The 114,483-nt window shown below is 60.1% G+C and carries 113 protein-coding genes and 1 tRNA gene (2 of these 114 running past the window's edge); 81 read left to right on the top strand and 33 right to left on the bottom strand.

Features of this window, described 5'->3' with window-relative positions:
• The 10 genes from A9404_RS12240 to A9404_RS12285 all read left to right on the top strand — a co-directional run.
• Nucleotides 1–664 carry the 3' portion of a lysophospholipid acyltransferase family protein gene (locus tag A9404_RS12240; RefSeq protein WP_231880916.1) on the top strand. 182 nt of this gene lie to the left of the window's left edge, so the window shows 664 of its 846 coding nt (coding positions 183–846); the start codon falls outside the window, past its left edge; the stop codon is at nt 662–664.
• A complete protein-coding gene (locus tag A9404_RS12245; protein WP_066102103.1) occupies nt 661–1,419 on the top strand; it encodes a glycosyltransferase family 2 protein in 759 nt (252 codons plus the stop codon). The genes A9404_RS12240 and A9404_RS12245 overlap by 4 nt, the downstream gene beginning before the upstream one ends.
• Nucleotides 1,420–1,515: 96 nt before the next feature.
• Nucleotides 1,516–2,850 carry a sensor domain-containing protein gene (locus A9404_RS12250; RefSeq protein ID WP_066102106.1) on the top strand — a complete coding sequence of 445 codons (1,335 nt, stop codon included), beginning with the start codon at nt 1,516–1,518 and terminating at the stop codon, nt 2,848–2,850.
• A 204-nt stretch (nt 2,851–3,054) separates the two neighbouring features.
• Nucleotides 3,055–3,246 carry a PCP reductase family protein gene (locus A9404_RS12255; RefSeq protein ID WP_082922963.1) on the top strand — a complete coding sequence of 64 codons (192 nt, stop codon included), beginning with the start codon at nt 3,055–3,057 and terminating at the stop codon, nt 3,244–3,246.
• An 11-nt stretch (nt 3,247–3,257) separates the two neighbouring features.
• On the top strand, nt 3,258–3,878 hold the full coding sequence (locus A9404_RS12260; RefSeq protein ID WP_066102109.1) for a glutathione S-transferase family protein: 621 nt from the start codon (nt 3,258–3,260) through the stop codon (nt 3,876–3,878).
• A 171-nt stretch (nt 3,879–4,049) separates the two neighbouring features.
• Nucleotides 4,050–4,271: a hypothetical protein gene (locus tag A9404_RS12265; protein ID WP_066102112.1), complete on the top strand. Its 222-nt coding sequence runs from the start codon at nt 4,050–4,052 to the stop codon at nt 4,269–4,271.
• A gap of 243 nt (nt 4,272–4,514) precedes the next feature.
• Nucleotides 4,515–5,504 carry a GGDEF domain-containing protein gene (locus A9404_RS12270; RefSeq protein ID WP_066102115.1) on the top strand — a complete coding sequence of 330 codons (990 nt, stop codon included), beginning with the start codon at nt 4,515–4,517 and terminating at the stop codon, nt 5,502–5,504.
• 134 nt (nt 5,505–5,638) lie between these two features.
• A complete protein-coding gene (locus A9404_RS12275) occupies nt 5,639–6,418 on the top strand; it encodes a PhzF family phenazine biosynthesis protein (protein WP_066102118.1) in 780 nt (259 codons plus the stop codon).
• A gap of 50 nt (nt 6,419–6,468) precedes the next feature.
• On the top strand, nt 6,469–6,900 hold the full coding sequence (locus tag A9404_RS12280; protein WP_066103385.1) for a hypothetical protein: 432 nt from the start codon (nt 6,469–6,471) through the stop codon (nt 6,898–6,900).
• Nucleotides 6,901–6,922: 22 nt separating this feature from the next.
• Complete coding sequence (locus A9404_RS12285) at nt 6,923–7,309, top strand: VOC family protein (protein ID WP_066102121.1); 387 nt, start codon at nt 6,923–6,925, stop codon at nt 7,307–7,309.
• 12 nt (nt 7,310–7,321) lie between these two features.
• Here the strand turns inward: A9404_RS12285 and A9404_RS12290 are convergent, their stop codons facing one another.
• The gene (locus A9404_RS12290) at nt 7,322–8,293 is read right to left on the bottom strand and encodes an integron integrase (RefSeq protein ID WP_066102124.1); all 972 of its coding nucleotides are present in this window, start codon (nt 8,291–8,293) and stop codon (nt 7,322–7,324) included.
• Between the two features lie 150 nt (nt 8,294–8,443).
• On the opposite strand from A9404_RS12290, the gene A9404_RS12295 reads away from it, so the two are divergent.
• From A9404_RS12295 to A9404_RS13245, 19 genes are all read left to right on the top strand, one after another.
• Nucleotides 8,444–9,295: a TIR domain-containing protein gene (locus tag A9404_RS12295; RefSeq protein ID WP_066102128.1), complete on the top strand. Its 852-nt coding sequence runs from the start codon at nt 8,444–8,446 to the stop codon at nt 9,293–9,295.
• Between the two features lie 93 nt (nt 9,296–9,388).
• Nucleotides 9,389–9,868 carry a GNAT family N-acetyltransferase gene (locus A9404_RS12300; protein WP_066103388.1) on the top strand — a complete coding sequence of 160 codons (480 nt, stop codon included), beginning with the start codon at nt 9,389–9,391 and terminating at the stop codon, nt 9,866–9,868.
• A 2,247-nt stretch (nt 9,869–12,115) separates the two neighbouring features.
• Entirely contained in the window at nt 12,116–12,559 is a 444-nt protein-coding gene (locus A9404_RS12305; RefSeq protein WP_066102131.1) for a hypothetical protein, read from the top strand.
• Nucleotides 12,560–12,934: 375 nt separating this feature from the next.
• Entirely contained in the window at nt 12,935–13,150 is a 216-nt protein-coding gene (locus A9404_RS13460) for a hypothetical protein (protein WP_156521323.1), read from the top strand.
• 83 nt (nt 13,151–13,233) lie between these two features.
• Nucleotides 13,234–14,046, top strand: a complete 813-nt coding sequence (locus A9404_RS12310) for an abortive infection family protein (protein ID WP_066102136.1) — start codon at nt 13,234–13,236, stop codon at nt 14,044–14,046.
• 919 nt (nt 14,047–14,965) lie between these two features.
• Entirely contained in the window at nt 14,966–15,550 is a 585-nt protein-coding gene (locus A9404_RS13465) for a hypothetical protein (protein WP_156521324.1), read from the top strand.
• Between the two features lie 348 nt (nt 15,551–15,898).
• Nucleotides 15,899–16,384, top strand: coding sequence for a GNAT family N-acetyltransferase (locus A9404_RS12315; RefSeq protein ID WP_066102139.1), 486 nt, complete (start codon nt 15,899–15,901; stop codon nt 16,382–16,384).
• A 778-nt stretch (nt 16,385–17,162) separates the two neighbouring features.
• The gene (locus A9404_RS12320; protein ID WP_066102142.1) at nt 17,163–17,486 is read left to right on the top strand and encodes a contact-dependent growth inhibition system immunity protein; all 324 of its coding nucleotides are present in this window, start codon (nt 17,163–17,165) and stop codon (nt 17,484–17,486) included.
• Between the two features lie 34 nt (nt 17,487–17,520).
• Nucleotides 17,521–17,877 carry a hypothetical protein gene (locus A9404_RS12325; protein ID WP_066102145.1) on the top strand — a complete coding sequence of 119 codons (357 nt, stop codon included), beginning with the start codon at nt 17,521–17,523 and terminating at the stop codon, nt 17,875–17,877.
• A gap of 101 nt (nt 17,878–17,978) precedes the next feature.
• Nucleotides 17,979–18,332 (top strand): type 2 periplasmic-binding domain-containing protein, encoded by a 354-nt coding sequence (locus A9404_RS12330; protein ID WP_156521325.1) that lies wholly within the window; start codon nt 17,979–17,981, stop codon nt 18,330–18,332.
• 131 nt (nt 18,333–18,463) lie between these two features.
• Complete coding sequence (locus A9404_RS12335; protein WP_066102152.1) at nt 18,464–18,745, top strand: GIY-YIG nuclease family protein; 282 nt, start codon at nt 18,464–18,466, stop codon at nt 18,743–18,745.
• Nucleotides 18,746–19,152: 407 nt separating this feature from the next.
• Nucleotides 19,153–19,962 carry a DUF7947 five-stranded beta-barrel domain-containing protein gene (locus A9404_RS12340; RefSeq protein ID WP_066102155.1) on the top strand — a complete coding sequence of 270 codons (810 nt, stop codon included), beginning with the start codon at nt 19,153–19,155 and terminating at the stop codon, nt 19,960–19,962.
• A gap of 363 nt (nt 19,963–20,325) precedes the next feature.
• Nucleotides 20,326–20,889 (top strand): hypothetical protein, encoded by a 564-nt coding sequence (locus tag A9404_RS12345; RefSeq protein ID WP_066102157.1) that lies wholly within the window; start codon nt 20,326–20,328, stop codon nt 20,887–20,889.
• Nucleotides 20,890–20,963: 74 nt separating this feature from the next.
• A complete protein-coding gene (locus tag A9404_RS12350) occupies nt 20,964–21,536 on the top strand; it encodes an HNH endonuclease (protein WP_197490356.1) in 573 nt (190 codons plus the stop codon).
• 640 nt (nt 21,537–22,176) lie between these two features.
• Entirely contained in the window at nt 22,177–22,590 is a 414-nt protein-coding gene (locus A9404_RS12355; RefSeq protein ID WP_156521326.1) for a hypothetical protein, read from the top strand.
• A 193-nt stretch (nt 22,591–22,783) separates the two neighbouring features.
• On the top strand, nt 22,784–23,665 hold the full coding sequence (locus A9404_RS12360; protein WP_066102165.1) for a hypothetical protein: 882 nt from the start codon (nt 22,784–22,786) through the stop codon (nt 23,663–23,665).
• A 346-nt stretch (nt 23,666–24,011) separates the two neighbouring features.
• A complete protein-coding gene (locus A9404_RS13470; protein ID WP_156521327.1) occupies nt 24,012–24,458 on the top strand; it encodes a hypothetical protein in 447 nt (148 codons plus the stop codon).
• Nucleotides 24,459–24,811: 353 nt separating this feature from the next.
• A complete protein-coding gene (locus tag A9404_RS12365) occupies nt 24,812–25,555 on the top strand; it encodes a hypothetical protein (protein ID WP_156521328.1) in 744 nt (247 codons plus the stop codon).
• 83 nt (nt 25,556–25,638) lie between these two features.
• Nucleotides 25,639–26,109, top strand: coding sequence for a GNAT family N-acetyltransferase (locus A9404_RS13245; RefSeq protein WP_082922964.1), 471 nt, complete (start codon nt 25,639–25,641; stop codon nt 26,107–26,109).
• A 64-nt stretch (nt 26,110–26,173) separates the two neighbouring features.
• Here the strand turns inward: A9404_RS13245 and A9404_RS12370 are convergent.
• Nucleotides 26,174–27,321, bottom strand: a protein-coding gene (locus tag A9404_RS12370) for an IS3 family transposase (RefSeq protein WP_156521329.1) whose coding sequence is annotated in 2 segments (ribosomal slippage) — nt 26,174–27,075 and nt 27,075–27,321 — 1,149 coding nt in all. Because the reading frame shifts where the segments join, the coding sequence is not laid out codon by codon here.
• A 211-nt stretch (nt 27,322–27,532) separates the two neighbouring features.
• Between A9404_RS12370 and A9404_RS12380 the strand changes: the two genes are divergently transcribed.
• From A9404_RS12380 to A9404_RS12430, 11 genes are all read left to right on the top strand, one after another.
• Nucleotides 27,533–28,189, top strand: coding sequence for a hypothetical protein (locus A9404_RS12380; protein WP_066102174.1), 657 nt, complete (start codon nt 27,533–27,535; stop codon nt 28,187–28,189).
• 121 nt (nt 28,190–28,310) lie between these two features.
• Nucleotides 28,311–28,697, top strand: a complete 387-nt coding sequence (locus tag A9404_RS12385; protein ID WP_082922965.1) for a GFA family protein — start codon at nt 28,311–28,313, stop codon at nt 28,695–28,697.
• Between the two features lie 138 nt (nt 28,698–28,835).
• Nucleotides 28,836–29,708: a DMT family transporter gene (locus A9404_RS12390; protein WP_066102177.1), complete on the top strand. Its 873-nt coding sequence runs from the start codon at nt 28,836–28,838 to the stop codon at nt 29,706–29,708.
• Nucleotides 29,695–30,549: an aldo/keto reductase gene (locus A9404_RS12395; RefSeq protein WP_066102179.1), complete on the top strand. Its 855-nt coding sequence runs from the start codon at nt 29,695–29,697 to the stop codon at nt 30,547–30,549. Before A9404_RS12390 ends, A9404_RS12395 begins: the two co-directional genes overlap by 14 nt.
• An 88-nt stretch (nt 30,550–30,637) precedes the next feature.
• Entirely contained in the window at nt 30,638–31,345 is a 708-nt protein-coding gene (locus tag A9404_RS12400; protein ID WP_066102183.1) for a DUF4336 domain-containing protein, read from the top strand.
• Between the two features lie 144 nt (nt 31,346–31,489).
• Entirely contained in the window at nt 31,490–32,029 is a 540-nt protein-coding gene (locus tag A9404_RS12405) for a DinB family protein (RefSeq protein WP_066102186.1), read from the top strand.
• Nucleotides 32,030–32,172: 143 nt separating this feature from the next.
• The gene (locus A9404_RS12410) at nt 32,173–32,628 is read left to right on the top strand and encodes a VOC family protein (protein WP_066102189.1); all 456 of its coding nucleotides are present in this window, start codon (nt 32,173–32,175) and stop codon (nt 32,626–32,628) included.
• Nucleotides 32,629–32,631: 3 nt separating this feature from the next.
• Nucleotides 32,632–32,940, top strand: coding sequence for a DUF1272 domain-containing protein (locus A9404_RS12415; protein WP_066102192.1), 309 nt, complete (start codon nt 32,632–32,634; stop codon nt 32,938–32,940).
• Nucleotides 32,941–33,042: 102 nt separating this feature from the next.
• Nucleotides 33,043–33,420: a TMEM175 family protein gene (locus tag A9404_RS12420; RefSeq protein ID WP_066102194.1), complete on the top strand. Its 378-nt coding sequence runs from the start codon at nt 33,043–33,045 to the stop codon at nt 33,418–33,420.
• A 100-nt stretch (nt 33,421–33,520) separates the two neighbouring features.
• A complete protein-coding gene (locus A9404_RS12425) occupies nt 33,521–34,111 on the top strand; it encodes a class I SAM-dependent methyltransferase (protein ID WP_066102197.1) in 591 nt (196 codons plus the stop codon).
• Between the two features lie 106 nt (nt 34,112–34,217).
• Nucleotides 34,218–34,841 carry a DUF2238 domain-containing protein gene (locus A9404_RS12430; protein ID WP_231880917.1) on the top strand — a complete coding sequence of 208 codons (624 nt, stop codon included), beginning with the start codon at nt 34,218–34,220 and terminating at the stop codon, nt 34,839–34,841.
• Between the two features lie 21 nt (nt 34,842–34,862).
• On the opposite strand, the gene A9404_RS12435 is transcribed toward A9404_RS12430, so the two are convergent.
• Together A9404_RS12435 and A9404_RS12440 are read right to left on the bottom strand one after the other, a co-directional pair.
• Nucleotides 34,863–36,383 (bottom strand): DUF5666 domain-containing protein, encoded by a 1,521-nt coding sequence (locus A9404_RS12435; RefSeq protein ID WP_156521330.1) that lies wholly within the window; start codon nt 36,381–36,383, stop codon nt 34,863–34,865.
• Nucleotides 36,376–37,299, bottom strand: coding sequence for a DUF6502 family protein (locus A9404_RS12440; protein WP_066102203.1), 924 nt, complete (start codon nt 37,297–37,299; stop codon nt 36,376–36,378). Before A9404_RS12440 ends, A9404_RS12435 begins: the two co-directional genes overlap by 8 nt.
• Before the next feature lie 124 nt (nt 37,300–37,423).
• Between A9404_RS12440 and A9404_RS12445 the strand changes: the two genes are divergently transcribed.
• Nucleotides 37,424–38,233: a hypothetical protein gene (locus tag A9404_RS12445; RefSeq protein ID WP_066102206.1), complete on the top strand. Its 810-nt coding sequence runs from the start codon at nt 37,424–37,426 to the stop codon at nt 38,231–38,233.
• A 262-nt stretch (nt 38,234–38,495) separates the two neighbouring features.
• The gene (locus A9404_RS12450) at nt 38,496–39,272 is read left to right on the top strand and encodes a transporter (protein WP_066102209.1); all 777 of its coding nucleotides are present in this window, start codon (nt 38,496–38,498) and stop codon (nt 39,270–39,272) included.
• An 80-nt stretch (nt 39,273–39,352) separates the two neighbouring features.
• Here the strand turns inward: A9404_RS12450 and A9404_RS12455 are convergent, their stop codons facing one another.
• Both A9404_RS12455 and A9404_RS12460 read right to left on the bottom strand, forming a co-directional pair.
• Complete coding sequence (locus A9404_RS12455; RefSeq protein ID WP_066102211.1) at nt 39,353–39,625, bottom strand: YkgJ family cysteine cluster protein; 273 nt, start codon at nt 39,623–39,625, stop codon at nt 39,353–39,355.
• A 193-nt stretch (nt 39,626–39,818) separates the two neighbouring features.
• Nucleotides 39,819–39,908, bottom strand: a tRNA-Ser gene (locus A9404_RS12460).
• Nucleotides 39,909–40,123: 215 nt separating this feature from the next.
• Between A9404_RS12460 and pal the strand changes: the two genes are divergently transcribed.
• Entirely contained in the window at nt 40,124–40,636 is a 513-nt protein-coding gene (pal, locus tag A9404_RS12465; protein WP_066102214.1) for a peptidoglycan-associated lipoprotein Pal, read from the top strand.
• Nucleotides 40,637–40,752: 116 nt separating this feature from the next.
• Here the strand turns inward: pal and recC are convergent, their stop codons facing one another.
• The 5 genes from recC to A9404_RS12490 form a co-directional block, all read right to left on the bottom strand.
• The gene (gene recC, locus A9404_RS12470) at nt 40,753–44,349 is read right to left on the bottom strand and encodes an exodeoxyribonuclease V subunit gamma (protein WP_066102217.1); all 3,597 of its coding nucleotides are present in this window, start codon (nt 44,347–44,349) and stop codon (nt 40,753–40,755) included.
• A 162-nt stretch (nt 44,350–44,511) separates the two neighbouring features.
• Entirely contained in the window at nt 44,512–45,555 is a 1,044-nt protein-coding gene (locus tag A9404_RS12475; protein WP_066102218.1) for a sensor domain-containing diguanylate cyclase, read from the bottom strand.
• Between the two features lie 155 nt (nt 45,556–45,710).
• Complete coding sequence (efp, locus tag A9404_RS12480; protein ID WP_066102222.1) at nt 45,711–46,274, bottom strand: elongation factor P; 564 nt, start codon at nt 46,272–46,274, stop codon at nt 45,711–45,713.
• Nucleotides 46,275–46,323: 49 nt separating this feature from the next.
• Entirely contained in the window at nt 46,324–47,517 is a 1,194-nt protein-coding gene (earP, locus tag A9404_RS12485; RefSeq protein WP_066102225.1) for an elongation factor P maturation arginine rhamnosyltransferase EarP, read from the bottom strand.
• Nucleotides 47,518–47,540: 23 nt separating this feature from the next.
• A complete protein-coding gene (locus tag A9404_RS12490) occupies nt 47,541–49,073 on the bottom strand; it encodes a redoxin family protein (RefSeq protein WP_082922968.1) in 1,533 nt (510 codons plus the stop codon).
• Nucleotides 49,074–49,203: 130 nt separating this feature from the next.
• On the opposite strand from A9404_RS12490, the gene A9404_RS12495 reads away from it, so the two are divergent.
• Together A9404_RS12495 and A9404_RS12500 are read left to right on the top strand one after the other, a co-directional pair.
• Nucleotides 49,204–51,156, top strand: a complete 1,953-nt coding sequence (locus tag A9404_RS12495; protein ID WP_066102228.1) for an ATP-binding cassette domain-containing protein — start codon at nt 49,204–49,206, stop codon at nt 51,154–51,156.
• A gap of 45 nt (nt 51,157–51,201) precedes the next feature.
• Nucleotides 51,202–51,507 carry a DUF167 domain-containing protein gene (locus A9404_RS12500; protein WP_066103400.1) on the top strand — a complete coding sequence of 102 codons (306 nt, stop codon included), beginning with the start codon at nt 51,202–51,204 and terminating at the stop codon, nt 51,505–51,507.
• A gap of 106 nt (nt 51,508–51,613) precedes the next feature.
• On the opposite strand, the gene A9404_RS12505 is transcribed toward A9404_RS12500, so the two are convergent.
• On the bottom strand, nt 51,614–51,934 hold the full coding sequence (locus A9404_RS12505; protein ID WP_066102231.1) for a hypothetical protein: 321 nt from the start codon (nt 51,932–51,934) through the stop codon (nt 51,614–51,616).
• A 150-nt stretch (nt 51,935–52,084) separates the two neighbouring features.
• Between A9404_RS12505 and guaB the strand changes: the two genes are divergently transcribed.
• On the top strand, nt 52,085–53,542 hold the full coding sequence (gene guaB, locus A9404_RS12510; protein WP_066103404.1) for an IMP dehydrogenase: 1,458 nt from the start codon (nt 52,085–52,087) through the stop codon (nt 53,540–53,542).
• Nucleotides 53,543–53,726: 184 nt separating this feature from the next.
• On the top strand, nt 53,727–55,319 hold the full coding sequence (gene guaA / locus A9404_RS12515; protein ID WP_066103407.1) for a glutamine-hydrolyzing GMP synthase: 1,593 nt from the start codon (nt 53,727–53,729) through the stop codon (nt 55,317–55,319).
• A 33-nt stretch (nt 55,320–55,352) separates the two neighbouring features.
• Here the strand turns inward: guaA and A9404_RS13475 are convergent, their stop codons facing one another.
• Both A9404_RS13475 and A9404_RS12520 read right to left on the bottom strand, forming a co-directional pair.
• Nucleotides 55,353–55,625: a hypothetical protein gene (locus tag A9404_RS13475; RefSeq protein WP_156521331.1), complete on the bottom strand. Its 273-nt coding sequence runs from the start codon at nt 55,623–55,625 to the stop codon at nt 55,353–55,355.
• Between the two features lie 201 nt (nt 55,626–55,826).
• On the bottom strand, nt 55,827–56,852 hold the full coding sequence (locus tag A9404_RS12520) for a zinc-dependent alcohol dehydrogenase family protein (RefSeq protein ID WP_082922969.1): 1,026 nt from the start codon (nt 56,850–56,852) through the stop codon (nt 55,827–55,829).
• A 113-nt stretch (nt 56,853–56,965) separates the two neighbouring features.
• On the opposite strand from A9404_RS12520, the gene A9404_RS12525 reads away from it, so the two are divergent.
• Complete coding sequence (locus tag A9404_RS12525; RefSeq protein WP_066102237.1) at nt 56,966–57,874, top strand: LysR family transcriptional regulator; 909 nt, start codon at nt 56,966–56,968, stop codon at nt 57,872–57,874.
• A gap of 24 nt (nt 57,875–57,898) precedes the next feature.
• Here the strand turns inward: A9404_RS12525 and A9404_RS12530 are convergent, their stop codons facing one another.
• Nucleotides 57,899–58,810, bottom strand: coding sequence for a LysR family transcriptional regulator (locus A9404_RS12530; protein ID WP_066102240.1), 912 nt, complete (start codon nt 58,808–58,810; stop codon nt 57,899–57,901).
• Nucleotides 58,811–58,915: 105 nt separating this feature from the next.
• Here A9404_RS12530 and A9404_RS12535 point away from each other — a divergent pair, with 105 nt between their 5' ends.
• On the top strand, nt 58,916–59,650 hold the full coding sequence (locus tag A9404_RS12535; protein ID WP_066102242.1) for an SDR family oxidoreductase: 735 nt from the start codon (nt 58,916–58,918) through the stop codon (nt 59,648–59,650).
• A 122-nt stretch (nt 59,651–59,772) separates the two neighbouring features.
• Here A9404_RS12535 and A9404_RS12540 read toward each other — a convergent pair whose 3' ends face one another.
• Nucleotides 59,773–60,096 carry a hypothetical protein gene (locus tag A9404_RS12540; RefSeq protein ID WP_156521332.1) on the bottom strand — a complete coding sequence of 108 codons (324 nt, stop codon included), beginning with the start codon at nt 60,094–60,096 and terminating at the stop codon, nt 59,773–59,775.
• Nucleotides 60,097–60,525: 429 nt separating this feature from the next.
• Between A9404_RS12540 and tadA the strand changes: the two genes are divergently transcribed.
• On the top strand, nt 60,526–61,014 hold the full coding sequence (gene tadA, locus A9404_RS12545; RefSeq protein ID WP_407645309.1) for a tRNA adenosine(34) deaminase TadA: 489 nt from the start codon (nt 60,526–60,528) through the stop codon (nt 61,012–61,014).
• 108 nt (nt 61,015–61,122) lie between these two features.
• Here tadA and A9404_RS12550 read toward each other — a convergent pair whose 3' ends face one another.
• Nucleotides 61,123–62,409 carry an alanine racemase gene (locus tag A9404_RS12550; protein ID WP_197490358.1) on the bottom strand — a complete coding sequence of 429 codons (1,287 nt, stop codon included), beginning with the start codon at nt 62,407–62,409 and terminating at the stop codon, nt 61,123–61,125.
• A gap of 85 nt (nt 62,410–62,494) precedes the next feature.
• Nucleotides 62,495–64,138 (bottom strand): AMP-binding protein, encoded by a 1,644-nt coding sequence (locus A9404_RS12555; RefSeq protein ID WP_082922971.1) that lies wholly within the window; start codon nt 64,136–64,138, stop codon nt 62,495–62,497.
• Nucleotides 64,139–64,355: 217 nt separating this feature from the next.
• On the opposite strand from A9404_RS12555, the gene aroC reads away from it, so the two are divergent.
• The 11 genes from aroC to A9404_RS12610 all read left to right on the top strand — a co-directional run bounded on the left by aroC (nt 64,356) and on the right by A9404_RS12610 (nt 74,402).
• Entirely contained in the window at nt 64,356–65,456 is a 1,101-nt protein-coding gene (gene aroC / locus A9404_RS12560; RefSeq protein WP_066102247.1) for a chorismate synthase, read from the top strand.
• A gap of 6 nt (nt 65,457–65,462) precedes the next feature.
• Nucleotides 65,463–66,701: an MFS transporter gene (locus A9404_RS12565; protein ID WP_066102250.1), complete on the top strand. Its 1,239-nt coding sequence runs from the start codon at nt 65,463–65,465 to the stop codon at nt 66,699–66,701.
• The gene (locus A9404_RS12570) at nt 66,701–67,522 is read left to right on the top strand and encodes a class I SAM-dependent methyltransferase (RefSeq protein WP_066102253.1); all 822 of its coding nucleotides are present in this window, start codon (nt 66,701–66,703) and stop codon (nt 67,520–67,522) included. Before A9404_RS12565 ends, A9404_RS12570 begins: the two co-directional genes overlap by 1 nt.
• Before the next feature lie 45 nt (nt 67,523–67,567).
• Entirely contained in the window at nt 67,568–68,053 is a 486-nt protein-coding gene (gene rnhA / locus A9404_RS12575) for a ribonuclease HI (RefSeq protein ID WP_066103418.1), read from the top strand.
• On the top strand, nt 68,050–68,772 hold the full coding sequence (dnaQ, locus tag A9404_RS12580; RefSeq protein ID WP_066102255.1) for a DNA polymerase III subunit epsilon: 723 nt from the start codon (nt 68,050–68,052) through the stop codon (nt 68,770–68,772). The genes rnhA and dnaQ overlap by 4 nt, the downstream gene beginning before the upstream one ends.
• A 186-nt stretch (nt 68,773–68,958) precedes the next feature.
• On the top strand, nt 68,959–69,540 hold the full coding sequence (rsxA, locus tag A9404_RS12585) for an electron transport complex subunit RsxA (protein ID WP_066102258.1): 582 nt from the start codon (nt 68,959–68,961) through the stop codon (nt 69,538–69,540).
• Nucleotides 69,540–70,190 carry an electron transport complex subunit RsxB gene (rsxB, locus tag A9404_RS12590; protein ID WP_082922972.1) on the top strand — a complete coding sequence of 217 codons (651 nt, stop codon included), beginning with the start codon at nt 69,540–69,542 and terminating at the stop codon, nt 70,188–70,190. Before rsxA ends, rsxB begins: the two co-directional genes overlap by 1 nt.
• Entirely contained in the window at nt 70,183–71,898 is a 1,716-nt protein-coding gene (gene rsxC, locus A9404_RS12595) for an electron transport complex subunit RsxC (protein ID WP_066102261.1), read from the top strand. The genes rsxB and rsxC overlap by 8 nt, the downstream gene beginning before the upstream one ends.
• Nucleotides 71,895–72,944, top strand: coding sequence for an RnfABCDGE type electron transport complex subunit D (locus A9404_RS12600; RefSeq protein WP_066102263.1), 1,050 nt, complete (start codon nt 71,895–71,897; stop codon nt 72,942–72,944). Before rsxC ends, A9404_RS12600 begins: the two co-directional genes overlap by 4 nt.
• On the top strand, nt 72,941–73,690 hold the full coding sequence (locus A9404_RS12605) for an RnfABCDGE type electron transport complex subunit G (protein ID WP_066102265.1): 750 nt from the start codon (nt 72,941–72,943) through the stop codon (nt 73,688–73,690). Before A9404_RS12600 ends, A9404_RS12605 begins: the two co-directional genes overlap by 4 nt.
• Complete coding sequence (locus A9404_RS12610) at nt 73,683–74,402, top strand: electron transport complex subunit E (protein ID WP_066102269.1); 720 nt, start codon at nt 73,683–73,685, stop codon at nt 74,400–74,402. The genes A9404_RS12605 and A9404_RS12610 overlap by 8 nt, the downstream gene beginning before the upstream one ends.
• A gap of 34 nt (nt 74,403–74,436) precedes the next feature.
• On the opposite strand, the gene A9404_RS12615 is transcribed toward A9404_RS12610, so the two are convergent.
• Complete coding sequence (locus A9404_RS12615) at nt 74,437–74,865, bottom strand: hypothetical protein (RefSeq protein WP_066102273.1); 429 nt, start codon at nt 74,863–74,865, stop codon at nt 74,437–74,439.
• 227 nt (nt 74,866–75,092) lie between these two features.
• On the opposite strand from A9404_RS12615, the gene A9404_RS13685 reads away from it, so the two are divergent.
• Nucleotides 75,093–75,224: a hypothetical protein gene (locus tag A9404_RS13685; RefSeq protein WP_257736801.1), complete on the top strand. Its 132-nt coding sequence runs from the start codon at nt 75,093–75,095 to the stop codon at nt 75,222–75,224.
• A gap of 137 nt (nt 75,225–75,361) precedes the next feature.
• Here the strand turns inward: A9404_RS13685 and A9404_RS12620 are convergent, their stop codons facing one another.
• The 3 genes from A9404_RS12620 to A9404_RS12630 all read right to left on the bottom strand — a co-directional run bounded on the left by A9404_RS12620 (nt 75,362) and on the right by A9404_RS12630 (nt 78,997).
• Nucleotides 75,362–76,228: an AraC family transcriptional regulator gene (locus A9404_RS12620; protein WP_066102275.1), complete on the bottom strand. Its 867-nt coding sequence runs from the start codon at nt 76,226–76,228 to the stop codon at nt 75,362–75,364.
• A gap of 115 nt (nt 76,229–76,343) precedes the next feature.
• Nucleotides 76,344–77,726: a DNA repair protein RadA gene (radA, locus tag A9404_RS12625; RefSeq protein ID WP_066102278.1), complete on the bottom strand. Its 1,383-nt coding sequence runs from the start codon at nt 77,724–77,726 to the stop codon at nt 76,344–76,346.
• Nucleotides 77,726–78,997 (bottom strand): HlyC/CorC family transporter, encoded by a 1,272-nt coding sequence (locus A9404_RS12630; protein WP_066102281.1) that lies wholly within the window; start codon nt 78,995–78,997, stop codon nt 77,726–77,728. Before A9404_RS12630 ends, radA begins: the two co-directional genes overlap by 1 nt.
• A gap of 204 nt (nt 78,998–79,201) precedes the next feature.
• Between A9404_RS12630 and flgB the strand changes: the two genes are divergently transcribed.
• The 11 genes from flgB (at nt 79,202) to flgL (ending at nt 89,392) form a co-directional block, all read left to right on the top strand.
• The gene (flgB, locus tag A9404_RS12635) at nt 79,202–79,609 is read left to right on the top strand and encodes a flagellar basal body rod protein FlgB (RefSeq protein WP_082922973.1); all 408 of its coding nucleotides are present in this window, start codon (nt 79,202–79,204) and stop codon (nt 79,607–79,609) included.
• A 12-nt stretch (nt 79,610–79,621) separates the two neighbouring features.
• Nucleotides 79,622–80,023 (top strand): flagellar basal body rod protein FlgC, encoded by a 402-nt coding sequence (gene flgC, locus A9404_RS12640; protein ID WP_066102287.1) that lies wholly within the window; start codon nt 79,622–79,624, stop codon nt 80,021–80,023.
• A gap of 12 nt (nt 80,024–80,035) precedes the next feature.
• The gene (locus A9404_RS12645) at nt 80,036–80,755 is read left to right on the top strand and encodes a flagellar hook assembly protein FlgD (protein ID WP_066102290.1); all 720 of its coding nucleotides are present in this window, start codon (nt 80,036–80,038) and stop codon (nt 80,753–80,755) included.
• 54 nt (nt 80,756–80,809) lie between these two features.
• Nucleotides 80,810–82,063: a flagellar hook protein FlgE gene (gene flgE, locus A9404_RS12650; protein ID WP_066102293.1), complete on the top strand. Its 1,254-nt coding sequence runs from the start codon at nt 80,810–80,812 to the stop codon at nt 82,061–82,063.
• A gap of 199 nt (nt 82,064–82,262) precedes the next feature.
• Nucleotides 82,263–83,006 (top strand): flagellar basal-body rod protein FlgF, encoded by a 744-nt coding sequence (flgF, locus tag A9404_RS12655; RefSeq protein ID WP_066102295.1) that lies wholly within the window; start codon nt 82,263–82,265, stop codon nt 83,004–83,006.
• A gap of 10 nt (nt 83,007–83,016) precedes the next feature.
• On the top strand, nt 83,017–83,805 hold the full coding sequence (gene flgG / locus A9404_RS12660; protein ID WP_066102298.1) for a flagellar basal-body rod protein FlgG: 789 nt from the start codon (nt 83,017–83,019) through the stop codon (nt 83,803–83,805).
• 30 nt (nt 83,806–83,835) lie between these two features.
• Complete coding sequence (gene flgH / locus A9404_RS12665; RefSeq protein ID WP_066102301.1) at nt 83,836–84,534, top strand: flagellar basal body L-ring protein FlgH; 699 nt, start codon at nt 83,836–83,838, stop codon at nt 84,532–84,534.
• A 12-nt stretch (nt 84,535–84,546) separates the two neighbouring features.
• Nucleotides 84,547–85,659: a flagellar basal body P-ring protein FlgI gene (locus tag A9404_RS12670; RefSeq protein WP_066102304.1), complete on the top strand. Its 1,113-nt coding sequence runs from the start codon at nt 84,547–84,549 to the stop codon at nt 85,657–85,659.
• A 20-nt stretch (nt 85,660–85,679) separates the two neighbouring features.
• Nucleotides 85,680–86,717, top strand: coding sequence for a flagellar assembly peptidoglycan hydrolase FlgJ (flgJ, locus tag A9404_RS12675; RefSeq protein ID WP_066102308.1), 1,038 nt, complete (start codon nt 85,680–85,682; stop codon nt 86,715–86,717).
• A gap of 101 nt (nt 86,718–86,818) precedes the next feature.
• The gene (gene flgK / locus A9404_RS12680) at nt 86,819–88,456 is read left to right on the top strand and encodes a flagellar hook-associated protein FlgK (RefSeq protein ID WP_197490359.1); all 1,638 of its coding nucleotides are present in this window, start codon (nt 86,819–86,821) and stop codon (nt 88,454–88,456) included.
• Nucleotides 88,457–88,468: 12 nt separating this feature from the next.
• Entirely contained in the window at nt 88,469–89,392 is a 924-nt protein-coding gene (flgL, locus tag A9404_RS12685) for a flagellar hook-associated protein FlgL (RefSeq protein WP_066102314.1), read from the top strand.
• Between the two features lie 51 nt (nt 89,393–89,443).
• Here flgL and A9404_RS12690 read toward each other — a convergent pair whose 3' ends face one another.
• Nucleotides 89,444–90,013 carry a nitroreductase family protein gene (locus A9404_RS12690; protein ID WP_066102317.1) on the bottom strand — a complete coding sequence of 190 codons (570 nt, stop codon included), beginning with the start codon at nt 90,011–90,013 and terminating at the stop codon, nt 89,444–89,446.
• 99 nt (nt 90,014–90,112) lie between these two features.
• On the opposite strand from A9404_RS12690, the gene infA reads away from it, so the two are divergent.
• Nucleotides 90,113–90,331: a translation initiation factor IF-1 gene (gene infA / locus A9404_RS12695; RefSeq protein WP_012824618.1), complete on the top strand. Its 219-nt coding sequence runs from the start codon at nt 90,113–90,115 to the stop codon at nt 90,329–90,331.
• 158 nt (nt 90,332–90,489) lie between these two features.
• Here the strand turns inward: infA and clpA are convergent, their stop codons facing one another.
• From clpA to A9404_RS13480, 6 genes are all read right to left on the bottom strand, one after another.
• Complete coding sequence (gene clpA / locus A9404_RS12700; RefSeq protein ID WP_066102320.1) at nt 90,490–92,763, bottom strand: ATP-dependent Clp protease ATP-binding subunit ClpA; 2,274 nt, start codon at nt 92,761–92,763, stop codon at nt 90,490–90,492.
• Nucleotides 92,764–92,783: 20 nt separating this feature from the next.
• Nucleotides 92,784–93,095 (bottom strand): ATP-dependent Clp protease adapter ClpS, encoded by a 312-nt coding sequence (clpS, locus tag A9404_RS12705; RefSeq protein WP_066102323.1) that lies wholly within the window; start codon nt 93,093–93,095, stop codon nt 92,784–92,786.
• Between the two features lie 146 nt (nt 93,096–93,241).
• Complete coding sequence (locus tag A9404_RS12710; protein WP_066102325.1) at nt 93,242–94,303, bottom strand: S49 family peptidase; 1,062 nt, start codon at nt 94,301–94,303, stop codon at nt 93,242–93,244.
• Between the two features lie 39 nt (nt 94,304–94,342).
• The gene (locus A9404_RS12715; protein ID WP_197490360.1) at nt 94,343–95,059 is read right to left on the bottom strand and encodes an HAD family hydrolase; all 717 of its coding nucleotides are present in this window, start codon (nt 95,057–95,059) and stop codon (nt 94,343–94,345) included.
• A gap of 13 nt (nt 95,060–95,072) precedes the next feature.
• Nucleotides 95,073–96,131, bottom strand: a complete 1,059-nt coding sequence (locus A9404_RS12720) for an RluA family pseudouridine synthase (protein WP_066102328.1) — start codon at nt 96,129–96,131, stop codon at nt 95,073–95,075.
• 96 nt (nt 96,132–96,227) lie between these two features.
• Nucleotides 96,228–96,710, bottom strand: a complete 483-nt coding sequence (locus A9404_RS13480) for a hypothetical protein (protein WP_156521335.1) — start codon at nt 96,708–96,710, stop codon at nt 96,228–96,230.
• 82 nt (nt 96,711–96,792) lie between these two features.
• Here A9404_RS13480 and A9404_RS12725 point away from each other — a divergent pair, with 82 nt between their 5' ends.
• Nucleotides 96,793–99,891: an Rne/Rng family ribonuclease gene (locus A9404_RS12725; RefSeq protein WP_082922977.1), complete on the top strand. Its 3,099-nt coding sequence runs from the start codon at nt 96,793–96,795 to the stop codon at nt 99,889–99,891.
• A gap of 270 nt (nt 99,892–100,161) precedes the next feature.
• Here A9404_RS12725 and A9404_RS12730 read toward each other — a convergent pair whose 3' ends face one another.
• Both A9404_RS12730 and trxA read right to left on the bottom strand, forming a co-directional pair.
• On the bottom strand, nt 100,162–101,196 hold the full coding sequence (locus A9404_RS12730; protein ID WP_066102334.1) for a cation diffusion facilitator family transporter: 1,035 nt from the start codon (nt 101,194–101,196) through the stop codon (nt 100,162–100,164).
• Nucleotides 101,197–101,287: 91 nt separating this feature from the next.
• The gene (trxA, locus tag A9404_RS12735) at nt 101,288–102,154 is read right to left on the bottom strand and encodes a thioredoxin (RefSeq protein WP_066102337.1); all 867 of its coding nucleotides are present in this window, start codon (nt 102,152–102,154) and stop codon (nt 101,288–101,290) included.
• A 214-nt stretch (nt 102,155–102,368) separates the two neighbouring features.
• Here trxA and parE point away from each other — a divergent pair, with 214 nt between their 5' ends.
• The 5 genes from parE (at nt 102,369) to A9404_RS12760 (ending at nt 111,421) form a co-directional block, all read left to right on the top strand.
• Nucleotides 102,369–104,282: a DNA topoisomerase IV subunit B gene (gene parE / locus A9404_RS12740; protein ID WP_066102340.1), complete on the top strand. Its 1,914-nt coding sequence runs from the start codon at nt 102,369–102,371 to the stop codon at nt 104,280–104,282.
• Complete coding sequence (locus A9404_RS12745; RefSeq protein ID WP_231880918.1) at nt 104,283–106,055, top strand: autotransporter assembly complex protein TamA; 1,773 nt, start codon at nt 104,283–104,285, stop codon at nt 106,053–106,055.
• 47 nt (nt 106,056–106,102) lie between these two features.
• Nucleotides 106,103–109,888, top strand: a complete 3,786-nt coding sequence (locus A9404_RS12750; RefSeq protein WP_197490361.1) for a translocation/assembly module TamB domain-containing protein — start codon at nt 106,103–106,105, stop codon at nt 109,886–109,888.
• Nucleotides 109,885–110,577 (top strand): zinc metallopeptidase, encoded by a 693-nt coding sequence (locus tag A9404_RS12755; RefSeq protein WP_156521336.1) that lies wholly within the window; start codon nt 109,885–109,887, stop codon nt 110,575–110,577. The genes A9404_RS12750 and A9404_RS12755 overlap by 4 nt, the downstream gene beginning before the upstream one ends.
• Before the next feature lie 73 nt (nt 110,578–110,650).
• The gene (locus A9404_RS12760) at nt 110,651–111,421 is read left to right on the top strand and encodes an inositol monophosphatase family protein (RefSeq protein WP_066102352.1); all 771 of its coding nucleotides are present in this window, start codon (nt 110,651–110,653) and stop codon (nt 111,419–111,421) included.
• Nucleotides 111,422–111,454: 33 nt separating this feature from the next.
• On the opposite strand, the gene A9404_RS12765 is transcribed toward A9404_RS12760, so the two are convergent.
• Together A9404_RS12765 and A9404_RS12770 are read right to left on the bottom strand one after the other, a co-directional pair.
• Entirely contained in the window at nt 111,455–112,783 is a 1,329-nt protein-coding gene (locus tag A9404_RS12765) for an ion channel (RefSeq protein ID WP_066102354.1), read from the bottom strand.
• Nucleotides 112,784–112,923: 140 nt separating this feature from the next.
• Nucleotides 112,924–114,285 carry a leucine-rich repeat-containing protein kinase family protein gene (locus A9404_RS12770; RefSeq protein ID WP_066102357.1) on the bottom strand — a complete coding sequence of 454 codons (1,362 nt, stop codon included), beginning with the start codon at nt 114,283–114,285 and terminating at the stop codon, nt 112,924–112,926.
• Nucleotides 114,286–114,481: 196 nt separating this feature from the next.
• On the opposite strand from A9404_RS12770, the gene rlmC reads away from it, so the two are divergent.
• On the top strand, nt 114,482–114,483 hold a 2-nt sliver of the coding sequence (rlmC, locus tag A9404_RS12775) for a 23S rRNA (uracil(747)-C(5))-methyltransferase RlmC (protein WP_231880919.1). The gene runs 1,144 nt beyond the window's last position; only 2 of the gene's 1,146 nt are visible here; only part of the start codon is in view: it crosses the right edge, with 2 bases visible at nt 114,482–114,483; its stop codon lies beyond the right edge, outside the window.

Raw genomic sequence — 114,483 nt, forward strand, 5'->3', positions numbered from 1 at the left:
CCAGCGGATGATCGCCGTCGGATTCCGCCTCTATCTGGGTTTTCTCCGCCTGTTCTGCGCCAGCCGCTTCGATCTGGACGAAATCGACGAACTGCGTGATCTGCCGCCGCGCATCCTGATCGCCAATCATCCGTCGCTGCTCGATGTCGTGCTCATCGTCTCGCGCCTGCCGAACGTCGTCTGTGTGATGAAGGCCAGCCTGATGCGCAACCTGTTGCTGGGCGCGGCGGCGCGACTGGCCGGTTATATCTCCAACGATGGGCCTCTGGAAATGGTGCTACAGGCCGGCCAGGCCTTGGACGAAGGCGCCCACGTTCTGATCTTCCCCGAAGGCAGTCGGACCAGGCACTTCCCTCTCGATCCGCTGAACAACAGTGCGGCGCTGATCGCCCGCCGGACCGGCATCCCCATCCAGAGCCTGCTGATCCGGTTCCAGTCGCCCGATCCGTTGCCGTATCTCGGCAAGGGATGGCCCCTGTGGCGCAAGCCGAGCCTGCCGCAGTACTGGTCGGTACGGCTCGGGCCGGTCTTTGCGCTGGGCGCGGAGCCCCGCACGCAATCCCAGACGGAAATCAGCCCGACCTCCCGCCGGGAAACCGTCGCCCTCACCGAACGCATCGAAAACGAATTGCGCCTCCATCTTTCCCGGAACCCCTCGTCATGACCCCCATCGCCTCGCGCAGTCATCTCGTGCTCATCCCGAGCTTCAACCCCGGCGAAAAGGTGTACGAAACCGTGCAGGCCGCGCGTGCCCGGTGGGCACCGGTCTGGGTCGTGGTGGATGGCAGCACCGATGGCACCGCAGCCGGGTTGACCCGGCTGGCCGAGTCCGATCCGGATTTGCGGGTGCTGGTGCTGCCGGAAAATCGGGGGAAGGGGGCGGCCATCCTGGCGGGGCTTGTCGAGGCGTCGGCAGCGGGTTTCACCCATGTGCTGACCATGGATTCCGACGGACAGCATCCCGCAGACCGGATTCCGTCGTTCATGGCCGCTTCCCAGGCGGAACCCGAGGCGATGATTCTCGGCAAACCCGTATTTGATGCCGATGCGCCGCGCCTGCGCGTCAACGGGCGCAAGGTGTCCAACGGCTGGGCGAATCTGGAAACCCTGTGGATGGGCATCGGCGATTCGCTGTTCGGGTTCCGCGTGTACCCCATCGCCCCGCTGCGTCGCATCATGGAACGTACCCGCTGGATGCGCCGGTTCGATTTCGACCCCGAAGCGGTGGTGCGGCTGTGCTGGGCCGGCGTTCGCCCGGTCAACCTGCCCACGCCGGTCCGTTATTTCACCGTCGAGGAGGGCGGGGTCTCGCACTTCAATTACCTGCGGGACAACCTGCTGCTGACGGGGATGCACACGCGTCTTTTTCTCGGTTTCCTCTGGCGTTTGCCGCAGCTGATCGTCCGCAAGTTCGTTTAACGGACAGGCATCGGAAAATGCGTGCGGGCGGCGTACGGTTCGTTCCGGTCATCGCCGCACGTGCAAAGGGCCGAAAACTCACCGAAAATAGCTGGGATGCAGCGTGATCCTCTGTTTCTGACAAAAATCCTCGATCTTCTGGTCGATGCCGTATGCGTCGTCGATCCGCAAGGTCGATTTGTCTTCGTCAGTTCCGCCTGCGAGCGGATTTTCGGCTACACGCCCGAAGAGTTGATCGGCCGAAACATGATCGAACTCGTCTATGTGGCGGATCGCGACCGGACCCTCGAAGCAGCGCAGCGCGTCATGTCCGGTCATCTTCAGGTGCATTTCGAGAACCGATATGTCCGCAAGGATGGTCGGGTGGTGGACATCATGTGGTCGGCGCGTTGGTCCGAAGACGACCAGCTTCGTCTGGCCGTCGCGCGCGACATCACGGAAATCAAGCGGGCCGAGCGTCAGCAGCGGGCAATGTATCGCATCTCGGAAGCCACGCATGCCGCGGTGGATTTGCCCGAGCTGTATCTGCAAATTCACCAGATAATCAGCGAATTGTTGCCAGGGAATCATTTCCGTGTGGCGCTTTACGATGAGACGTCAGACACCGTGCATTTCCCCTCTCTTGAGGATGGGGGCACGGAAAAATCCACCCAGCAAGAACTGAGCGACGATCCGGGTCTGGCGCAGGTCATTCGTTCGGGCAAGCCGCTCCTGACGACGGCCGGACGACCCGCGGATCAAGAACACATTGCCGGGAGTGCCGGCCCCAACTGGCTTGGGGTTCCGCTGACCTTCCAGGGCGGCATCATGGGGGCGCTTGTAATTCGTAGTGCGGTATCCGACGTGCGGTTGTCCGCGGAGGATCAGGCGTTGCTCCAGTTCGTGTCTGACCAGGTGGCCAGTGCAATCATGCGCAAGCGTACGGAGGGCCAGTTGCGTCATATGGCCGGGCACGATGCCCTGACCGATTTGCCCAACCGGGTATTGTTCCAGGACAGGTTTGATCGGGCTCTGTCGGCTGCCCTTCGAGAGGGGACCTACCTGGCGTTGTTGTATCTGGATTTGAATGGTTTCAAGCAGGTCAACGATAGGTTTGGTCATGACGTGGGCGATCAGTTGCTGCAATCGGTAGCCACCCGCTTGACGCAGGCACTGCGCGAATCCGACACCATCGCCCGGATGGGCGGTGATGAATTTACCGTGTTGCTGACCCGGGTTCACTCGACGACCGCCGTTGCCGCAATCGTGGAAAAGATCCGCAGCGTGATCGACGAACCCTATGAAATAGGCGGTGAAATAGGCGGTCACGCGCTCAAGGTTTCTGCCAGTATTGGGTCAGCCTTATATCCGGAGCATGGGCAGACGCGTACACAGCTGATTCAGCATGCCGATGCCGAAATGTATGCTGAAAAGTCGCGCTGGCGGGCCTGACGCGCGTTCGCGTCCTGGGTTTTGTTTGTTTCCCGACAATTCGCCCGACAATGCGCGACCCGTTTTCGGGGTTCTTCGTATTTAATTATTTAGTATCAATGACATGGGTTGATGGCGCATGTCTTGCTTTCCTGAGTGGATGCGTTTCCAGCGAATGTATCGCGTCCGCCCGCCCGAATTCGGGTCATCACTCAGGAGAACACCATGTCGAACGAATCCTCTGCCGCCCCCGCCGCCATGATCTGGGACGAAGCCGCGCTCAAGCGTCTGGAAGCCATTCCCGGCTTCGTACGCGGTATGGCCAAGAGCAAGATCGAGAAGGCCGCCCAGGCGGCGGGCGAAACCAAGGTCACCGTCGAATTCATGGATGCGAACAAGGCGAAGCTGATGGGCTGACGGCCCCCGCCATGAAGTTCTACATGACGCCCGGTTCCTGCACGACGGGCATCCACATCCTCCTGGAAGAGCTCGATCTGCTGTTCGAAGTCTACCGGGTCGATCTGCTGGCCGGCGACCACAAGAAGCCGGAATTTCTCGCGCTCAATCCCAAGGCGACCATCCCGCTGCTGGTGGACGATTCGGGCCGGGCGATCACCGAGTTTCCCGCCATCGCCTACTGGCTGGCGCGCCGCTACCCCAAGGCGGGGCTCCTGTCCGACAATCTCGACGACGAGGTCCGCATCCTCGAAACGATGGACTTCGTGGTGAGTACCCTCCACATGCAGGGCTTTGCCCGGATCTTCACCACCGAGGTCTTCACCGCGAATCCCGACGAGCACGAAGCCGTCCGGCAACGCGGGCAGGATATCGTCACGGCCGGATTCGCCGTCATCGCCGGGCAACTCGGCGAGGCGAGCACCGTGGTCGGCCGGTTTTCCATCGCCGATGCGGCCCTGTTCTATACCGAGTTCTGGGCCGATCACCTCGGCATTCCGATGCCCGAAGCCTGCGCGCGGCACTACCGCGCCATGCTCTCCCGACCGGCGGTTCGCCGCGTGCTCATGGAAGAGGGTTATCGCGTCGGCTGACGCGCATCGCGGCATCGTCCCCGATCCCCAATCCTCGCTACCTCCTTGTCATTCCCATGGTTTTGATGCGTTCCCCGGGCAGGAGCCTTCGGGAAACTTTTGCTATCTTCATGGTGCACCTCGGCGCGCCATTGCGTCGAATAAACGGAGATTTCATTGAGGAGATAGCGCATGAATGCACTTCGTCTTGCAGCAATCGCCCTGATCGTGGCCGGGGCCCTGGGGCTGGGTTATGGCAGCTTCAGCTACACCAAGGAAAGTCATGACGCGAAGATCGGGCCCATCGAATTGTCGGTCAAGGACAAGCAAACGGTGAACATTCCGGTCTGGGCCGGGATTGGGGCAATCGTTGCCGGTGGTCTGATACTGCTCTATGGCAGCAAGAAGTCCTGATATCCGATGTCCTGCGCGCGTGGAACCCGATCAGGATTCACGCCCCGCTAACGGGGATGGATCGTTGCGTATTCAGCCTGACACTCGCCGAGGATCTATTGCACTTCCGCGCGCCCGGATACGGGATTACTATCCTGCCGGCTTCAGAGTTCGGGTTAACGGTTCGTGCCCGCGTGTCAGGGAGACCGACTCCCCGCGCAATGTCTCGCCAGCCCTTAAGGAATACATGATGGATATGCCGAGATGAAACCCCCACCGATTCCCACCGACGAACGACTTCGGCTCGATACCCTCCGTTCCCTCAATCTGCTCGATACCCCGCCCGAAGAGCGGTTCGACCGATTGGCGCGGCTGGCCCGGCGCCTGTTCAACGTGCCGATTTCCCTGGTGTCGCTGGTGGATAGCGATCGGCAGTGGTTCAAGTCCAGCATGGGTCTCGAAGTTCGTGAAACCCCGCGAGAGGTCTCGTTTTGTGGGCATGCGTTGCTGGATGACGACGTCATGGTCGTGCACGATGCGCTGGCCGACGATCGTTTCGTCGACAATCCCCTGGTCGCGGACGATCCCTATATCCGCTTTTACGCCGGTTGCCCCCTGTCGGCGCTGAACGGCAGCAAACTCGGTACCCTCTGCATCATCGATCACGAACCGCGCCGATTCGATGCGGAGGACCGTGCGCTCCTGCAGGATCTGGCCGGCATGGTCGAGCGAGAAATCGCCGCGCTTCAATTATCCACCCTGGATGAACTGACGCTCATCTCCAATCGGCGCGGCTTCATGTCGCTGGCGCAGCAATCGCTCAACCTCTGCCGACGGATGCAGATGCCCGCCACCCTGATGAGTATCGATCTCAACGGCTTCAAGGAGATCAATGACCGTTTCGGGCACGCCGAGGGGGACCTCGCCCTGAAGGCCTTCGCCGACATCATGCGGCATATCTTCCGGGTCTCCGACGTGTTTGCCCGCCTGGGCGGCGACGAATTCGTCGTCCTGATGAGCGATGTCGACCAGACGGCGATCGATGCAGTGCTGACGCGATTCCGTGAGGCGGTTGAGGACTACAATGCCACCGCGAACCGCGGCTACGATCTGCGCTATTCGGTGGGTTACGTCCCTTTCGATCCGAACAGCAGCGAAACCATCGAGTCGTTGCTCTGTCGTGCGGATACGCACATGTACGCCGAAAAGCGCGCCAGAAAACGGGACGATCATGCCAGTAGCCAATCGGGCTGAAATGACGACACGCAAGGGATGAGCACCTAGCTCCACGCCGCTGGGCAGCACGAAGCATGGGTACCGGACAGGAATTTAGAACGCCTTCGATGCGCGAACCGGTACCATGGGCCTCCACCAGGAGGGAAGATTCGATGATGCTCAAGCTCTATCAGGTCGATGCGTTCACCAGCCGGCCATTCGGCGGCAATCCGGCGGCCGTGGTGCCTTTGGACAACTGGCTGCCGGAAGACATGCTCCAGGCCATCGCCAACGAAAACAATCTGTCCGAGACCGCGTTCTTCGTCCCGTCAGCGTCCGGGTTCGAGCTGCGCTGGTTCACCCCGGTGCGCGAGGTGGATCTCTGTGGCCATGCCACCCTGGCTACCGCCTACGTCCTGTTCGACATGCTGGGGTATGACCAGCCGGTGATCCGCTTCGAGACGCGTAGCGGCCCCCTGTTCGTCGAAAAGCAGGGCGATCGCCTGGTTATGGATTTCCCCGCCGACCCGCCCGAGCCCTGTCCACTGATCGAGACTCTGATCCTGGGCCTGGGACAACCGCCCCGGGCCCTGCTGGTCGCTTCCGACTATCTCGCCGTGTACGACGATGAGGCGACCATCCGTGCCATCAAGCCCGATCAGAATCTTCTTGCGCAGCTGGACCGCCGTGGCGTGATGGTCACCGCGCCGGGCGACACGGTGGATTTCGTCAGCCGCTTCTTTGCGCCCAAATACGGCATCCTCGAAGACCCCGTGACCGGCTCCGCCCACTGCACGCTGGCACCGTACTGGGCCGAACGACTCGGCAAGACCGACCTCGAAGCGCGGCAGATCTCCCCACGGGTGGGGGAGATCAGCTGCCATGTCCGGGGGGATCGGGTCACGCTCGTCGGTTCGGCGGTGCTGTACCTCGAAGGCAGCATTCGCGTCTGATGGGTATCGATTCCAGGTTGTACTGCGGGCGGTCTTCAGAGCCCTGCGCCTTGAAACAACCTCGGCAACCCGTGATCCAGGAGGAGGTCACCGGCTGCGGAATCGCCGCCGTCGCCGTCATTGCAGGCACCACCTATGCCGAAGCGCGCCTCGTTGCCCACGGCCTGGGGATTCATGCCGATGATTCGACGCTCTGGTCAAGCACCGCATCCGTTCGCCGACTGCTGGCCGCGTTCGGCTATGTCGCCGACGACGAACCCACACCGTTTGCCGGTTGGGCACAACTGCCGGATCTGGCGCTGCTGTCGCTCAAATGGCACCTTGAGAAAGGTAAACCGTATTGGCATTGGGTGGTATTCATCCGCTCGGGCGTTGCCGCTTATGTGCTGGACTCCAAGAAAGCCCTAAAAACCCACGTTCGAACGGATTTTGGGCGTATGCGACCAAAATGGTCCCTGGGGGTTCGCACCGGTTCAACTTAACCGCGTCGTTCAAGGAGCGCTCATGCACATCGACAGCCTGGATCATCTCGTCCTCACCGTGGCCGACATCGACGCCACCGTGGCTTTCTATACCCGCGTGCTGGGCATGGGCGTCGTCACCTTCGGTGCCGGGCGGCAGGCGCTCACCTTCGGCAGCCAGAAAATCAACCTGCATCAGCAGGGCCGGGAATTCGAACCCAAGGCCGACCGCCCCACACCCGGCTCGGCCGATCTGTGTTTCCTGACCAGCCAGCCATTGCCGGACGTGATCGGCCACCTGAATGCCTGCGGCGTGGTGGTGATCGAAGGGCCAGTGCAACGCACAGGCGCCCAGGGACCGATTTTGTCGGTCTATATTCGCGATCCGGATGGAAATCTCATCGAAATCGCGAATCGACTTTCAGATTGACGAAGCCGGCGATTACGAATCCAGCGGACTGACCACACCCCGCCCGCCCTTGTTCAGCACATGGGTGTAGATCATAGTGGTCGCTACATCCTTGTGGCCGAGCAAGGCCTGGATGGTGCGAATATCCTGACCGCGTTCGAGCAGATGGGTGGCAAACGAATGGCGCAGGGTGTGTGGCGTGGCGGGCTTCACGATGCCAGAGGCATGAACCGCCTTTTTCATGGCGCGCTGCAACAACTTCTCATCCAGATGATGGCGCTGTTCCGCGCCGCTGCGGGGATCGATCGAGAATCCCCCGGCAGGAAAAACATACTGCCAGCCCCATTCCGTCGGCGCATTCGGATACTTGATCGCCAGGGCATGAGGCAGATACACCCGAGCCTTGCCCGCAGCCAAATCGTCATCGAACAGCGCTCGGCGTTTTTGGAGATGATCGCGCAGGGCCGGCACCAGGGATTCCGGCAGCATCGTCACCCGATCCTTCGCCCCCTTGCCGTCACGGATAATGATTTCACCCCGGGCGAAATCCACATCCTTCACACGCAGGCGCACGCACTCCATCAGGCGCATGCCGGTACCGTAGAGCATGGATGTCATCAGCCCATAAGTGCCCGACATGCGATGCAGAATCGCCATCACTTCTTCCCGGGTGAGCACCACAGGCAAACGCTGGGGCCGCTTGGCGCGGGTCACATTGTCCAGCCAGGGCAAATCGATGCCCAGCACCTCACGGTATAAAAACAGCAAGGCGGACAATGCCTGATTCTGCGTGGCCGCAGCCACATCGCGGGAAACCGCCAGATGAGTGAGAAACGCTTCGACCTCCGGCGCCCCCATTTCCCGAGGGTGCCGCTTGCCGTGGAAGAGAATGAATCGCCTAATCCATTGAAGGTATTGAGTTTCCGTGCGGATACTGTAATGCTTGACCCGAATCAGATCACGCACCTGATCCAGCAATTTCGGCGGAGGTGTGTTTGCTTCCATCCATGAAGCCCTCTATTTTTCCAAGGATCAATTAAAACATATGGATACAGATGTGACGACCATGTTATACACCTACCCCTTACCGAAATATACACCTGTTAAGGTGTATATTGCTTGTTAGCTCAAGAAACGAAACCCAAAGGAAACCGGATGAAAGTCTTCATCAGTTGGTCAGGTGAAACGAGCAAGAAAGTAGCCGAGGCAATCCGCGAATGGCTGCCTCAGGTGCTTCAAACCGTGAAGCCATATTTCACTCCCAGTGACATCGAGAAAGGCACTCGATGGTCATCCGATATCGCAAATGAACTGGATGATTCGATGGCGGGGATCTTCTGCGTAACGAAGGAAAACCTCAGTAGTCAGTGGTTAATGTTTGAAGCGGGGGCTATTTCCAAGCGCGTCGAACACTCATTGGTTTGCCCTATACTGATTGGCCTTGAGAATTCCGACATCAACGGGCCTCTAACGCAATTCCAAACAACCTTATTCGAGAAATCGGACATCAAAAAGTTGGTGCTCGATATCAACAAGGCAAACAAAGAACACACCCTTGAAGAATCTGTTCTTAATAATGTGTTTGAAAAGTTTTGGCCTGAGTTAGACGCCAAAGTCACAGCAGCAATGAAGGCTGGTGAGGTTGGTGATGCACATGATGCAGACATCCGATCTGACAGAGAAGTTTTAGAAGAGGTATTAGAGCTTTCACGCGCCTTGGCCATACAGAAGTCGGGCGGCTTCAAGCTCCACGATGAGCTAAATAAACGAATATCCAACTTCTTGGTTAGCTACCGCGTGATCTTTGAAGACGACTGGGAGCACACAAAAGGTTGCCTTGAGAACAGTGAGTACTTCATTAGTGAGCAGGGCTCGTTTATCGAGCCTAGGGTTTCAGATGAAGGTAATAACTGGGGTAACCGGCCGTTTTTGCTCAATTCTTATAGGCGGCTAATCGAATACATTCACAAGAACAACATCGATATCAAAACCGCATATGGTGAATGAGCTAACAAGTAGTTCTTGTCGCCAGCCTATCGGCTGGCTGGGACACCCGGCTTCGCCGGCTGCCCCAAAACATGGGCGTTGGGCTACAAAAAAATGAGTACCGAATTGAATATTCAAAGGGCAACCGTGAGCGACGCGCCGGAGGTTGCCACGATGGTCGGTGAGTTGCTGAGCGAAATCATGGCGACCATCGGCATTCAGGCCTTTAACTTTGATCTAACCGAAACAACGGAGAGGCTCACAGACTTCATCAATCGAGAGAAATACTTTGTCTTCATTGCGCGTGGCATAGATGACGAGCCTACCGGATTTATTGCACTTTATGAAAGCTATGCGTTATACGCGGAAGGTGCGTTTGGCACGGTTCCAGAACTCTATGTTCGGCCTGCACACCGTTCAAGCGCACTGGGCCAACGCTTGCTCTCTCAGGCCAAGATTTTTGGGGCGTCGCGAGGCTGGCAGCGTTTGGAGGTTACGACCCCACCATTGCCGCAATTCGATAGAACATTGGCTTTCTATGAGCGCGAAGGGTTTGCCATCACTGGTGGTCGTAAATTAAAGGTTTCCTTGTGATTCCCAGCCCAACAAGTCATTCCAGCGGACCGTCAAAAGCTGCGCTTTTGCCGTCCGCTGAATTCGCACGTTATGCACTACGGTAATTCGGGGCGTCTTCTATCAGCAGTCTGGCTGCCAAATCAGGCTGCAAACAAACCCCAAAATCCGGCTCGCGCATCGTCGGGGCTTGGTGCATTGTGGCAAACAAGAGTGTCGCTTACAGGGAGGTTCCGAACGTCATGCATTCGCAGTTTTTGCATTACATCGTGCCTAACATCACGCTCAACCCGACCGCCCACCGGCTACGCCGCTGGGTTCCCTCCGCGCGCCGCGCTACGGCGGCGGGTTAGCTTAGGCGTTAGGCACTCGGGTGATTCTTGGTGTTTTCTGTCATCAGTTCGGTAGCCCAATCTGGCCGCAAACACGCCCTTCAAATTCCGGGTCGCGCATCATTTGGGCTTGGTGCATAGTGGCAAGCAAGGGCGTCGCCCACAGGGAGGTTCCGCACGTCATGGTTTCATCGTCATTTCATCATCCCGCGCCTAACATCACGCTCAACCCGACCGCCCACCGGCTGCGCCGATGGGTTCCCTCCGCGCGTCGCGCTCCGGCGGCGGGTTAGCTTAGGCGTTAGGCACTCTGGAGGTTCTTGGTGTTTTCTGTCATCAGTTCGGTAGCCCAATCTGGCTGCAAACACGCCCTTCAAATTCCGGGTCGCGCATCAGTTGGGGCTTGGTGCATAGTGGTAGGGATGGGCGTCGCCCACAGGGAGGTACCGCAGGTCATGGGTTCATCGTCATTTCATCATCCCGCGCCTAACATCACGCTCAACCCGACCGCCCACCGGCTGCGCCGCTGGGTTCCCTCCGCGCGCTGCGCTCCGGCGGCGGGTTAGCTTAGGCGTTATGCACTACGGTAATTCGGGGCGTCTTCTATCAGCAGTCTGGCTGCCGCATCAGGCTGCAAACAAATCCCAAATTCCGGCTCGCGCATCGTTTTGGCTTGGTGCATAGTGGCAAACAAGGGCGTCGCCCACAGGGAGGTACCGCACGTCATGTGTTCATCGTCTTTTCAACATCCCGCGCCTAACATCACGCTCAACCCGACCGCCCACCGGCTGCGCCGTTGGGTACCCTCCGCGCGCCGCGCTCCGGCGGCGGGTTAGCTTAGGCGTTATGCACTACGGTAATTCGGGGCGTCTTCTATCAGCAGTCTGGCTGCCGCATCAGGCTGCAAACAAATCCCAAATTCCGGCTCGCGCATCGTTTTGGCTTGGTGCATAGTGGCAAACAAGGGCGTCGCCCACAGGGAGGTACCGCACGGCATGTGTTCATCGTCTTTTCAACATCCCGCGCCTAACATCACGCTCAACCCGACCGCCCACCGGCTGCGCCGTTGGGTACCCTCCGCGCGCCGCGCTCCGGCGGCGGGTTAGCTTAGGCGTTATGCGCTACGGTAATTCGGGGCGTCTTCTATCAGCAGTCTGGCTGCCGCATCAGGCTGCAAACAAATCCCAAATTCCGGCTCGCGCATCGTTTTGGCTTGGTGCATAGTGGCAAGCAAGGGCGTCGCCCACAGGGAGGTACCGCACATCATGCGTTTGCAGTCTTATCATCATCCCGCGCCTAACATCACGCCCAACCCGACCGCCCACCGGCTGCGCCGTTGGGTTCCCTCCGCGCGCCGCGCTCCGGCGGCGGGTTAGCTTAGGCGTTAGGCACTTGGGCGATTCTTGGTGTTCTCTGTCAGCAGTTCGGTAGCCCAATCTGGCCGCAAACACGCCCTTCAATTTCCCGGTCGCGCATCGTTGGGGCTTGGTGCATAGTGGCAGGGAAGGGCGTCGTCTACAGGGAGGTACCGCAGGTCATGGGTTCGCAGTTTTTGCATTACATCGCGCCTAACATCACGCTCAACCCGACCGCCCACCGGCTGCGCCGTTGGGTTCCCTCCGCGCGCCGCGCTCCGGCGGCGGGTTAGCTTAGGCGTTAGGCACTTGGGCGATTCTTGGTGTTCTCTGTCATCAGTTCGGTAGCCCAAATTGGCTGCAAACACCCCCTTCAAATCCCGGGTCGCGTATCGTCGGGGCTTGGTGCATAGTGGCAGGGAAGGCCGTCACCCACAGGGAGGTACCGCGCGTTATGCGTTCATCGTCATTCCATTATCCCGCGCCTAACATCACGCTCAACCCGACCGCCCACCGGCTGCGCCGCTGGGTTCCCTCCGCGCTTCGCGCTCCGGCGGCGGGTTAGCTTAGGCGTTAGCCCCATGGATGAAGACGACTTCTACTTGAAAGTTGCACACGCCCTGTCGGGCTGCCAGCTCGTCGAGCAACAACTTAAGCTCTACATCACTGAGGCTCTTGAGCTCGCAAAAAAGTGCATTGGCGAAAAAATACCCTTCAAGATGGCTGGCGACGACTATGCCGACTCTTCATTGGAGCGGCTCATCGAGATTTTCAAGAAACTGTCCGACAACGAGAAGCTTGTGACTGACCTCAGGAGGTTCAAGGATGAGAGAAACTTCCTCAGTCACAAGGGCATAACACATTGCCTCGACTACGAGGGCGAGTTATCTCATTCGACCGCACTTGAATTGCAAGAACGGCTGGAGGCCATCCAAGAGGAGGCGAAACTGTTGTATGTTGCCATTCATGAAGAAGCGAACAAATTTCGTGGGTATCTGTGGTTCGATGACCTCACCGCGGGCTAACAAACGCTTCGAGTGGGACGCTCCAACAGCCGGCTTCGCCGCCTGTTTCCGCGCCCCTCAAGCTAAACGTTAGGCACTCGGGCGATTCTTGGTGTTTTCTGTCAGCAGTTCGGTAGCCCAATCTGGCCACAAACACACAATTCAAATCCCGGGTCGCACATCATTGGGGCTTGGTGCATAGTTGCAAGCAAGGGTATCGCCCACAGGGAGGTTCCGCGCGTCATGCGTTCATCGTCTTTTCATCATCCCGCGCCTAACAACACGCTCAACCCGACCGCCCACCGGCTGCGCCGTTGGGTTCCCTCCGCGCTGCGCGCTCCGGCGGCGGGTTAGCTTAGGCGTTATATTTTCTGATCAATTAAAAAGGAACTTAAAATGGCATTTATACTAGAATTAGTTCACGTTAACGAAACCCCGCAAAATAGAACAGCGGTATCATCCGACTATTGTTTTAACGAATCCGCATTTCAAATTCGAACATATAAGAATGGTGACACATTAAGAGCTGAAGGTTCAAAGCAAAATATTCAGTTAAATAGAGAAATGGCATTAGAACTTATAAATAAGCTTCAAGACTTTGTAAATCAATAAACATAACAAATCACTCAAGCCGACTGCGCTAAGGCGCAGCGGCTTAGTTTAATCGTTATGCGTAAAAAATAAATGGAGACATCGTGTCCGATCTCACAATAATGGAAAAGAGAAAACTTGAACGTGCCTTCGGCATGGGGAGTGGCTATGTTCTCGACTTTTCCAATCGAACGTTTGAGGAATTTATCCTGGAAAGCGTTGGGATCGAGATTTACGACGAGAAATATGATTATGCGAGCGGTTCAAAAGCAAATCGCATGAGAGCATTTTGGGACAGAGAGTCGAATTACTTAGTCGGCAAGTTACTGGGAGATATCTTTGATAACTGGGACGAACTAAATCATGGTTACGAAAAAAAGCCAATCCCAGACGATTGTATAAAGATCGTTCAGCGCTTAAAAACCAGTGCCCCGGTACCGGACATAGACGCTGTCGAACCAAATACAGATGATAAAGATTTTGAAACATTGGCCAAGTCAGTGCGTGAAGCAATAGACCGCAATGAGCCAGAAACAGGATTAGATAGGCTTCATACGTTTGTTACAAAATATTTCAGAGTTCTGTGTGAAAAACATGGAATTTCTACTGAGTGGGATAAGCCATTACACAGCTTGGTAGGCGAGTATGTTAAGCACTTAAAGAGCGAGGGGCTAATTGAGTCAGAAATGACTGAACGGATACTTAAGTCCAGTATTTCAGTTATGGAAGCTTTCAACAAAGTAAGGAATCAGCAAAGCTACGCTCATGATAATGAGGTTCTCAATTACAACGAAAGCTTGCTTATATTCGGCCATGTAACAAGCTCTATTCGGTTCATCAAGGCAATTGAGGATGCTCGACGCAGAAAAACCGCTGAGAATGTTTCGGCAAATGAATTTGACGATATTCCATTCTGATACAACGCATAACAAGGCGCTCGTTCGGATGCAAACTACGCTACGCTTCGTTTGCACCGCACAGCTTGGTCGTTATGCACTACGGTAATTCGGGGCGTCTTCTATCAGCAGTCTGGCTGCCGCATCAGGCTGCAAACAAATCCCAAATTCCGGCTCGCGCATCGTTTTGGCTTGGTGCATAGTGGCAAACAAGGGCGTCGCCCACAGGGAGGTACCGCACGTCATGTGTTCATCGTCTTTTCAACATCCCGCGCCTAACATCACGCTCAACCCGACCGCCCACCGGCTGCGCCGTTGGGTACCCTCCGCGCGCCGCGCTCCGGCGGCGGGTTAGCTTAGGCGTTAGGCGCTATGGCGATTCGGGGTGTTTTCTATCGATGGTTCGGTAGCCCGTTCTGGCCGCAAACATGCACTTCAAATTCCAGGTCGCGCATCATCGGTGCTTGGTGCATAGTTGCAAGCAAGGGCGTCGCCCACAGGGAGGTTCCGCACATCATGCGTTTGCAGTCTTTACATCATTCCGCGCCTAACATCACGCTCAACCCGACCGCCCACCGGCTGCGCCGTTGGGTACCCTCCGCGCGCCGCGCTCCGGCGGCGGGTTAGCTTAGGCGTTAGGCACTCAGGTGATTCTTGGTGTTTTCTGCCAGCAGTTCGGTAGCCCAATCTGGCAGCAAACACGCCCTTCAAATTCCGGGTCGCGCATCGTTGGGGCTTGGTGCATAGTGGCAAACAAGGGCGTCGCCCACAGGGAGATTCCGCACGTCATGCGTTCGCAGTTTTTGCATTACATCGCGCCTAACATCACGCTCAACCCGACCGCCCACCGGCTGCGCCGATGGGTTCCCTCCGCGCGTCGCGCTCCGGCGGCGGGTTAGCTTAGGCATTAGCCATACTTACTAGCGGAGTACGAATTCTAATGATTTGGTGGGAAAAAACGGTCGAGTACAAATTTGTTATTCTGTCTGCTATCGAGAAAAAACTTAACTTTGCAGCTCCCTTATCTGGTGTTCAAGAAATAGGTGGGGACGGAATCTTTGGAATTAACTCAAAGTTAATACTTGTGGAATTCAAGCGTTCCCAAAACGAGCTAAAAACCGAAATAGATAAATTTGTATGTTACGAAAAGGCCAAAAGAGAAATGAGTGGCAGAGATAGCCATCACTTTTTGGTTTATGGAGCTGAAGGTGACAGCGGAAGTTTAGATTTGCACGCTAGACATTACTTTTCTTTAAAAGAAACGGGCTCGGTTTTATCAATTTTGAATCAAGGGCTAAAAGCTGAAGAGTTCAATGATTATCTTGGTGATTTGATCGCGTTAAAAAAAGAAGATGGGCGTTCAAGTGGATCGGTTGGGCCAGAGTCTGTAGCATCTGTTGTTGGTGTATCTCCCAACTCCGTGTCTTCAATATCCTTAACCGAATATGTAAGGCTAGAGCTTCCAGGTCTTTATCAGGCTCTTTCCCCTACGCAGACTATGAGTAGAGGGCCGAGCCTTGGCTAACAAAGCACTGCTGTCGGACAAATTTTCCGCTTCGCTTCAAATTTGCCGCAGAGTGCGGCGTTAGGCACTCGGGTGGTTCTTGGTGTTTTCTGTCAGCAGTTCGGTAGCTCAATCTGGCCGCAAACACACGATTCAAATTCCGGGTCGCGCATCGTCGGGCCTTGGTGCATAGTGGCAAGCAAGGGTGTCTCTCACAGGGAGGTTCCGCACGTCATGCGTTCATCGTCTTTTCATCACCCCGCGCCTAACATCACGCTCAACCCGACCGCCCACCGGCTGCGCCGTTGGGTTCCCTTCGCGCGCCGCGCTCCGGCGGCGGGTTAGCTTAGGCGTTAGGTTGCTTGAAGCATGCCGCTGACCCATCGCCCTGTTGCCGAAAAAGACATTCAAGTCATTTGCGGTTTTCCGCAAAGCGAAGATGAGTTGTTTTTCTTGTTCCCAAAGGCGGCATTCCCGCTGACCCCATCGCAGTTGCAGGACGCAATCGCACTGCGTTCAGACTCAACGGTAGCGGAACTTGACGGTGAAGTTGCCGCTTTCGCCAACTTCTACCGCTGGGAGGCTGGCGGCTGTTGCTCCATTGGCAACGTCATCGTTTCCCCGGTGGCTCGTGGGCGCGGCGTGGGACGTTATCTCATTGAACAGATGATTGGCTTTGCTTTCTCAAAACATCAGGCCGCCGAGGTGACAGTATCGTGTTTCAATCAAAATGTTGCTGGCCTGCTGCTTTATCCGAAACTGGGGTTTCAGCCTTATGCCGTCGAGGAACGGCATGACAAGAAAGGAAATCGGGTTGCACTTATTCACATGCGGTTGCCACGAAACGCAACCTAACATTGCGGTCAAGCGGGACGCGCCAAAAGCGGCGCGCCCCTTACCTTTACGTTAGGCACTCGGGCGATTCTTGGTGTTTTCTGCCAGCAGTTCGGTAGCCCAATCTGGCAGCAAACACGCCCTTCAAATTCCGGGTCGCGCATCATCGGTGCTTGGTGCATAGTTGCAAGCAAGGGCGTCGCCCACAGGGAGGTTCCGCACATCATGCGTTTGCAGTCTTATCATCATCCCGCGCCTAACATCACGCCCAACCCGACCGCCCACCGGCTGCGCCGTTGGGTTCCCTCCGCGCGCCGCGCTCCGGCGGCGGGTTAGCTTAGGCGTTATACGCAAATCAGATGAAGCTAATAGCACTGATGTCAAAGAAAGAACTAAAGGGCGCTCTGGTTCGCTCAATAGTACTGGAGTATCAAAATAATAAACTGCGCGCCTCAATGTCATGGGGCTTTGATGCGCCGCCTTCAATGTTTGTTTCTAGAAGGAATCGCATTCGATTGGCAAAGCTTTACTCGCGCAAATATGAGCCCGTCAGTCGATTTTTATTTCAAAGGAAATTGCCGTCTGGTGCTGAATGGGAGGGTACAAAAGAACTAGTATCAAACCCCATAAATTCATGGGTGGATGGTGTGTGGATCCATATAGCATGTTCGGTTCCTACGGAGCACTGCCGTGGCATATAAATCGTATAACAATCACATCAAGCTCACTCCCCTTGGTCGCTGGGACGCCGCTACCGCGGCGCCCCTTATGTGAAACGTTAGCCGGTCAAGGACGGCATATGGCGGAACAGAACAGAGACCTGGAACAACTCTTTGACGCCTACTTCCATCAGGACTGGGCGGTAGAGCACGCCTCTTGGCAGGCGGTTGCTGAGCAGTTTGTAGCGGATTCCAACGCACCCCTGCCGGAATACGTCGCCACCAAGTTGAGCGAGCTTTCCGAGTCTCCCATTTCGGACTGCGAGCTAAGTCAAGCTGTGCAGGCCATGGGGTGTTACTACTGGCCGGGTTCAGAACACGGGTACCGTTCTTGGCTTCAGCAACTAGCCGTACACTTGCAGGTGGCTGCGGCGGCTAACAACTCGTCCAAGCGGACACGCTGACGCGTGCCGCTTAACTCAAGCGTTATGCATCAATATGAAGATCGAAGAAATATTTAAAAAGTCGCTGACAGAGAATCTTTCATACGGCGACTTTGAAAGCTTCTCTGCTGAGGAAGGAGTCAGTATTGAGGATTCTTTCAATCAGGTATCGTTGTTTATAGCAAGGAAGTTTGATGCGGGCGAAATGTCTTATGAGGACGGCGACAATGCTATGAATGGTGTGTGGCCTATCATGCTTGATTTCACCATGAAACACGATATTCCGCTTGTTGAGCCGTGTTATGAAATCTACTGCGCATTTGATGCAGGTGAGTACGACCATAGAGATCAGTGCGATCCTGTGGAAAAATATACAAAGCCAGCGATTAAAGAAGCGCTAAGAAATGCATAACCATTTGTTCAAGTCGTTCGCTTCGCTCACTGGGACGCTCTGCCGCGGTGCGGCTCCGCGCCCCTTAACAACGCGTTAGCTCTAAAAACAAAGAGATGAACATGAACTGGAAAAATAAAATGTGGAAGTATTTAACAGCATTTTTCGTGCTGTTAATTATACTTAATCCAGAAATGGCGCAGCTCGCATTTTTTATTGATGCAGTTGGTTTAGAAATGTTTCTAATGTTATTAGAAGTTCAGTTCATCGCAATACTAGGTATGTTTTTTAATACGAAAATTAAACCAATATTTTCATATATCATAAACTTATACTCTAAACACTTCCTGACATTGTCATGGAAAAATATTAAAGAACATCCTGAAAACCTTATGCTAGCTGTACCAAGTCCAGCAGCCCTTATGAATATGTTAGTTTTTTTGGTAGCAGTTGGTATCTTACTCAATGCTCATTAATGAAAGAGCTAACAAGAAAATTAACCTGACAAATATTTCAGTGGGCCAAAAACGCCCACTAAAATATTCGCAGGTTATTTAGTCGTTATACGGCTTAACTCAACATCAAGCAGCCTGCACTGCCAAGAACGATGAAAGTGATCTACAAAATCACATACCCAAACGGCAAGATTTACATTGGCCAAGACATAACAGACGACATCAATTATTTTGGCAGCGCGAATAGCACACTGATTGCACAAGACTTCACAAGAGAACAACGCCGCGACTTCACCATAAGAAAAGAAATTCTTTGGGAGTCAGACACCGTAACGGATGGTGAGTTAAATCAAAAAGAGCGAGAGTACATTCTGGCATTTCGCTCCAATGATCCCGCTATCGGTTACAACAGAAACCCTCCGTTCAAAGGGTAGTCGCCATGCCGTATAACATTTCAGTCAACCGGACGCGCCAACAGCTACGCTGTTGGGGTTCCCTCCGCGCTGCGCGCTCCGGCGCCGGTTACTTCCAACGTTAGGCACTTGGGTGGTTTTTGGTGTTTTCTGCCAGCAGTTCGGTAGCCCAATCTGGCAGCAAACACGCCCTTCAAATTCCGGGTCGCGCATCGTTGGGGCTTGGTGCATAGTGGCTGGGAAGGGCGTGGCCCACAGGGAGGTTCCGCACGTCATGGTTTCATCGTCATTTCATCATCCCGCGCCTAACATCACGCTCAACCCGACCGCCCACCGGCTGCGCCGCTGGGTTCCCTCCGCGCGCTGCGCTCCGGCGGCGGGTTAGCTTAGGCGTTAGATTTCAACAAAGATAACCGGAGGGAACCCAAATGACATCGATTACATTCGCCATAAAATATCATTATGGTGATGCCGAACAAGGACGGCTTGACATGTATGATGCGTCGGTGTCATTCCAGGGTTTTGCGCGGGCACTCTCAATTACAGCTCATGCCTTATTGAATGATGGTGAAATAAGAAAAAAAGGGCACCAGATAACAGGTGGCGAACTCTATATTAATCCATCAAGGAAAGGTAGCTTTGAGCAGATAGTAACGTTCGTAATTACCAACCAAGATGCAATTGGCGCCAGCATTGCAGCCGCAGCTTTCTATGATCTCATAAAGTGGACATGGTCAAAAACACTAGAGATTGCCTACGAACCAGAAACACCACACGTACGAAAATTATCTGAGAGAATTGAGCCATTTATTGGTGAAATGGAAGAAGTGCTTGAGGTCCCGCTAGAACAAGCGCATAGACCGATCAAAAAAGATGAAAATGTGGTTGTCACTATCAAGCGCCAGAGAATCGGTGAGGTTGTTCGTTGGGATTCATCAACTTTGGAGAAAGTGTCGCTTCGTGTCGAAGAGGCTACTACGCACAACATTCGCGGCAACGTTACTCGATACAATATACTGTCTGGCTACGGAAGGTTCTATGATGATGAGCTAGATAGAACCGTATCATTTAAAATTGGTGATGATGTTAGTTCAGCACAAAAACAACTCCTTACGTGGTCAATGCACTACGCACAGGAAACTCAAGGTGAGGGAAAACTGTTTATTGACGCCAAGAGGGTCCTTACCTCAAAAGGAGTCACAAAGCGTTATTTAATTTCTACTATCAAACAGGCGTAAAATCTAACACGGCGCTCAAAATGGACGCAAATTCCGCTGCGCTCCATTTGCGCCCTTTAGCTAGGCGTTAGGCACTCGGGTGATTCTTGGTGTTTTCTGTCATCAGTTCGGTAGCCCAATCTGGCCGCAAACACGCCCTTCAAATTCCGGGTCGCGCATCATTTGGGCTTGGTGCATAGTGGCAAGCAAGGGCGTCGCCCACAGGGAGGTTCCGCACGTCATGGTTTCATCGTCATTTCATCATCCCGCGCCTAACATCACGCTCAACCCGACCGCCCACCGGCTGCGCCGATGGGTTCCCTCCGCGCGTCGCGCTCCGGCGGCGGGTTAGCTTAGGCGTTAGCTGCTTCAAGGAGAAAGTTCATGGGCCTTCATGTACACAATCTTGGAAATCTACCAAACACTGATGATGGAAGAGATTACTTCATCTATGTTCTCGACTATGGATGGAAGGAACCGCTGACGGATGCTCTCGTGGCTAACTTCACGAACATGGCGCGAATGGCGTCCCAAACAAGATCAGTGGTGGTGGCGGGAATCGAACCAATTCATTTTGCGAATGATGTGTTTTCATGGCACGGGATCAATGGTGAGGATGGAAAGCAGATTCTTCCCGCCATCCTTATAACAACGCTCACACCTTCGTATTTCAGGGAGCACAACGAAGAGTATCGAAGGTCTGGTGAAATTGATGACAAGCTACTATTAATTCCTCTGAAGTCGGCATGCAAAACAACAGACGATGTAATTCAACTGATAAAGTCAATTTTCAATGACATCAAGGAAAAGAAAAACCTTTCCGGATTCGCTGTTGCAAAAACAATCAATAAGAATGGTTTTCGCCGCCTTGCAGATGCGGTGATACTCGAACCAAACATATCGGGGGTTGGAATTGATCTTCGTAAACTGTTTCAGTCCGGCAGCTAACAAGGCGCTCGTGTGGGACGCTGCGCCGCGTTGCGGCTCGCGCCCCGCAGCTTAAACGTTAGAGCGCAACGCCCATGAAGTATTTGTCACTGTTTCGAATGCCAACCCCGATGAAAATCACCGGGCGATCTTCAAGCATCACGAACGCTTTTATTAATTCGATAATTCCGGTCGTGCTGCCCAGCGCGGAAGAAGTAAAGCAGGCATTGGAAATACTCAGAATGACCCCCGAAACATTTCAGTGTGCATACTGTGGCAGCGTGGCTTCGGAATGGGACCACCTCCGTCCACTCGTAAAAGACAAAAAACCAACTGGGTACATTTCCGAAATCCACAACCTCGTACCTTCCTGCGGAAAGTGCAATCAATCTAAGGGCAACAAGGAGTGGAAAACCTGGATGCTCAGTAGTGCAAAACTATCGCCCACAGCGCGCGGCATCAAGGACATTCCAGAACGAATAAAGCGTTTGGAGGCTTACGAGAATTTCAAGGCACCAACAAAAATGGATTTTGCTGCCATTGTTGGTCCCGATGTGTGGGCGCAACACCAAAACAATCTAGAGCGAGTGCAGTCACTCATGCGCGAATCGCAGGCGCTCGCTACAAAAATCAATACCGAGGTCGCCAATGCATACAAAGCGCTCTAACCCGGCAGTCGAGAGGGACAGCCAAAAAGCGGCGCTTTTGGGTTCCCTCCGCGCTTCGCGCTCCGGCTGCCCCTCACTTCTACGTTAGGCACTCGGGCGATACATGGTGTTTTCTGTCAGTAGTTCGGTAGCCCAATCTGGCCGTAAACACACGCTTAAAATTCCGGGTCGCGCATCGTTGGGGCTTGGTGCATAGTGGCAGGGAAGGGCGTCGTCCACAGGGAGGTACCGCACGTCATGGGTTCATCGTCTTTTCATTATTCCGCGCCTAACATCACGCTCAACCCGACCGCCCACCGGCGGCGCCGTTGGGTTCCCTCCGCGCGTCGCGCTCCGGCGGCGGGTTAGCTTAGGCGTTAGGCACTTGAGCGGTTCTTGGTGTTTTCTACCAGCAGTTCGGTAGCTCAATTTGGCCGCAAACACGCCATTCAAATTCCGGGTCGCGTATCGTCGGGGCTTGGTGCATAGTGGCAAGAAAGGGCGTCGCCCACATTGAGGTACCGCACGTCATGGGTTCATCGTCATTTCATCATCCCGCGCCTAACATCACGCTCAACCCGACCGCCCACCGGCTATGCCGCTGGGTTCCCTCCGCGCGTCGCGCTCCGGCGGCGGGTTAGCTTAGGCGTTAGGCATACACATGAATCAGGCACTTGATGAGAATATGTATAGTAGTTTAATGGAAACGCTGGCCTATTTTTCATCTGTTAAAGCTCAGGAAAAGTATATGATCAATGGCACTCCTGAGGAGTACATAACACCAGACGATCTAGTAGAAGACTTTATTACTGAATTCGAATTTTTTCATAATTCAGAATTTCCTCAGCGCCAACAACAATTTGAAAATAATTTGAGTCACAATGTGCAAGCGGTGCTACAGGACTTGTATAGTCACTTAAAAAGTAACGAGCTGGATTTGGAAAAATATTCATTCGAAACTTTAAATAAACTAATACACAGCGATCCAGCGTGGGCTAAAGCGAGGGAGCTAGCTTTAAAAACTATTGAATTAAGTCAATTTAATTTAGCCAAGTGGGAGAGTGAAAATGCCTAACAAAGCGGTCAAGTTCACTCCGGTCGCAAAAAGCGCGCCCTGCGCGGGACGTGCTACGCGTTGCTCCGCACGCCCCTTACCTTGGCGTTATGCGACTAGGAACGTTTAGTGGAGCGCCATTCTGGTGACAATAAGAAAGAAAATGTGCGCCTGGATTCGAGAATAAATATTTCCTCGCAAAAATGAGAAGAAGATGAAAATTCAGGAAATATTCTCCCGGTATACGGAGGCTGTTGCGCTACTCCATCTGTACCAGAGAGCGGTTAAGGCCAATGCCACGAAGGAATTGGCGGAACTAGATAGGTATGCAAAGGCTCTGGAAAATCATCCCGATCTAAAGGAGCTTCCGACTTCCATTGACAATATTATATTTCGCAGTGCTCACGACGGCAGACCAAGAGTATTTGCGCACAAGAAAACGAGCCTCAAAGAAAAGGCTGCCCAAGTCTTCTATCACAAGAACAAGCAATACCAGTGGCTTCTGTCGGAGGCATACGAGCTTTTCGCTGATTTTGTAGAGGAAGCGTATGCGTATGCCGGATATATCGACAATAACTTCTGGCCGTTAAGTGACTTTGGTTCAATAACTTTGTCTGAGTTGAAGACTAAAGACTTTGAGTGGTTTGCCCATCAGTCGAGAGCAAAGCGCGATGTTCCGCAAAGTGCCCTAAATAGATTCAGGGAGAAACTTCCAGATTTCGCTGATCTGGAGAAGAACAATAAAATCAACCTTGATCTAAAGTTACTTGTGATACTGGTTGAGCATCTACGGCACCTCATCGTTCACATGGGCGGCGTCTCGAAAGATAAAGAGAAGTTCATTGATAACGTTATGAAGAAGACCGGATACTCAACAAAAGGTGAGGCCGCAGAGGAACACATTAAATTCATCAATGGCTTTTTCGCAGACGGCAAGCAGAAGAATACGGTCGCTCTTTTGGAGGTCAAAGTGAACCCGGAAATCCCATTAGATATTCACGTAGACATATTTGACATGCTGTCTTCTGGCCTTGTTTCATGTGCTCATGCCTTGGGCGAGGCGTTGATTGCATATGAGGCCAGCATTAAGAAGTAGTCGCATAACACTTCGCTGCAGGCGCGACGGCCCTGACGGGCCGCGGCCTGAGCTCAAACGTTAGGCACTCGGGTGATTCTTGGTGTTTTCTGTCAGCAGTTTGGTAGCTCAATCTGGCCGTAAACACACGCTTCAAATTCCGGGTCGCGCATCGTTGTGGCTTGGTGCATAGTGGCAGGGAAGGCCGTCGCCCACAGGGAGGTACCGCACGTCATGCGTTCGCAGTTTTTGCATTACATCGTGCCTAACAACACGCTCAACCCGACCGCCCACCGGCTGCGCCGTTGGGTTTCCTCCGTGCGCCGCACTCCGGCGGCGGGTTAGCTTAGGCGTTGGGCGTCACGAAATGCCACACGAACACATTGAGAAGCTTGCTAGAAAAATGCGGGCCGCTATCGAAGCATTGCCGCGCGAAGCGTTACCAACTCCTATGTCATCTTTCCCCGCGGGTTCCTGCGGCGACGCCTCTTTGTTGCTCGGTGCCTACTTTAAGGACAGCGGAGTTCTTGGGTTTGAATACATTTGCGGCGATCGTGGAAGTCAGCAAGACAATACGTGGACGTCTCATGCTTGGCTTTCCAACGGCCCACTGATCGTCGATATAACGGCTGATCAGTTCGAAGACGCTCCGGCGAAAATCATTGTTTCCGAGCATTCCTTATGGCATGCAACGTTCACAACAGAAAAAGGACAGAACTCAGATTTTCGTGCTTGGAGTGGGCCGGGAACGTATCACTTGCACACCATGTATCAGGTATTGCGTCCTTCCCTTTTTGGTGCAGAGCCAAAATGAAGCGACGCCCAACCCATCATTCCACCGGACCTTGCGCATACAGCCGCGCAAGGCCGGTGAATTCAGACGTTAGGCACTTGGGCGATTCTTGGTGCTTTCTGTCAGCAGTTTGGTAGCCTAATCTGGTCGCAAACACATGCTTCAAATTCCGGGTCGCGCATCGTCGGGGCTTGGTGCATGGTGGCAAGGAAGGGCGTCGCCCACAGGGAGGTTCCGCACGTCATGTGTTCATCGTCTTTTCATCATCTCGCGCCTAACATCACGCTCAACCCGACCGCCCACCGGCCGCGCCGTTGGGTTCCCTCCGCGCGTCGCGCTCCGGCGGCGGGTTAGCTTAGGCGTTGGGCCTCATCTTGAAGACAGCCGCGATTGCTTCAGCACTGATACTGATGGCTGGCAATGCGGTTGCCGGCTGGTATCGCGTTACCAATTACGTTGGTCAAATCGGTGCCGCTTCGGTTCACCTTTCCATTCAGCGATACGACTTTGGACCCGGAACCACTGTGGAAGGGAGTTACTACTACGACAAACATTTGTCCCCGATTCCTATCTACGGACTGGAAAACGATGATAAGAGCCTCACACTTTGCGAGGTTCACACACCTGAAGAATACGAAAAGGCGATTGTCCACGGTTTCAAGAATGGCGCTTACGCGATTGGGTGTCCGCTTCATCTCACGCCAACCGATGATGGGGCGGTAGGAGAGTGGCGCGATTCTCGCCATTCCTATTCGATTTCCCTAAAACGTGTAGGTAGCCTCGACACCACCAAAGAAGTGCAAGTTGTCGGCGTCGTGGAAATCCCATTCTGGGGACAAACTGAAAGGCATGCGTTTATTGGCAGCTATCAGGCATCCTCGCCGGAAGTCAGGGTGCAGGTGGTAAGCAAGAACACCGGCATGGTTGTTCAAACACTCGACATCAATCCTGATTGCGGCTTTGGGCATTACATGACGCCGATTTACATGAATTTGGAGCGCAGTCATTTCCACCCAGAGGAGGTCTACCTAAATTGCTGGTCGCCTCATTACGGTCAGTCGGCCTATTACTCGTTCGATAGAAAGACGGGGAAGTTCAAGTGGTCGCGAAACAGATAAGGCCCAACCCATCATTCCACCGGACCTGTCGCGGCAAGCCGCGCCAGTCCGGTGAATTCAAACGTTAGGCCCTCATCAAGTATATGAATATTCGGTTTGCTCGAATAAATGAAATAGAAGAAATACGAGTTCTAATTGAGTTGTCTACCAGTAATTTACAAGCGGGATTTTATCGCCCTGAAATTATAGGGGAAGCATTAGAGCTTGTTTCTGGAATCAAAAAAATGGTTATTGAAAGAAAATTATTTATTGCGGAGGTATCAGGTAGCATTGTTGCTATCGGAGGGTATAAGCATTTGCAAGGAAGTAATGAAGCGGAATTAAAGGCATTCTTTGTTCACCCTGGGCATGCGAGGCAAGGGGTCGCCAGCGAAATACTGAATAAATGTGTAGCTCAACTAAAACTAGAAAAAGTTAAAAGACTGTTTCTGGTTGCCACATTAGCTGGCGAACCGTTTTACATTAAACACGGTTTTAAAGAGTCAAATAGAGAGAGCGTTACTCTTTCTAGTGGTTCGAAGTTTGAAGTGGTTCATATGAAAAAAACACTATGAAAAATGGCCTAACAAAACCAATTGAGAGGGACATGAACTGAACTTCTGAATCGCCACCAATTCCCTAGACACATTCCAACCGTTCGTGGTGACGCCGCTCGTAGTCTACAGGCGACATCAATTCGTTAGAACCATGATGACGTCGGGTGTTATAGAACATCTCGATGTAATCGAAGATGTCAGCCCGGGCTTCGTCTCTTGTGTTGTAGATTTTCCGTTTTACCCGCTCACGTTTCAGTAGCTGAAAGAAGCTTTCCGCGACCGCATTGTCGTGGCAATTGCCGCGCCGGCTCATGCTGCCCTCCAGCCCGTGGGCTCTCAGAAACGCACTCCAGTCGTGACTGGTGTATTGGCTGCCTTGATCCGAATGCACCACCACCTTGCCGGTGGGTTTGCGCCGCCATACGGCCATCAACAACGCATCCAGCACCAAATCTCGGGTAATCCGTGATTGCATGGACCAACCGATGACCCGGCGCGAGAACAAATCCAGTACCACCGCCAGATACAACCAGCCCTCGTGGGTACGGATATGCGTGATGTCGGTCACCCAGCCCTCGTTCGGTGCCTCCGAGTTGAACTGACGCTGCAGACGATTTGGGGTGACCTGGTGGACAGTGCCGGCCCTGTGTCGTGGTTTTCGATAACCCACCTGTGCCCGTATACCTGCTCCGCGCATGAGGCGATGCACGCGGTTGGGACCGCATGTCTCGCCAACCTCACGTAGATCGCTGTGAATCTTGCGATAGCCATAGACGGCCCCCGACTCTAGCCAGAACTGTTTGATCAGCCCCGATAAGCGGTCATCCTCGCGACTTCGTGCAGACCGTGGTGCGCGCATCCAGGCGTAGAACCCGCTCGGATGCACATCCAGTAAGGCGCATAGCCGTCGCACAGCCCACTGCTTACGATGTTCCGCAATAAAGGCGTACCTCACCCGGATTCCTTGGCGAAGTACGCCGCGGCCTTTTTTAGGATGTCGCGCTCCTCCGTGACTCGCTTGAGTTCCTTTTGCAGGCGGCGGATTTCAGCTTGGTCATCGGCCTTGACCTGATACTCATCGGACCGTGGGCCGTACTTCTTGATCCAGGCATACAGGCTGTGGGTCGTGACGCCCAATCGATCGGCAACCTGGGCCACGCTGTGACCACGATCCGTTACCTGCCGGACCGCTTCACGTTTGAATTCTTCGGGATAACGCTTGCTGCTCATGAGTACCTCTCTGATAACCATTCTGGATGGCTGAAAGGTGGCTAGCAAACTGGTGGCGATTCAGGTCACTATTCCAGGCCTACCATTCTCTTAACCCGACCGCCCATCTGAGTTGTGCCGATGGTTTCCGTCGATGCTTTGCGTTTCAGCGGTGGGTCGGGTTGGCGCAATTGATCGGTCAATTTTTTCGTCATCCAAGGGAGATTGAAAAATGGAAATCAAGCAGATCGTTGAACCCGACGGCACCGTCGTCATTCTGGCCGCCTCCATTCCGACCGAGGACGTCATCGTCCGGTCAAAGGCGGGATATGTCCCGCAATATGTCACAGACATTTTTGGCAAGACCCCCAGGGTCACGAAGGACGTGACCCTCCTGAGACTCATCAATATTTCGAGAAAGTCATTTCCGGAGTTCGAACTGGTCAGTTTGGGCACGCCGGTCAACTTCGATGTCGCTCCAACGCATCTGACGCGCGTTGAAATGCATTTCAAGACGCCGGATCAGGTCGAGAAATGCCTCAAGGAGATCGATACGTCGGACATGATGATTCGCATGCGGGTCCAGCCGGCGTGGGACTGGCAGTGCATCCTGCGCCATGACAATAGCGTGGTTTTGCATGTTGGTTGGTATGACACCGTTTATTTCCTGCAATTCAAGGATATATTCCTCGGTGATCTCCACTGCCGGTATTCCGCAAAGTTTGGATTCGATCCGAGGGAGGCGAAGATGACGCACTTCCGCTACGACGCTCAGGGAAATCTCGACGTGGTCGACTCCCTGGATGAGCGGGAGCAGGCGGCGGATGCGATCAAGGACCAGGTGGAATTCCTTCGCGTGTTCCGCGACGGGACGGTTGAAAAGACCTAGCGGGATCCGTGACAGCAGTCGAGCAAATCAGTCCGACAGTGGATGCAGGCCTCACGCTGTCGGGCTGTTCCGCGGCCCGCGTTCGACATGGCTGGAAACAATCGAATAAGGAGGTGTCGACATGATTTGGCATAAAGGCGGTTGTCACTGCGGCAGGGTGCGTTTCGAGGTCGAGGCGCCGGAAGTCCTGGCCGTGTCCGAATGCAACTGTTCGATTTGCTCGAAAACCGGCTATCTGCATTTGATCGTGCCCAAATCGCGATTCCGGCTGATTTCCGGGCAGGACGATCTCGTTACCTATACCTTCGATACGCATGAAGCGAAGCATCTCTTTTGCCGGACCTGCGGGATCAAGTCTTTCTACATACCCCGGTCGCACCCCGACGGTTATAGCGTGAATGCCCGATGCCTGGATGAAGGTACGGTCACGGGGATGGATATCGAGCCATTCGATGGCAAGCACTGGGAAGCCAATATTCATCGATTGACGCCCCTTGCCAATCCATAGCTCGGGCTTGCCTGTCACAATGCATGTCGGGATGTATCGCCCCTGTGGGCGTGCATCGGAGGCATCGGATGTGGGCACATAAAGGGCAACGTGATTTCTAGAACTTCCCTGCGGATTGCGGCAATTTCCCTGGTCGTGATGGTCGCGTTTGCGGCCAATTCGCTGCTGTGTCGAGAGGCGCTGGCTTCGGGGGGGATCGGTGCGGCGAGCTTTACCCTGATTCGCCTCGTTTCCGGCGCGACATTCCTGTGGCTGCTGGTGGGATTGCGGCAACGAACCTGGGCGGTTGGGGGCGATTGGTTGTCGGCACTGGCCCTGTTCGGTTATGCGGCGGGTTTTTCCTTTGCCTATGTCGGTTTGAGTGCCGGAACCGGGGCGCTGCTGCTGTTCGGGGCCGTGCAAATCACCATGATCGCCCACGGCCTGCGTGCCGGTGAGCGGCTGACCGCATGGCAGGCTGTCGGGGCACTCGCCGCCTTCGCGGGGTTGGTCTGGCTGGTCTTGCCGGGGGTGCAGGCGCCACCGTTGCTCGGGGCCGTACTGATGATCGGCGCCGGTATTGCCTGGGGGGTGTATTCCCTGCGTGGCAGGGGCGGCGCATCGCCGATCCGGGCAACGACCGGCAATTTCGTGCGATCCGTCCCCTTGGCGCTTGGGTTGTTTGCCGTCGTTCATGTGTCTGGCCTGCAGGAACCGATGGCGGCGCAGGGGGTATTCTACGCCGTGGCTTCCGGCGCGCTGGCTTCCGGCCTGGGATATGCCCTGTGGTATGCCGTGCTTCCCGCTCTGCGAGCCACCACGGCAGCCACCTTGCAGCTCTCCGTGCCGATCATCGCAGCGCTTGGCGGCGTATTGCTGTTGGGCGAGGCGTTGACGTTGCGGTTCGGGGTGGCAACACTTGCCGTATTGGGCGGGTTGCTGGTGTTCATTCTTTCTCGTCTGGCGCCGCACGATTTCGGGCAGGCTTTTGAATTTTCGAAATCAGGGGATATTCGTGATGAATCACCATGAGGCACCCATGCTGGGGGGACGCAGACTGAACCGTATGGGGTTCGGGGCCATGCGTCTTCCCGGCGTTCGAGACGTGCCGGAAAATACCGAGCGCGCCCGTTCGATTCTGCGGCGCGCCGTCGCGCTCGGGGCGACGCTGATCGATACGGCCGATTTCTATGGCTCTGGCCTGGCCAACCGGTCGATCTCAGAGGCTTTATCTCCGTATCCGGAGGATCTGATCATCGCCACCAAGGTCGGCGTCAAAGCCGGGGCAGGGGGGCGTCCCGAATCCGCCGCAACGCCCGATGAGATTCGTGCATCCGTGGCGCGAAACCTGGAAACTTTGGGCGTGGAACGTCTGGATCTCGTTTTTCTGCGGCTGGCGGGGGGGCCGCTGGCGGATTCCGGTGTGCCAATCGAAACCTCTTTGGGGTGCCTTGCCGAGTTGCAGGCTCAGGGACTGGTTGGCCATGTTGGCTTGAGCAGCGCTAGCATGACGGACATCGAGCGCGCAAACGCCGTGGTCCCCATCGAGGCGGTGCAGAACGCCTATTTCATTGGGCATACCGATTCCCGCGACGTTCTGGCCTGGTGCGACAGTGTGGGTATTCCATTTCTGGCGTACTTCCCGTTGGGCATGGGCAAGCTACCCAAGCACGATGCGGCATTGCAGCGAATCGCAACAGCCCGAGGGGCCACCGCAGCACAGATCGCTCTGGCCTGGCTGTTGGCCTTGTCGCCGATGATGGTGCCGATTCCGGGGACTGCTGATCTCGCGCACTTGGAAGAAAACATGGATGCTGTCCTTCTCGACCTATCCGGCGATGAGGTCGCCCAGTTGAATGCGGTCGGTGATTAGCGGCTGCAACTTCCGGTGTGAGGCTTTGGGGTGATGGGGATCGGCTGCTTCGTATCCCGCGTGCTCAAATCGTTCAAGGAATAGTCCCATGAGCCAATTAGTCGAATACATCCCGAATCAGCTCTGGATTCTGGAATATCCCGTGCACTATTCCGGCATGGATCTGTTCGCCCGGATGACGCTGATCCGCCTGCCCAACGGCGATCTGCTCGTGCACGACCCGTGTCGCATCGACGCGGCGGTCAAAGCGCAGATCGACGCCATCGGCCCGGTTCGGTACATCGTCGCGCCGGGGTCATATCACCACCTGTACGTGACGGATTTCCAGCGCGAATATCCGGCGGCGGAGACGTGGCTCTGCCCGGGGCTGGAGCGCAAGCGACCGGATATCCCCTTCGATTGGATTCTGGGCAATCGGCCGGATCATCGTTGGGCGGACGTCCTGGATCAGGTGCTCGTACAGGGCACGAAATACCTATGGGAAGTGGCCTTTTTCCACAAGCCGTCGAAGACGCTGATTCTGGTGGATCTGCTGGAAAACATCGGCAACGATTACCGCCATACGGCCGGTCCGGGCTTACGCTTCTGGTGGAAATGGATCTTCCGGATGTGGGGGCGGCCGAAGGCGGCGCCGGAATACCAGATGGGCTGGGGTGACCGGCGGGTCGTCCGGCGGGCGCTGGAAACCATCATCGGCTGGGATGCCAATCGGATCATCCTCGCTCATGGCGAACTGGTGGAGCGCGACGTCGGCAAGACGCTCACGACCGCCTGGCGCAAGGTGCTGGATGCCTGATGCGTTCGTGCTGTTGCTTGCCGTACCCTTAAGTAACGGTACCGCTTGTGTAACGGTACAACGTGAGTAACGGGACAGCTTGAGTAACGGTTCCGTCCGTTGTCATGCCGGATGCTTAATGCGTCAAAACAGAAGGGGGCAGATATGGCGATGATCGAGCAGTTTCGGCTGTATGCCGACTACAACCGGCTGATGAATGCCCGTCAGTACGCTGCCGTCGCCCAGCTTCCGGACAGCGAATTGCGGGGCGACCGCGGGGCGTTCTTCGGATCGGTACTTGGTACCCTGAACCACCTGCTTGTCGGTGATATCCTGTGGCTCAAGCGATTTGCCAGCCATCCCGCGAGCGCGTCTGCCCTGAGCCCGGTTATCGAGATGCGCAAGCCGGTGGCGCTGAACGAGATTCTGTTCGATGATCTGGCAATGCTTCGCGATCATCGTGTCGCGCTGGACGCACTGATCGTGGCATGGTTGGCCGGGCTCACCGACGGGGATCTGGGGGACGCGCTGGCCTACGAAAGCATGAGCCGCGGCCATTTTCGAAAGCCGATCGCCAGCCTGATCAGTCATTTCTTTCTGCATCAGGTCCACCATCGCGGACAGATCACGACGCTGCTGTCCCAGGCGGGGGTGGATTTCGGGGAAACGGATCTGGTCGAGATCATCGACGATTGCCCGATCTGACGGGGTATCGTCCGGAAGGGGGCGGCGCCGGTGTTGCCAAGGCCCCAGGTTCATTAACTCTGGTTCATGAGCTCTGGTTCATGGACCATAAACGATCGTCGTGCGGGGATACGTGTGTAGATGCCCAAGGAGGTTGGCGCGCCATGACCAATGCCAGGATCGAGGTGATCGGGATCGACCATATTTACCTGACGGTATCCGATCTTCGGCGCGCGGAGTCGTTTTACGACCTCGTTTTGCTCCGAACGCTGGGATTCCGCAAGAGCCGATTCGCGCTGGGCGGGGATCCGCATATTCAGTATTACAACCGCCATTTCGGTTACGTGTTGCGACCTTCGCATCGGGCGGGCACCCATGACGCGGACACGCCGGGACTGCATCATTTCTGTTTTCGCGTGGCCACCGTCGAGGCGGTTCAGGCCGTATCGACACAGCTTCGAACCCTGGGGATCGATGCGTCCGAGGCGCAACGCTATGAAGAATACGCCCCGGACTATTGGGCAACGTTCTTCAGCGATCCGGACGGTCTGCGGCTCGAAGTGACCAATTACCGCCAGGAGCGGCAACACCGCCACGACAACTGGTTAATGGAGGAGTGACCCATGCTGGAAATCCGGCCGACCTGTGAGCACTGCAACAAGCCCCTGCCGCCCAACGCGCCGGATGCGCGTATCTGCAGCTACGAATGCACCTTCTGCGCGGATTGCGTCGAGGCGGTTCTGCACAACACCTGTCCGAACTGTGGCGGTGGTTTCGTGCCGCGGCCCATCCGCCCCGCCAGGAACTGGAAGGGCGACAATTATCTTGGTGCCCATCCTGCGAGCACGCGGGTCATCTTCCACCCCGTCGATCCCGAGCGTCATGCGCAGTTGCTCGCCGCGCAGTCCGGATTGCCGCCCGGGTTGCGGTGACAACCGAATGACCGCCTAGGCGTGCGCCATGGGAAAGGGGCGGCTGGAAGCGTTCAGTGACGGGGTGCTGGCCATCATCATCTGTTGCAGGCATCGCAACGGATGACGGGTGCCGTTCTGTGGGCCAACATGCATTTGCTGTTCTGGTTGTCGCTCTTTCCCTTTGCGACGGCGTGGATGGGCGAGAATCATTTCGCGTCCAACCCAACCCTGGTCTACGGCGTCGTGCTGCTCATGGCGGCTGTGGCCTACTTCGTGCTGCAGCAGGCGATCATGGCGGCGGACGGTCCGGATTCCGAGCCGAGGAAAGCCCTGGGTCGGGATTGGAAAGGCAAGGTATCGGTAGCACTGTATGCGGTGGGTATCGGGGCCTCGTTCTGGCGGCCGATGCTTGCACAGGCCATCTATGCTTTTGTCGCGCTCCTGTGGCTGATTCCCGACAGACGTATCGAACGGCGCATGTCCTCCCGGGATGGCTAGATTCTGCCGTCGAGGTCTGCGGCGGCCAAGCGTGTCGAGAGGGCGCCATGACGCGTGCGGACGGGGACCGGGAAAGCACGAAACCGACAGGGGACGAATCATGAGCAGTACATTACGCAGCCAACCAGGGAAGCCACGGGGCTTCGTCGGGCAAATCCTCGGTCAGATCATAGCCTGGTATGACCGCCTCGACGAAGCCTGGACCGTCGAGCAGCTCCAGATCGCCGACGCGCAAAAAGTGTTGGAAATCGGTTTCGGTCCGGGTCAGGCGTTGGGGCTTTTTGCCGCGGCAAATCCCCTGGCCACCCTCACCGGGATCGATCACTCCGAGACGATGTCTCGAACGGCACTGCGCAGGAACCGTGCAGCGGTGGCCGCAGGTCGGGTCCGTGTGCTCTGCGGTACCGTTGAATCCCTGCCTTTTGCGGATCGGAGTTTTGACCAGGCCTTTTCCGTCAACAGCGTTTATTTCTGGCCCAGTCCCGTCGATGCATTTCGCGAGTTGTTGCGCGTGCTCAAGCCATCCGGGTATCTTGCGGTTACGGTGCGGGACCGCCAACGGAGCAGCTATGCGTCTTTCGGCGCGGAGAATCTGACGGCTCTGTTGACGGCTGCCGGTTTTTCGTCGGTCGAGGTGCGGCACAACGGCGTCAGATGGCATCCCCTCATCTGCGTCATCGCGGTCAAATGAAGCATCGTTTTCCGGAGGGGCTGGCGAAAGCGGTTTTGCGCCGCTTGTCCCATGCGGGTCACCATTGAGGAGAGGGCATTCCGTCATGCAGGTGCCGCGCACCCAAATGCTTCTGATCGCTTCGCTGATTTTGATTGCTGTGCTGATCTGGTCGGGCATAGTTGCCTATGATCGGCCGATCTGGGGGCTGGAGGTGTTTCCTGTCATCGCCGTCTTGCCGCTGCTTTGGGTCACTTATGGCCGATTTCCCCTGACGACATTGCTCTATGTCGGCATATTCCTGCATGCGCTCGTCCTGATCCTGGGCGGCGCCTATACCTATGCCCGGGTGCCGCTCGGTTTCGAGATCGCCGACTGGCTGGGCCTGACGCGTAATCCCTACGACAAGATCGGTCATTTCTTCCAGGGATTCGTGCCGGCACTGGCGGCCCGGGAGATTCTCATCCGGGGGGCTTATGTACGCGGCAACCGGATGCGAACTTTTATCGTGATCTGCATCGTGTTGGCCATCAGTGCGACCTATGAGCTGATCGAGTGGGGGGCGGCTTTGTTGGCCGGGGAAGGCGCAACGGCTTTTCTGGGCACGCAGGGCGATCCCTGGGATACCCAATCGGACATGCTGTTTGCACTGATCGGCGCGGTCGTGGCTTTGGCGTTCTTCGCCCGCTGGCAGGATACCCAGATTCGCGCATTGACGGGGCCAGGCACGGCCGGCATCCGTCAGCCCTGAGCGTTTGAACCGGTCGCCTGTTCAGCTGCTGGGTTCGGGCAGATCGGGCATTTCCGGAACCCGAGGAGCGGACGGTATGGCCGGAACCGTCGGCGGCGAAGGTACAGGCGGCGGAGCCGGAATGGCGGGCAGCGTCGGCGCCGGCGCTACTTCGGGTGGTGAGAAATCCGGGACGTCCGTCACATCGGGGTGAGCAATCTCGGGCGGGGATGGCGCCTGCTCGGGTAACTCGATCCCATGCGAAGGCAGGGACGGAATGGCTGTGGGGTTGGGCAGATCATCGGGCGCCAGCTCGTCCACTTGTCCGGAAAGAGCGTCGGGCACGGAATCGACAGCGTGGTCCCGGGTGCCGTCCAGTACCGTCTTCGCCCGATCCCCGAGCGGATTGGCCCTTTCGCTCGGATGCGTTTCCGATGAGGCCTTTTCTGGCGCGCGAGTCTGCTGGGGATTGGTTGCGTTGAGACCATAATGCATGGGATCGACGGATGGCGTGATTCGCTCAAGCCGGATGACGCCAGGGGCGGCGATGGTCCCGTCCACAAGACCCCAGACGCGTGTGGTCCGCAGGTCGGGCTTGAGTGCGATCGCTGCAGTGTCGCCCGTCAGGCGGTAGTCGTTGCAGTACGTGCCTTCCTGGGTTTTCCGGATCAGGCCGTAGACCGCGATCCGCGTACCGATGGCTGAGGCCTCACCGGCGGGTCCGGTTTCGTGGGCGATGCGCGTCAACTGCGGTTTGCCCGACACATAGCGTCCATGCGCAACAATCGATTCGGCCGGTGCAAGTTGGGCTGCCAGCCGATGCGACAGCGGGAGCCATTGTCCACCGATCCGGATGGCGCGGCGGTCCGGGCTGACGGCCTCGATCACACCGCGCAGCAACAGCGAAGTGCTGGCGGTCTTCGCGTCGCTCCGGAGAATGGCCGTGGCGCGCCAGTGATTGTGCCCCGCGCTCAATGCACTGATTCGAACCCAGTCGCCCTTGTGAAGCTGCTTCAGGCGGATGGGGGCACTGCTGACCCCGGTGATGCGCGTGGTGCCCGTGATCCGGACCGTCTGACCCAGCAGTCGGATCGACTGATCGGCCAAATTCACCTGCTCGATTCGTCCGGCCAGCGCACGGCGCGCTTGGACCAGCAGGGCGATCCATCGGCCATGTTCGTGACGCCCGATGACGGTGACCACGTCGCCCAACTGCAGATCCTGCTCCTGCGCGACCGTGCCGTCGATGCGGAATTGCGTCTGGGGCGTGAAGTGATATTCCTTGCCCAGGACGAACACGCTGCCGAATCGCTGGATCGGCCCGACGGCCACGATGCCGGTGCCGCCGATACCCCCGGGCATCCGACCTGTTCCACCTATTCCGCCGGGCAGCATGCCGGTGCCGCCAATCCCGCCGGGCTGCGCCAGCAGGGGCTGGGTCAGCAAGGCAAATCCCAGGATCAGAAGCGCGCTGAAGCGACGAAGGAGCGCGTGGCCCCACTGGGCCGGTCGTGCGTGTGGATTGAGTTCCATCCGGTTCGGACGTGTTTGGCGCCTAGACATCTGGTTGGCCATCCACCTTGTCCGTCGCCGCTTCACCGCCCGGGTTGCTGCTCGGGTTGCTGCTCGGGTTGCCACCAGGGTTGCCACCAGGATCGTCGGCAGGTGCAGGTCCGGCCGCGCGGGACGGAACTGCTTCCTCGTAGTAATAGACGCCCATGCGAAGCCGGCGTGACGGCTCATGCTGCGCACCCGTATCTCGCCGGGAAACCCGTTCGTAGGCCGTGCGGATCATCTGGCTGCCGAGTTGGCGCAATTCGGACCGAACGTCATCGACCACCGACGGCGGGAGCGCATCGAAATACACCGCCTGTTCGATGAAGGGCGGGTCGATACCCTGAAGATTGTGTACGGCGCTGGCGAGATGATCGCCCACGTTGGCGCCCAGAAAGACGAGGCGGTCTTCCGGCACGTCCGACACGTAGCTCGTGCGCAGCAGATGAAACAGGCCGGAACGCTCTTCGACGATGCCCGCACGGATCAGATCGTCGAGAATCGTGCGCGGGCGCATGTCGGCCTTGATCTCGCGTGCCAGGGTTTCGATGCAGGGGCTCTTTTCGGCGCGCAGGGGCAGGGCGCGGGGTTCGCCGCGTTCGTCGACGCAATCCGGATGCGTCACCCACAGGGCAACAAGCTGGGCCGCGATATTGGCGCCTTGTCGCATGGGGAGATCGTCGGGGCTCCGGTCTGCCAGTTCCTGGCGAATCCGGTTGACTTCCTTGCGGTGGACACCGCTGAGAAGACTGACCTTGCTGTCCGTCAATGGCGGGGCGCCCGGTGGACGCAATCGGCAGGATTCCTCCACGCAAACCACCTTCAGCAGTTCGGCCATCGCGCCATAGGTCCAGCCGTGTCCGATCAGGAATCGGACCAACGGACGGAAGATGGCAATAGCTGCTGATTTGACGGCATTGTTCATGACAAAAATCTTAACATAAGCCCAGGCGACTTGACGTGGGAAATTTTCCCACTAAGATAAATTTTGCCTGGACGACAACGTTGGTCACCAGGCAACGAATACCTGTCCGCATAGGAGTTTTGCCATGACGAAGACAATGAAGAAGACCCTTCCCTTTTCCATTTCCCTGCTGGCCCTGGCCATGGGCCTCGGTATGGGCGGCGTCTCGGAGGCCGCGTCTGCCACATCTCAGACCCAGGTTCAGGCTGGCACGCAGATCCAAGCCCAGGGTGATACGGCCTCTCAGGGCACAGCCGTATCTCTGACGACCGGTTCCGAAGTGGATACCTCAACGGCGGCGGATGCCGATCATGAAGACGCTGTCTCAGCGCGCATCCGCGCGCTGGTTCAGGCCCAGACCCGTGCCCGGATGCAGGGTGAAGGGCGGGCAGCAACCGCCCTACAGCTGGCATCGACCGAGGGGGCGGAGTCGCACATGACTACGGCCGTTCAATCGAATGCCTCCGGTGCGGCGCAAGCACCGGCAATCATGGAACAATCGGATATGGATAATTCGGGATCTGCGACGGCGGTGATCAATGCGCCGCAAATCCAGAAGCCGGAGATTCAGAAGCCAGAAATCGAAAAACCGGAAATCGAAAAACCGGAAATCGAAAAACCGGAAATCGAAAAACCGGAAATCGAAAAACCGGAAATCGAAAAACCGGAAATCGACCATCCCGCCGTCAGCGTGCCTGACGTTCATACGCCGTCGGTAGACACCCCGGAAGTCGAGGCACCGTCCGTGTCCACCCCGGCAGTGAATGTCCCACAGGTCACGACACCGTCTGTCGAGGTGCCGGAGGTCAAGACGCCCGAGGTCGAGGCACCTTCGGTACACGTACCTGAAATCCATGCGCCGGAAGTCCATGTTCCCGACGTTGAGACGCATTGATTTCACGATTTGCTTGCCGGCTGCACCTTGCAGTCGTGCAAGCGGCTTATATGCTTCTTTTGCCGCGTGGCTAACCTGCGGGTTATCTTCGCCGCCGGTTTTTTGCGTTCGGTCGGTTTGACCGGATGCAGTTTGTGTCTCCTGGCACATGATCGATGTTGCTGGGGTTTACCTGGACGAGGGGCATTCATGCCGTCCCAAGTGCCGGTGCTTCTCGTCCGCTCAATTCATGTTGCCGATCGAATAAAGAGGAATTTTTACGATGCGCTACTCTCAAGTACTTGTCGCCACAGCCCTGCTTGCAGGTACGGCTGTCGCCCATGCCGATCCGAAAATCACCTTGAGCAACAATGCTGCATTCTTCCAGGGAAAGTACGGCACGGATCATACGATCAACATTTACTACGATGCCACGGACGTGCAGGTCAGTGACAAGAAGTGGAAACTCAAGCTCACGCTGCCCTATCTTTCCGTGAAAAATCTGCCGGTCGGCGCGCAGATTTCATCGGGCGGGGTCGTTACCGGTGCGTCCACCACGCAAACCCGCAATGCCAGCGGTATGGGGGATGTCTGGCTGTCCGGCCAATACACGTTGTTGCCTGCCGAGGGGCATGTTCCTTCCGTTTCACCCTATGCCAAGGTGAAATTCGGGACGGCATCGTCGTCTTCGGGACTTGGGACCGGTCGTAACGATTATGAGGCCGGGGTGATGTTCCAGCAGATTGCTTCACCGAAGCTGTTTCCGTTCGCGAAGCTTGGGTACCGGTTTATCGGCAAGCCCGCCGGTTCGAATTACCGGAACATCGCGACCTATCAGCTCGGCGTCACCTATGCGGTGTCCCCGCGGAGTTTCATCACGCCGATGTTCAGTGGGCAGCAATCGATGGTACGGGGTAATGCGAATCCGGCCGATGCGGTTCTGGCCTGGAATTACAACGTGACCGACAAGGGTAGCGGGTTCCAGGTGTATCTCGACAAGGGGCTGAGTTCGGGGAGTGCGAATTTCGGTATCGGCGTGGGCGGCCAGATCGTCTTCTGAGACGTTTCAGTCGAGGAGGGCGTGCCTATCGTCGATTGTTGGTGGGGTCATCAAGACGCAGAGGCCTGTTTTACCCCAGCCTACGGCCGGGTATTCTCCTCCAGCATGGCGAGCCATGTGATCGCCTGATGACGATCGTTGCGACACATCTCTTCGCTGGGGTTCAGGCCTGAACAGCAGCTGGGTCGCTCCGGTTTGCCGAAGATGGCACAGCGGAAGTCGGCCGTCAGTTGCACGCAGGGAACCCCGGCCGGTTTGCCGTTCGGCATGCCGGGTATGGGACTGCTGATCGAGGGAGCGATACAGCAGGCACCGCATCCTTGTCGGCAATCGAGGGGTTGGGTCGGTGTCATCGAGTGTCTATCCCGTTCTGATGGGCCACGATATGGTCTGTGACGTATGGGCGTCGGATTTTCCGGTCATGATTGGAACATCTGCCGGATCCAGCGAGAGGGGTTGATGGGAAAAGGCGCGCCGGGTATGGTGCCAAAACAAAGGCGACCCATGAAGGATCGCCTTGGTCATCAAAGAGTTGATGGAATTTGATGGCGGAGGATCAGGGATTCGAACCCTGGAAGGGGGTAAACCCTTGCCGGTTTTCAAGACCGGTGCATTCAACCGCTCTGCCAACCCTCCGCGAGGGTGCGAAGTTTCCTGAAATCCTTGTGCGATGTCAAGAATGTTGCAAAAAAATCGGGGTGTATCTTTTATGTCATTTGTGTTGCATTTTTGATAAAACCAATTATCAGACGGCCCGTTGCAGTTTATGAATTTATGCTAAATTGATTACGAAATTCATCCGTGTTTTCTGTGGTGTTGTTCTTTATTAATTTTAGTGGGGTTTTGTTTCCATGCGCGCTTTAACTGTTGCTTCTTTGGGTATTCTTGCCTTGTCACTGGCTGCTTGCAGCTCCACGCCCACCAAGCCGGCAGGCACTGCCGGTGCCGGTGCCGCTAACGCGGGTGCCAGCACCGCCGGCATGAACGGTGCCGACATGGACGAGTCCATGCTGTATGCCGCTGCGCCGAAAGGTGCCGCTGCGACCGTTTACTTCGGTTTCGACAAGTACAACGTCGATCCGTCCTACCGCCCGATGCTGCAGCAGAATGCGAGCTTCCTGAAGGAAAACGCCAAGCGTCACGTTCTGGTCGAGGGTAACACCGACAACCGTGGCAGCCGCGAGTACAACATCGCCCTGGGCGAGAAGCGTGCGACCGCCGTTCGGGATATCCTGCTGGCCGACGGTGTGGCACCGAGCCAGGTTGACGTGGTCAGCTACGGTGAAGAGCGTCCGGCCGTCGAAGGCAACAACGAAGCGGCTTGGGCGAAGAACCGCCGCGCCGACCTCGCCTACGGCAAGTAATGTTCGATCCGTTCGGGTGAGCGGGGCTTAGCCTCGCTGCCCAACGTTTTCCCGAGAGGCCGCCTGAATGCTCAGGCGGCTTTTTTTGCGTGCGTTTTTCGACCTTGGTTCAGCATTCATGCTTCCGCTGGCCTGTCGATGGCTGCAGTCAGCGGGCCATACAGTCGCTCGGCCAGCGCCGTGAAGTCCTCGTCACGCCGCGTTCTGCAGGCTGAAAATTCCTCGAAGTTTTCCCAAAGCCGGGCCAGCAACGGGTCGCTGTCGCGCTCTCCCGGTTGCTGGTGCGTGCCATTGAAGACTTGCGCCGCCTGATTCCGGCCTTTCTCGGCAGCACCCGCATTCAACCAGGCAAAGGCGGTTTTGCAGGCAAGGGGAAATGGTTGTTGCGCCGACTCGAACCAGGCAGTCAGTATGTCGACCAGCAGGGTTTCCGCGTTTTCTGGCGGCACGGGGGCGAGACGAATGATGCCGGTTTCACTGACGAGGTGGCTGAAGACCGGTACCCCCGACATCTGGGACAGCAAATGAGCGGGCCATTCGGCGACCAGTTTATGCCAGTCCAGCGTGTTTCCCTTGTGGACGCGACCATTCAGGAAGCAGATTCTTGCGCCTTCTCCGGTTTCATCGAGCAGGATATCGCGGGGGCTGTCGACGAGTTCGATGCCTTCCGGGCCGGAGATGCCGATCGGTGCCACGCCGGTCTGGGGGCGCGCGTAGCGTGCATGCAGTGTCAGCCAGCTTTGCCATTGCTCCAGCAGCGGCTCGATGAGTGTGGTGTCGGGATCGGTCAGCACCAGGGGCAGGGTGCCTGCCCGCTGCAAACGGGACAATTCCTGCCGGAGCCAGTCGGACAGTCTCCCGATGTCGGGTGACGGCATATCCGGTTCAGCCTTGGCCAGGCGTCGTCGTAGGGCGTCATTCAGGGCGAACTTGACCTGCCAGAGTGCCAGCGCATCCAACTGGAACGGCTCGTGATCCGCCGGCATCTCCTCGGGGGCGTTCAGCACGGTATTGAAGCGGGCGCGCCAGAGGGTATGCGCGGGATGGCGGAGGAACCGCCCCAGAATATCCCGGTTCAGGGGCGATTCCGGCCGCCAGAGCGGGAGTTCGGTCGGTACGTTCGCCGGCGACGTGGACCGAGTGGCGTTATGGATGGCCTGCCAGTCCGCGGCATAGGTGAACAGATTGGGGTCGTCTCCGGAAAAATAACGATGGCTGAACGGATGCAGGGGGTGCTCCGTCGTGAGGACCGTGCTGGGTTTCTCGGCGCCCTCGATCCGCCAGTATTGATCGATGTAGTCGGCGAGCTGGCTGACCAGCACCGAGGCCGGACGACGGGTGTTCTTGTGGATGTCTCGACCGACCCAGCTGATGGTGAGGCGTTCGCGGGCCGCGAGCACGGCCTCCAGGAACAGGTAGCGGTCGTCTTCGCGACGCGAGCGATCACCCGGTCGGTAGCGGTTTGCCATAAGATCGAAATCGCTGCGCGGCTGGCGCCGGGGATAACTGGCGTCGTCCATGCCGAGCAGATACAGGTGCCGGTAGGGAATGGTACGCATCGGCATGAGCGTGGCGAAATGCACGCCCCCCACCAGGAAACGTTGTTGCAGACGATGCGGTTCGAGGCGTTCCAACCAGGCGGTACGTACGGTATCGATGGTGAGCGGTTCCGATAACCCGGCGGACTGACAGTCCCTGAGCCATTGGTTCAGCGCGGTGAGCAAGCGGCCACGCCATTCCAGATTCATCTGCCAGTCGTGATCCGTCAGTGCCCCCCCGCGTTGGTGGCGCCCTGCCGCGTCCAGATTTTCCGGGGCGATCAGGAAGTCGTCCATCAGGCTGCGCAGCAGCGTTGCCCACGTTTCCGGCAGGTGGCGGCCTTGGAGTGCCTCGGTATACCGGGACAGCTGCAGGATCAGGTCGGCCAGGCCACCCAGGATGGGGGCGGCCGAGCCGTCGATGCCTGCATAGGGTTCCATGCCCTGCCAGCCGGCCTCGGTATCGCCGCTCAGGTAACCGAGGAGCAGTCGGTTCAGGCCGAAGCGCCAGCTGTTCTGTTCGATCGCCGGCGGCAGGCCGAATTGTTCGCGATGATGGGCATCGAGTCCCCAGCGAATGCCAGCCTGATCGATCCACGTCTGCAGGGTGGGGACATCGGCATCGGCGATATCGAATCGTGCGCGCAGCAGCGGATTACCGAGCAGGTCGAGGATCTCGCTGCGTCCGAGCCGTGCGTGATCGAGATGCAGCAACTGTTCGAGCGTGCCCAGGATCGGGGTTTGCGCGCCCGGTGACTGATCGGAGATGGTGAACGGGATGTAGCGGGGGTCATCATGCGTCAGACGACCGAAGATCGCCGTGATCGCGGGCGCATACAAGTTCATGTCCGGCACCATGACGATGAGATCGGTCGGATGGAGGCCGGGATCGGCGTCAAAGGCGGCCAGCATCAGGTCGTGCAGGATCTCGATCTCGCGCAGCGGGCTGTGTGCCGAGTGAAAGCGGATCGATCGGTCCTGGCCCGGGTCGATTCGTCGGCCGAGGGTCATCAGTTCGTCGGGCGTTCGCGCCTCGAGAATGTCCGTCTGAATCTGGGACAGCAGGGTGGGTTCCGGCCGGGTCTCGTCGGGGGACTCGAACAGATCGAGCGCCAATTGATTCTGCGTGAAGCGCGACTCGAACCGCGCACTTTCGTCGAATTCGTCCAACATGCGCATCAGATCCCGTCCCTGTCGGCCCCAGGCAGCGAGCAACGGGTGTGCATGTTCTGTCAGCCCGCTCAGGCCAGGCGTCTCCCCGGCGCGTTTCGGGCGGTGGCGGGGCGAGGGGGGCGGGAAAAACTGGTGGCCATCGATCATGTCGCCCCAGTAGTGTCGACAAGGATTCTGCAGGCAGACGATGACCTGGCTCCAGCGGGCCACCGTCGCCAGAACGTCGAGAATCTGCGGCGCCAATGTCGACAGGCCGAAGACGATGATGCGTCGGGGGAGCGTTTCCGGTGGGGATTCGCACCGTGCGGCGGCCGTTCTGAAGGCCAGGTGCAATTCTGCGCGACCGAGCGCGGCGTCTGGCGCGCGATCGTTCGCGATGTGCTGCGCCCGCGCATCGTCGACGATGGCGCGCCAGAGGATCGGTTGCCAGTGCTGTCCAGGTTCGAGCGGCGTTTCACCGGTCGGTAGATCGTCCCGCCCGGATTGCCAGTGCAGCAGCCAGTCCGCGCGATAAACCTGATATTGATCCAATTGATCGGCGATGCGTTGGGCGAGCTGATAGAGGCGTCGCTCATCCGGCTTGTCGTCGGTCAGAATATAGTGACGCAGGTCCCTGAAGGCCGGTTGATCCCAGAGCGTCGGCAGCAGGCGCATGAGGCGCCAGACGAGTTGCCCCTTGTCCAGAGGCGATTCGGCGGGGACGGCCGCTTCGCCAAGCAGTGCCCGGTAGCATTGCCACTGCAGCCGGGCCGGCAGAATGAAGTTCAGTGCCGTGGCGATGCCCAGTCCACTGCCGTGTCCGGCCCCTGAATCAGCCCGAGGCTGGGCGAGGCCGAGACGCAGCCACTGGGCCATGCCGTTGCTTTGCACCAGAATGGTTTCCGATTCCAGCGGGGCGAGCGGATAGGCGCGAATCCAGTCGATGGTCACCTGGCGCAGCGATTCGAGCTTGTTGCCTTGCAGCAGGATGAAGCCGGGGGCGATGTCGGCGTGTTCCGTCATGATTCCTTCGCGGTTGTGATGGCTCGGTGGGCGCTGGCGGCAGTATTGAGACGACTGCGGCGATTATCCGGCGAATGGGCGACCGGGTACAACAGGGAGACTGAACGGGGTTGGGTGGGAGGGGGAGGCGGGTGCGCGGGTCCCTCGCGCGAGTGGGGTGTCCTAGAGGTCGGGATCGACGGGAAGCAATGGCGGCGCGAAGACCGCACAGTTGCCTCCCGCACGCTTGGCTTGATACATGGCCGAATCTGCGGCGCACATCAGGGCATTCTGGTTGCGGCTTTCCTTGGGATGGATTTCGCAAACGCCGATACTGCTCGAGATGCGCACGTATTCGCCCTCGCGGCCGATCTTGAGGTAGAGCGCCTGGGAAATGCGGCGAACGATGTCCTGCAGATCCTTCAGGTTTCGGGCCGACTCGACGAGGATGGCGATTTCGTCGCCGCCCAGTCGGGAAACATGATCTTCCGGGCTCAACACTTCGCGCAGGCGATTGCTGATTTCCAGAAGCAGCCGATCGCCGAATTCGTGCCCCAGGGTATCGTTGACGGTCTTGAAGTTGTCGATATCGATGATGACGAGGGCCGTGTTGCGATCCCCCGCCTGTGCCCGGAGCACGGTCTGATCCATGAGCTGGTAGAAGCCGGCCCGGTTGGGCAGACCGGTCAGCGGATCGCTGTGGGCCAGGCGATTGAGATGGTTCTCGATCTTGTCGCGATACAGGGCCGTGCCAATGAAGTCCGCAAACAGGGTGGCCAGACTCAATTGGCGCATGGAAAGCGGTTCGGTCACCGGTTTGAACCAGGATAGTGCAAGCACCGCTTCAATTTGATCCGAAATGTGGATCGGGATACTGAGGCTCGCCTTGAGACCGGATTCGACGAATTGCGGTAGGGCGAGGTCGCTGCTGGGATAATCCTCGATAAACAACGGGTGATTCTGTGCCAGGGCGGCACCGGCGACGCCCGAGTCGCGGGGAAAGGCATGCTGTGACAATGCGACAAATTGGGGCGGAAGGCCTTGGAAAAACCGATATTTAAGACGGTTTCCTCGTTCTTCCGGCAAGATCAGACCGGCGCCGTCGGCACCGACCACCTTGGCTGCGGCGTTCGCGGCCATGGTGAAAAAGCGACTCAAATTGGTTTCCCGAGCGAGTATGGAGAGCAGAACGATATCCGAATCGCGCAGGTCGGGGGTTTCTTGCATGACAAAAGGCTCCTTCAGGCACAAGGAAATTGTTTGCCTACGGAAAGTCAAAGCAAATATAGCGCCAGTTGATTCCACCTGTGAACAGGGGGCGCATAAAAAAACCGCCCCGGAAGTGGGGCGGCGATCAGTCGTCGATTTCGCGGTGCGCGGAATCAGGTCGCGCGCTTGCGGAATTCGCCGGTGCGGGTATCGATTTCGATGTTCTCGCCGATTTCGATGAAGGAGGCAACCTGCAGTTCGTAGCCGTTGGTGAGCTTGGCGGCCTTCATGACCTTGCCGGAGGTGTCGCCACGGGCGGCCGGTTCGGTGTAGGCCACTTCACGGACGATGATGGTCGGCAGTTCGACGGAGATCGGCTTTTCGTTGTAGAACACCACTTCGCAAATGTCGGTCATGCCGTCGACGAGGTAGTTGATGGTGTCGCCCATGTTTTCCGCTTCGACTTCGTAGGAGTTGAATTCGGAGTCCATGAAGACGTACAGCGGATCGGCGTAGTAGCTGTAGGTGCATTCCTTCTTGTCGAGGATGACCTGGTCGAACTTGTCGTCGGCCTTGAATACCGTTTCGGTGCTCGAGCCGCTCAGCAGGTTCTTCATTTTCATCTTGACGACGGCAGCGTTGCGGCCGGATTTGTTGAATTCAGCCTTCAAAATGACCATGGGATCTTTGCCGACCATGATGACGTTGCCGGCGCGAAATTCTTGTGCGGTTTTCATGTGGGTACCCGGTTTAGGAGGATTTTGGCCTGAAAAACCAGACCTTAGATTAAATGGTCGCGCATTGTAACCGCTGTTCGGCGGTTTTGACTAGCCATTGCGCCAGCTCGATACCCCGGGCGAGTTGGGTCGTTTGTGCTGCCATGGATTGATGCAATTCGGGCAGGGCGGCGACCAGTGCCTGCCAATGGGCCGGCGTGAAGGTCTCGGCGTTCCAGTCGTGACTCACCTGTCGCCAGGCCGTTTGCGCAGTTGGCGGAACTGTTTCGCCCAGCGTGTCGAGGAGGGCATCGAGCTTGATCCAATGGGCGTCGTCTGCCGTGGGATAGATTTGCCAGATGAACGGCTTGCCGGCCCAGATCGCTCGGGCGAGGGAATCTTCACCGCGCACGAAGTTGAGATCGCAGAGCCAGAGCAGCCGGTCGAACTCGTGCTGGGGCAGGAACGGCAGGATATGCAACGTGAGGTTTCCGTGGCTATGACGGTCGCCGGTGGACAGCGTCGGCAGATTCAGCGCCATTCGTGCCGACGTCAGCAATCGGCCTTCAGGCAGGTAGGCGACGACGGGCGTCGGATGAGTCGCCAATGCCTGAAGCAGCCCACTCAGCGCCGCGTTTTCATAACCGAACAGGAAAACGGTGAGGCAGTTCCCGACCGGTAGTGGTACCCGCCACCGTGTCGCCCAGTCCTGCCGAAGGGATGGGGTGCTCAGAAATCGTTGCCGCTCGGCGAGCAGGTCGGCTTCCCGGAGCAGGCCGCCGGTACCCGGCGCAATACCCGGAATGGCGAAAATCTTGGGGACCCCGTTGGGTTGCGGCGAGGGTAGGCCATGGCACTCTGCGGCCCAGGGCTCTGCCGTGAAATATTCGAGATTGAACCACGCTCGGGTGTGCTCGGCCATGACTCTGACGTAGTTCTCGGGCAGGGCGCAGGCAAAGGCCTCGATGACGACCGTGGCGGGCGTGACGTCGGGGAAGGGCGTCGACCACAGGCGAATCTCGATGCCCAGGCAGTGCTGTCGGTTGACCAGGGGATCGATGTCCGGAACCAGCTTGGCCAGGGCCGCCGGATCGTCGACCCAGAGTCGTACGGTCTGTCGGTACTCCGTGGCGAGGATGCGTGCCAGCCGCCAGGTGATGCCGATATCGCCGAAATTGTCGATGACCCGGCAGAAGATGTCCCAGTTCGCCTTGAATTCGGGACGGTCTTTGTGTGGGCAGACGTTCGTAGGGAAGGTGCTCATCGATGAGGTGACGTGTTTCGCCTTCAATGGCCGGTTTGCGCGATCGGCTTGGTCTCTGCGGGCCAGGGCGTCACGACACCGGTCTGCACGTCGACCGTGACCATCCGGTCGTGGTTGGTGTCTGCCACGAGCAGGTGTCGGTCGTCGAGCACGGCCAGTCCGTTCGGCTGAGCCAGCGACTTGGTCAGGGTGGTCACCTGGAGGCTGTCGAGGTCCAGTTTGCGGATGGCGTTGTTGAAGGTGTCGGCGATGTAGAGGGCATGGTTCAGATAGGCGACGCCCTGCGGGTGCTGCAATTGGGCCTGCGCCGCCAGACCGTCCTGATCACCGAAATTGAACAGCCCCTTGCCGACCAGGGTGATCACGAGGCCGGTGTTGAGGTTGATCTGGCGGATCGAGGAGGATTCCGGATCGGCGACGTAGAGGTTGCCGGCGTGATAGGCCAGTCCGCTCGACTGGGCAAAATTGGCGTTCAGACGCTCGCCGTCGCTCAGTCCCTCGCGCCCGCTGCCGGCATAGGGAGCCAGGCGGTTCTTGTCGGGCAGGTAGCGCCAGATCTGGTGATCGCCGGCCATGGCGATGAAGAGCTGTTTGTCCGCATAAGTCAGGGCCCAGGGCGAATTGAGCGCAATGTCGCGGGGATTGCGCGCCCCGGTGATGCCGGGCATGCGCTGGCCATTGCCGGCGACGGTTCGGACACGGTGATGCTTCAGGTCGATGGCCCGGATTCGCTGGTTGTCCGTATCCGCGACGTAGAGGATCGACCCGGCGAAGGCCAGACCCTGCGGCCGGTTGAATTCGGCGTGTGCATCGTCACCGTCGGAAAAACCGGCGCGCCCCGAGCCGATGGCGGCGAGCCGCTTGCCGGCGCGGTCGTAGATCAGGATTTGATTACGACCGGTGTCGCTGATGGCGATGCGATCCCCGTCGACGGCAACTTTCGTCGGTAGCGCAAAGACATGGTCGTCGGGTTTCAGGGGGCGGAGGGGTAGGGGCGGGTGCGTGAGCAGGTTCGCCTTGCTTGCCTGCGCTATCTCGGCGGCGATCGGTGCGGCCATCTGCGCGTAGCTGCGTTCGCCCACGAAACTCTGTACCACCTTGCCATCCGGGCCGAGCAGGATCATCGTCGGCCAGGCAAACACGCCGTAGTGCTGCCACCAGGCCATGCCCGAATCGATGAACACCGGTTCGTCGATGCCGTAGCGACGAAGGAAGGGCGGCATATTTGCCGCCTGCTGGGAGGCACTGAATTTCGGCGAAGTGACGCCGACCACCAGCAGATCGTCACCGAACTTCTGTTTCAGTTGCTGCTGGATCGGAATCATGTGGATGCAGTTGATGCAGCCCGGCGTGAAGAAATCCAGCAGTACCACACGACCGTGCAGTTCGGTTTTCGTCAGTGGGCGGCTAACGTTGAACCAGGTGGCGCCCGCTGGGAAGGCGGGGTAGTCCGCGGCCTTGGCGGCGGTGACGAGCGGCGGGGCAAGCCAGAGCAGGGCGACCACCGTGACGGCAATCAGGGCCAGGGGGGTGATGAGCGGACGAAATCGCATCATGACGGGTTCCTGTGGCGTGTTCGGTCTTCATCGTCGAGTCTACACGAGAAAGTGCCGGGACAGGTTTGCGGCAGGGCAGGGCTTGGCGCGTACAATGGCGATCTTCTTTCGTTGATTGCCGGAAATCGCCATGCCCTTGTTGACCGTTGAACGCCTGCACTTTGCCCTGGGAACCCGGGTGCTGCTCGACCACGTGAATCTGACGGTCGAGGCCGGCGAGCGCATTGCGCTGATCGGCCGCAACGGGGCAGGGAAGTCGACCTTCCTGAAGATCCTGGCGGGCGAGGCGCGGGCGGACGACGGGCAGGTGCGTGCCGAAGGCGGCGCGCGCGTGGCCTATCTGCAGCAGGATCCGCAGATGGATTCGTCGGACAGTGTCTATGCCGTCGTGGCCGAGGGGCTGGGCGATCTGCACGATGTGCTGACGGCCTATCACGCCTGCATCGATCGTCTGGGGCAGGGGGACGAATCGGCCATGGACGAGATGGCCCGCCTCCAGCAGCAGATCGAGGCCCGGGGCGGCTGGCTGGTGGCGCAGCGGCTGGATGAGGTCATCACCCGGCTCGACCTGGACCCGAACGTGCCCGTCAAATCGCTCTCTGGCGGCGCGAAGCGGCGCGTGCTGCTTGCCCAGGCCCTGGTGCAGGACCCGGACGTGCTTCTGCTCGACGAGCCGACCAACCATCTGGACATCGCCAGCATCGAATGGCTGGAAGGACTGATTCGCGATTTTCGCGGTGCGGTGATCTTCATCACCCACGACCGGGCTTTCCTGCAAAGTCTGGCGAACCGCATCCTGGAACTCGACCGGGGACAGCTCACGTCCTGGCCGGGCGATTACCAGAATTACCTGCGTCGCGTGGAAGAGCGCGAGCATGCCGAACAGATCCAGAATGCGGAGTTCGACAAGTTCCTGGCCCAGGAGGAAGTGTGGATCCGTCAGGGCATCAAGGCGCGGCGGACCCGGAACGAGGGGCGGGTGCGCCGGCTGGAGGCGCTACGCAAGGAGCGGGCGGCGCGGGTGAACAAGCAGGGCAAGGTCGAGGTGAGCCTCGCCAGCGCCAAGACCTCCGGCAAGATCGTGGTGGAGGCGGAACACGCCAGCAAGACCTTCGCGGGCAAGCCGGTGCTGCGCGATTTTTCCCTGCGCATCATGCGCGGCGACCGCATCGGTCTCGTCGGCCCCAATGGCGTGGGCAAGAGCACCCTGATCAAACTGATGCTGGGGCAGATCCAGCCCGATTCGGGCTCGGTGCGCCTGGGCACGCAGCTGGACGTGGCCTATTTCGACCAGCATCGCGCGCAACTGCGACCGGACTGGACGGCACTGGAAAACCTCTGCGACGGGGGTGACCGTATCGACGTGCATGGTCAGAACATGCACGGGATCGGTTATCTGCAGCAGTTCCTGTTCACACCGGATCGGGCGCGGACCAAGGTTGAATCGCTCTCCGGCGGCGAGCGCAACCGCCTGTTGCTGGCCCGGCTGTTTGCGCAGTCCGCCAACCTGCTGGTGCTGGATGAACCGACCAACGATCTGGATCTCGAAACGCTGGAAGTCCTGGAACAGGTGCTGCTCGATTTCGATGGCACCCTGCTGGTGGTCAGCCACGACCGGGCCTTCCTCGATAACGTGGTGACTAGCCTGCTGGTGTTCGAGGGCGACGGCAAGGTGCGTGAAGTGGTCGGCACCTATGAGGACTGGCTGGCCATTCGGGCCCGGGAGGCTACTCAGGCCGAATCGGGGCAGTCGACCAAGGGCGGGGGGCGCGCTGCGCCTACGAAATCGGTTGTGTCGTCCGGTGGCGCCGAGGCCGCGGAGCACCCCGCCAAGTCGGCGGCGAAGACCAACAAGCTCAGCTTCAAGGAAAAGCATGAGCTGGCGGAATTGCCTGCACGGATCGAGGCGCTGGAGGCGGAGCAGGAGACCTTGAGCGCCCAGGTTGGCAATCCGGATTTCTATCTGCGACCGGCCGAGGAAACCCAGCCCGTGCTGGCACGGGTTGCGGCCCTTTCCGAAGAGCTGGAGCAGCTGATCGACCGGTGGAGCGACCTGGAGTCGCGGGCAGGCGGGGATGCCTGAACGCGATGTAGCGTGTACGCCCGGTTTCCCGATGCGGTGAAACAGATGACGCACGACGGGGGGAGGGACTGGTATGCCTGGCGAGGCGATATCCTGATCCTGCGGATCAAGGTACAGCCCCGGTCAAGTCGCAATGCCCTGGGCGAGGTGCTGGGCGATCGGGTCAAGCTCTATCTGACCGCACCCCCCGTGGACGGCAAGGCGAATGCCGCCGTGGTGGCCTTTCTGGCCAACCATTTCGGGGTTGCCAAGGGGCAGGTGACGATCCGGCGCGGCGAAACGGGCCGCGACAAGGAAATCCATGTCCAGTCACCGCAGAATCTGGCGGTTCTGGGGATCTGTCGTGACTGAGGGCGATGAAAATCCGTGTGGCCGGCCATAAAAAAACCGCCCTCCATCTGGGGGCGGTCTGTCTTTTCCAGCTGGCCTGATCCGTCAGGCCGGGCTCAAGCCGATATTACGGCTTGTACGGCCCCGGGTTCGGCTGGCTTTTCCACTCTCGCTCAGCCAGCGGCTGCAGGCTGGCGATGTAGTCGGCGTACTTGATGGCACCGGCGTAGTCGCCCTTCTCGGCAAGCTTGTCGGCATGCTCAAGGATCGGAGACTTGGCCTTCGGATTCCAGGGGGCAATCCCTTCCTTTTCCAGCTTCTTGACTTCAGCCATGGCTGTGCTGCGGGCCTTCTCGTACTCCGCCTTGTCGGCGGCATTGGCAACGCCAATACCCGCGATCAACGCGGCAACCGCCAGAGCGGATGTCAATTTTTGAACGTTTTTCATTCTAATGCCTCCTAGATGGATTCCTTTGGTGCGGTTCGACTGTAGCCTAAAGCCTTCGGGATGGCTACTGCTTCAGCGGGTTTGAGTTTACCCGTTAGGCTTCCATCCTTATAATTGGCAAAATTTTCATTCCCGTAAGAGATCTTTATGATGCGTATTGTCGAGGAAGGTCTGACCTTTGATGATGTTCTGTTGGTGCCGGCGCATTCCACCGTGCTTCCGCGCGATGTGTCGCTGAAAACCCAACTGACGCGCAACGTGTGGCTGAACGTGCCACTGGCCTCGGCCGCCATGGATACCGTGACCGAAGCACGCCTCGCCATCGCCCTGGCGCAGGAAGGCGGCATCGGCATCATCCACAAGAACATGTCGCCCGCAAAGCAGGCCGAGCATGTGCGTCAGGTCAAGAAACACGAATCCGGGGTCATCAAGGATCCCATCACTGTCCCGCCGCAAACCAGTATCCGCGACGTGCTCAAGCTGACGCGCGATCATCACATCAGCGGTGTGCCCGTTGTCGAGGGCAAGGATCTCGTCGGCATCGTTACGAGCCGGGACCTGCGGTTCGAGCGCAATCTCGACCAACCCGTCAGCCAGATCATGACCACGCGCGAGCGCCTGGTCACCGTGCGTGAAGGCGCGAGCCGCGACGAAGTTCAGGCGTTGCTGCACAAGCACCGGATCGAGAAGGTGCTGGTGGTCAACGAGCGCTTCGAACTGAGCGGCATGATCACGGTGAAGGACATCCAGAAATCCACCGATCACCCGAATGCCTCCAAGGACTCTCTGGGACGCCTGTTGGTGGGTGCGGCCGTGGGCACCGGCGGCGATACCGAAGAACGGGTCGAAGCGCTGGTTTCGGCGGGCGTCGACGTGCTGGTGGTGGATACCGCCCACGGTCATAGCCAAGGCGTGCTCGATCGCGTCAAATGGGTCAAGAGCCTATACCCCCAGGTCGACGTGATCGGCGGCAATATCGCCACGGGCGCGGCGGCACTTGATCTCGTCGCTGCCGGGGCCGATGCGGTCAAGGTCGGGATCGGCCCGGGCTCGATCTGTACCACGCGCATCATCGCCGGTGTCGGCGTGCCGCAGATCACTGCGATCTCCAATGTGGCCGAAGCCCTCAAGGGTACCGGCGTGCCGCTGATCGCGGACGGCGGTATCCGCTATTCGGGCGATTTCGCCAAGGCGATTGCCGCCGGTGCGAACACCGTCATGGTCGGCAGCATGCTGGCGGGTACGGAAGAGGCACCGGGCGAGGTCGAGCTCTACCAGGGCCGCTCCTACAAATCCTACCGGGGCATGGGTTCTCTGGGCGCGATGCAGCAGGGTTCCAGCGACCGTTATTTCCAGGGTGAGGCCACGGCTGAGAAGCTCGTGCCGGAAGGGATCGAGGGTCGGGTGCCGTACAAGGGTTCCCTGGTGGCGATCGTGCACCAGATGCTGGGCGGTCTTCGCTCGTCCATGGGCTATGTCGGCGCCAAGGACATCGAGACGATGCGCAAGGTGCCTCAGTTCGTGCGGATCACGAGTGCGGGCATGCGCGAATCGCATGTGCATGATGTGTCTATCACCAAGGAAAGCCCGAACTATCGGATCGATTGACCGATAGTTTCGCGCGTTCGCCAGAATAAGCGGCTGTGCCGCTTTTTTGGCTTTCTGGTGCCGGCTTCCGCCGCTGGGTCAAGGCATCCGCGGCGTGTGACCGTTGAGATTTTCCGGCGATTGCCCCACCCCCGGCGATCACCTGATGGCGATCACCGCCATAACCTACAGGATTTTTGAATTCATGACCCAGATCACCAACACTGCCGATATCCACGCCGAACGCATCCTGATCCTGGATTTCGGCTCACAGTACACCCAGCTGATCGCCCGCCGGGTGCGCGAATGCGGCGTGTATTGCGAGATTCATTCCTGGGACGTGGACGATGCCTTCGTGACGGATTTCGCGCCGGTGGGCGTCATTCTCTCCGGCGGGCCCGAATCGGTCATCGACAGCACCCCGCCCGCAGCGCCGATGGCCGTGTTCAACCTCGGCGTACCGGTATTGGGCATCTGCTACGGCATGCAGACCATGGCGGCCCAGCTCGGCGGCATCGTGGAAAATGCCCTGCACCGCGAGTTCGGTCATGCCCTGGTGCGCGCGCGCGGCCATACAGCGCTGCTCAAGGACATCGAGGATCAGGTCACCCCGGAAGGCTACGGCTTGCTGGACGTGTGGATGAGCCATGGCGACCACGTGATCGAGATGCCGGAAGGCTTCAAGCTGATGGCCTCGACCGACAACGCGCCGATTGCCGGCATGGCCGACGAGACGCGCCGGTTTTATGCCGTCCAGTTCCACCCGGAAGTCACCCATACCCGTCAGGGGCATCGCATTCTGGAGCGGTTCGTGCGCGACATCTGCGCGACCCACGGCCTGTGGAAGCCGGACAACATCATTGAGGACATGCTAACGCGCATCCGCGAGCAGGTGGGTGACGACGAGGTCATCCTGGGGCTGTCCGGCGGGGTGGATTCCTCGGTGGTGGCGGCCCTGCTGCACCGGGCCATCGGCGACCAGCTGACCTGCATCTTCGTCGACAACGGCCTGCTGCGCCTGAATGAAGGCGATCAGGTGATGCAGACCTTCGCCCAACACATGGGCGTGCGCGTCATCCGCGTCGATGCCGAGGAGCGCTTCCTGTCCCGCCTGGCCGGGCAGGACGACCCGGAGGTCAAGCGCAAGACCATCGGCAATGTCTTCGTCGAGATTTTCGAGGAAGAGGCCAACAAGCGGCAGAACGCCGCCTGGCTGGCCCAAGGCACGATCTACCCGGACGTGATCGAGTCGGCCGGCTCCAAGACCGGCAAGGCGCATGTGATCAAGTCCCACCACAACGTCGGCGGCCTGCCGGCGCACATGCGCCTGAAGCTGCTCGAACCCCTGCGCGAACTGTTCAAGGATGAGGTCCGCAAGATCGGTGTCGAACTGGGCCTGCCGAGCGAGATGGTCTACCGCCATCCCTTCCCGGGCCCGGGCCTCGGCGTGCGTATCCTGGGTGAAGTGAAGAAGCCCTATGCCGACCTGCTGCGGCGCGCCGACGCCATCTTCATCGATGAACTGCGTTCGGCAGATCTCTACGACAAGGTCTCCCAGGCCTTCGTGGTCTTCCTCCCCGTGAAGTCGGTCGGCGTCATGGGCGATGGCCGCAAGTACGATTACGTGGTGGCCCTGCGCGCCGTCGAGACCATCGACTTCATGACGGCCCGCTGGGCGCATCTGCCCTACGAATTCATCGAGCGCGTCTCCCTGCGCATCGTCAACGAGATCGACGGGATCTCGCGGGTCGTGTACGACGTGACGGGCAAGCCGCCCGGAACGATCGAGTGGGAGTAACCGATACAGGCGACCACAAAAAGCTCAGTGGTTTCACGCGGCCTCGTTGGTGTGGTTAAGGTGGCTTGTAAAACCTGTTGTACCCGATTGGGTTGGTTCTGGCCGAAGCTGTCTATCGGGCATCGTATAATCGCCGCCGTTTTGCCTGCGATAAGGGATCGGCTTAACCATGGTGCCTGCGCGACAGGATGCGCGCAGGCCTTCAGCGATGGGTTCCAATGCGGATGTGTCATAGCGGAAGGCCACGAAGTGCGGCATCACGCCGTAACCAAGCTGATAGATAATGCCGTGGTTGATCGGGAACAACGGGTCTTAAATTTCGCCGTCTACGGCGCGTGACGCGATACAGCTTGCCGGGAGGCGCACACGCTGGGTCTCTCCGGTTTGTCGAAGCGCTCGCTGCCTTAAAGTCTCCAAGAGGTTCCGTCCACTCTTGTGTTTGGGCTCGTATCGCGGACTTTCGCGTAAGGCGCTGTCCTGGCGCGGAAAATCAATCTTTCCTGGTTTTTAATTCACCTCAATGACGATTTTGCCGAACGCACCTCGGTCGAGATGATCGAGTGCGTCAGGTAGTTCGGAAAAAGCATATCGAGCATCAATGACTGGTTTGATGCCTAACCGGTCAATGGCGCCGATCATGTCTTCCAGGCTGCGGCGGTGGCCGACGCCGATGCCCTGGAGCGTCAGACCTTTGCGCAGCACCGGCCCGGCGGGGCCGGATATCTCGAAGCCGCCGAACACGCCGATGACGGAAATTCGTCCATTCACGGCTGCGGCTTCGATGGACCGTCCGAGATGCGTGCCGCCGATCGTTTCTAAAATATGGTCGGCGCCCTGGTCGTTCGTCAGTCGATAAACCGATTCAACCCAATCTTCGCTGAGACGATTGATGCCGTACGTGGCGCCGAGCATTTTTGCGCGTGCGATTTTATCGTCGCTTCCAGAGACGACTATGACGCTGGCACCGAGCGCCTTTGCTAACTGCAAACCGAAAATTGCCACGCCACCGGTGCCGTGCGTCAGCACGGTTTGCCCCGCACGCAGCGTTCCTCGTTCAACCAGTGCAAACCATGCGGTTAATGCGGCGCAAGGCAGGGTGCTGGCTTCGGCATCGTCCAGCGTGGCCGGTGCGTGAACCAGCCAATCTTCGGGAAAACAGACGTACTCGGCAAGGACGCCGGGATAGAGACCGCCAAGTGTTTTATAGGGTGGGTTACGCGCCGTGCCGGTATTTCGGCCATCGATCCAGTCGGGAGAAAAGTTGCCAACGACCCGGTCACCGACTTGGAATCGCGTGTTGCCCCCTCCCACAGCTTCCACAACGCCGGCCATGTCGGATCCGGGTATGAAGGGAAACGTTAGCGCGAGACCCATGCCGTTTTCGATCACCAGTTTGTCGCGGTAGTTGAGTGACACGGCGGAGACTTTGACCAGGACTTCGCCCGCATTGGGCAAGGGGATCGGCAGCGTTGCCTGCGACAATCTGTTACGCCCCTTCTCGTCCATTCTCCAGCTATTCATTTTTGCATTCATATTCATCTCCACGAAATCGCATTTGACAGTCGAGACGACAATAACATTGCGCCAATGGAAACAGTGGCGATAATATTTCGCTAGTTTGTTGCGAAAAAATATCCAATCAAGTCATGCGCGATCATTTGGCCGGTATTTCGATTTTTGTCGAGGCGGTTGAGGCGGGGGGATTTTCCGCCGCAGCCGAGCGACTGAATTTGTCTCGTTCGTCCGTGGGGAAAGCGATTGCACGACTGGAAGAACGGCTGGGTACTCGTCTGTTTCATCGCACCACACGGAGCACGATGTTGACCGACGATGGCAATGCTTATTACGAGCATTGTCTTCAAGCCCTGGAGGCGATTCGTGCAGGAGAAGCTATGCTCGAGTCCGGCCGACACACTGTCAGCGGCAGAGTACGGATTTCGATGCCGGTATTATTCGGCCGTTATTGCGTAGTGCCGATATTGGTCGGGTTGGCTCGCCGATACCCAGAACTCGAACTGGAGCTCAGTTTCAGTGACAAACTGGTTAACTTGGTCGAGGACGGATTCGATCTGGCAGTGCGTAACGGGCCGTTGGATCATGCGGCAGATCATTTAATCGCCCGCAAGATTGCCCGTCAGCATATGGTTGTTTGTGCCGCACCATCGTATGTTGAGCGACATGGTCAGCCCGAGTGTATCGAGGATCTCGGCATGCATGGCATCGTTGCCTACGGCTGGTCCGGCTACACGTCCACATGGCGGTTTCCAAAACCAGGTAGGGAGTCGGCCGTGATGTTCAAACCCCAGGCAAGGCTGAAACTGGATGATCTCGAAGCCATTGCCGATCTGGCATCTCAAGGTATGGGGCTTGCTTGGTTGCCGTATTGGCTGGTCAAAGCGCGTATCCAGTCCGGCACGCTGGTCCCGGTACTCGAGCATCAACCGGGTTTTGTCATGGAATCGTATGCCCTTTGGCCGCAAACGCAGAGTTTGCCGTTCCGTCTGCGTGTTGTCGTCGATGCGCTTTCGAGTGAACTTCCCAAGGTAATGGCTTGACCGGGTAATGGCTTGACGGGGCGTTTAAACCTTCAGCGATTGCATCCCTGGTAATTGCGGAATTCGCGCCGCCATGAAGTCCAGAAATGAGCGGACTCTTTGCGGCTGATAGCGGCGAGACGGATATACCAGGTGAACCGCTTGTGCAGGCAGACGCCACGCCGGGAGAACACGAACGAGGGATTCGTTCTCGATCAAGTCCTGCACGAGCCAGGCGGGCACGGATCCCAAACCCACACCCTCAAGAAAGCATTGGCGCAGGGCGAGCGAGCTGTTGACGCGATAGCGCCCGTGGAGCGAAACCCTAACCACTTCTTGCGCGCGGGAGAATGCCATTTCATGTCCTGATGCTATGCCGGCATAGCGAAGGTACTCATGTTCGGCCAGATCTTCGGGTTTGGTGATCCGGGCGGATCGAACGATGTATTCGCGCGCGGCGACCAGCACGCGCGGGGACGTGGCAATTTGAGGCGCAACGACGTTGGGTGGAAGATCATCGCCGAGTCGGATGGCCACATCAACGCCTTCTTCAACCAGATCGATGATTCTATCGTTGAGAATTAATTCAATTTCAATCTGTGGATGTAAGGCAAGAAACTCGATAACCAGACTATTCAGGCGCAATTCGCCTAATCCGACAGGCGCATTCACGCGCAAAGTTCCCGTTAGCTGCCGAGTCTGACCGCGCACTTCTGCAACGGCGCCGGCATACTCTTCAAGTACGATCTTACTGCGCGCATAGAAGCGCTTGCCTTCCTCGGTTGGCGTCAAGTGCGTGGTCGACCGCTCAAGCAACCTGACCCCTAAACGCGCTTCGAGCGCTGCAATCACCTTGCTCATCGTCGGTTGGCCGATATTTTTCTCCCGCGCGGCCGCGGAAAAACTCCCCAGTTCAATGACGCGGTTGAACATCCGCATGGATTCGAGCGTGTCCATCCTATTCTCCTTTGGAATGAGTTATAGGGCGATTATCGGCATTCTAAGGTTAAAAGGAATGAGATAACTTGCCCCCGTCTACCAACATTCCGCTGAGGAACCCCCATGAATATTGCACAAACATCATCATTCCATGGCCGCCATATCGTTGTGTTTGGCGGAAGTTCGGGGATCGGATTGGCGACGGCAAAAGCACTGAAAACACAGGGAGCTAACGTCACCATCGTGGGGCGAACGCTTGAGAGGCTCCAGACTGCCGCAGATCAAATTGGCGGCGCCCGATACGCTGTAGCCGATCTTGCAGACAGAAAATCCATCGAAGCGATATTCGATGATACGACGCAGGTTGATCACCTGGTTATCACCGCGGGCGGCATACATGCCGGCAAACTGGTCGACTCTGATCCTGAAAAGTTGCTGTCCGAAGTTAACGAGCATATTTCCGGATCGCTCTATGCGGTTAAAAGCGTTATCCCTCGGATGCCCGGTACGGGTTCGATCGTTTTGATGGGTGGGCAGTTTTCGGACCGCCCCACGGGCGATGGCACGTCGGTCATGGCGTTGGCTTGCCGTGGGATCGAGGCGCTGGCCCGCGGGCTTGCGCTTGAAATCAAACCGATTCGCGTTAACGTAATCGCGCCGGGTTTCGTCGATACCCCGCTCTATGATGCATTCGGTGCCGAGGGTCGTGCCGCATTACTGGCTCATGCGGCCGGTAGCTTGCCCATTGGCCGCATTGGCCGACCGGAAGAAATCGCCGATGCAATCAGTTTTCTCCTGAGTAATGAATACATGAATTGCGAAGTGCTGCATATCGACGGCGGCGGGCGATTTGCCTGAACCGGTACATCCCAATGATTCAGCGTTGATGGGCCGGGCCGCTACCGACAGTTCCTCGGCGATCATCGTTCGTGAGGTCTCCGTGGCCAGCAAGGTGTCATGGTTACATCGCGCTCATGCCATCATTCTTTCTGCCGCATCGCTGCTGTCAGCAGCGTGAGTAGAAGGATCGCGATGGCACAGATGCTTGAGGCGGCGGCAAATCCCGTCACGAAAGCATCTCGCGCCTGTTCAAGCAAACCGGTCGGTAATGCGTGTGCCTCCGAAATGGCACCCGTCAGGCTGTCCGCCACCACGCCTTGAACGTCAGGGGGCAACCCGCTGGGCAGTTGGGCCGTGATACGCAGGCGGTAGACCGTACTGGCCAGACTCCCTAGGGTGGCGATGCCGATTGCCAGCCCCAGCTCCTGCACCATCTCCGATAGCGCCGAATGGCGAAATAGCACAGTACGGCATCAGTGCGGTCGAAAATGCCGATGGCGGGCGCATGGACGTACAACATGAGACGCTGGTGGTTGATCCGCATCGGCATCTGAAAATGGTGGTGTACTTCGCAGCATTGGGCAATCACTGATGTAAAGCTTGTCTGCCTTCCGATCCTGTTACCGCACATGACTCACCCGTGGGCAGTGGATTGCTTCCGCTGAACATCATCAGGGCATTTTAGGTATTCCTGAGTGGTTGCTGGACTCGGGTGACAAAGGATGTTGACCTTCCCGATATGATTATTTATTTCTGGCTTTTATCCTGGGTCATTGTCCGGCAGACGGAAGTACTCTGTCATGTTTGGATAGGGTGGTATTCACGGTCATCTCTACCTGTGGTGACCAGTAAGTCTTTGAAGTTAAATATTATGATGGTTGGTCTGTAATCAAATGGAAATTCCCGACGCACGGCCCGGTAAGATGTTGAGGTCTCGTGATCGCAACTTCATGCAGCAGGCCCTGGATGAGGCGCGGCATGCCGCCGCAGCCGGTGAGGTGCCCGTTGGCGCCGTGCTGGTGCGGGACGGTGCGGTGATCGCCCGGGGGCACAATACGCCGATTGGCGACCACGACCCCACGGCCCATGCCGAGATTCGCGCCCTGCGGGCCGCCGGGGCTGCGCTGGGCAACTACCGGCTGGATGGTTGTACCCTGTACGTCACGCTTGAACCCTGTCCGATGTGTCTGGCGGCGATGACCCATGCCCGAATCGACCGGGTCGTGTATGCCGCACCCGATCCGCGGGCCGGAGCCTGCGGCGGGGCGATCGACCTCAACCGGGCACCCTGGCACCACCACCCGCTGGTGATCGACACCGGCCCTTGCGAGCAGGAGGCGGCTGAACTGTTGCGGACCTTCTTCGAGGATCGGCGCGACTGAGCCGTGTTCGGCAGCCCGGGTCCTGCCGCCCCCAGCCATTTCACCTCGGTCCTATCATCCCGGTCCTATCATCCCGGTCATCTCACGCCCGTCCGTTCAGCGGGGCCCTCAGCCCGGAACGAAGTATTCCCCGGGCGCTGGTCGGGAAAGAAACCCCTGGGGCGAAGCGCTGGCGCCATAGGCTCCGGACTGGAGTACGCCGACAACATCGCCCGGTTGCAGTATCGGCAGGGCCTGGTTCTGACCCAGTACATCGAGCGGCGTGCACAGCGGCCCGGCCAGATCGACGGTCTCGCTGTGCGGCTCGTCCATCTGCGCGATGGCCACGATCGGCCAGTTGCGCCGCAACACCTGACCCAGGTTCCCCGACAGCGCGAGATGGTGATGCATGCCGCCGTCGCACATCAGGTAGATCTTGCCGCGGGAGGTCTTGCGGTCGACGATCCGCGTGACATAGATGCCCGCCGCGGCGACGAGATATCGTCCCAGTTCCAGATTCACCCGTACGCCGGTCCAGGCCTGCTGGGCGTCGGCGCCGATTTCGGCCAGGACGGGTTTCAGGGCCGCGAGGTCCAGCGGGGCGTCCTGCGGCTGGTAGACCACGCCGAACCCCCCTCCGAGGTTGAGGTGGCGGGGCATGAATCCCGTCTGCCGTGTCCAATCCTGCACCAAAATCAGGGATTGGCGCAGCGTGGCGGCGATGGCCTCGGCCTGGCGGTTCTGCGAACCGGCGAACAGGTGAAACCCTTCAAGAGCGAGGTGATCCCGAAGCGTGGCGTCGGTGCGGATGCGTTCGATCAGCGCCGGAATCGCCTCGCTGTCGATGCCGAAAGGCCGGGCACCGCCGCCCATTTTCATGCCGGCGCCCTTGAGCTCGAAGGGCGGATTGACGCGCAGGGCCACCCGGGCGCGCTTCCCGAGAGACTGTGCTACATCGGCGACTCGCTGCAACTCCCCTGCGGATTCGATATTGATGAGCACGCCGTGCGAGATGGCGAACCGGTGCTCGTCTGCGGATTTGGCCGGTCCGGCGATGCTGGTCTGTGCCAGGCGCGCCGGGGCGAGTTCGGCGACCCGTTGCATCTCGGCCAGGGAGGCGCAGTCGAAACCATCGACCTGGGTGGCGAGGTGGCTGATGACCGGCGGAAACGGATTGGCCTTGATGGCGTAATGCAGATGGATCGTGCCCGGCAGGACGGCCCGCACGGCCTGAACCTGAGCGCTGATCGCGGCGCCGTTATAGATATAGGCCGGCGTGGCAGGCTGCGCCTGATGGTTGAGCCAGTCGACGGCGGATTCGCCGGCAAGACACAGGCCCCGATCATCGATCTGCCAGGCGGCTGCCGCACCGCCCAGGGTTTCGGCGAGTAGCTGGCGTCCCGTGATGGGTGCCATGGACCCGGTTTCTTTGGACCCGGCTTCTTTGGACCCGGCTTCTTTGGACAGGTTTTCCTTAGACATGCTTTCTCGGGACCCGGTTTCATTGGGCATGGCGAGCGCCTCCCTCGTCCTTGGATGATTGTTCGGTCAGAAACTGTGCACGGGCGGCATGACGATCGAGTTTGCCATTGGCGGAGCGCGGCAGTTCGTCCCGGCAGCGAATGGCATCGGGTTGCTGGTAGGGGGCGAGCGCCTGTTTCAGCCAGCGGGCGAGTTCGGTCGTCGGGACGGGTGGCGCCACCATCAGGCCGATGGCATCGGGGGCATCTGGCGGGGCATCAGGGCCATCCGAGGGCGTGTAGCCGAAGGCAAGAGCTTCATGGACGCCGGAAAACTGCAGTGCCGCCGCCTCGATCTCTTCGGGGCTGACGCGAAACCCCTGGTGCTTGATCTGATCGTCCAGCCGGCTCACGAAATACAGTCGGCCCTCGGCGTCGCGGCGAACCCGATCCCCCGAAAAGACGACACGATGATCCGCCGGATTCGGCCAGCCGGCCGGCGGCATCCGAAAACGTTCGGCAGTGGCGGCCGGGTCGTTGAAGTAGCCGGCCGTCACCAGGGGACCGCCCTGGATCAACTCGCCTTCCGCCGCGACGTTCTCGGGGTACAGATGGCCCTGTTCGTCCACGAGACCCAGGGTCGTTTCGGGGAAGGCCCGGCCGATCGAGTCCGGGTGCGCATCCGTTTCGTCGGGGGGGAGGAAGCTGGCACGAAAGGCTTCGGTCAGCCCGTACATCAGGAACAGCCGGGTCGCGGGCAGGGCGCTGCGGATGGCCTGGACTGAGGAAACGGGGAGGCGCCCGCCCGAATTGGTGAGGTTGCGCAGCTGCGGACAGTCCGGCAGCCAGGCTTGCCGGGACAGGGGGATCAGCAATCCGGGCGTGCCGGCGAGCAGGGTGATGCCACCTTGCGTCAGCGGTTTTTTCAGGTCGTTGGGCAGCAGGTAGTCCTGCAGATGGATGCCCGCGCCGACGGTCAGAGCCGTGGTGATCTGGGAGAGTCCGTAATCGAAGGACAGCGGCAGGATGGACAGCACCTCGTCGTCTGCCGTCATGCCCAGATAATCGGCGACGGCCCGTGCCCCCAGGGTCAGATTCGCCCGGGTCACCATCACGCCCTTGGGCTGACCGGTGCTGCCGGAGGTGTAGAGCAGGGCGGCCAGTGCGTCGGGGCGCACTCCGGTCGCTGGCGCGAAAGGCGTGCGGTCGTTCGCTGGGGTGACGATGTCGTGGTGGGTGTCCACACGGGTTGTAAAAGGGGTCAGCATGCCATCCGGGGAGGTGCCGTATCCGAGTGTGCCCGCCTCGGTCTCCGTCGCGTCGAACGCGTCGGTCGAGAGGGTCAGGGCTTGTGCATGCGCCCTGTCGACAATCAGGCCCCGTGCCTCGGCGCGCTGGAAGATTTGACGGAGCTGGGCCGGGCGCAATGCGGGGTGCAGGGGCACGAAGACGATGCCGGCAGCCAGGGCGGCCAGCAGCATGATGACGGTTTCCGGCCGCTTGTTGGCCCAGATCAGCAGACGATCGCCTGGTTGTAGTCCGTGATCGATCAGGCGGGCCGCGGTCTGCCGGATGCGCTCGGCCAGTGCGCCATAGGCGATGGATTGCTGCCCGTGGCGCAGGGCGATACGGTCTGGCGCCAGAGCGGCAACGTGATGAAGTCGGTCGATCAGATCGGGGGGCATGATGTGCCTATGAAATGCGTCTGGGTAATGTGCTTGGGCCGCGGGATTCCGGGGGATGGTTCGTGGTGTTGGATCGCGCAAGAGCCGGGCCGGGCTCGGGATGCGTATAATGGGTGGAATTCTAACACGTGGCCGCTCGTGCTCCCGTTGAATCGCCCGGCATCTCCTCCGGTCGGGCAGGGGGCGGGCGGCCGCCACTTCGACGCGATGGAAAACTATGTCTGGCAATACCTTCGGCAAACTGTTCACGGTCACGACCTTCGGCGAATCCCATGGCCTGGCGCTGGGGGCGATCGTCGACGGCTGCCCGCCCGGCCTGCCGCTGACCGAGGCCGATCTGCAGATCGATCTGGATCGTCGTAAACCGGGCACGTCACGCCACACCACGCAGCGGCGCGAGCCGGACAGCGTGCGGATTCTCTCCGGCGTGTTCGAGGGCAAGACGACGGGCACGCCGATCGGGCTGCTGATCGAGAACGTCGACCAGCGCTCGCACGATTACGGCAAGATCGCCGATCAGTTCCGCCCCGGCCACGCGGATTACACCTACCTGCAGAAATACGGTATCCGCGACTATCGGGGCGGCGGGCGTTCCTCGGCGCGGGAAACGGCGATGCGGGTGGCGGCCGGGGCCATCGCCCGCAAGTGGCTGCGCGAGAAGTTCGGCGTCGAGATCCGGGGGTATCTGTCGCAACTCGGCCCGATCACGCCGAAGGTGTTCGACTGGTCGGTGGTGGATCAGAATCCGTTCTTCTGGCCCGATGCCGCACAGGTGCCGGAACTGGAGACGTTCATGGATGAGCTGCGCAAGTCCGGCGATTCCGTCGGCGCGCGGGTCTCCGTGGTGGCGACCGGTTGCCCGCCGGGCTGGGGGGAGCCGATCTTCGACCGGCTGGATGCGGAGCTGGCCCATGCCCTGATGAGCATCAATGCGGTGAAGGGCGTGGAAATCGGTGACGGCTTTGCCTGCGTGGCCGCGCGCGGTACCGAGTTCCGGGACGAAATGACGCCCGAAGGATTCCTGAGCAATCATGCTGGCGGCATCCTCGGCGGGATTTCCAGCGGGCAGGACATCGTGGCGCATATCGCGCTGAAGCCGACGTCGAGCATCCGACTGCCCGGCCAGAGTCTGGACCGGAGCGGGGCTGCCACCGAGGTGATCACGACCGGCCGGCACGACCCCTGCGTTGGTATTCGCGCAACGCCCATTGCCGAGGCGATGATGGCGCTGACCCTGATCGACCACGCCCTGCGCCACCGTGGCCAGTGCGGCGACGTGCATACTGATACGCCGATCGTTCCCGCTTCCGTTCGCTGATCCGCGGTGCGCGAATCGTCCTGGCCCGCCGATTCCCTGACCGCGATGCGGTTGACGCTGTTCGTCTATTTTCTGGGTTACGGGATTTTTCTGCCGTATTTCAGTCCCTTTCTGCTCGCTCAGGGGTTTCGCCCCGAACAGGTCGGGCAACTGCTCGCGGCGATCATGGCCGCCAAGATCGTGGCGCCGCCGCTGCTGGGCTGGTGGATCGATCACAGCAACCGCTTGATGCCCGTGCTGCGCAGCATGTCCTGGCTGGCGACCCTGCTGGCCGGGCTGGTTGGCGTGCTGGTGGCGACGCAGGCTTCCTTTGTGTGGTGGCTGGTCGTGCTTGGGGTGTTCGGACTTGTCTGGCAACCGATCCTGTCGCAGCTCGACGTGCTGACCCTGCGTCTCGTGGTGGGTCGGAGCCATGTCTATTCGGCGCTCAGGGCCTGGGGGTCGATCGGATTCATCGTTTCGGCTGTGGGATTCGGCTGGCTGCTCGACAGCACACCCAAGGCGCAGCAGTCGGTGCTTTTGATCGGCCTCCTGCTCGTGTGCCTGCTGGGTATGGCGCTGCTGCTCAGTCGCATGCCGGAACCGGCGCACCAGCCCGCCGCGCCGCATCAGGCGCCGCGCCTGACGGCGGATTTCTGGCATCAGTTCCGTCAGCCGGCGTTGTTCGGCTTCCTGCTGATGCAATTCCTGATCAACGTGGCGCATGGCGTCTACTACGCCTTTTTCAGTATCTATCTCGCCCAGCACGGATATTCGACCGGCGTGATCGGCCTGCTCTGGGCCTTGGGCGTGGTGGCGGAGATCGTGCTGTTCTTCGTGTTGCCCAAATTCATGCGGCGGGTTTCCGTCGTGATTCTGCTCGCAATCGCGCTTCTGCTGATGGCTTTGCGCTGGATCATGATCGGCACGCTCGTCGATTCGTTGGCCTGGCTGCTGCTCGCCCAGCTGCTGCATGCGGCCAGCTTCGGCTTGACGCACGCCATCGGGGTTGCCACGATTCATGAACATTTCACGGGGCGAGCGCAAGCCAGGGGGCAGGCGGTGTTGTCGGGGTTCAGTTATGGCGGCGGCGCGGCATTGGGGCTGTTGTTGGCCGGTTGGTTGTGGGTTCAGATGGGCCCGCGCGCGGCGTTTCTGGTCATGACCCTGGTCACCCTGATGGCCCTGGTTCTGCTCGGTTTCTGTCGCAGGCTGGTGGCGCGGGTCCGTCCCGATGACGAAGTGTCTGGGGAGGTCGTTGGCTGATGGCCACTTTCGTGAATCGATCCGCGCCTTCGGCGATCGCGTCGATCTCGGCCTGGTATCAAACGCCCATCGGTGCTCGGGTCGGCCGGGATCTGACCCAGTGTCTCGCCCGCCGTGCCGAGGATGCCTTTGGTTATCACGCGGTGGTGATGGGTGCGACGCTCCCCCTCGGCACGCGTCTGCGGATTCGCCATGTCACCCAGGTGAGCCCGTCGGTGGCGGCGATGGGCGGCCCTGCGCCGGGCGCGGGCAACGAATATCCCGGTGCCGGGTTGGTGGCGGATTTCACGGCCCTGCCGATCGCCAGCGAGGCGGCGGATCTGGTCATCGCCCTGCATGTGCTGGAAAATCTGCGTCAGCCCCACGATCTCCTGCGCGAGATGGATCGGATCGTCCGCCCCGAGGGGCGGCTGATGATCGTCGGGGTCAACCCGGTCAGCCTGTTCCCGGTGGCGCGTTTGCTGGGGCGGAGCTGTTATGCCCCGCTGCTGCGCGGGCACCGGCATGCGGCCTGGCGGCTCGTGGACTGGTTGCGGGTGCTGGGTTACGAAATCAATGCCGTGGAGCATGTGGGCGGACTCTGCCCGACCTGCCACGTGCGGCGCTATGAGCGTTTTCGCCCGCTGCGGGATTGGAGTCTGCGCTGGGCGTGGTTTCTGCATGGGTTCTACGTGATTGATGCGACCCGGCGGGAAAGCACCCCGACCGCGATCCGCCCGGCCTTCCGGTTCCGTGAACTGATGCCGCAGAAGGCCGGATCCCAGGTGGCGGGTTCGACGACCGCGGGTGCCCGCCTCAAGACATGGCCGAAGACCCGGTAGAATCAGCAGCGTAACAGGAACTCAATGAACGACTTTTCGACACCGATGACCGCAGAGGCGGATGCATCCGCGACAAATGCCCCCTTGACCGAAGTCCACGTGTGGACCGATGGTGCCTGCAAGGGGAATCCCGGCCGGGGCGGTTGGGGCGCCTTGCTGCGTTATGGCGGTCACGAGCGGGAACTCTGTGGCGGCGAGGCCCATACCACCAACAACCGGATGGAACTGCTGGCGGCCATCGTTGCCCTGGAAACGCTGAAGCGTCCCTGTCGCGTGCATCTGACGACCGATTCCCAATACGTGCGACAGGGCATGCTCGAGTGGCTGCCCAACTGGCGTAAGCGCAACTGGCGCCGCGCCGACGGTCAACCGGTCAAGAACGCCGATCTCTGGGAGCGCCTCGATCAGGCGGCCCGGCGTCACGAGATGCATTGGCACTGGATCAAGGGCCATGCCGGCCATGCCGAGAACGAGCGGGCGGACGAGCTGGCCAATCGCGGCATCGATAATCGTTGTGGAGTGCAGCCATGAGCGAACGACAGATCATCCTGGATACCGAAACCACGGGCATGCCCGTCACGGAAGGCCATCGGCTGGTGGAGATCGGCGCGGTGGAAATGGTCGGCCGGCGGGTCACGGGGCGTCATTACCATGTCTACCTGAATCCCGAGCGGCCCGTCGACCCCGGGGCCTTGGCGGTCCACGGTCTGGATGACGTGTTTCTCTCCGACAAGCCGAAATTCGCCGATGTCGTCGACGAGTTCCTCGCCTTCATCCAGGACGGTGAGCTGATCATCCACAATGCCGAGTTCGACGTGGGCTTCATCAATGCCGAACTCGAGCGTCTGCCTGCGCGCGGTCGTTTGTCGGACTACGTGCCGAACATCGTCGATTCGCTGGCACTGGCCCGGCAGAAGCATCCCGGTCAGCGCAACAGCCTGGATGCCCTGTGCCGTCGCTACAGCATCGACAACAGCGCCCGTACGCTGCATGGCGCCTTGCTGGACTCCGAAATCCTCGCCGACGTCTACCTTGCCATTACGGGCGGCCAGAAGACGCTGTCCTTCGATGCCGACGGCGATGCATCAGGAGATACGGATCAGGCCGATACGGCTGCCCGCATCCTCCGCCTGCCGGCCGATCGGCCGCCGTTGCGGGTGATCGCCGCCGATGCGGCGGAAGCCGAGGCGCATGCGGCCTGGATGGAAAAACTGGGTACCGACGGCACGCCGCGCGTCTGGCCCGGCTGATCCGCCGCCGGCCCGCCGCATTTCAAGGTTTCTGGGTGTCGGCAGGGCGATAGGTAAATATAAACCGATCGCCTATAATGAACATCTCCTGGCAGTGGGCTTCTGCAGATTGCCGTCGCTGCCGCGCACTTTCCATCAATGAGGTTCCTGAAACAGCGGGGGCGTTGAACCGGCCGAGGTGTCTGCGTGACTGAATATGTCCTGATTTTGATTAGCACGGTGCTCGTCAACAACTTCGTGCTGGTGAAGTTTCTTGGCCTGTGCCCATTCTTCGGCGTGTCCAAGAAAATCGAAACCGCAATCGGCATGTCCCTGGCCACGACCTTCGTGCTGACCCTCTCGGCCATTGCCAGCTACCTGACCGAAACCTATCTGCTCGAACCGCTGGGGCTGGCGTACCTGCGCACCATCATGTTCATCGTGGTGATCGCGGTCGTCGTCAACTTCACCGAGATGGTGGTGCGCAAGACAAGCCCGCTGCTGCACAACGTGCTGGGCATCTACCTGCCGTTGATCACCACGAACTGTGCGGTGCTGGGCGTCGCCCTGCTGAACGTGCAGCAGGCGCACAATTTCACCGAATCCGCACTGTATGGGTTCGGGGCTTCCCTCGGCTTTTCGATGGTACTGATCCTGTTCTCCGCCCTGCGCGAGCGCGTGAATGCCGCTGACGTACCCCTGGCCTTCGAGGGTGTGCCGATTGCCCTGATCACGGCGGGCCTGATGGCGTTGGGCTTCATGGGCTTTGCCGGGATGGTGAAGGGCTGATGCTGACGGCGATTCTGGTTTCGGCGGGGCTCGCGCTGGCCTTCGGCATCGTGCTCGGTGTCGCGGCGCAGTGGTTCCATGTCGAGGGAAATCCCCTGGCAGAGAAGATCGATGCGATCCTGCCGCAGACCCAGTGCGGTCAGTGCGGTTTCCCGGGTTGTCGACCCTACGCCGAGGCGATTGCCTCCGGTGCGGCGGACATCAACCAGTGTCCGCCCGGTGGCGAGACCACGATCAAGAATCTGGCCGATCTCCTGGGCGTCGAGCCCAAACCGCTGAATGCCGATAACGGTACTGCGAAGGAAGTCCCGCTCGTGGCGGTGATCGACGAGGACGTCTGCATCGGCTGTACCAAGTGCATCCAGGCCTGTCCCGTCGATGCCATCCTCGGCGCCGCCAAGCAGATGCACACCGTGATCGCCGCCGAGTGCACGGGTTGCGAGCTCTGCATTGCGCCCTGTCCCGTCGACTGCATCGACATGATCCCCGTGGCGGCGGGCGTGGACGATTATCGCTTTCCCTTGCCGGTTTCCGCGCTGCCGGTCGCATCCGACGGGATGGCAGGTCATGTGCAAGGCCACGAAAAGCGCCCGATGGACGAGCAGGTACCCGCTCAGGAAAACCCCCCGTCGGAGTCGGCGCATGTCTGATTCTGCCGCGAACGTCACAACGGCCGCCTTTGATTTCCACGGCGGCATCCACCCGCCGGAAAACAAGGATCTGACTCGGGATCGTGCCGTCGTCGATCTGCCTTTGATGGCCCGATACGTTCTGCCGCTGCACATGCACATCGGAGCTCCGGCACGACCGGTGGTCAAGGTCGGCGATCAGGTCGGCAAGGGGCAGGTGCTGGCGCAGGCGACCGATTTCATCTCGGCCACGATCCATGCGCCGACTTCCGGCATGGTGGTGGCCATCGACGATCATCTGATTCCGCATCCGGGCGGACTTGCCGCGCCGTCGATCCAGCTGGTGGCCGATGGGGCCGACCGCTGGGCGGACATGCCCAACCCCTGGCCGGACTACGCCACCCGTTCCCCGGCGGAGTTGCGTACCCGTCTGCGCGAATCCGGGGTGGTCGGGCTGGGTGGCGCCGTATTTCCCACGGCCGCGAAACTGGCCACGGGTGCCGCCGCCGTCAGAACCCTGGTGCTCAATGGGGCAGAGTGTGAACCCTACATCACCTGCGACGATCGCCTGATGCGCGAGTCCCCGGCAGAGATCATCGCCGGGGCGCAGATCGCCCTGCACATGCTGGGGGCGGAGCAATGTCTGGTCGGCATCGAGGACAACAAGCCCGAGGCGCTGGCGGCCATGAGCGCCGCGGCGGCCCACGATCCGCGATTCACCGTGGTCTCCGTGCCTACGCGCTATCCGGCGGGCGGGGAGAAGCAATTGATCCGGATGCTGACCGGCATCGAGGTGCCGCGCGATCGTCGGGCCATGGAATACGGCCTGATCTGCCTGAATGTCGGAACGGCCGCGTCGGTCCATCAGGCCGTGGTGCACGGGAAGCCGGTGATCGACCGGTTGTTGACGGTGACGGGGGGGGGCGTGCGCCAGCCGGAGAATTTCCGGGTGCGGATCGGCACGCTGATGAGTGACGTCATTACGGCGGCCGGCGGTTACCAGGCGGGCGTCGATCGGTTGATCATGGGCGGGCCGATGATGGGGTTTGCCCTGCCTGACGATGCCGTGCCCGTGGTCAAGGCAACCAATTGCCTGTTGGCGCTGCGTCCCGAGGATCGGCCCGCGGAGCCGGTTCCACAGCCCTGCATCCGCTGCAGCCTGTGTGCCGAGTCCTGTCCGGCGGATCTGCTGCCGCAACAGCTCTACTGGTATGCGCGCTCACGCCAGTTCGAGCGGGCCGTGGCCTATCACCTGTTCGACTGCATCGAGTGCGGCGTCTGCTCGGCGGTTTGTCCGTCGCACATCCCGCTGGTCGAGTATTACCGCTTTGCCAAGACCGAAGTCTGGGCCCAGGAGCGGGAAAAGACCAAGGCGACTGTGGCCCGGGATCGCTTCGAATTCCGCAAGGAACGACTGGAGCGGCAGAAGGCCGAACGCGAAGCGGCCCTGAACAAGAAGCGTCAGGCGCTGGAGGCCAAGACGGCCCGCGTGGCCAAGGCGGAACCCTCGACCGATGCCGCGTCGAAAGGCGCGCGTGCGGCCGCAAAGACAGATGAAACGGCGTTCGGTACCTATCAACCCGGCCAGACCCCGGACGGGTCGCAGCTCGATTCCGCGGTAGAAGCGGCGCGCGCCCGGGCCAAGGCGCGCCGCGCCGCGCTGGAAGCGCAACGATCCGCACCCGTGCCGTCATCCGATGATCCCTCCGACGAGAGTGAACAGATATGAAATTTGGGACGCAATCCCGCCCTTTGTCTGCAGGTTTCAACAGCGTCCAACGGGTCATGCTGACGGTCTGGCTGGCGCTGGTGCCCGGTACGATCGCTGCCACGGTGCTGCTGGGTTGGGGGGTGCTCATCAATGTGCTGCTGGCGGTGGCGACCGGTCTCGTCGCCGAGTCGTCGATGTTGTGGCTGCGCAAGCGGCCGGTGCGCCCGGCGATCACCGACGGTTCAGTGGTCGTGCTTGCCTGGATTTTTGCCCTGTGCCTGCCCAATCTCGGTCCCTGGTGGTTGCCGGTGTTCGGTGCGGCCTTTGCCGTCGTCGTGGCCAAGCAGCTGTACGGCGGCCTCGGCTTCAATCTCTTCAACCCGGCGATGGTCGGTTACGTGGTGCTGCTGATTTCCTTCCCGGAACCGATGACGCGCTGGGGGCCGGCGATCGATGTCGGCGGTTCGGCACTGAACTTCGCGCAGAGCCTTGCCTGGTCGTTCACGGGCAGCCTGCCTACCGGCGTCGGTTACGACGGCCTGAGCGTGGCCACGCCGCTGGACCACATGCGCGAGCAGATCATGGCCGGTGCGCCCATCCATGCCGCGACCCAGAGTGTGCTTGGCGGGGCCGGACTCGAACGCTCCTGGAATCTCTGGCTGGCGGGCGCCTTCCTGCTTGGCGGTGCATTCATGCTCTGGCGGGGGGTGATCCGCTGGCATATTCCGGTCGCCGTCCTTACGGGCGTGGCGTTCATGTCGGGCTTACTCTGGCTGATCGATCCGCAGACCCATGCCTCGCCCCTGTTCCACCTCGTGTCGGGGGCCGCGATCTTCGGGGCGTTTTTCGTGGCCACCGATCCGGTGACGGCTTCGACGACGCCCCGTGGCCGTCTCATTTTCGGCTTTGGCATCGGCGTGCTCACCGTGCTGATTCGCAGTTTCGGCAACTATCCCGACGGGGTGGCTTTCGCCGTGTTGCTGATGAACCTGTGCGTGCCGCTCATCGACTATTACACCCAGCCCCGGGTGTTTGGTCACAAAGCGTCGGGTAAGCAGTCATGAAGCGCCTGTTGAGATTGGATCGCAGCCGGATCGTGATCACGGCCCTGCTGCTGGCCGGGTTCTCCATCGTCGGTGTGGGGCTTGTGGCCGTGACGGAGGAGGGGACGCGTGACCGGATTGCCGAAGCCGCCCTGGCCGTGCTGCGTGCCCAGGTCAGTGCCGTGCTTCCCAAGGGGCAGTACGACAATGACCCCGCCGACGCCGCGTTCCTGTTGCCGGATCCGGCCGAGCTGAATCTGCCCAGGTTGAAGCACGAAGACGAATCGGCGGCTGAACGGCTGGAAGACGCGACGGAAGCCGGCATCGTCGGTTTCCGGGCAACCCTGAAGGGTACGGTCACTGCAGTCGTGCTGCCGGTCATCACCCACTACGGCTACAGCGGGGACATCAAGCTGATTGTCGGGGTCGATCGTGCCGGTACGGTGACCGGCGTTCGGGTCACCCGACAGAACGAAACGCCGGGATTGGGCGACAAGATCGAACCCGCCAAATCGCCCTGGATCTTCGAGTTCACGGGCAAGAGTCTGAACGACCCCGGTGCCAAGGGCTGGGCGGTGAAAAAGGACGGCGGGGTCTTCGATCAGTTCACCGGGGCGACCATCACGCCGCGTGCGGTGGTCGGCGCAATCCATCAGGTTCTGGCCTATGTTCAGAAGCATCATGCCCTGCTGTTTGCGCCGGACGGTAAGCCGACCACCGCTGAGCCGCCCATGACACACGACGAATCCAGGAGTGCCCATGAGTGATGTTTCCTACCGCGAGTTGACGATACAGGGGCTGTGGAAGAACAACCCGGGCCTCGTACAGATTCTCGGCATGTGCCCGATGATGGCCATTTCCACCACGGTGGTGAATGCGCTGGGTCTCGCCCTGGCGACGATCCTGACCATGGTGGTGTCCAACGGCCTGGCTTCGGCCATCCGCCATTGGGTGCGTCCCGAAGTGCGGTTGCCCGTCTTCGTCATGGTGGTCGCCTCGGTGGTGACGGTGATCGAGCTGCTCATGAATGCCTACATGACCACGCTCTATCATGCACTGGGCATTTTCCTGCCGCTGATCGTGACCAACTGCATCGTGATTGCGCGGGTGGAAGGTTTTGCCGCCCGCAATCGGCTGGCGCCTGCGCTTTACGACGGTCTGATGATGGGGCTGGGATTCGGTCTCGTATTGATCGCCCTGGGCGCAATCCGGGAAGTGCTGGGGTTCGGCACGCTGTTCGCCAATGCAGACCAGCTGTTCGGGCCGGTGGCCGCTCATTGGACGCTGCACATCCTGCCTGAGCAGGCGAACTTCCTGCTCGCGATCCTCCCGCCGGGCGCATTCATGGCGCTGGCGGTGCTGATCGCGCTCAAGCAGGCGTTGGAACGCCATCAGGAGGTGCGTCAACGCCAGCGAGAGGCGCAACGCCAGGAGCGTGCCGCTGGCGAAGCCCCCGCTGTCGAGGCAGCGCTATTCTGAGCCGTTCGGTTCGCCGGGTGTGCCTTCCCGGGGACTATCCCTGACGCTCGGTGGTCCGTACGCAAAGCGGCTGCTGGTCCGGGTTTTCGACCGCCTGTGCAATGGCGGTCACGAAGGTCGTCAGTTCATCCGGTGTCAGCGCGGCCAGCAGGCGGTTCATCAGGGCCGGATCGATGCGTGCCAGGCTGCTTTCTCCTGAGCTCAAGGGCACCCAGATGCCCGCCGAACGGAATTCGTCCTCGGCGTCCTCGGCCCGGGCCGCAGCCTCGTTTTCCTCAATGTCCGCCTCGTACCACGCTTCGATCCGGTCGAGCAGCTCGTCGTCGATGTCGTCGGGGATGGCGACGATCGTGACGTCTTCGTTGATCGGATCCGGGCGACTGGTGACGACGAGACCCAAGGCTTCGATCCGGGCGATGAAGTTCACGCCCCGATCCCTGGTCAAGAAACAGAATTCATACATCTTCGTCTTTCCTCCGCGTGACCAATGGGCGGCGCGCTTTCACTGAGTATGGCGTGTGGACGCCTCCCTTGTTCGATGCTTCCGTGGAGCCCATGGCATCATAGATTTTTTCAGGATGCTTATAACGAAACTAATCAGTAACTTATTGGCTTGACAGGATTTTTCTTCTGGATACAGTGCTTGAACCACCCCATGTTTTTTGGGGGGTTTGACGGGAGAAGTTCAGTATGAGCATTGAATCTCAGATTTTAGATATCTCGATCATCGCCATGGTTGGCATTATCGCTGTTCCGACGTATGTGTTCCTGTGGTTCTGGTACAAGTCCGGCAAGGCAATGAAGGAAAAACACCTTCATTGATCATCCCCGTGCCGCAGGGTGATGCGGCTTTTCAGGTGTCCCTGCACGGCACGCTGTTAAGTTTTATCACACGCGAAGCCCGGACGAACGTCCGGGCTTTTTGTTTTTCTGCTGTTGCCAACGCTTGGCCGGTGGAACTACCGCAGGGGGAGATAAAGATCGGTAATGAGTTCGTGCTCATCCACGTCGGGCACGAGATTGAGGTAATGGAAAAAGAGCGGAAAGTCGCGTAGGGCCTCGCCGCTCTCCGGAAGCCAGTTGCGGTATAGATAGATTGCACGGGCGCCGATGCCCTGATGACTGCCCTCATGACGGATTCGCGCGCAGCGGCCGCCTGGAATGATCCGGTTGATCACGCCGAAGCCGTTGTCGGGAATCTCGGTATTCACCGACCCGCAGATATCGAAACGGAATTCGTCCGGCGGGGTCGTCTGGGGGTTGTCGTAGGCGATACCGAACGTATGGCTGCTTCGGACGGGTGACAAGCCGCTCTGCTTGCGCCATTCGATGAAGCGCATCACGGAGTCGTTCAGCAGCTCGGGGTCGCCCCGGTGCTCCAGGGCGGCAATTCGGGTTTCCTCAAAATCGACAATTGATACATTCATGTTCTGCGGTCTCTCCGGCGTGTTGATCTGAAATTGCGCCCACCAGGGTTTCCAGGCAGGCGATTTCTTGAACCGGGATGGGGTCTGGTCGAACACGCGTTTGAAGGCACGGGAGAAGGACTCCGGGTTTTCGAACCCGGCATCCAGCGCAATGTCGATGATGCGCAGGTCGCCACCGAATACGAGTTGGTACGACGCTCGCTTCAGTCTCATCAATTGGACGTAGTGGTGGACATTGACGCCCGTGTGGCTGGAAAACACCCGATGAAAATGGAATTTGGACAGATTGGCCACTTCGCTGAGATGCGCTACGGACAAATCCGCATCCAGATTCCTGTCGATGTAGTCGAGTACCTTGGCGAATCGTTCGTTGTAGGTGCCTGCGCCTGCGTTGTTCACACTGCGTTCCCTCCTCGGTTCGATCGGTACTATGACGGCTGTCGATAGACTGTGTCCTGACCGGAATTGCGGGATTGTCCGGTCGCTCGATGATCGACGACCTAGCTCGGTCGACCTAGATAAGGTCCAGTGCTTGATTGAGGTGGCTGACGGGCGTGATGGTCAAGCCGTCGATCGGTCGACCCGGCAGGTTGGCCTTGGGGACGATGGCATGGGTCATCCCGTGCTTGGCGGCTTCGGCCAAGCGTTCCGGACCGCCGCTGACCGGGCGAATCTCGCCAGCAAGCCCGACTTCGCCGAAGACGACGAGTCCCTCGGGCAGCGGGCGGTTTCGGAAGCTCGACAGCACGGCGAGCAGGCTGGGTAGATCCGCCGCGGTTTCGCCGACGCGCACGCCGCCGACCACATTCAGAAAGACATCTTGATCGTAGAGGGCGATCTGGCCGTGCCGATGCAGCACGGCCAGCAGCATCGCCAGACGGTTCTGCTCCAGGCCGACCGTGAGCCGCCGGGGATTGCCGCCCGGGTGCTCGGCTACCAGTGCCTGCACTTCGACAAGCAGGGGGCGCGTGCCCTCGCGCGTCACGGTGATCACGCTGCCCGCGACAGGTTGCTCATGACGTGACAAAAAAATGGCGGACGGATTGCTGACGGGTTTGAGGCCACGGTCCGTCATCGCGAAGACGCCGATCTCGTTGGCGGCGCCGAAGCGGTTCTTGACGGCCCGGATCACGCGGAAACGCGCGCCCGGATCGCCTTCGAAGTACAGGACGGTATCGACCATATGCTCCAGCACGCGCGGACCGGCCAAGGCGCCTTCCTTGGTGACGTGACCCACGATGAAGATCGTGACGTCGTGGCGCTTGGCGAAGCGGACCAGTTGGGCCGTGCCTTCGCGCAGCTGGGATACCGAGCCGGGCGCGGCGGTGAGCCCTTCCGTATGCAGGGTCTGGATGGAATCCACGACGAGCAGGCGTGGCAGTTGCCGGGCGCAATGGGCAAGGATCGATTCGACCGAGGTTTCGCTCATCAGCGTGAGCTGGCCTTCCTTGCCCGCGAGATCGACCCCCAGGCGCTGTGCCCGCAGGGCGACCTGCTGGAGGGATTCCTCGCCGGTGACGTACAGGCAGGGCATGTTCGCCTGCAGGGTCAGCAGGGTTTGCAGCAGCAGGGTGGATTTGCCGATGCCGGGATCGCCGCCGATCAGGACGACCGACCCCGGAACGAGGCCGCCACCCAGGACGCGGTCGAGTTCGTCGAGGCCGGTCGTCTCCCGGGGCGTTTCGCTGATGCGCACCTCCGACAGGATCGTGACCTGGGGACTGCCGCCGGCATAGCCGGCCGCACGCTCGTTGCGTGCGCCGGCGGGCGCATTGGGTATACGAATTTCCGTGAGACTGTTCCAGGCCCCGCATTCGCTGCAGCGTCCCGCCCATTTGGGGAAGTCGGCACCGCATTCCTGGCAGACGAAGGCGGATTTTTCCTTCGCCCGCGCCATCAGGAAGCGCCGGATTCCATCTTGAAGGTCAAGCGTGCCATTTCGACCGCACGCTTGCGTACGCTGAGCACTTCGATCTGCACGCCGTCCGGTTCGATGACCGCGCCGACGGTGGGCAGGGTTTCAAGCTGCTCGATGATCAGGCCGTTCAGGGTGCTGGCTTCCTGGGTCGGCAATTCGATGGCCAGTTCCCGGTTGATCTCCCGGATCGGCACGTTCCCGCGGAGGAGATAGCTGCCGTCTTCCTGGCGACTGATGCCCTCGACGTCCGATTCCGGGTCCGTGGTGAAATCCCCCACGATTTCCTCGAGGATGTCTTCCAGGGTGACCATGCCCAGCACGTCGCCGTATTCGTCCACCACCAGGGCAGAACGACGGTTTTCCGTCTGGAAATTCAGCAACTGCGTCGTCAACGGCGTGCCTTCGGGGACGTAATAGGGTTCCCGCAACAGCCGCTTGAGCTGGCTCTTGGTGAGGGAGTTGTCCATCAGCGGGGCGAACAGCCGACGTACGTTGATGATGCCGACGGTGTGTTCCACGGAACCGTGAAACACGGGGATCCGGCTGTAGGGCGAACTCCGGAGCTGATTGAGCACCTCGTCCCAGGGAACGTCGATGTCGATGCCGAAGATTTCCGCCCGCGGGATCATGATGTCTTCGACCCGGGCCTGTTCGAGTTCCAGCACCGAAAGCAACAGACTCTGGTTTTGTTCCGGCAGATGGTGACTGGATTCGCGCACGATGGTCTGCAACTCCGCGGTGGACAGGCCCTGAACCGCCCCCGCACGCGTGTTGAACCCCAGAACGAACAGCAGACTGTTGGCCAGCAGGTTGATCAGGCGGATCAACGGCGACATGAACCGCATGACGAAGGAGAAGAAGTAGGCAGCCGGCCAGGCGATGCGTTCCGGCGAGATCGCGGCGGCCGTTTTGGGCGCCACTTCGGCAAAGATGAGCAGGGCGAAGGTCATGATGCCGGTGGCGACGGCGATCCCGCTGTCGCCGAACACGCGCAGACCAATGACGGTCGCGATCGAGGACGCCAGAATATTGGCAAAGTTGTTGCCCAGCAGAATCAGGCCGATCAGCCGATCCGGCTGTTCCAGCAGTTTCTGGGCACGCACGGCACCGCCATGCCCTCGTTTGGCCAGGTGGCGAAGCCGGTATCGGTTCAGAGAAATCAGTGCGGTTTCTGAACTCGAGAAAAAGGCCGACACCAGAATGAGGACGATGAGCGCAGCGATCAGGACGCCAAGATGGATCTCGTTCAATGAGCGTTCTATGGGTAGTGAAACCGAAGCCAAGTGTACGCAAATTTTCGCGATAAAAGAAAGTTTTCCCGACTGCTCGTTCACTGATCGAGGTGAATGATCTCGCAGGAGGGGGATTTATGCGCGGGCGTCAGGAATCCGTTTCCGATGTTGGCACGGATATGGCTAGGGATACATCCATCAATGCTGAGGAGGTTATCAGTCATGACGGATCAAATTTTTGGGATTCACGGGTTGGCCTTGACCTACCGCTCGCAGCGGATGGGCGTCCTGTCCTCGAATATCGCCAATGCCGATACGCCGGAATACAAGGCGCGGGATCTCTCGTTCGGGGATGCCCTGCGTGCGGCGGCCGGACCGGTCGGGCAGGGGGGCGTGGATCAGCCGCTGGCGCTCAAGCGCGATGCGCCGGGACAGTTGACGGCGGCCGGTTCGATCGATGGGGCGAAGGAAATGTACCGCATTCCGGATCAGCCGGCGCTGGACGGAAACACGGTGGATATGGAGCGCGAGCGTGTGCGATTCACCGAGAATGCGGTGGCCTATCAGACGACACTCAATTTTCTCAACAGCCGAATCAAAGGCATCAACTCGGCCCTGACCGGGCAATAGGAGGCCTGACCCATGAGCTTGTTCTCGATTTTCAATGTGGCGAGTTCCGCCATGTCCGCCCAGTCGCTGCGGTTGAATGCCACGGCGTCCAACATGGCCAACGCCAATTCCGTGGCCACCAAGCCCGAAGATGCCTACAAGGCCCGCGAACCCGTATTCCAGCAGGTTCTTGAGCAGAATGGCGGGGTCGGGGTGCGCGTGATGGGCATCACCCAGAGCAATGCCACAAACCCCGCCCTGTACCAGCCCGGCAACCCCCTGGCGAACAAGGACGGTTATGTGTATTCATCGAACGTGAACCCGGTGGAGGAGATGGTCAATATGTTGTCGGCGTCCCGCTCCTATCAGACGAACGTGCAGGTGATGGATACCGCCAAAAATCTGGCGTTACGTACGTTGCAACTCGGTCAGTAAGAGGTCAAGACCATGACTACCACGAATTCGGTGACCAATAATCCCTATGCCGCGCTCGGACTGGCCGCATCGACCGCCACCAACGGTACGACGGGCGGCGGGGCGCAAACCCTGGATATGAACAGCTTCATGAAGCTGCTGACGACGCAGCTGCAGAACCAGGATCCGACGAACCCGACCGACAACAGTCAGATGGTCGCCCAGCTGGCGCAATTCAGTGCCCTGCAGGGGATCAACCAGCTCAATACGACCGTCAGTGGGTTCCAGACCTCCGTGCAGTCCAACCAGATCATGCAGGCCGCATCCCTGGTCGGCAAGGCCGCCATCGTCAAGGGTGGGTCGGCGTACGTGTCGACATCGACGTCCTCGACCGGAGCCCAACAGACGTCCGGATTGCTGGGCGCCGTCGACGTACCGACGGGGGCCACGGATTTGAAGGTCACCATCACGAATGCGAATGGTCAGGTGGTCAACACGCAATCCGTGCCGATCACGGGGTCGGCGCAACCCACCTTTGCCTGGAATGGTCTGTTGCCCGATGGCAGCACCGCCCCGGCCGGAACCTACAAGGTCACGGCCAGTGCGACGGTGGATGGCAAGGGCGTGGCGGCGCAAACCTATGTGGGGGCGGTCATCGATAGTGTCGGTGTGTCGTCGAATGGTCCGAAACTGAATCTGGCCGGCGGGCTGCCTTCGGCACAGCTTTCGGATGTCGTGCAGATTCTCAACTAGTATTTTTTAATGATTCATCCCAGTATTCTTGATCAAGAATAAGGAGACAACGCGATGTCCTTCAATACTTCCATCACGGGGCTGAATGCCGCCCAGAAAGACCTGGACGTGACCAGCAACAACATTGCCAACGCCAACTCGACCGGTTTCAAGCAGTCCCGTGCCCAGTTCGGCGATATTTACGCCGTGAGCGCCTATGGCAACAGCAAGACCGCGACCGGGCAGGGCGTGCTCACCGAGGCCGTTCAGCAGCAATTCACCCAGGGCAGTCTGCAGTTCACCAACAACTCGCTGGATCTGGCAATTTCCGGTCAGGGATTCTTCTCTTTCCAACCGACGCTCGACAGCCAGCAGTCGGTCTATTCGCGTGCCGGTGCTCTGGGCGTGAACAAGGACGGGTTCATCGTCAATACGGCAGGGCAGTTCCTCAAGGCGCTCCCGGTGAATGCAAATGGGACCCTGCAGTCGACGTCTCTCGCCAGTGCAAAGCCCATTCAGCTCCCCGTGGCCGCCGGCGCACCCCAGGCTACGACGACCGTCACCCAGTCCTTCAACCTGCCTGCCAGTGCGACGGCGCCCACGGTGGCCTTCGATCCTACCCAGGCGACACCGGATCCGGCATCCTACACCCAGGCCAACTCGCAGCAGGTCTACGATTCCCTGGGCAATACGCACACGCTGACGAGCTATTACGTCAAGACGGCCAATCCTAACGAGTGGAACCTGTATTACCAGATCGATACGCAGACACCGATCCAGGGGCCGTCCACCCTGACCTTCAATGCGAATGGCCAACTGCCCGCGACGCCTGCACCGTTCACGGTCACGGCCACGGCGGCCAGCCTGGGTACGGGGGCCGCACCCTTGAGTATCAATGTGCAGAGCCAGGGCGATTCCACTCAATATAATGCGCCGTTCAACATGGCGGCCCAGTCGCAAAACGGGAATACGACCGGACAGCTCACGGGGATTTCCGTAGGCAGCAACGGCCTGATTCAGGCCAGTTATACCAATGGCCAGTCGGTAGCCCTGGGCATGGTGGCGTTGGTCAATTTCAGCGATCCTCAGGCACTCAAGCAGGTCGGCAACAACTCCTGGGCCGAGACCGTGGATTCGGGCAGCCCGACGGTGGGGCAGCCGGGAACGGGTTCGTTCGGTGCCATTCAGGGGGGCGCGCTGGAGCAGTCCAACGTGGATCTGACTCAACAGCTCGTCAACCTGATTACCGCTCAGCGGAATTTCCAGGCGAACGCACAGGCGATTCAGACGGACAAGACGGCGACCGATGCGGTGATCAATATCCGGTGATGTTCACTGCCTTTGGTAGTTTTCGGAAAGCGGGCCTCGGCCCGCTTTTTTCATGGCTGGTGCCGGCGTCGAAAATTTGGCGTATCGCCATCTATTTGGGAGCTCAGATCTGAATAATGGCGTCCTGATGCGGTTTGTTTGATTTGGCACGATCGGTGCTTATTCAACACTATCTCAATGATAGTACGAGGAGTCGGTCATGGATCGTCTTGCCTATATCGCCATGAGTGGCGCCAAGCAGACCCTGTTGGCACAGGCCACCAACGCCAACAATCTGGCCAACGTGAACACGCAGGGGTTCAAGGCCGACCTGGATGCCTATACCTCGCTCCCGGTGTATGGCCCGACCTATGCCAGCCGTGTCTATGCCCAGGATGTCCGTACCGGTACCGATTTCCAGCCGGGCCCTCTGATGACCACAGGCCGCGATCTCGATATCGCCCTCAAGGGACAGGGATTCATCGCGGTTCAAGCCCCTGACGGCTCCGTGGCCTATACGCGTCGCGGCGATCTGCATGTATCGCCCAACGGGCAGTTGCAAACGGCCGAGGGGGATCCCGTGATGGGCAACCAGGGACCGATCGCCATTCCACCGGCCAATCGGATCGATATTCTGGCCGACGGTACGATTTCCATCATTCCTTTGGGCGGCACACCAAATGCGCCTGCGCAGATCGATCGTATCCGTCTCGTCAATCCGCCGGCCACCGCGCTTGAAAAACGTGCCGACGGACTGTTCGGTCTGAAGCCCAATACGCCGGCGCCGCAGCCGGATGCCACGATCCAGGTCGCCAGTGGGGTACTCGAAGGCAGCAATGTGAATGCCGTCGATGCCATGGTGAAGATGATCGAGTACGGACGACTGTTCGAGATGCAGACCAAGATGATCAAGACGGCAGGCGAGGATAGCGCCAATGCCGACAAATTATTGCAATTCAGCTGAGGATTGAACCATGACGACGCCAGCTCTTTGGATCGCGAAAACCGGCCTCGATGCGCAGCAAACCCGCATGTCGGTCATTTCCAACAACCTTGCCAACGTGAACACGACCGGGTTCAAGCAGGATCGGGCCGTCTTCGAGGACCTGATCTATCAGAACTACCGTCAGGTCGGCTCGGCCAACACGCAACAGAACGAGGTGCCGACCGGTCTGAACATCGGTACGGGTGTGAAAGTCGTCGCCACGGAGAAAAACCATACGCAGGGCAATCTCGTGACGACCAACAATGCGCTGGATCTTGCCATCAACGGTCGCGGCTTCTTTCAGGTGCTGCAACCGGACGGTTCCGTCGCTTACACGCGGGACGGCAGTTTCAGTCTGAACAGCAATGGTCAGGTCGTGACCGCCAACGGTTTGGCGTTGCAGCCGGCGATCACGATTCCGCAAGGCGCGCAGTCGATCACCGTGGGCAGCGACGGTACCGTCAGCGTGCAGCTGGCCGGTCAGGCCCAGCCCACGCAGGTCGGTACGATCAACCTGGCCGATTTCGTGAATCCGGCCGGCCTGCAGCCGATCGGCGACAACCTGTTCCTCGAGTCGGGTTCGAGCGGCGCGGCCCAGACCAGCACGCCGGGACTGAACGGGGTTGGTGCGATGCAGCAGGGCATGCTGGAAAGCTCGAACGTCAACGTGGTCGAGGAACTCGTCAGCATGATCGAGACGCAGCGTGCCTATGAGATGAACTCCAAGGCGATTTCGACAACGTCGAGCATGTTGCAGACGTTGAATCAGAACGTGTAATGCACCTGGGGTGACCCGGGGAGGCTTGAGATGAAGAATAGCGGTTTTGTCTGGGTCCTGGGGCCCGTAATGCTGGGGGGGGTGACCCTGGGGTTGGGTGGATGCGCCAGTCAGCCCCCCGTCAAGCCGGACCCTTCCTTTTCCGTGGTCATGCCGCCGGAAGAGTCGCAGAACAACCCGATGCAAACCAGTGGCGCCATCTATCAGCCCGGTCAGATGGACAATATGTTCGTGGATGCGCGGCCTTACCGGGTCGGCGACATTCTCACGGTGGTGCTGCAGGAAAGCATGAATGGCAGCAAGAGCGCCACCACGGCCACCAACAAATCACAGGCGACCGCCATCACGCCGCCTGCCGTATTCGGGCTGACCTCGTCGGCCATTGCCCGACTGACCGGGAACCTGAGCAGCAGCAATGCGTTCAAGGGGGACGGTACCAGTGCGCAGACGAACAATCTCAGTGGTCAGATCACCGTGACGGTCGCCCGTGTCTACGCCAACGGTAGCCTGTTCATCCAGGGTCAGAAGTACATCGGCATCAATCAGGGCACGGAGTACGTGAAGCTTTCCGGGCTGGTCCGGCCGCAGGACATCGCGCCGGACAACACCGTCATCTCCACGCGGATTGCCGATGCCCATATCGCCTACGGGGGCAGCGGTGCCGTCAACGATGCCAACAACATGGGCTGGCTGGCACGCTTCTTCAACAGCCCGATCTTCCCGTTCTAAGCGAGGCCCGTCATGCGTCATCCACTCATTGTTCTGCTGATCGCGATCGGGTTGCCCTGGGGTGTCATCGGCACCGCTCAGGCCGATCGCATCAAGGATCTGGCGACCTTCGCCGGTGTTCGCAACAATCAGATCATCGGTTATGGGATCGTGGTCGGTCTTCCCGGCACGGGCGATCAGACGACCCAGGTGCCGTTTACCCTGCAGAGTATCCAGAACATGCTGGCGCGTCAGGGGTTGTCCAGCGCAAGTGCCGGAAACGTGCAGCTGAAGAACGTGGCCGCGGTGATGGTCACGGCCAATCTGCCGCCCTTTGCCAAGCCCGGGCAGCAGATCGACGTCACGGTATCCTCCATCGGCAACGCCAAGAGCCTGCGCGGTGGGGAGTTGCTGATGACGCCGTTGAAAGGTGTTGACGGACAGATCTACGCCATTGCTCAGGGCAGCCTGCTGGTAGGTGGTCTGGATGCGTCCGGGAAGGACGGGTCGAGGATCACAGTCAATATTCCGACGGCGGGACGGATCCCCAACGGCGCGTTGGTAGAACGTTCCGTGGTCAGCTCGATGGGCGGGGCAAACTCGGTCTATCTGGATCTGAATTCGCCGGACTTCACGACGGCTAAGCACATGGAACAGGCAATCAACCGGGCTTTGGGTGGGGGCGTGGCCGAGGCGGTGGACGGCGGCACGGTTCGTGTGCGCGCGCCTCAGGATCCGAACCAGCGCGTGAGTTTCATGTCGGTGCTGGAGGGCATCGAGGTCACGCCGGGTGAGGGATCCGCCAAGGTCGTGGTCAATGCCCGGACCGGCACGGTGGTGATCGGCCAGAATGTGCGCATCGAGGCCGCTGCCGTCTCTCATGGCGATCTGACGGTCACCATCAAGGAAAACAACCAAGTTTCGCAGCCGGCGCCTTTTTCCCAGGGGCAGACCGTCGTGACCCCGAATTCCCAGGTGAGCGTCAAGGAGGACAAGAAGCGGGCATTCCTGTTCAATCCCGGCGTCACCCTGAACGATATCGTCAAGGCGGTGAACGCAGTCGGGGCATCGCCATCGGATCTTGTCGCGATTCTCGAGGCGCTGAAAAGTGCCGGTGCGCTCAAGGCACAACTGATCGTGATCTGATCGGTGGAGGAGGGGAAGTCATGACCATCAACCAAAGTACGGCCATCACGAGTTATAACGACTTCGAGGGATTGGCACGACTGCAGTCGGTCGCCAAGAACGATCCGCGTGCCGCGCTGAAAACGGTGGCGCATCAGTTCGAAACGCAGTTCATCAACATGATGATGAAGTCCATGCGGGATGCCACGCCGCAGAATGGATTGCTGGACAGCGAACAGAGCAAGACCTTCCAGAGCATGATGGATCAGGAAGTGTCGCAGAAGATTGCGGCGCACGGCGGAATCGGCCTGGCAAGGATGATCGAGCAGCAGCTGCGACAGGATACCTCCAGCCAGGCGGCCATCCCTCAGGGCATGGCTTTTCCCTTGCACAATGCCAGCATCGCCAGCAGTCAGCCGGTGGATGCGCCGCCCCGCGCATTCAAGTTGCCGCCTCGGGACATGACGTTGCGCCCGTTCGCCCTGCACCGTCCGCCGACCGGCCCCGAAGCAACCGCTTCCGGCGATACGGCGCCCGGTTCGGGCGGTACGTCGGTCAATCCGATTTCGACCGCCCAGACGCCGAAGTACTGGGACTCGCCGGAGGCGTTCGTCGACGCGATCATGCCGCATGCACAGGCGGCCGCACGGAAATTGGGGGTTCCGGCCAAGGTGCTGGTGGCCCAGTCCGCCCTGGAAACGGGTTGGGGCAAGCACCTGCCTGTCGATGCGCAAGGCCGTCAGAATTACAATTTTTTCGGGATCAAGGCGGACCCCTCCTGGCAGGGCGCCCAGCAAACGGTGAATACGCTGGAATTCGAAGGCGGCGCCATGGTGACGCGCAAGGCGGCATTCCGGGCATACGACTCCATCGCGTCTTCCTTCAACGATTTCGTGCAGTTTCTGCAGGAAAATCCGCGCTACAGCCAGGCGTTGTCGAGCAAGGGGGATCCGGATGCCTTTGCGCGCGCCCTGCAAAAGGCGGGTTATGCCACGGATCCCCAGTATGCGGATAAACTGATTGCCATCATGCATTCGGGGCGGATCCCCGATGCGACGTCTGAGTCCGCCGCTTCCTGAATAAAATCAGTAGGCTTTTCGGTATCTGGTGCTAAAGTTTTCCAGAAATGAGCCGATAGCTCGAGTATCCCGCTAAAGAGGTTTTGGCCATGCCAGACTTGATGAGTAATTCCGTAACCGGCCTGCTGGCCATGCAGCAGGCCTTGGCCACGACCGGCCATAATGTGGCGAATGCCAATACGCCGGGTTATTCGCGCCAGAGAGTGAACCTGACGACGATGCCCCCGCAGTTTCAGCAAGGGAGCTATGTCGGCTCGGGTGTTCAGGTGGCTTCAATCACCCGGAGCTATGACCAGTTCATCACCAGTCAACTCAACAGTGCAACTTCGGAAAACAACCGCTTGAGCTTCCTGAAGGACTTCACGAGCCAAGCCACACAACTGCTCGGGGATACCAGCACCGGCATCGCGCAGCAGACGCAGGACTTTTTCAATGCGACGCAGGCCATCGCCAGCAATCCGACCGATCCCACCGCTCGGTCGGCCTTCCTGGGTTCGGCGCAGGCGTTGACCAACGAATTCAACCGGATCGACAGCCAGTTGCAGAACCTGGATTCGCAGATCGGTCAGCAGGCTTCGGACATCGGCCGTCAGATTAATACCTATGCCGGGCAGATTGCCTCGCTCAACGGGGAAATCAGCAAGGCGTTGGCAACCAACCCCAACGCGCCGCCCAATGATCTGATGGACCAGCGGGATCTGTTGATCAACAAGATCTCCGAGCAGATCAACGTGACGGCAAACAGCGATAATCAGGGCAATATCAACCTCACCCTGGCCAGTGGCCAGTCCCTCGTGTTGAACGACCATGCAACGACGGTTAGCGTTGGCAATCTGCCGTCGGGGTTGAACGTCACGCTGGGCGGTGCGGATATCACTTCCCGTGTGACCGGCGGTACGCTGGGGGGGATGCTGCAGGCTCAGAGCCAGTTGGTCACGCCCTTGCGCAATCAGCTGGGACGGGCGGCGCTGGTCCTGGCGGATCAGGTCAACCAGAATCAGACGGCGGGTGTGGATCTCAACGGCAATCCCGGCACCAATCTGTTTACGGATGTGTCGGGCTTCGCGCCGCAGACGACCGCACTGCCCACCAACCAGGGCACCGGATCGGCCGTCGGTACCTATACGGATCCGACGTTGTTGACGGGGCAGACCTATCAGGCGCGTTTCGACGGAGCTAACTGGCAGGTGCGCACGCAGCCTGATAATGGCGCGGCGCCTCTGACCGTTGCCTCTGGCGGCACCTTGAGTCTCCCCGGGATGAACGTCACCTTCTCAGGAGCACCGCAATCCGGAGACGTGTTGAACATTCTGCCGACCGTGGGTGCGGCCGGGAAAATCGGCGTGGTCCAGCAAAGCCCTTCGGGCGTGGCCGCTGCGGCTGCCGGACAGCCGGCCTATTCCCGCGACAATACGCAGATACAGGCGCTGTTCAATCTCGGTAGCACGACGCTGGTCGGACAAAGCGCTGCAGGTGCACTCGATGGCTCCAGCCTGACCGATACCATCAGTTCCGCCGTGAGCCAGGCGGGCGCCTATGCGGGACAGATCCAGTTGTCGGCGCAAGCGGCCAGTACGACCCTGCAGAATTTGACGGCGCAGCAACAGTCGGTTTCCGGGGTGAATCTGGATGAGGAGGCCGCCAACCTGATGAAGTACCAGCAGGCCTACCAGGCCCTGTCGCAATCGATCAGTTCATCGAATGTGATGTTCCAGTCGTTGCTTTCCGCCTTCCGCTAAGGAGATATGAGCATGCGCGTATCGACTTCCATGATTTTCTCGCAGGGCCTGACCAATCTGCAGCAACAGCAGACGACGATCCTGCAGGCCCAGCAGCAGATCGCCACCGGCGTGAAACTGACCAATCCGGCCGATGACCCCGTGGCGTTCGCGACGGCCAGCAACCTGTCGGTGTACACCAGCAAGCAGAACCAGTACAGCACGAACATCGATACGGCTACGGGCAAGGTCCAGGTTCAGGAGTCCACTCTGGGGAGCATAACGAGCATTCTGCAGAATGTGCGGGACGTGGCCATCCAGGCGAACAACTCGGCTCAGAGCCCGACCTCCTTGGCGGCATTGACCGATCAGTTGGGCCAATTGCGCGAAGCGCTGGCCAGCCAGATCAATGCCAAGGACGAGCGAGGCGAATACCTGTTCTCCGGAACGGCGGCACGACAGCAGCCCTACGATGCCGCCGGGGTGCTTAATCCCAACGTTGCTTCGGCGGGTACGGTCAAGCTCGCGATTGCGGACAATCAATCGGCGACCATCAACCAGCCTGCCGGCCAGATCTTCCAGTTGACGTCCAGTGCCACGGCGGGCGGAGGCAGTGCAAGCATTCTCCAGGTCATCGACCAGTTGCAGGCCGCTATTACCGCACAGCCTGCCAATCTGCAGACGGTGTATCAGAACGCACAGCAGGATCTGGATAACGTGATGAATCAGGTGACCGATGCGCGCGGCGGGATGGGGAATACCCTGAATACCCTGTCGGCAGCCAAGGACAGCAATGCCGCCCTGAATGTTGTCAATCAGCAGACCCTGTCCAACCTGCGGGATACGGACATGGCCACGGCCGTGACCAAGCTCAACCAGAGCTATCTCAATCTTCAGGCCACTCAGCAAAGCATGGTGAAGATCCAGGGCCTGTCCCTGTTCAACTATCTCCGCTGATGACCCAGGGCATAGTCTGGGGTCGTGTCTCGTTTCTTCCTTGGTGCCGCCTCAAGGCTGCCAGTAAGTAACCACCGCCGCAGTGCGGTCTGCCGCTCTGGCAGGCGAGCGCGCGCTTGGCGTGCCGATATTGATCAGGCCCAGCAACTGTTCGTTGTCCGCAAGGCCCAGTGACGTCATCACAAACGGGTCATAGATCCGGCTTCCCGTCAGCCACACGGTCCCGTAGCCCAGATGGTTGGCAGCCAACATCATCTGTTGGGTCGCGGCCGCGACGGCCAGTTGCTGTTCGATGACGGGAATTTTCGGGTGATCCTGCGTCAGAGTGGCAATGGCGGCAATCAGCATCGGTGCGCGGAGGGCCCGATCCCGCTCGCGTTCCAGGAGCGCAGGCTCGGTTTCCGGGGCGCGACGCAGCAGCGCCTGAACGAAGAGATCGCCCAGTGCTGGCCGCTGTTCGGGCCCGATAACCAGATAGCGCCAGGGGTGAAGTGCGCCATGGTCCGGCGCGCTTTCCGCGGCTTGAAGAATTCGCAGGAGCTCATCATGAGTCGGGACGGGTTCGACCAGGTGTTTTGCCGGCGTGGATTGACGCTGCTGGATGAAATCGATGAAGTCCATGTTTTTCCTTGACATGTTTTTTGGAAAATTGAAATGAAAACTTGGCGTGGCGAACTTTTTGTCCGATAATTTGCGCCCACTTTGAAGCATGCTGGATTTATGGCTAAAGAAGATTATATCGAGATGCAAGGCACTGTCGTCGACACCTTGCCGAATACCATGTTCCGCGTTGAGCTGGAAAATGGCCACATCGTGACCGCGCACATTTCGGGACGGATGCGTAAGAACTACATCCGTATTCTGACCGGCGACAAGGTGACGGTGCAGCTGACCCCCTACGATCTGACCAAGGGTCGTATCTCCTTCCGCGCGCGCTGATCGCGCCAGGCACGACAGCCATCCCTTGACGGGCATTCACTGAGGAACGACGTGAACCCCTGGGCGAAGCGCCCAAGAGGGTGGATTGGTTGTGCCCGATGAAGTAGTCCGGCCGGAAGCCTACTCCGGCCCCGAATTACCCCCGAATTACCCCCGAATTACGATGAGGTCTCGGTGAGGGGCTCTTCCTGGGCAACGATCGACAGCGTCGGTTGGCCATCCGCATCCAGATAGAAGCGGACTTCACCGCCATGATCCGCGAGTGGGCCGAACAGCAGCTCCTCGGCGAGGGGGCGCTTGATCCGTTCCTGAATGAGTCGGGCCATCGGGCGGGCGCCCAGCACCTCGTCATAGCCTTCCTTGCCAAGCCATTGACGCACCTCGTCGTCGATCACCATGCGTACTTTCTTTTCCTCGAGCTGTTGTTCCAGTTCGAGCAGCAGTTTGTCGACCACGTTGGCGATCTGGCGCGGTGCCAGTGACTTGAACTGGACGATGGCGTCCAGACGATTCCGGAACTCGGGACTGAAGCCACGCTTGATGGCCTCGTGCCCGTCCGGGCTGTGATCCTGGGTGACGAAGCCCATGGTATTGCGGGCCAGTACTTCGGCACCCATGTTCGAGGTCATGATCAGGATGACGTTGCGGAAGTCGACCCGGCGACCGTTGGTGTCGGTCAGCATCCCGTTGTCCATGACCTGAAGGAGGATGTTGAATACGTCCGGGTGGGCCTTCTCGATTTCGTCCAGCAACAGGACGGCATGCGGCGTTTTGTTGATGGCTTCCGTCAGGAGGCCGCCCTCGTCGAATCCGACATAGCCCGGCGGCGCGCCGATCAGCCGGGAAACGCTGTGGCGTTCCATGTATTCGGACATGTCGAACCGCACGAGTTGGATGCCCAGCAGTCGCGCCAGTTGTTTACTGACCTCGGTCTTGCCGACACCGGTCGGGCCGGCGAACAGGTACGAGCCAATGGGCTTGTCCGCCGTGCGCAGGCCGGAGCGGGCAAGCCGGATGGCGGTCGTGATCTGCTCGATGGCTTCTTCCTGGCCGAAGACGACCATGTTGAGATTGCGGTCGAGATGGCGGAGTACTTCACGATCGGAGGTGGACACGCTGCGTTCTGGAATGCGGGCAATCTTGGCAACCACGCGTTCGATATCGGATGCCTCGATGATATGGGATTCCGGCTGGGGCGCCAGCAGGCGATGCTGTGCGCCGGCCTCGTCGATGACGTCGATGGCCTTGTCGGGCAGATGCCGATCCGAGATGTGTCGGCTCGCGAGGCGCACGGCCGCTTCCAGCGCTTCATCGCTGTATTCCACGCCGTGGTGTTGTTCGTATCCCTTGCGCAATCCCTTGAGAATCGCGATGGCCTCGCTTTCGCTGGGCTCCGGAATGTCGACTTTCTGGAACCGCCGTGTGAGGGCGGCGTCTTTCTCAAAGATCGCCCGGTATTCCTGGTGGGTGGTGGAGCCGATGCAGCGTAGCTCGCCGTTGGCGAGTGCCGGCTTGATCAGGTTGGAGGCATCCATGGAGCCGCCGGAGGCCGAGCCTGCGCCGATGAGGGTATGAATTTCGTCGATGAACAGGATGGCGTGCGGAATCGACTTGATTTTCTTGAGCACGACCTTCAGCCGTTTTTCGAAATCGCCCCGATACTTGGTGCCGGCTACCAGCGAACCGAGATCTAGCGAATAGACGACCGCCTCCTGCAAGGCTTCAGGGACTTCTCCTTCGATGATCTTGCGGGCAAGTCCTTCGGCGATGGCCGTCTTGCCGACGCCAGCTTCGCCGACCAGCAGGGGGTTGTTCTTGCGTCGCCGACCCAGGATCTGCTGGACGCGTTCGATTTCCTGGCTGCGTCCGATCAGGGGGTCGATCTTCCCCTCCCGGGCCAGCTGGTTGAGGTTGACGACGAAGTTTTCGAAACTGTTCTCATCGGCAGATTCCGGCTTCTCGCGCTCTTTTTCGCTGGTCGATTCGTTGATGACCGGCGTGTCCTGGGTCAGGCCGTGTGCGATGAAGTTCATGACGTCCAGCCGGGTCACGCCGGCCTTGTGCAACAGATGGACGGCATGGGAGTCCTGTTCGCCGAACAGGGCGGCGAGTACGTGTGCCCCGGTGACTTCCGTGCGCTGGGCAGACTGTACCTGCATGACGGCGCGCTGCAGGACGCGCTGGAAACCCAGCGTGGGCTGGGTTTCTCGCGGGTCGCTGTCGGGAATGCGGGGCGTGGTGTGGCGTACATGGTTTTCCAGATCCACCGCCAGTTGCGAAATGTTGGCGTTGAATCCTTCCAGTACGGCACGAGCGTCCGGATCTTCCAGCAGGGCGTGGGTCAGCGCTTCGAGTGTGACGAATTCATAGCGCTGCCGGCGGGCGCGATCGAATACACGGCTGATGGTGGTTTCCAGAGCTTTACTTAACACGCTGAACTCCTATGGACGATCTAAGGGGCGCGTTCCATGACACACAGTAGAGGATGCTCGTTCTGCCGCGCTACCTGGTTCACCTGTGCCACGCGCGTTTCCGCGATTTCTCGCGTGAAAATCCCACACAAACCACGCCCTGTATGATGAACTTCTAACATAACCCGTTCTGCCTGTTCGGTCGATAGATAAAATAGCTCCACGAGGATGCGTACGACGAAATCCATCGGCGTGAAGTCATCGTTGAGCAGGATGACCTGATACATCGGCGGTTCATCGACCGTGGCGATGGTTTCCGTATCGTGCTCGTGCTGTGTAATGTGATCGACCATGGCTGTAAAAAGTTTAATCAGGGAAGTGGGGCGGCGGGTTCTGCGACCGTGAGGCGGAATGCCCGCCCCACGACGATAAGGGCCTGACGCAAGTGGCCGGATAGCTAAGGCTTGGCCTTTATGGCCAAGCGCTCAGGACCATGCTTTCATGGTAATAGTTTGGGGCCGATTTGGTCTGCCCACAACCCCATGAGCGCGTGACCGAATTCGGTGGTGGTTTGGCTCAGCAGACGGTCAAGCGGGCTCTTGTGCGGCGTGAGATCCACTTCGTGCTGAAGTCGGAACTGGTCGCGAACGACACTCCGTACCGAGCCCAGCCCGTCGACCAGTCCGTTCTTGACGGCCTGGTCGCCCGTGTAGATCAGACCGGAAAACAGATCCGGGTCGCTGGCCAGCCGATTGCCGCGGCCCTGTTTGACCGCATCGATGAACTGCTGGTGGACGGTGTCGAGCAGCTTCTGCATGTACTGGACCTGGGCCGGATTTTCCGGGGTGAACGGATCGAGCATCGCCTTATTGGCCCCGGCGGTGAGCAGACGGCTTTCGATGCCGAGTTTCTGCATGGCGTCCACGAAGCCGAAGCCATCCATCCGCACGCCGATCGAGCCGACCAGTGAAGCCTTGTCTGCGTAGATCTTGTCTGCGGCTGCGGCGATGTAGTAGCCCCCGGAGGCACAAATATCCTCCGTGACCGCGTAGATGGGCTTGGCCGGATACGCCTTGCGCAGCCGCATGATGGCGTCGTAGATCTGGCCAGCCTGTACCGGGCTGCCGCCGGGCGTGTTCATCCTGAGGACGATGCCCTTGATCTGCGGGGCCTTGAAGGCCTTTTCCAGAACCGGAATCAGGTTCGCCGCCGAGGCGTCCTGACCCGGGGCGATGACGCCGCGGACGTCGATGATTGCTGCTGTGGGCTGCTTCAAGTTGCCGAGCGCCCCCGATTCGACGTGATCGACCTTCAGGGTGAAGAGTGCGATGACCCAGATCAGGATGCCGAGACCGATCAGGCGGAAGAACATCTGCCAGCGCCGCGTGCGTCGACGTTCCAGCAGACCTTCTCGGGCCAGATCGAGCAGTGCGTCGCGGGCCCATGCCTCGTCGGTTTGGGCGGCACGCGTTTCGTGTTCGACGTGGGCATTTCTGGTCGGGGCATGTTCCTCCTTGGGCTCGATGCGCAGATCGTCGGAGGTACGGTTCGAGTCGGTCATGGTAGGCCTCGTTGGCAGAAGGGTTCGGTTGTGTCGTTATCAGCCTCGGGTACGGGCTGCCTGATACAGGTCGAGAATCTCGTCCAGCGCATCGATCATCACATGGGGGCGCGCGGCTGCCAGGCGTGCTCGGTCATGGGCGCCATGGGTAATGGCCACGGGGGCGCAACCGGCATTGTGCGCCATCAGGATGTCAAAGTCCGTATCGCCGATCATCCAGGTTTCGTCCGGGGTGACCCCGAATTCGTCCAGAAGTTGCATCAGCATCAGCGGGGCGGGCTTGGAGACCGTCTGCTCCGCGGTCCGCGTGCTGAGGAAATAGTGGCCCAATCCGGTTTCGGCCAGGGCTTCCTGAAGCCCCCGGTTGGATTTCCCCGTGGCGATGGCCAGCCAGCAGCCGGCATCACGCAAACCGGACAGGATTTCCCCGACGCCGGGGTAGGGCTCGATGGCTTCGGTGCGGGTGAAATAATGGCTTCGGTAGGCGGCCGCCAGAGAGGCGGCCTTGTCGTCACTGAGGTCGGGGAACAATGTGCGTGCTGCCTCGTAGAGGCCAAGGCCGATGATGCCCTGGATCTGCTCCGCCGGAAGGATGGGCAGATTTTCGCTGGCCATGGCGCGTTCGAAACAGCGCACGATGTGGCCGGTCGACTGTACCAGGGTGCCATCCCAGTCGAAAACGATCAGCTGTGGCGCTGGGAGTGTGCGCCTATCTGTCTGGGTGGCGTCATTGGGGGTGATGAGCGTGGTGTTCATGGTCATTGGGTGATCAGTCAGCGGTGTCGGGTTGCCGGTATTCGGGCGGTACGTGGAGATGCAGCGTGCGCAACCAAGGCGTCCATGACTCCGGAACAGGCGCCTGGAAGGTGCGCGGTGTTCCGTCCGTGGGATGCCGGATTTTCAGGGCGGCTGCGTGCAGCATCAGGTTCGGGCGCACGCCGGAAGCCGAAGTGGATGACTGCCCGAGACGCTTGTCCAGGTTGCGGTCTCCATATTTGTTGTCGCCGATGACCGGGTGTCCCGCATGGGCAGTATGCACGCGGATCTGATGGGTGCGGCCGGTTTCCAGCTGGACTTCGAGCAGGCTGGCATGGGCATTGGCGGCCAGGATCGAAAAATGCGTCACGGCCGCTTTTCCCTGGGCGTCGACGACGACGCGATGGGCTTCCCCTTCGCCCTGCCATTTGCGCAGCGGGGCGTCGCTTCGGCGAAGCCTGTCCGGCCAGTGGCCGTGAACCAGGGTGAGGTAGATCTTTTCGGCGCTGCCTTCGGGCCTGAACTGCTCATGTATCGCACCGAGCGCGGCCAGGCTCTTGGCCAGAACGACCAGGCCGCTGGTGTCGCGATCGATGCGGTGCGCCAGTTCCAGCAGGGGGGGGTGACCCAGATGTTGACGCATCAGATCGATCAATCCGAACGGAATGTTCGAACCGCCATGCACGGCCAGCCCCCCGGGCTTGTTGACCACGAGCATCTCGGCGTCCTCGAATACGATCATTGCAGCGGCACGGTTCAGCCAATGGTCGGGTACGACCACGGGGGCATCCGGGTCGAGGGGATCTCTACCGGGTATATGGCGGATGGGCGGAATCCGGATTTCATCGCCCGCAGTGAGGCGGGTGGTGGGTTTGGCCCGCTGGCTGTTGATGCGCACCTCGCCGGTGCGCAGGATGCGGTAGATTACCGATCGCGGCAGCTCGCCATGTGATGCACCCAGCACGCGGAGCAGAAAGTTGTCGATGCGCTGTCCGGCATATTGCGGCTCGACCGTGACGCGTCGGACGGCGCTTTTACTGGTGGCGGAGACTTTGTCGGCGCGATGGTTCATGCCGCTTATTATGGCGTATTTCCTCAATGCGATGCGCCCGATCTGAGAGAGTGACGTGGTCGTGCACCGTCGTGGTGACGATTATTTTGCGTGGTGTCATGTTCGGCCTGCATCTGTGTTAACATCGGACGCGTTTGATGGGGCAATGTCCGTGCGGCAAAGGTCGCGTGGCGAGGACCGAATCCGGTCCATGACGCCCGGCAGGTCGATCGATGCCCGCGGATGCCCCATCGGCTCGTATGTGACGGCAATTTGCCTGCAGATCGAATTTTTGGCGCCCCCTTCGGTGGGGGTGGCCGGGCTGCTTCGGGGTGTGTGATCGATGATGAGATCGACCATGAAGATCGCCCCAAGCGACCCTGGATGCGTTCGGAGACGAACGAAACTCACAACTTTTTTCCCAAAGGATCTATGCGCCTTTTCTGGCTGGTGACACTGGTACTGCTGCACGATTTCTCCCTGCGACCAAGCAGGGCAGACGGTCATGCGAACGAGACTGACCGGACGCGGAACGCGTGGGCGGGGCATGTTGCCCGCCGCGTCCGCGGTCGTGCGCTTTTCCGGCAGCCAGAGACGCATGGATCTCCCCTTAAGTATCCGATACCGAGGTTGTCGCGGGCACTGACCCAGCGCATTCGGTATCTTGTTCGAGAAATTTTCCATGAAAAGAATGCTTATCAATGCCACACATGCCGAAGAGATTCGTGTGGCACTCGTCGACGGCCAAACCCTCTATGACATCGACATCGAGACGCCGGGCCACGAGCAGAAGAAATCCAATGTCTACAAGGCGCTGATCACCCGGATCGAGCCCAGCCTCGAAGCCGTCTTCGTCAACTATGGCGCCGATCGCCACGGTTTCCTGCCCTTCAAGGAAATCGCGCGCAGCTACTTCGACCCCGAAGCCGTGGATGACAAGGGGCGTCCCGTCATCAAGTCCGCCCTGAAAGAGGGGCAGGAAATCCTGGTCCAGGTGGAGAAGGAAGAGCGGGGCAACAAGGGCGCGGCCCTGACCACCTTTGTCAGCCTGGCTGGCCGTTACCTCGTGCTGATGCCCAATAACCCGCGTGCGGGTGGCGTTTCCCGCCGGATCGAAGGCGACGACCGGGCGGACATCAAGGCCGCTCTATCCGAACTGGATGTGCCGGAAGGCATGGGGCTGATCGTTCGCACAGCCGGGGTCGGGCGCGAGGCCAGCGAGCTTCAGGCTGACCTCAACTACCTGCGCCAGGTCTGGGACGCCATTCTGAAGAAGGCCGAATCCCGCAAGGCGCCGTTCCTGATCTACCAGGAAAGCGATCTCATCATCCGTGCCCTGCGCGACTACATGCGCAACGACATCGGCGAGGTGCTGATCGACGAACCGAAAATGCATCAGCAGGCGCTGGAATTCGTCAATCTCGTTTCGCCGGATGCGGTGAACAAGATCCGGCTGTATCAGGACCGGACGCCCCTGTTTACCCGTTACCAGATCGAAGGCCAGATCGAATCCGCCTACGAACGTACCGTGACACTCCCTTCGGGCGGCGAACTCGTATTCGACGTGGCCGAGGCCCTGACGGCCGTGGATATCAACTCCGGCCGCAGCACCAAGGGGCAGGACATCGAGGAAACCGCCTTCCACACCAACCTGGAAGCGGCGGATGAAATCGCCCGGCAATTGCGTCTGCGCGACCTGGGCGGCCTCGTGGTGATCGATTTCATCGACATGGGGCAACCCAAGCATCAGCGCGAGGTCGAGAACCGCCTGCGCGACGCGTTGAAGATGGATCGTGCGCGTGTTCAGCTCGGCCGGATCTCCCGTTTCGGCCTGCTCGAAATGTCGCGTCAGCGTCTGAGTGCTTCCCTTGAGGAATCGGCCCAGCACGTCTGCCCGCGATGCATGGGGCAGGGGCATATCCGCTCGGTGGAATCCCTGGCGCTGTCCATCCTGCGACAGATGATCGACGAGGCCATGAAGGACCAGACCGCGCGGGTGATCGCCCAGGTGCCGGTCGACGTGGCCACCTATCTGTTGAACGAGAAACGCGAGCAGCTGCGCATCATCGAGCAGGACAACCGGGTCGAACTGCTGCTGATTCCGAACATCAACCTGGAAACGCCGCATTTCACCGTCGAGCGCGTCCGGGCATCGGATCTGGGCGAGTCGCCGGCGTCCGCACGCTCGCTGATCGAGCCGCTGGCCGTGGTCGTGCCTGATACTGATCGTCCGCTCCGTCGCGTGCCCCCGCCGACGAACGTCTTGGCGCCGGCGAAACCCGCAGCGCCTGCGCCCGTTGCGGAAGTGCAGCCTCCCGTCGTGGTGCCGGCAGCGACGCCCAGCGCCCCAAGCAGCCCGCTCAGCCTGCTCAAGCGGGTGATTGGACAGATCTTCGGTTCATCCACTAGCGGCGCCACTGTCGAACCGCCGGCAGCGGCCGAGGCCCCGGCGCAGACCAAGGCGCCGCGCGCCGCCACGGGCCGCCCGCCGCGCGGCGCTCAGGGTGAAAGCAAAGGCGAGCAGAAGGGCCGCAAGCCGCGTACGCCGGCCAAACCGGCCGTTGCTGCGAACGCGGAACCCGAAGACGAAAAACCGACCAGCGAGCAGAAGCCGTCGGGGAATCGTCGTCGCCGTTCACGCAACAGGAAGCCGGCTGGGGAGACCCCGGCAGTCGCCAACGTCGCAGCGGTCGAAACGGCCGGTACACAGCCCGCCCGTGCCGCACGGGAAGAGGGTGCCGACACCAAGTCGCGCGAATCGCGGGGCGGTGCCCAGGCCGTTCGCCCCTTGGCGGCTCATGAGCAGAACCTGGTCGCCCAGCAGTTGAGCGCACCGGTCGCCGATCGCCAGGCCTTGCCGCTGGATGTTGGCGTCAAGCGGGACCCGGCGGAAAATATTCGACCGAATGCCGCCGTATCGCTGATGACGGATGATCGGGTGGTTGCGGCTGGCGTTGCCGCAGTGGGTGCTGCGCTCCTGGCCGAGGCGAGCGATGCATCAGCCTTGACCGCAGTCTCAACTCAGGGCGGGGCGCGTGTGGCTGAGACTGAGGTTGAGGCGCCGTATCAATCGTCCGATACCCAATCGTCCGATACCCAATCGGTTGATCCGGTGGAATCAGTCGCCAATTCGGAAGCTGTGGCCGAGCCCGCTGTCGCGTCACAAGCGCAACCCGTTGCTGAACCGGTAGTGGCGTCCGCCGAGCCGGTGGTTGATACGGCTGTGCAGCCTGCCGATCCCGATATGTCCGTTATCGCGCCGACGAGCGAGCGCGTCGATGCCGACACCGGGCCCTCGGTCGAAGTGCCAGCCATGGCACCGGTCGCCCCGGACGCTGCCGTGGAAGCTCAACCGGAGATCGAGTCGTCGGATGTGACGTCATCGGTTTCCGCGCCAGCGATGACTGCCGAGGTGGTTGAGTCCGCGGCAGTTCATGCACCGGACGAGTCCGACTTCGAGAAGGATGCCACGCCGATCGTGGAGCGTCCCGCCTCTGAAGCTGTGATGAGCGAGCCGTCCGTTGCTGAAGCGCCAACGGCCCCGGTGGTCGAGTCCGAATCGCTAAACCCGGAACCGGAGCAGGTGGAGCCGATCGCGTCGACAGCCGAGGATCAGGTCACCTCTCCGGAATCCGTTGCGGTCGATCAGGTCAGCGTGCTCGAACCGGTGGTCGATCACGATGCCGTTCCGACTGAGGCGGATGCTTCTGCCCCCGTGGCGGATGCGGTGACGGATGCATCCGGTCAGGATGAGACCGAGGCGTCACACAAGCACTCCTGATTCCGTAGCGCCAGCCCGGGGCACCTGGGCGGGGGCAGGGTATCGATGGGTTCCCCTGGATGCTTGTGTCCGAGGGCCAAATCAATAAGAAAGGGCGGTTACGCCCTTTTTTGTTTTCGGCAAGGGATGTCCCGTGTGGGTGTACCGATTTGTGCGTCAGACCGGCTTCGGATGTCGGAGTACCGCCGGTACCCTAATCGATAGCCGATTTATGGCGCCGAGCGTGCGTTCGGGCTTCGTGATTATCGGTTCCGGAATTGGCTTCGCGCTTCAATGGCCTGCCTGATTCGAGGCGGGCAGGGCGCAGCCGAGTAGGCGCGGGCAGGTGGGGTCAGCGTGCTCCGTTTCGACCTGCAGCGTGCTGTGGCTGATACGGAAGCGTTCCTTCAGGGTGCGCTCGATGTCGCGTCGGCGCGGGTTGCTCATTTGCCCATCACGAACCACGAGGTGCGCCGTGAGGGCATTTTCCGTCGTGCTCAGCGCCCAGATATGCAGGTCGTGCACGTTGGTGACTTCGGAAAGGCTCTGCAGGTAGGCACCCACCGCGTGGGCGTCGATGGCATCAGGCACGCCGTGCAAGGTCAGTCGCGTCGCCTGGATCAGCAATCGCCAGGCCGGGATCAGAATGACCAGGCTGATGATGAGGCTCACGGCCGGATCCAACCAGGTCCAGTGTGTCAGGAGCACAATGCCGCCGGCAATCGCGACCCCAAGCGAGACGGCCGCATCCGCAGCCATGTGCAGATAGGCGCCCCGCTGATTGAGGTCCTCGGCCTGCCCCTTCATGAACAGCCAGGCGGTGAACCCATTGATCAGCACGCCGATCAGCGCGACGCCAATAACAATCTCGCCATTGACGGCTTCGGGGTGGAGCAGCCTCGGCAGGGCTTCGACCATCACGAGCAGGGTCATCAGGATGAGAAAGAGCGCATTGACGAGTGCCGCCAGTATCGTGCTGCTGCCCAACCCATAGGTGAAGCGGCTGGAGATGGCGCGTTGACCGAGAATGCTGGCCCCCCAGGCGATCAGCAGACCCATGACATCGCTGAGATTGTGCGCCGCGTCGGCGAGCAGGGCGACGGAGTTGCCCCAGAAGCCGAAGCCGGCCTCGATCAGTACGAAGAGGACGTTGACGGTCGTACCCAGGAAAAAGGCACGGCCGATATGGGCGGGCAGGTGATGATGGTGTCCATGCCCATGCCCATGCCCATGCCCATGCCCGTGGTCGTGGTCGTGGTCGTGGTCGTGCGCATGCTCATGCGATGGATGATGCGCATCGGGGTTCGAGGAAAACTGCTGGGCCATGCCGCACTCCACTCAGGCTGACTGTTTCAGCCTGTGAGCATAGCAAGCCCATCGATCCGGCCCAAGAACAAGGACAGGGGCCGGTAGCGCGCTAGTGCAGCAGGCCGAACATCTTCCGGCGCCAGTTCTTGGTCAGCGGGTGATCGCCGCCGAGCACTTCGAACAGGTCCAGCATGCCCCGTCGACCGGCATCGTCGTTGAATGTCCGATCGCGACGCATGATTTCGAAGAACTGGCCCAGTGCCCCTTCGTAATCCTGTTGCAGGGCCAGCTGCCCGGCGAGCTGCTCTCGGGTGGCCAGATCGTTTTCGTCCGCGGCAATACGTGCCAGCAGCTCATCCGTGGCCGGACCCTCGCTGGCGTGCTGGGCCAGATTGATCCGGGCCTTCAGTTCCTTCACGAGCGGACGGCCGGCTACATCGATGGGCAGGGCGTTGAGGATTTCCATCGCCTGGGCCAATTCGCCGCGACCGACCAGGATGTCCGCCAGATCCACGAGAATATCAGCGTTGTTCGGCTCGATGCCGCTGGCTTGCTTGAGCGGCTCGACCACAGCCTCGAGCGGGGCATCGGTGGCCGCCAGTTCACGGGCCTGTTGGCGCAGTTTGTCGACGTCGGACAGAATGTGCTTCTTCAGGAAATCACGGATCTGGGATTCCGGCAGTGCGCCCGAGAATTGGTCGACGATCTGTCCGTTGATGACGAGCATCACCGTCGGCAGGCTGCGGACGCCGAAATGGCTGGCCAGTTGCTGTTCCTCGTCGGAGTTGACCTTCGCCAGGCGCAGTTTTCCTTCGTAGCTTTCGGTGATCTTGGCGAGCAAGGGCATGAGCGTACGACAGGGGCCGCACCACTCTGCCCAGAAGTCCACGAGGATCGGCGTTTCGTGCGATGCGTCGACAACCCTTGCTTGAAATTCGGGGGCCGTTACCGAGAAAACGTACGGGGAATCGGACATGTTTGCTCCTCTTGAATGAAAACGACGATGGGGCGGTGCCCAGCTTGCCGGACAACATGGTGACGCCGCCCGGCATTTTCAAGCGGGACAGGTGGTCTTGCGTGTACACTCGGTACCGAATCGCCGGTCCTGCCGTTGCCCCGCCGCCCCAGAGGGAAGTCGGCCTGCCCGGTGCCCCGAGCCATCCTTATTCACCGAGTCTGTAGTTGTCATTATGGCTGAATCGATTTCGAATCAATATGATGCCCGTGCCATCGAGGTTCTGACGGGCCTGGAGCCGGTCCGCAAGCGGCCGGGCATGTATACGGACACCACCCGGCCGAATCATCTGGCCCAGGAAGTGATCGACAACAGCGTGGACGAGGCGGTCAGCGGTTTCGCTTCGCGCATCGACGTGATCCTGCATGCGGACGGTTCGCTGTCCGTTCAGGACAACGGGCGCGGGATGCCCGTCGACATCCATCCGGAGCATCAGGTTTCCGGGGTCGAACTGATCCTGACGCGTCTGCATGCGGGTGGAAAGTTCTCCGACAAGGCCTACCGGTTTTCCGGCGGTCTGCACGGGGTCGGGGTCTCGGTGGTGAACGCGCTGTCGGAACGGCTGACCGTGGAAGTCACGCGGGAAGGCCAGCGCTGGCAGATGGCATTTGCCGATGGGGCGCCGCTCGGTCCCTTGACCGCCGTCGGTACCGTCCCCAAGAAGCAGACCGGCACGTTATTGCGCTTCTGGCCGCGGGCCAGCTATTTCGATTTCCCCAAGTTCCAGGTCAGCCGTCTGCTGCACGTGCTGCGCGCGAAGGCCGTGTTGTGTCCGGGGCTGACGGTCACGTTCCTCGACGAGGCGGCTGGCGAGGCGCAGACCTGGCATTACGAGAACGGGCTCTGCGACTACTTGCTGGGTGCGCTGGCCGACCGGGCCATCCTGCCGCCGCAGGGGTTCGTTGGGCACATGAGCGCCGAGACGGCGGAGCGACCCCAGGCGGTCGACTGGGCGCTGGTCTGGCTCGCCGAGCCGGGCGGCGAGCCGGTGACCGAGAGTTACGTGAATCTCATCCCCACGCCCCAGGGCGGGACCCATGTGAACGGTCTGCGTCAGGGGCTGACCGATGCCGTGCGGGAGTTCTGCGATTTCCGCAACCTGGTGCCTCGCGGGGTCAAGCTGTCGCCGGAGGACGTGTTCGACCGGGTCGCATTCGTGCTGTCGGCCAAGTTGTCCGAGCCGCAATTCGCCGGGCAGACCAAGGAGCGACTATCCTCGCGCGAATCGGCCAGTTTCATCGGGGGCGTGGTCAAGGATGCCCTGTCGCTCTGGCTGAACCAGCATCCCGATCTGGGCGAGGCGATCGCCCGCATGGCCATCGATGCCGCCCAGGCGCGTCTGAAGAACGACAAGAAAGTCGTGCGTAAACGCCTGACGGCCGGCCCCGCGCTGCCGGGCAAGCTGGCGGACTGCACCGCGACGGATCTCTCGCGCACGGAGCTCTTCCTGGTGGAGGGCGATTCGGCGGGCGGGTCGGCCAAGCAGGCGCGCGATCGGGAGTTCCAGGCGATCATGCCCTTGCGCGGCAAGATCCTGAATACCTGGGAGACGGGTGCCGACCAGGTGCTCGCGAGTCAGGAAGTGCACGACATCGCCGTGGCGCTGGGCCTGGAGCCGGGCAGCGACGACCTCTCGAAACTGCGCTACGGCAAGGTCTGTATCCTGGCCGATGCGGATTCGGACGGCCTGCATATCGCGACCCTGCTGTCGGCGCTCTTCCTGCGTCATTTCCCGGCACTGGTCCGGGCGGGGCATGTGTTTGTCGCCATGCCGCCCCTGTACCGGATCGACCTGAACAAGGAAACCTTCTACGCCCTGGACGAGGCCGAGCGCGATGGCATTCTGGCCCGGCTCGACGCCGAGCATCGTCGCGGCAAGCCCCAGGTCACCCGGTTCAAGGGCCTGGGCGAGATGAACCCCGGCCAGTTGCGCGAATCCACGCTGGCGCCGCAGACGCGCCGGCTGGTGCAACTGGTCATCGAGGAGGATCAGCCCTATGCCCTGCTCGACATGCTGCTCGCCAAGAAACGGGCCGCCGATCGTCGGGCCTGGCTGGAAACCAAGGGTGATCTGGCCGAGGTGGTCTGATTGCTTGGGCGGCTGATCCCATGGATGGTGCGGATTGGCGTTGGGACGGCGTGCGTCTTCGGGGTGGCCGGTTCGGGTTGGGCCGGTTCCGGGCCGCACCTTCAGCTGATCGGGCTTACGGATCCCGCCCTTGTCCGTAATGTTGGTCTGAGCGTACCGCCGATCCGTTTCGACTGCTCGGCACCCGAAGTCATGGTGCGGCGTTATCTGGCGAGCGCCAGCACGGCCGCAGAGCAGGCGTTGCAGGCGCTGGGCCACTTCAATGCGACGATACAGTCTCGGGCGATCGATCAGAATGACTGTCGGGAGCCCCAGCTCGACATCGTGGCCGGGCCGGTCGTTCATGTGACCGATGTCGCCCTGGACCTGCGCAATGCGGCAGGGGACGATCTGACCCAAGCGCCCTTCCTCCAGCGCTTCCTCCATTCCGCAGTGCCCGAAACCGGTTCGCCGCTCAATCAGGCCGCCTACACGGATCTTCGGGAGGGCATCTGGTCCCGGGTGCGGGGGCAGGGGTATCTCGATGCGCGATGGACGACCCATGAACTGATCGTCGACCCTGTGCATAACACCGCGCGTTTCGTGCTCACGCTGGAAGCCGGCCGCCCCTACCGGATTGGGAAGATCAGCGTCGACCAGTCGATACTGGAACCGGCGCTGGCCGAACGCCTGACGGGCAGTCGTCCCGGCGATCCCTACAGTACCCGCACCCTGGTCGCCATGAACCAGAACCTTATCGCCAGCGGCTATTTCAGTGACGTGCGTGTCCGTCCCGAGGTAGACAATCGACAGAGCGACACGGTCCCCATCACGATCAAGACGACGGCAGCCCCGCGTTCGTCCTACGAAGCACGCGTCGGCTATGGTACGGATACCGGGGCGCGGATCGGTGCGAAAATGGCCCGTCGCTACATCAATGCCGCGGGCCATCACTGGAAAGCGGATTTTTCGTTGGCCCAGCGGCAGCAGACGCTGAACGCAACCTACACGATTCCGCGGCTTTCCGATCCGCTGAATCAGCATTACGACCTCTATGCTACGGTCGATCGGGAAAAAAACCTCGGTATCACGACGCTTTCGTCGACGACGGGCCTTCAGTGGGTTCGCGATTTCAATCGTTGGACCAGCGCACTGTTCACCGAGTATCTGGTCGAGCGCAGCCAGTTCGGCAGCAATCCCGCCATCACCAGCCATTACTGGCTGATGGGCGCGCGCCTCGGCTGGCAGAACCTCAATGACCCGCTGTTTCCGACCCGGGGGCTGGTATTCAGCAGTTCGCTCAGCACTGCTGCTCGACCGTTGCTGTCCAGTGCCTCGCTGCTGCGTGGGCAGATGATGCTCGGGGGCCTTTATCCGCTCGGCAAGTGGATCCTCAAGGGGCGGGTCGAGCTGGGGGGACTCAATACCAGCAACTTTACCCAGTTGCCGAAGACCCTGCGGTTTTTCGCCGGCGGTGATCAATCCGTGCGGGGTTACGCTTACCAGTCGCTGGGGCCGACGGATAGCACGGGGCAGGCGATCGGGGGGCAGTACCTGTTTACCGGCAGCGTGGAGGTCATGCATCCGGTTCATGGACAGAACTGGTACGGCGCCGCGTTTGTGGATACCGGCAATGCCTTCGATACGTTGCAGCGTATTCATCTCTTCACGGGGGCGGGTGTCGGTGTGCGTTGGCGCTCGCCGGTAGGCATGGTCCGGGTGGATGTGGCGTATCCCTTCGACGGCACACGGCGGGTGCCCCGATTGAGTCTGGGCATCGGAGCGGCATTCTGATGCGGGGGTGGCGGGTTCTGGGATCGGTCTTCGTTTGGAGCACGGCCGTGTTGACTTGGGCGGTCGGTATCCTCTTTGCGACGCTGTTCACCGGATTCGTCTGGCTCACGGCTACGGAGTCGGGTACGCACTGGCTGATTGCCCAGGCAGGCCAGCGCATCGCGGGACTGCACATCGATGCCAGTCACGGCACTCTTTGGCGTGGACTGACCCTGTCGGGCCTTCGGCTTCATCAGGCGGACGGCCTCACGGTGGACGCCGGACAGGTCGAAGTTCAGTTGGACTGGCGGCAATTCTGGCATTTGAATCTGCAGATGCACCGATTGACCGCTGCGGATGTGCAGATTCATTTGCCGTCCCCTTCGGGTCAGTCCCCAACGGTCGCGAAACCGCTGGATCTGAACGATCTGCCACTGAAGCTGCCCGTCGGGGTGGACGTTACGCAACTCGCCCTGCAGCGGCTGGCGGTCTACCTGCCAGACGGCAACGCCTATCGGCTGGACGATCTGGTCGCCCGGGCTCATGCGGGGCACGAGGTGTTGTCGCTGCAGGTGAGTCGGTTGACGGGCGTCGTGCCGGGCGAGATCCGGGTGGGATTGCAGGGCGATCTGACGGTCGCGACCGCGCGTCCTCATCGAGTGACGGGCCGATTGCAGGGCGGCATCGATCTGCCCCAGGGCTGGTTGGCAGTCTCGGGTCGATTAAGCGGGAAGTTGTCGGATGTCGAGGCGGAATGGTCCGGCGTGTGGACCGGTTTCGACCTGCCGGGTGCGCGCTTCCAGGCCCGGACCCGGATCACGCCCACCCGGTTGACCTTGGCGCGGGTTGCTCTGGATACCCTCGGGGGAACGGTCTGCGCGCAGGGCGATCTCGATTACGCCGATGGCTGGCGGTTAGCCCTGTCCGGCAGGGCCGAGGCGCTGGATCCCGGCCTGCTTGCCCCATCGGTGCCCGGCCGGTTGGCATTCGATTTCCAGACGCAGTTGACCGCCGGTATCGGTGCGATCCCCGTTAAGGGGCAGATCGATCTCACCCGGATTCGTGGGGTTCTGGCGCACTTGCCCATTCAATCGCTGACGGCGCATCTCGGGTTGGCAGATCAGCAGTTGAACCTGGCGCTTTCGGGCGATCAGGTGTCCGGGGGTACCCTGAGGCTCACGGGGCGTCTGGGGCTGGCGGATACGCATTCGATGACGCTGAACGTGACTACCCGACAGATGGATGTGGCGCCGCTGCTGGCTTCTCTGCCGATCGGCGCCCACGCGCGCACGGATGTGGACCTCTCGCTCCAGGGCGAACTGGGTCGCGATCCGGTACACGATGCCCGGCTGGATGGACACCTGGCCCCCCTGCGCCTGGATCTGGTTCTGCCTGAGACGTCGAACGCCCCGGCGCATTCGGTTCTGCTCACCGGCGATGTGCAGGGTTCGGTTCAGGGTGGGCGGGCACAGATCACGAAGAGCAAATGGCATTGGGGCAATGCGCGTCTCACGGCGCGCGGCGATCTGGACTGGGTGCGGCCGGATGGGCCCATGTCGCTGAAGGCGGCGCTGTCTGTCCCGGATCTAGGACGGATACCGCTGACGGCATTCGGCTTGCCGGCGGCCACGGGCAGTGTGCAGCTGGAGACGGACCTGCATGGGACACTGGGGCATCCGACGGGCCTCGTTGCACTTCATGCCCGTCATCTCGGTGCGTTGGACTGGCGTATGGGGCAGCTCGATGTCCAGGCACGGGTTGCCCGGGGCGGGCATACACTGGCCGAATCGCCGGTCGATGTAAGCCTGACGGCCACGGGCGTGGGTCGACAGACCGCTGCGCCAGGCGACGCATCGATGACCACGTCGCCGGCCGAGACCTGGCTGGATCGGCTCAGTCTGTCCATCAAGGGGCGTTGGGCGAAACAGGCCATCGTGATGGCGGCCCAGTCACCCGAGGGCACGCTGGCGCTGTCCGCAACGGGCGGCATGTCTGGGGCGGGGGCGCAGAGCGTCTGGCAAGGTCGTCTGGAGCGCCTGGATATTTCCGCGCCGAAATCCCGCGCAAGGCATGCACGTACGATCGATTGGGGCCAGTGGCGTCTGGCGTCGCCGGCGCCGCTCACCGTCTCGACGCGGGTGCAGAAGCTGGGCACGACCTGCCTGACGCAGGCGGATTCCCGACTGTGCCTTTCCGGTAGCCATCAGGCCGGGGCCAGTACCGCCGCGTTGACGGGGAATCTGTCATTGTCGCTCCTCGCACCCTGGTTGCCGGAGGGCATGCATCTGCCCGGCCGACTCGTTCTGGATGCGCAGGGCGGCCAGGGTCAGGACGGGGCGATGAGTGGCCATGCGCAGCTGACCCTGCCGGATAATGTGGCGAGCCTGCCCGATCTGGATGCGGGGAGACCTTTTGCGTACCGTCAGGTTCGTCTGGATGCCCGGCTGTCCGGGGATCAGCTGGCAATGCACTACCAGGCGCGGGTGCCCCAGTTGCTGACGCTGAACGGCGACGGATCGGTGCAACTGACCGGTTCGCAAAATATGAATCTCGCCACGCGGATCCAGATGGCGGATCTGGGCGTCCTGGCCTTTGCCGTACCGCAGGCAACCCGGATCGCCGGGCAGGCCGAGGCGGATATTTCCGTCGTCGGACCTGTGGCGCATCCGCGACCCAGCGGTCGTTTTCAGGTGCGTGGTCTGGGGTTTGTCCTGCCGGATACCGGTGTGGGGTATGACCAGGGAACGGTCGATGGGTCCATCGATGCCCAGGGCCAACTGCGGTTTACGGGACAATTGGTGGGGCAGATCCAGGATCGGAAAACCGACGGGCAGGCTGATGCGGCCAGCCGTGCCATGGCGTCGGGGGCATTGCGCATTCAGGGCACTGGCAATCTGGCGCAATTGCCGGATTGGCATCTCGACGCCCGGATCGACGGCAATGCCGTGCCGGTCCTGCGCCTGCCGTCGCTGCTTGCGGATGCCAGCCCCTCATTGACCGTTCAGGCGAATCAGGACGGGGCGACGATCGGTGGTTCGGTGCTGCTGCCCCGCGTGACGGCACGCATCGAGAAGTTGCCCGAATCCGCGGTGCGTTCCTCGCCGGATCTGGTGATCGTGGGCGCCAAGGCGACGCCGAAGACGACCGGTTATCCGGTGCAGGGGGATGTCGCGCTCAAGCTGGGCGATGCGGTGAGCCTCGCGGGCATGGGGTTCTCCACGGGGATCACCGGTCAGCTCAACCTGCGCCTGCGCCCGGAAAAACCCCTGGCGGCCTTTGGGGAAATCGACCTGAAGAACGGCGTGTACAAGGCTTACGGGCAGAATCTGGCGATCCAGAGCGGTCAGTTGATCTTTGTCGGGCCCCTGACCGATCCCGGGTTGTCGGTTACCGCATCGCGGACCGTGGACAGTGACGTGGTGGGCCTGAAGATCGGCGGAACCCTGCATGATCCGAAGACCACGGTTTATTCCCAGCCCAGCATGCCGGAGTCCGATGCCCTGTCATTGTTGCTGACCGGGCGAAAATTGAACGGCAGCAGTTCGACGGATGCGTCCATGCTCATCAATGCGATCACCGGCCTGGGCATCGCGCAGGGAGACGATATCGCCCGCGATATCGGCCAGCGTTTCGGGCTGGACTCCATCGGTCTGGATACGACCGGCGGCCTGACGGGCACCCGGCTGACGCTGGGCAAGCGCATCGGCGACAATCTGCTGGTCCGTTATGCCATCGGCGTGACCACCGGGGTTGGGGAAGTGATTACGGAATACAAACTCAATAGACTGTTCGCCATTGAAGTGACGGCCAGCCCGACAGCGACGGGCGGCGATTTGATCTATCGGATTCATTGATGGCGATACTTTTGTTGGCGGGTTTGGGGTTGTTTGCGCTGCTGTCGTGGTGGCCGGGCTGGTGGGTTCGGCAGGTGATGGCGCGCCATCGGGCGCCGGTCGATCGCTATCCGTTCTCGGGCGGCGATCTCGCGCGGTATCTGCTCGATCGGCGGGGCCTTGCCGACGTGACCGTCGAGATGACCAAGGACGGCGATCATTACGATCCGCATAGCCGTAGCGTGCGCCTGTCGCCCGAGAACTTCAGTGGGCGTTCGTTGACGGCCATTACCGTGGCCGCCCACGAGGTGGGCCATGCCCTGCAGCATGCCGAGGGCGATCCCGCGTTCGAGCGGCGCCAGGAGATGGTCGAGCGCAGCGCCTGGGCGCAGCGGGTGGCCGGCTGGCTGCTGGTGGCGATTCCGGTGGTGACGGTGCTGGAAAAGCAGCCGATGCCGGCGCTGGTCATGCTGGTGGTGGGGGTGCTCACCATGGCCGTCCCCCTGCTGGCGCAGCTGTCCAACCTGCCGATCGAGATGGATGCCAGTTTCAATCGCGCCCTGCCCATGCTGGAACAGGGCGGCTGGCTGACGAAGACGGAACGCAAGCCGGCCCGTCAGATTCTGCGTGCCGCCGCCCTGACCTACGTGGCCCAGGCGATCGGCTCGCTGCTCAACGTGCTCAAATGGCTGCGCGGGCTTAGAATGTGACCCATTTGCCGCCGGGTTTGCGATGCCCGCCCGGCCAATCAGCCGATTCATTCATGATTTTCAAGGATTTTCCATGCACAGCCCCTTTCTCGAGACCGCCCTTGCCGCTGCCCGCGCCGCCGAAACCGTGGTGCGCAAATACTGGCAGCAGAACATCGACATCACCATCAAGGCGGACGCCTCGCCGGTGACGATCGCCGATGTCGAGACCGAGGAGGCGATCAAGGCCGTGATCCTTGCTGCGTTCCCCGATCACGGGTTTTACGGCGAGGAAACGGGCAAGACCCGCCCCGAGGCCGAGTACACCTGGCTCGTGGATCCGATCGACGGCACCAAGAGTTTCGTGCGCGAATACCCGTTCTTCTCCACGCAGATCGCGTTGATGAAGGGCGATGAGCTGATCCTGGGCGTGTCCAGCGCGCCGGTGTTCGGCGAGTATGCCTATGCCGAGCGGGGCGGTGGGGCCTTCTGGATGGATAAGGCGGCGCGGGTCAGCCGGATCGACACGATCCCGGCGGCCACGCTTTCCGTGGGCAATCTCAAGACGCTGGCGGCAGATGCCGAGGGCTGGGCGGGGCTGGCCGGCATGGTGCGCGAAGTGAACCGGACGCGCGGTTACGGCGATTTCTACCACTATCATTTGCTGGCGCGTGGGGCGATCGATCTCGTCATCGAGTCCGACGTCAACGTCTTGGACATCGCCGCCCTGTCGGTGATCGTGCAGGAAGCCGGAGGCGTGTTCACCGATCTGGACGGCCGACCGGTCGGGTTGGACACGACCACCGTCTGTGCCAGCGCCACCCAGGCACTGCATGACGAGGCGCGTCGTCGTCTGGCGCGCTGAGATCGTATCGACCAGGCCAGCTTGGCCGGATCCTCAGGCGGTCGGTCCGGTGGGCGCCGCGTCTACCCGTGATGTCGATGCGGCCTTCGCCTCTGGTTGACCCCCGCCAAAGTCCATGGCATTGAAAATCTGAGCCACCAGTGCATCGGCGTTGATCTTTTCGCCGCTGAGCGCCATGGCTAGCAACTCGCTGCCCAGCAGGGGGAGGGCGAGAACCACGTCGGGATTGACCCGCCGTACCCGGCTCAGGTTGTGCGCATCGCTGACCGATACCACGGTCTGAACCTTTTCATTGACCTCCTTGGCGGCCAGAACCACGAAGGCATTGTCGGAGTCGTCTTCGCTCAGGGCCAGTACCGCCCGGGCCGTACCGACGTCGGCACTGCGCAGCGTGTCGGCATCCGCGCCGTCGCCGATGATCAGATCCACCGGGGATTCGCTGCCTTCCGAAGGGCGCTCCATCCAGATCGCCGTGACGTGCAGCCCGCGTTCGGTCATGGCCTTGATGGTATTGCGTGCCAGCGGCGTATCGCCGATCACGATGATATGTTCCTTGCGGTTCATCTGTTTCTTTCCCGGTTGCAGCAGGGTGAGAAGGTGCTGGTTCATCAATGGGCCGACCAGCGCCGTCAGCGAGGTGGCGAAGACCACAAGGCCGAAGATGATCAGCGACACCGTGAACCAGCGGGCCTCCGGCGTATGGGGAATGATATCGCCATAGCCCACGGTCGACATGGTGACCACGGTGTAATAGAACGCCGTGTTGAAGTCCTTGATGGGGGGATTGAATTGCGCCCCGAACACGTAGGCGCCGATCACGCCGTAGCCGAGGGCAACCAGCATCCCGACCAGGGCATAGAGGGTGGCGGTGGCCAGGCTCGATCGCTGAAAGGCGCTTCGGGAAAGGATCAGGGCGATCAGCAGGGCGCTGTCGAACCCGAAGAGCAGCGGGTGGAAAACGGCCCCGGGCAGGATCTGCAGGACGACGACGGCGATGGTCATGAGCAGGACCAGGGTCCAGGCGAGCCGCGAACGGAACAGGAGTCCGACGGACATCACGATCAGCAGCCCGCCGATCAGGCCGGTCGGTACGCCCCGGATCGCGAGGCTGTCGTAGCTGGCCCCCAGGGTCTGGAAATTGCTCAGGTAATCCTTGGGCAGCGTGGCGAACTGCTCGATGCCGCCGAGGGAGGGCAGCAGCTGGGAAAGGCCGACCAGCCCGACGGCCAGCGTCAGGGGGACATGCGGAAACCACAGGGCCATCCGCGTGAACCGGTACCAGCGGCTGGCGAGCATGTTCACGCGCACCCACGGGCCTGGGGCAAGATGCTTGTCCGGAGTTTGGTCGGGGCTGGCGTTCATCCTGAACGACTCCTCGGGCAGTCGCCGTGTGGCTTCGGGTGGTATGTGTCTGGTTGATCGACGGGCAGAACCATGGTGGCGATGACCTTAACCCACGCCATGGAAATCGGCAATTGGTGTTGGTGTCCCATCGACCGGTGCTACGGGGTTTGCGCGGTCGACGCGTCATGCCGGATCAGGCACAAGGCTTCGATCTGTTGGGTGATTTCGCGTAGGGTCGGTCGTGCCGCCGGATTTTCCTGCAGGCCTGATGTCTTGAGTCGATCCAGTACCGCATACAGATCCGAGTCCTCCTGCGACTCATCGATAGTCCGTTCCAGCAGTTCCTCCAGCAGGCAGGCAAAGGCGCGGACCTCGATGCGCTGCAGCGCTTCGGCCAGCTCGGGGTCATCATCGGGTCGGGGCGAGGCGGCGCCGAAATCCCCCAGCAGAATTTTGCCCTGGCCGTCATGAAGCATGTTGTGGGCATACAGGTCGCCGTGCTGGATGCCCGCCGCATGGAGGTGTCGTGCGGCCGAGGCGACGCCGTGGGCGATCTGCAGAGTCGTGTCCAGATCGAAGCGGCACTCAGGCGCGTAGCAGTCTCGGGTGCAGGATGCCAGACTGGGTGGTCCGGCCAAGTTGCCGAAGGCAGGGTCGATCAGGGACAGCACGAGGCCGTGCGTGCCGTTCGGATGGTCTTGGATTCTGCCCAGCACGGGGATCAGGTTGGGATGACTGCCGGCGGCGAGGCAGGCGGTCATTTCGCTGAGCGGCAGACCGTCGCTCGTGACGGCGCCCTTGAACAGCTTGACCGCGACGGCGCGGGTTCTTGAAGAGTCGTGTTGAGCGGCCTGATGAATGATGCCCGAAGCGCCTTCCCCCAGGACCTGAGCGAGTTCGAGCGTCTGCCAGTCGATGGCGTCGTGAGGCGCGGCATTCCGTGCCACGGTTTCCTGTTCGGCACAGAACGGATTGCCGGCGTAGGCCAGCCAGGCGAGGCGGGGCATCGTGGTCAACCAGACCGGAAATGCCTCGAGGCGATTGGCGGAAATCCGCAGCAGTTCCAGGCGGTGACAGTCGGCGAGTTCGGGGGGTAATTCGGTGAGCCGGTTTCCGGCCAGCATGAGTTTCTGCAGGCGTTGGCATTGCCCGATGTCGGCGGGAAGCGATGTGATCCGGTTATCCGTGAGAATCAGCCAGCGCAGATCGACGGGCAGGGCGTCGCCCGGTACGTGCCGGATCTGGTTGGCCTTGAAACCGATCATTTCGAGCCGGGGGCAGCGGCCGAGCACGGCCGGCAGTTGGGTGAAGCGGTTGTCGGAGCAGAACAGGATGCGCAGCCGATGCAGTCGGGGCAGATCGTCCGGCAGATCCGTCAACCGGTTGCCCGAGAGGTCGAGGATTTCGAGGGTGTCGGCCAGTTCGAAAATTTCCCGGGGAAATTCCGTTAGACCGCAGGCCAGCCTGAGTCGTTGGGTGCCGTTCAGCGCGCCGCTGCGCAGCTGTTCCAGAGTGTGCATGCCTGATGTTCTCTCCTGACGATCCTGCCGGTCGGTCTTTTCGCCGCGCTCGTATCCGGCCAATCCCCGGATGCAGACGGTCTAGAACTTGAGTCCAGTTTCGGCTGCAGGGGCTTTGGGGCATTGTAAACTAGCCCCGTTTTTATCGCAGGGCGGCAATCCGCCGCCCTGCCGCTCGTGCTTTCTGGGTGTCCATGT

Origin of the sequence: Halothiobacillus diazotrophicus (assembly GCF_001663815.1) — a bacterium.
In the GTDB taxonomy this organism is placed as follows: domain Bacteria; phylum Pseudomonadota; class Gammaproteobacteria; order Halothiobacillales; family Halothiobacillaceae; genus Halothiobacillus; species Halothiobacillus diazotrophicus.

Coding starts and splice junctions, on each gene's coding strand:
- A9404_RS13480 (WP_156521335.1), bottom strand. CDS start 96,710: ATGCGTCTCTGGCTGCCGGAAAAGCGCACGACCGCGGACGCGGCGGGC.
- A9404_RS12525 (WP_066102237.1), top strand. CDS start 56,966: ATGCGCGATCATTTGGCCGGTATTTCGATTTTTGTCGAGGCGGTTGAG.
- A9404_RS12275 (WP_066102118.1), top strand. CDS start 5,639: ATGATGCTCAAGCTCTATCAGGTCGATGCGTTCACCAGCCGGCCATTC.
- A9404_RS12415 (WP_066102192.1), top strand. CDS start 32,632: ATGCTGGAAATCCGGCCGACCTGTGAGCACTGCAACAAGCCCCTGCCG.
- clpS (WP_066102323.1), bottom strand. CDS start 93,095: ATGGTCGATCACATTACACAGCACGAGCACGATACGGAAACCATCGCC.
- guaA (WP_066103407.1), top strand. CDS start 53,727: ATGACCCAGATCACCAACACTGCCGATATCCACGCCGAACGCATCCTG.
- flgH (WP_066102301.1), top strand. CDS start 83,836: ATGAAGAATAGCGGTTTTGTCTGGGTCCTGGGGCCCGTAATGCTGGGG.
- flgK (WP_197490359.1), top strand. CDS start 86,819: ATGAGTAATTCCGTAACCGGCCTGCTGGCCATGCAGCAGGCCTTGGCC.
- A9404_RS12335 (WP_066102152.1), top strand. CDS start 18,464: ATGAAAGTGATCTACAAAATCACATACCCAAACGGCAAGATTTACATT.
- A9404_RS12725 (WP_082922977.1), top strand. CDS start 96,793: ATGAAAAGAATGCTTATCAATGCCACACATGCCGAAGAGATTCGTGTG.
- flgC (WP_066102287.1), top strand. CDS start 79,622: ATGAGCTTGTTCTCGATTTTCAATGTGGCGAGTTCCGCCATGTCCGCC.
- A9404_RS12720 (WP_066102328.1), bottom strand. CDS start 96,131: ATGAACCATCGCGCCGACAAAGTCTCCGCCACCAGTAAAAGCGCCGTC.
- A9404_RS13465 (WP_156521324.1), top strand. CDS start 14,966: ATGATTTGGTGGGAAAAAACGGTCGAGTACAAATTTGTTATTCTGTCT.
- A9404_RS12495 (WP_066102228.1), top strand. CDS start 49,204: ATGCCCTTGTTGACCGTTGAACGCCTGCACTTTGCCCTGGGAACCCGG.
- A9404_RS12285 (WP_066102121.1), top strand. CDS start 6,923: ATGCACATCGACAGCCTGGATCATCTCGTCCTCACCGTGGCCGACATC.
- rsxB (WP_082922972.1), top strand. CDS start 69,540: ATGCTGACGGCGATTCTGGTTTCGGCGGGGCTCGCGCTGGCCTTCGGC.
- A9404_RS13685 (WP_257736801.1), top strand. CDS start 75,093: ATGAGCATTGAATCTCAGATTTTAGATATCTCGATCATCGCCATGGTT.
- radA (WP_066102278.1), bottom strand. CDS start 77,726: ATGGCGCGGGCGAAGGAAAAATCCGCCTTCGTCTGCCAGGAATGCGGT.
- dnaQ (WP_066102255.1), top strand. CDS start 68,050: ATGAGCGAACGACAGATCATCCTGGATACCGAAACCACGGGCATGCCC.
- A9404_RS12410 (WP_066102189.1), top strand. CDS start 32,173: ATGACCAATGCCAGGATCGAGGTGATCGGGATCGACCATATTTACCTG.
- A9404_RS12435 (WP_156521330.1), bottom strand. CDS start 36,383: ATGTCTAGGCGCCAAACACGTCCGAACCGGATGGAACTCAATCCACAC.
- trxA (WP_066102337.1), bottom strand. CDS start 102,154: ATGTCCGATTCCCCGTACGTTTTCTCGGTAACGGCCCCCGAATTTCAA.
- rsxC (WP_066102261.1), top strand. CDS start 70,183: ATGTCTGATTCTGCCGCGAACGTCACAACGGCCGCCTTTGATTTCCAC.
- flgF (WP_066102295.1), top strand. CDS start 82,263: ATGGATCGTCTTGCCTATATCGCCATGAGTGGCGCCAAGCAGACCCTG.
- A9404_RS12450 (WP_066102209.1), top strand. CDS start 38,496: ATGCGCTACTCTCAAGTACTTGTCGCCACAGCCCTGCTTGCAGGTACG.
- flgJ (WP_066102308.1), top strand. CDS start 85,680: ATGACCATCAACCAAAGTACGGCCATCACGAGTTATAACGACTTCGAG.
- tadA (WP_407645309.1), top strand. CDS start 60,526: ATGGAAATTCCCGACGCACGGCCCGGTAAGATGTTGAGGTCTCGTGAT.
- A9404_RS12710 (WP_066102325.1), bottom strand. CDS start 94,303: ATGACCGACTCGAACCGTACCTCCGACGATCTGCGCATCGAGCCCAAG.
- A9404_RS12290 (WP_066102124.1), bottom strand. CDS start 8,293: ATGGAAGCAAACACACCTCCGCCGAAATTGCTGGATCAGGTGCGTGAT.
- A9404_RS13460 (WP_156521323.1), top strand. CDS start 12,935: ATGGCATTTATACTAGAATTAGTTCACGTTAACGAAACCCCGCAAAAT.
- A9404_RS12770 (WP_066102357.1), bottom strand. CDS start 114,285: ATGCACACTCTGGAACAGCTGCGCAGCGGCGCGCTGAACGGCACCCAA.
- A9404_RS12355 (WP_156521326.1), top strand. CDS start 22,177: ATGAATCAGGCACTTGATGAGAATATGTATAGTAGTTTAATGGAAACG.
- parE (WP_066102340.1), top strand. CDS start 102,369: ATGGCTGAATCGATTTCGAATCAATATGATGCCCGTGCCATCGAGGTT.
- A9404_RS12330 (WP_156521325.1), top strand. CDS start 17,979: ATGAACTGGAAAAATAAAATGTGGAAGTATTTAACAGCATTTTTCGTG.
- A9404_RS12535 (WP_066102242.1), top strand. CDS start 58,916: ATGAATATTGCACAAACATCATCATTCCATGGCCGCCATATCGTTGTG.
- A9404_RS12340 (WP_066102155.1), top strand. CDS start 19,153: ATGACATCGATTACATTCGCCATAAAATATCATTATGGTGATGCCGAA.
- A9404_RS12255 (WP_082922963.1), top strand. CDS start 3,055: ATGTCGAACGAATCCTCTGCCGCCCCCGCCGCCATGATCTGGGACGAA.
- flgE (WP_066102293.1), top strand. CDS start 80,810: ATGTCCTTCAATACTTCCATCACGGGGCTGAATGCCGCCCAGAAAGAC.
- efp (WP_066102222.1), bottom strand. CDS start 46,274: ATGAAAACCGCACAAGAATTTCGCGCCGGCAACGTCATCATGGTCGGC.
- A9404_RS12360 (WP_066102165.1), top strand. CDS start 22,784: ATGAAAATTCAGGAAATATTCTCCCGGTATACGGAGGCTGTTGCGCTA.
- A9404_RS12425 (WP_066102197.1), top strand. CDS start 33,521: ATGAGCAGTACATTACGCAGCCAACCAGGGAAGCCACGGGGCTTCGTC.
- guaB (WP_066103404.1), top strand. CDS start 52,085: ATGCGTATTGTCGAGGAAGGTCTGACCTTTGATGATGTTCTGTTGGTG.
- A9404_RS12760 (WP_066102352.1), top strand. CDS start 110,651: ATGCACAGCCCCTTTCTCGAGACCGCCCTTGCCGCTGCCCGCGCCGCC.
- A9404_RS12765 (WP_066102354.1), bottom strand. CDS start 112,783: ATGAACGCCAGCCCCGACCAAACTCCGGACAAGCATCTTGCCCCAGGC.
- A9404_RS12475 (WP_066102218.1), bottom strand. CDS start 45,555: ATGCAAGAAACCCCCGACCTGCGCGATTCGGATATCGTTCTGCTCTCC.
- A9404_RS12395 (WP_066102179.1), top strand. CDS start 29,695: ATGAATCACCATGAGGCACCCATGCTGGGGGGACGCAGACTGAACCGT.
- earP (WP_066102225.1), bottom strand. CDS start 47,517: ATGAGCACCTTCCCTACGAACGTCTGCCCACACAAAGACCGTCCCGAA.
- A9404_RS12270 (WP_066102115.1), top strand. CDS start 4,515: ATGAAACCCCCACCGATTCCCACCGACGAACGACTTCGGCTCGATACC.
- A9404_RS12430 (WP_231880917.1), top strand. CDS start 34,218: ATGCTTCTGATCGCTTCGCTGATTTTGATTGCTGTGCTGATCTGGTCG.
- A9404_RS12300 (WP_066103388.1), top strand. CDS start 9,389: ATGAGTACCGAATTGAATATTCAAAGGGCAACCGTGAGCGACGCGCCG.
- A9404_RS12455 (WP_066102211.1), bottom strand. CDS start 39,625: ATGACACCGACCCAACCCCTCGATTGCCGACAAGGATGCGGTGCCTGC.
- rnhA (WP_066103418.1), top strand. CDS start 67,568: ATGACCGCAGAGGCGGATGCATCCGCGACAAATGCCCCCTTGACCGAA.
- A9404_RS12295 (WP_066102128.1), top strand. CDS start 8,444: ATGAAAGTCTTCATCAGTTGGTCAGGTGAAACGAGCAAGAAAGTAGCC.
- A9404_RS12605 (WP_066102265.1), top strand. CDS start 72,941: ATGAAGCGCCTGTTGAGATTGGATCGCAGCCGGATCGTGATCACGGCC.
- flgB (WP_082922973.1), top strand. CDS start 79,202: ATGACGGATCAAATTTTTGGGATTCACGGGTTGGCCTTGACCTACCGC.
- A9404_RS12250 (WP_066102106.1), top strand. CDS start 1,516: ATGCAGCGTGATCCTCTGTTTCTGACAAAAATCCTCGATCTTCTGGTC.
- A9404_RS12445 (WP_066102206.1), top strand. CDS start 37,424: ATGACGAAGACAATGAAGAAGACCCTTCCCTTTTCCATTTCCCTGCTG.
- A9404_RS12345 (WP_066102157.1), top strand. CDS start 20,326: ATGGGCCTTCATGTACACAATCTTGGAAATCTACCAAACACTGATGAT.
- A9404_RS12245 (WP_066102103.1), top strand. CDS start 661: ATGACCCCCATCGCCTCGCGCAGTCATCTCGTGCTCATCCCGAGCTTC.
- A9404_RS12265 (WP_066102112.1), top strand. CDS start 4,050: ATGAATGCACTTCGTCTTGCAGCAATCGCCCTGATCGTGGCCGGGGCC.
- A9404_RS12645 (WP_066102290.1), top strand. CDS start 80,036: ATGACTACCACGAATTCGGTGACCAATAATCCCTATGCCGCGCTCGGA.
- A9404_RS12500 (WP_066103400.1), top strand. CDS start 51,202: ATGACGCACGACGGGGGGAGGGACTGGTATGCCTGGCGAGGCGATATC.
- pal (WP_066102214.1), top strand. CDS start 40,124: ATGCGCGCTTTAACTGTTGCTTCTTTGGGTATTCTTGCCTTGTCACTG.
- A9404_RS12380 (WP_066102174.1), top strand. CDS start 27,533: ATGGAAATCAAGCAGATCGTTGAACCCGACGGCACCGTCGTCATTCTG.
- A9404_RS12260 (WP_066102109.1), top strand. CDS start 3,258: ATGAAGTTCTACATGACGCCCGGTTCCTGCACGACGGGCATCCACATC.
- A9404_RS12315 (WP_066102139.1), top strand. CDS start 15,899: ATGCCGCTGACCCATCGCCCTGTTGCCGAAAAAGACATTCAAGTCATT.
- A9404_RS12570 (WP_066102253.1), top strand. CDS start 66,701: ATGGCCACTTTCGTGAATCGATCCGCGCCTTCGGCGATCGCGTCGATC.
- A9404_RS12600 (WP_066102263.1), top strand. CDS start 71,895: ATGAAATTTGGGACGCAATCCCGCCCTTTGTCTGCAGGTTTCAACAGC.
- A9404_RS12610 (WP_066102269.1), top strand. CDS start 73,683: ATGAGTGATGTTTCCTACCGCGAGTTGACGATACAGGGGCTGTGGAAG.
- A9404_RS13245 (WP_082922964.1), top strand. CDS start 25,639: ATGAATATTCGGTTTGCTCGAATAAATGAAATAGAAGAAATACGAGTT.
- flgG (WP_066102298.1), top strand. CDS start 83,017: ATGACGACGCCAGCTCTTTGGATCGCGAAAACCGGCCTCGATGCGCAG.
- A9404_RS12550 (WP_197490358.1), bottom strand. CDS start 62,409: ATGGCACCCATCACGGGACGCCAGCTACTCGCCGAAACCCTGGGCGGT.
- aroC (WP_066102247.1), top strand. CDS start 64,356: ATGTCTGGCAATACCTTCGGCAAACTGTTCACGGTCACGACCTTCGGC.
- A9404_RS13470 (WP_156521327.1), top strand. CDS start 24,012: ATGCCACACGAACACATTGAGAAGCTTGCTAGAAAAATGCGGGCCGCT.
- A9404_RS12670 (WP_066102304.1), top strand. CDS start 84,547: ATGCGTCATCCACTCATTGTTCTGCTGATCGCGATCGGGTTGCCCTGG.
- A9404_RS12405 (WP_066102186.1), top strand. CDS start 31,490: ATGGCGATGATCGAGCAGTTTCGGCTGTATGCCGACTACAACCGGCTG.
- A9404_RS12305 (WP_066102131.1), top strand. CDS start 12,116: ATGGATGAAGACGACTTCTACTTGAAAGTTGCACACGCCCTGTCGGGC.
- A9404_RS12420 (WP_066102194.1), top strand. CDS start 33,043: ATGACGGGTGCCGTTCTGTGGGCCAACATGCATTTGCTGTTCTGGTTG.
- A9404_RS12505 (WP_066102231.1), bottom strand. CDS start 51,934: ATGAAAAACGTTCAAAAATTGACATCCGCTCTGGCGGTTGCCGCGTTG.
- A9404_RS12400 (WP_066102183.1), top strand. CDS start 30,638: ATGAGCCAATTAGTCGAATACATCCCGAATCAGCTCTGGATTCTGGAA.
- A9404_RS12385 (WP_082922965.1), top strand. CDS start 28,311: ATGATTTGGCATAAAGGCGGTTGTCACTGCGGCAGGGTGCGTTTCGAG.
- A9404_RS12715 (WP_197490360.1), bottom strand. CDS start 95,059: ATGAACACCACGCTCATCACCCCCAATGACGCCACCCAGACAGATAGG.
- A9404_RS12530 (WP_066102240.1), bottom strand. CDS start 58,810: ATGGACACGCTCGAATCCATGCGGATGTTCAACCGCGTCATTGAACTG.
- A9404_RS12325 (WP_066102145.1), top strand. CDS start 17,521: ATGAAGATCGAAGAAATATTTAAAAAGTCGCTGACAGAGAATCTTTCA.
- A9404_RS12615 (WP_066102273.1), bottom strand. CDS start 74,865: ATGTATGAATTCTGTTTCTTGACCAGGGATCGGGGCGTGAACTTCATC.
- flgL (WP_066102314.1), top strand. CDS start 88,469: ATGCGCGTATCGACTTCCATGATTTTCTCGCAGGGCCTGACCAATCTG.
- A9404_RS12440 (WP_066102203.1), bottom strand. CDS start 37,299: ATGAACAATGCCGTCAAATCAGCAGCTATTGCCATCTTCCGTCCGTTG.
- A9404_RS12390 (WP_066102177.1), top strand. CDS start 28,836: ATGGTCGCGTTTGCGGCCAATTCGCTGCTGTGTCGAGAGGCGCTGGCT.
- A9404_RS12520 (WP_082922969.1), bottom strand. CDS start 56,852: ATGAATGCAAAAATGAATAGCTGGAGAATGGACGAGAAGGGGCGTAAC.
- A9404_RS12490 (WP_082922968.1), bottom strand. CDS start 49,073: ATGATGCGATTTCGTCCGCTCATCACCCCCCTGGCCCTGATTGCCGTC.
- A9404_RS12320 (WP_066102142.1), top strand. CDS start 17,163: ATGGCGGAACAGAACAGAGACCTGGAACAACTCTTTGACGCCTACTTC.
- recC (WP_066102217.1), bottom strand. CDS start 44,349: ATGACGGAACACGCCGACATCGCCCCCGGCTTCATCCTGCTGCAAGGC.
- infA (WP_012824618.1), top strand. CDS start 90,113: ATGGCTAAAGAAGATTATATCGAGATGCAAGGCACTGTCGTCGACACC.
- A9404_RS12555 (WP_082922971.1), bottom strand. CDS start 64,138: ATGCCCCCCGATCTGATCGACCGACTTCATCACGTTGCCGCTCTGGCG.
- A9404_RS12730 (WP_066102334.1), bottom strand. CDS start 101,196: ATGGCCCAGCAGTTTTCCTCGAACCCCGATGCGCATCATCCATCGCAT.
- A9404_RS12350 (WP_197490356.1), top strand. CDS start 20,964: ATGAAGTATTTGTCACTGTTTCGAATGCCAACCCCGATGAAAATCACC.
- A9404_RS12690 (WP_066102317.1), bottom strand. CDS start 90,013: ATGGACTTCATCGATTTCATCCAGCAGCGTCAATCCACGCCGGCAAAA.